Here is a 98221-nt window from a genome sequence, read left to right as displayed (position 1 = left end):
TACGGGCAACTCAGAGAAGGGAAATTAGCGCCAAATCTTAGAAAAATCAGACTGTCTTCGTAAAAATTAAATATGGGGATATTTTTGCGGCGCTCTTCAGGCTAATTTTGATTTAATCTGCGCTTCCTTAGCATTGCCAAAGGTTCTGGCTTTATGGCTGGCTACGGACTACGCTTAATTTTGATTGGTCAATCCATTGCTCAGTTTGAGGCGCAGGACTCCTACGGGAAAGACGATACACGCTCATTGGTGGCTAATAGTGCGTTGCAGATTGTATTTCCACCAAAGGAGCCCAAGGATGCCAAAGAGGTATCGGAAACATTGGGGTATCTTACCGAAAGTACGGCTTCATATAGTCGTGGTCGTGGAATTTTCAATAGCCGATCGGGTGATAGCGTCAATGTTTCTGACCAGAAACGAGCCTTGATGATGCCGCAAGAGTTGCGAACCATGTCTCAGGATAAGCAGATTGTATTTATGGAGTACACGAAGCCAATCTTGTGCGAAAAAATACGTTACTACGATGACCAAATGTTTATTCCCCGTGTATTACCACCTGCTTATGTTCCATCTATGGATATAGCTAGATATCAATCGGGTCTTCGCAAGATGGTTCGTGAACTCACAGTTGCTGACGTTGACCTGGAGAAAAAGTCCCTTAAAAGAACCTCCGATAGAGATCAGCTTGAGGTGATGACGCAAGCACCCCCAAATCGGCGCATCACTCCTAAAGATGCCAGCAAGGAACTAGTGCCTTTTTCGCAGTTTTATGCAAAGACAGCTGGTATTAATTTTGAAGATCTTCGCTCAATGCCAAGCACCGTCTCGCGAAAGGCCTCCCTTGACGAATCTCGAAAAATATTAGATGGGGAAAATTTGGGGCAGGGCACCGTTCTGCAAGACTTTTTGGCTCTAATAGATGGCGGTCAGGACGCCTCATTAATTAGCCTTGCTAAGCGTGGTGTTTCAGCATTTGAGGCTGATGCAGCATTCGATGGCGTATAAAAACGCTAACAATTTATAAAAACTAATTTTCTTATTTCAATGAACACAGACAAAATTCTTACGCCGGAAAACTTTGAACAGAACTTTGATTTCCAGCATTTTTTGGTCAAAAATACTACAGCGACCTATTTCTTTAGGGTGGGTAGCGATGCTATGGTAGGCATCGGTATACAAACTGGCGATCGCTTAGTCGTCGATCGTTCGGTTAAGTTTAAAAATCGCGATATTGTTGTGACCGTCAACCAAGGCCAGTTTTTGGTAAGGCGATTAATTATTTCGCAAAATAAAATACTACTGCTTGCTGAAAATGATAACTTTTCACCAATTACTGTTGGAGATGAGCGATTGCTGGATGTGTGGGGCGTTGTGGTTGGGTTGGTTAGGAAGTATTAAGCGCTCTCATAAGTTATTTTTTGCACTTCAAATCACACGGCTAAGGTCTAAGCTAAACGCATTAGCGCGTCACTTGCCATCCCTGCGGGCAAGCTTGCACTTGAGGATAAAATCCTCCAGCTGCAGGGCAATAATAAGCCTGTGGCTGCACTTGCTGGCTAACCAGCGATTGTGGCTGTGGAGCAGCAGCAACGGGAGGCGTCATATAAACTATTTGAGGTTGCACATATGTAGGCGCAACGACATAAGGTGCGTAGTATGGTGCGGGATAGTAAGGTCGGTAATAATTACTGGCAACAACACCCCCTACAATGGCGCCGCCAGCAACACCACCCCAAAAACCCATTGGTCCACCCCAGCCCCTTGCAATTACTGAATTTGAAAAAAGCAAGGTGAGTATTAGGGCTGAACTTAGTAGAATTTTTTTCATGATTTTGAAGGGTCGGTTATTGCGCTACGGCACTTATCCCGACCCATTCACTGTTTGTAAATTATTTTCCAGATGGTGTGACGACTGCTTTAGGAGCAGCAGGCTTTTCAGATTTCACCTTCTTTCCCTCTGCCTTGCTCGTCTTTGCTTCTTTGGCAACGGCAGCCTTCTCTTTTTGTGCATCTGCCGCACTTTGAGGGGTTTGAGCAAATAGGGCCGTTGTCAGGGTAGTTAAAGCGATTGCAATTGCAAGTTTTTTCATCTTATAACCTTTCGTTTAGAAGAGCTATCGGTAGCTCTTGCTATATCAACGCCTTTTAGATTGATGCTGTTGACACAAGTTAGCAGCATATTTATTTCTTGTTGCTTTTCATTTATTTATGTACTATAGGATAGTTCGGGCAAGTTTCTGATTTTTTGGTTTAACCAGAAAGTCGGGGACCCCAGTGGTAAATGCAACTCATACAACTTGGACTTCAGAGCTTGACAAGGCTCGTGATGCGCTTGGCTTTATCGATTCGGATGACCGAAAAGAGTGGCTACTCGTTGGTGCCGCCCTTAAGAACGCATTTGGACAAGAAGCTTTTGAGCTTTGGGACTCATGGAGTGCCAAAGCAGAGAGCTATAACGCCGCAACTGCTAAATACACCTGGAAACAACTAAAACTTACTAATGTAGGAATAGGTTCATTATTCAACCTGGCCAAGCAAGGTGGCTTTGACCCGTCTGGCCGCATTGGTTATGAAACCCTATCCCCCCCAGGAAAAGCAGGAGCAAGCGCAATTGCGCGCTAAACGATCCATGGAGAGGGCGGCTGAGCAAGCGCTCGAATTAGCTAAGCGGGAAGAGCGTTATAGCAAGGTTGCAGCTCTATCGGAACATATTTGGGCGTCAACTGCACCAGCCCTAGATGATCATCCATACCTCGTTCGCAAAGGCATCGCCGGCGAGAATTTACATGAAATTGACTTAACTAAATTAAGCTCGCTGATTGGTTATGCTCCAAAAGCGAATGGCGAGCCTTTGTCTGGCCGCATCTTGCTTGCCGGCGTTGGCCAGCAAGTCGGACAGAATCAAAAAATAGCCCTCTCAACATTGGAGATGATTGATGAAGCGGGTCGAAAATCTGCTTTAGCGGGTGGACGCAAATCCCAATCCTATTGGGTTGCCCAAAATCCTCTCCCGCTAAACTCAGATGCCAAGCCTGTCGCCCCCATTATTTATATTGGCGAGGGCATTGCAACCACCAGATCAATTGAGCAATCATATACAGCTCTGAAGGGGCAACTCGGCTTGCCAGAGGCTTTGATTGTCGCTTCATTATCAAGTGGCAATATGCCATCAGTAGCGCAAACCTTGCGCATGCAATACCCCCGCAGCATGATCGTTCTCGCAAGCGATATTGGTCGTGGCGAACGTGAATCAATACAGGCCGCTCTTTTGGTCGATGGATTGGTGGCAAAACCTAGTTTTAGCCAAGCTGATTTAGCCAGTCCTAAAGCCACGGAAAAAACAGATTTTAATGACTTGCAGCTCATTTCCGGAAATCAATCGGTCGTTCTTGGATTGCTTGCTGCGCAATCTCCCCGTGGCTTAGGTTTTGAGCTTCATGAGGGCAGGGTGGTGGCAACGGAAAGTTCGGTACCAGTCCAAGTAATCCCACCAGAAAAAGAGGTTGGGGCCGCATCACTTGCTAGCCAGAACCCTCCTGCAACCCTCTTAGAGTCCATCACCATACGCGGCTTTGAAGATCCTGAGCGCGCAGCGGCTGAGATTCAATTCTCAAAGCTTGTGAACGATAACCCTAGACGGTTTATCGATCGCTATAAACAAGACCCCAGATCTCATGGCGGTTTATATGTGAATTCCGATCTTTTTAAAGAAACCTTTGAGCTCTATGCGCAGTCAAATGAAACTAGAAGCTTTTATAACCTTCCCGCGCACAATAGCGCTGCAGTATTGGCGGCAGCACTTTTTCGAGAAAACTTAGCAGCTGCGCAGGCGCAGATCAAGGAAGGTGGTGTGCGTGGACGCGTTCTCTTGGTTACGGGAACGCCAGGCGCTGGAAAGTCATCAGCAATCGCCACTGGTCTTGGGGAAAATTTTGATATCGCTACCATCTTTGAGGGTCAACTTGTTGATGTTGCTGCGACCAAAATTAAAATTGATCAAATCCTTGAAAAAGGGTTGCGCCCAGAGATTATTACAGTTCACGCTAAAGCCGAAAACGCTCTAGATAACGCGTTAAATCGCTTTGAGCAAGTAGGCAGAGGCGCGAGCATCGACCTGATTGCCAATCTTCTGTCCAGACTTCCCCAAAGCCTAGCTGAAGTTCACCAAACCTATGGCGGTGCCGTTAAACTCACAATTATTGATCGCAGGGATGTAGATAATTCCTTGATTACCCTTAGCTGGGATAATTTACCAACCCTTTCTTCTGAAGGAACTTATGAGCACATTAGAGAACGACTCTCAAAGCATCTTGAAGAGCGCAACCAATCCGGATCCATCAGCCTTGCCAACTACGAGCAAGCCCGCGGAAGAGCTCCCATACGACCCAGTATTGGAATTCGCCAAGCGAGCAGTAGAGGGCCTGAACAGGATGAACAGCGATCCCGAGTTTCGCAAGAGGATACAAGAGCAAAGCTTCTAAAGCTTGACGATTTTCCGCCCATTTCAGCTGCCGATCTAAGGCAGTATGGGCAATCGGTAGAAGCTTTACACCAGCTCAAAGATCAACTTCTAACAAGCATACGAGTTTTTGCCTTTCATGAAGCCAGTAGCGAACCGCTCGAAATACGTGACATTGATGTATTAAATCGTTATACCTACGATCAGCTACTGACACTTCCCATAGACTTTGCGCCAAGCAAAGCGCCAGAATTTATTCCTGGCGACTTCTTCTCAGAAATCGAGCTCCCAGACTCTGACCTTAATTTACTAAGTAATACCATTAATCGAATTTCTACGGCGAGTGATTTAGCTCAATTCGAAAATGCTTTAGAAGTCATTTTTGGCAAAGATGGTCCGGTGCGCGATTATGCCAATGACTTTCTGATCCTACGCATGAATGAATTAACTGGTGTCGCTCCCACAGATATCCCAGATGGCGTGCAAATGGTGCCGCCTTCTTCTGCGCCATCTGTATCGGTGCATGATCAAGACACTGGCATGGAATCAGTATATTTACCCGCTACTGAATTGGCAAAATTGAGTAATCAAATCGCCCTCTTGGAAACAACGGATGCCGTGCGCTCCTATCAACAGGCTTTAGAGATTGTGTTTGGCCAAACTGGTGCCGTTACGGAGTATGCCGCACTACTTTTGGCAGCCAAAGACCAAGAGTTAATGCTTCCTAGCGGCCTTGATCGCAATGGTGATCAGCAATTTGATTCTCAAGAGGCGAATTTCTTTTTAAGCAAGCAAGACCTAGCTGCGGCAATCACGGAGCAGCAAGAAGAAGTCGCTGCAAAGTTTGGAGAAAACCTTGCTGGTGCATCACAAGAACATATTAATGCAGCCCCATTTCTAGACGACACGGTAAGCAACTCGCCAAAGGTCATTGAGGACTTTGGCCAAAAGATTGGTGGCGCCAGAAAAGATGTTTGGTCGGGCTATTTAGACAAGCTCAAACACTCGCAAAACTTGACGCCACGAGAAGTGCCTCTCTCGCAATATTGGCCAGAGCCGAATTACCAAAAACTCATAGAGGCAGGGCATGATAGGAAGGCGGTTGCCATTCTTAGAGTCCTGCGTGATGTGGTCCCCACTAAGCCCAAATCATCTTATAAGTTATCAGCCTGGAACAAAAAGGTAGCGGCAAGCAAATCATTGGCAGAGCAGATTATTGGCTCAATCGATAAACCCGATTTACTTTTACCAATTCTAGATCAATTTAAAACAATCCCTCAAATTAGTGATGCCGCAATACTCTATCAAATTGCTGGGCATGAACGCTCATTGGCAAGTTATCAAATCAAGTGCGCTAGCTATTCCATGATGAATGGAGTAAGTTATAACCCGCCTAAAGCGATCTGGTCGATTGAGGAGAGAAGTGCCAAAACATCTTGGCCAAAACAGCTACTTACTGCCGAAACTAAAGAAGCACTATTGGCGAAAATTGATGCCGACCATAAGACGCTCCTAGCAGCCACAAAGCAAACTAAGGCCAACGGTGATGCGCAGTTTGCGCTCTATCGTAAAAAGGCCGGTGAGGCTCTTTATATTGGCAAAAAGATTGGTCGGCGTTATATAGATTTAGCAGGCCCCTTTGAGGACGTTAAAGTAGCTCGTGAATATCGCCACGAGCACAGTCAAGAGCTAGAAAAGGAGCTGGCAAGACTCAAAGAGGTGCCCAGTATTCGCGCAACCCAAAATGAACCGCGGCTAGGAGTCGATTATCGCCAAGGGCAGGATATTAGCCCCGCAGAATTTAACGAAGTATTTGGTTTTAGGGGTGTTGAGTTTGGTAATTGGGTTGAGCAAGGCAGAAGACAGGCCGACTTAAACGAGGCCTACGATGCTTTGATGGATCTGTCTCGCGCATTGGCCTTGCCACCTGCTGCATTATCGTTCAATGGCGAGCTAGGCTTAGCATTTGGGGCTAGAGGTAGAGGTGGTGTTGATCCCGCTAAGGCTCATTATGAATCTGGCCATGTTGTCATTAACTTGACCAAAGAAAAGGGTGCCGGATCCTTAGCGCACGAATGGTGGCACGCATTAGATAATTACCTGGTGCGAAGCTCGCCTGATGGCAATCCTTTAGGCTTTGTCAGCGATGAACCTCAAGCTGTTGGATTACGCGAGCCATTACAGGATGCTTTTACTGCAGTAATGGCACAAATCAAACAATCTGATCTTCCTAAAAGATCAGCAAAGATGGATGCGTTTCGTGGTAGCGCTTACTGGTCTACGCCAACAGAGATGTCCGCGAGAAGCTTTGAAGGATTTGTGGGCGATCGCCTAAGCAATCTGGGTATTCGCAATGACTACCTGGTTAATTATTTGGCGCCGAAGGAATGGAGCAATGAAGATCTTCCACGTTATCCCTATCCAGTAGGCAATGAAGCCTGGGCCTTTAATCAGGCATTTACCAATCTATTTGCGCAAGTACAGACGCGTCAAACAGAGCGGGGAGTGGCGATTTTTAATACGATTCCTAAGGCTTTATCCGCCAATGAGCAAGTGTCATTCGCAGCGGCATCCGAGCGAATAGACGAACTTCTCAAACCATTTGCGAAAGAAACTAGGACGCATATTCACCTGATCGAGCGGATGGATTCCATTGGGATAATGCACCCGCCGGGAATGATCGCTTCTGGAGTGACATGTGCAGATCACTGTTTCCTTGCCCAAGAAGGACTGCGGGACGTAGTCATGGTTGAGAAGACACTTTGGCATGAGATGCTCCATTTAGGGTTGCGACGCTTTTTAACGCCACAGCAATATATTGAAAACTTAAACGAACTTTACACCCAAGATCAGTGGATTGCAAACAAGGCTAAAGAGTGGTTTGACTCTGCTGATGGGCAGCAAGTTTTAAAAATGCATCCGGACAATATTTACTATGTGCGCGCCAGAGGAGTCGATGAGGCATTGGCCCAGTTAGCTGAAATTACACAGTCATATCCTACAGGTTATCGCCTTAATGGTTTAGCTGATAAAACGTATCGCACCGTTTGCAATTGGGTGGCCACCATTGCTGATACTTTTGGATTTCACAAGGAAGCCAAGGGATGGCGAGACTATGCCGCTAGCAAAGCTGCTCGCAATTTAATTGCAAGCACTTTTGCAAAACTGCGCGCAGGAGAGCCAAGCATTCCCGGCGCAATGGTTGACAAGGAGCGCTTTAACGCCGCGCTACGTAGTCAAGCCAACGGCCCAGATATTGAGGTTCAAAAAAATGTTAAGGAGACCAAATTACCTACAGAGGTAGCCAATAAATCTAGCGGCCCAGCAGTGGAGCATTCCACTACTCATGAGGCAACACAGCTTGCAACACCATTTTTATCGTCACCATCAGCACAGGAAATAGTTATGGCAAAAATTGCCAAAGATCATCAACCGCCAACTGTAGAACCCATCCCATTTAACTATCAACACCCGGAATTTTCAAATGGCACACGGCCTATGTGGGCTCCTGAAGTAACTCCGCCGCAATTGATTGCCTTAGGCAAAGAATATTTTGGCAGCAAACGTGAATTTGTTGTGCCTATGCAAGATGGCGGCCCCTATAAAGGTGAGATTTATCACCATGATGATCGGTTCTTATTTCAGCAGCTTGGCGATGACAAATTTACATTGCATCAAGTAACCGATTTATCTTCCCAATCCCCAATTGTCAAGGAGCGAATGGGGAAAAGCTTTACTGGCATTTATTTAAGTATTCATTATGAAGGCAATAAGGGAGTCGTCAACCCTTATGATCCGTTTAAAGATCGCTTTATATCCAATGCGCAGTTAGTTGAAAAAGCGGCTGTCGATCGGGATTTTTCCCAAAAAAATCAAAATCTCTTCAAGACCATGTGGCGAGTTGCATTAGAGGACGTCATGCGTGCGCGGATGGGATTTCCAAAGGCCGTAGCTATTGTTGGCGAACAAACAAAACCCCCAGGCGTTTTGGATCCTTATTACCAAGATCTCAAGGCGTTTTACCAAAAACAGCAACTTGAAGATCGGGCGAAAGCCATCAAGAAAGCGTCCTTAACAAAAGTAGAGGAAAAAGCGATCGCAACGACCGGACCAAAGCGGTAGTGATTTGTTTTCCATTACACCTACAAGCCGCACAACACCCAATCTAAAACAGGAGAAACACCATGGCTACCTACAATCATTTACAAGCCGAGTATGGACAGTTTATAAAAGACCGTTTAATTAGCTCACTCGATCGTCTGGCTAAAGTAGCAGGGCAATCATCGGGAGATGATGCCGCGCAGATGGCAGCTTTTGCCATGAAATCACGTAATGTCGTTAATGAAGATTTAGATGGGCAAATAAGTGTTTTGCGCCAGGTTCATACTCGGCTATTGGCATACGACCCAGACTGGCAGCATGGTGGCCCGGGTCTTGAAATTCAATCATTTCTTCTGGAGGTTGTCGATTCGCTAGAGATCGCCCAGGAAAAAGCAATTGCCAGCTCACCAGAGCAATCACCAAATACTCCTAAGGTCGAAATACCTACAGAAGTTACGGCGCAACTTAATATCCTCAATGAGTTGCACGCCACTCTTTTTGAAGTAGATGAAAAAGCCGGTGGTATCGCAGATCTCTATCCGGTTTATTTGGATTTAGGTACCGAAATTGAGCATCTCAAGTCTTTGGCCCCAGATCAACTTAATGAGCAAGACATCGGTGAGTTTTTGCTCGATCGCCTCAATATCTACGGCTCCATCCTAAAAGAACATCTGCCAAATGAGACCTATCAGTCCTACGCTAACAGAATTATTCCTAATAGCGAACAATTGCCCCCCGAAAATAATCTAAACGCACTCAAGTCGACCAAACCCATTGATGTCATTCTTGAGGCGCAGTCAGTTCCAGATTTAGTGAAAAAACGCTTTCTACGTGGCGGCCAGGGGGACTATTTTTTCAAGGATCGTGATCATGACCTAGCATTTTCAGATGTGGGGCCACGACTCAAAACAGCCACCAATGATCCCCAAGTGATTGAATCAATGGTGGCTATGGCCTTGACAAAAGGCTGGACTACGTTAAAGGTAAAGGGCTCCACTGAATTTAAGGCGCAAGTTTGGTTGGCGGCACAAATGGTAGGTTTAGCTGTAGAGGGATATCGCCCCACAGCCAAGGATTATGCACTGCTAAGGCATGCGCGTGAATCATTGCAAAAGAATGAGATTGAGGGTGTTTTCACACGAGAAAACACGCCCGAGCTTTCAAAAGAGGCCGTCGCCGTTTCCGGTGTCGCGTCCCAGGGCGCAGTTGGAATTGATGGAACTACAAATAAAATCTTAGAAAAACATGAGCCCATCAATCCGTTTGCTGGAGTGCTGCTAAGTCATGGATCGGCACCCTTCGAGTTTGATAAGCGTCCAGGTGCTAAAAATAACTACTACGCACAACTGCGCTTGGCTGATGGAAAAGAAAAGTACCACTGGGGTCTAGGTTTGCGCAAAGCCATTGAAAGTTCTAACGCTCACATTGGTGAAGAGGTCGTTTTGGCCAAAGTAGGCGCAAAAGCAGTAGAGGTGGAAGAGCCCGTATGGAATGAGCGCAATCAGCTAGTTGGAAGCAAGCCCATCACCGCAAATCGAAACGACTGGAAGGTAGAGCGTATTTCACAGTCGCAGGCCATCGACTCTAAGAGCCATGCTCAGACTCAAGATCCATCAGCGCCAAAACTAATCATTTCTCAACGCCTTATCGCCTACAGCACCTTGGACGCATCGACTGCGATGACGCAGTTTCCAGAGCTCACCCAAGTTTACGCATTGCGAAAAGTACTGCTCGATCAAGCTAAAGATCAATATCCAAAGCCGGAGGAATTTTCTAAAATATCTACAGCCATTGAAAAACGATTATCTGATGAACTTGCCAAAGGCAATCTTCCAGCCCCCAATATTCCTGCTGAACGCCAATTTGTTCAGGTCGTAGGGGTTCAAAACTCTACAACCCCTGATACCGGAGAAATCCTTTCTTCCCTGCAATTTAAGGACCAAGCGGGGCAGGTGCAAAGCATTGAGGCCGCTAAGCTTGGCGGCTTAGAGCTTTCGGATCTAAAGGCGGGTGATGCGATTGAGCTACGCAATACAGGCACCCCTAATAAGCCGTCCTGGCAAATCATTAAGCAAGATGTATCTGTATTACTCCACGGCGTAGCTTCAAGCGAATGGGCTAGGTCATTAGGCGCTAATGAGGCACAAGCGAAAACAGTGGGTGCGCAAGCTAGCGCCATATTGCAAAAGAAGGTGGATATTGGGCAGGTGGTTTCGCCTCCACGCATCAAGGATGCGCCCAATAAGCCAGTTGATGTTTCCATCCCACTTGAACCTGAGCGCAAGCGTGCAAAAGCGCCTGAGGTCGCTCGCTAATATGAGCCCAAAACCGCTTCAGGCCTGGCTCTCCGTTCGACTTGGCCCCCTAAAGCCGCTTTGGAATGAGCATTGCAGAAAACGTGGGGTTAACCCCAGCGAGGAGTTGCGCCAACTCATTAGCAAGGAGTTGGCAGCGCCTCAAATGATTTCATCAAAGCCTGTTTCCCGCATTGATGCCGCTGATCGCAAGCGTCTGATTATTTACCTTGGCGAACAAGAGTGGAGCTACGCCCATGACTTATCCCGAATTGAGGGCTATAGATCTCTTAATCGTTTTGCTAGCGCCTGCGTGCGTCACCGAATCTCCAAGGGAGCCCAATTGGGTCAATCCGAAATCGACTCATTGGCAGACTCGAATTATCAGCTGGCTGCGATCGGCAGAAACCTAAATCAACTGACTAGAGATGTACATCGATTTGGTGAGGGCATCGCGGAGCATCGATATCAAGTTCTCCAAAACCTTACTACTGCCGTTAAGTCTCACATGGAACAAGTGCGAAAACTACTGAAAGCAAATTATGACCGCTGGAATTAGCAGTCAAACTCCGAACGACAGCCAATCAAATGGAATGGCAGAGCATATCCTCTGGGAAATTAGTGGCGCAATAATTACTATTGATATTACTGCTGCAGGTGATGTCTATGTAAATGGTGATTTAGTTCCGCAGGCAAGCTCAAACCCTCCCTCAAGCGGCATGATGCCTAAAGACCCGAATGCAAAATAATAAGGCAACCAACGGACTCCCATTTCCACGGAGTATCAAATGACCCAGTCCCAACACTATGATGTGATTCTTCAGGTAATTCAGGATGCACGCTCTTGGCTTGCTATCAAGCAGATATCTCTTTTGAGCAACATCTCATTGGGCAAGTGCAGGTTAATACTTCCTCAACTAGAGGCGCAAGGCCTTATTGGCGTAAAGCACCAAAGCAGTCTTCGCACTCCTGACGGTGTAGTCATGTACGCAAAAATCAGTATTGCAACACGTGAGGTCACGCAGCGAAACAATCCCAGTGATTTCAAATGCGCCAAATCACGCTTTACTTGCTGGCCACAATTGCTTGAAGGAAAGGGTGGTCGCCCCTATATTGCCGCACCTAATCAGGCCAAGTCATTAGCAATGCTCGCTCGCAAACCCTAATTAAATACTTACCAATCTGATAATAAAAATGAAAATTACTCAATACTTCACTAGGCAACATCTTTTTTCGGCGCGCTACTTTATAACGTGCACGTTCATTATGGCTGCACTTTTATGGTGGTTCGGAGTCAATCTCATCATCGCCGGCGCTTATTCCACAGCCGTTACGGCCGCCGGAATAGTTCTGGCAGGGGACTTTATGAAGAGCTTGCAAAAACGTATAGAAGCTACCGATGGAATTTCATGGGACATTGAAATCAATCGCATTAAGGTTGGTGAAACTGCAGACAATCAATACGCAACGATTGTTCTTTCCAATTTCTCAAACAGCCGCGTCCTTTGGGCTCAATTTTTCAATGGACTGCGCATGATTATCTGCTCAATCAATTTCTTTGCCTTGGCCATTGCCATATTAACCTTCTGGTTCTTTGTTGCTCTAGCCTACTTTTACCCAGAGGAAGCACTGCGCATATTAACTCAATTTGCAGAGGCTAGTCCTGCGGAATTGCCTCGTTTAATTTTTAATTTCCTGAGTTTAATTTTAAATGCAGTGCTCATTGCATTTATTTTTTTACTCCCAATCAATCTTTCTAGATTTGGTTTTATCAATCATATAAGACACGCAAATGGTCTAGCACTGCGTCAATATTGCAATTGCGCCGCCGATGGACTCATCACGCTCTCAAGAAACAGTGGTGATCGCACTATTCGACGAAGCGTCTATGGGCCACTCCTTTAACAACCTTTTCTTTGCTTCTTTTCATGTATAAAAAAATCTTGCTCACTTCCATCTGCGCTCTTTTGGGGTATTCTTTCTCGGCCTACGCCGACTTTGAATTATGCAAAGATGTTTTTCCAAATCGTCAGATTCCGGTCTCGCAAGAGCAAGGTAGAGATCTTTGCTTTGACGGCTTTGCGGTGTATTACTCACCCACCCAAAAGAAGCCCATTTATACAGCAGAAGTATTGAGTCGTGAACTCCTTGCAGAAGCACCTCTAGAGCGCACCAATCTATTTTATGAAGAGGCGCGACTGCCGGCAGCGGAGCGCTCTCATTTGGATGATTACCGCGGTTCTGGATTTGATCGTGGCCACAATAGCGAGGCTGCCACAAAACGCACCGCTGGAGCAATGGCTCAGTCATTTAGTCTTGCAAATATAGCCCCTCAAGCGCCCGAATTTAATCGTGGAACATGGGCTATAGACGTGGAAAAAGCTACGCGAAAATACGCACAAAGGGCGAAAGGGTCTGTATTTGTTTTTACAGGCACTGCTGGCAATTTAGGAGCGATTGGAAGGGGGCATGTGGTCGTACCTCAATACTTTTTCAAGCTGGTCTATGACCAAGCATCTAATCGCGCTTGGGCTTACTGGCTTCCCAATAGCAATGATGCCCGTATGAGTCGCGAGGCAATTATTTCGTATCAGGAATTAGTGCAACGGACAGGCATTAATTTCAAAATCGGCAACCCTTCTAGATAATCAACTTAAGAGAGCAATCATATGTTAAATAATTTACTTCGTGCAGGAAAAAAATATTTCGGCATTGGTGATACAGGCGGACCTCGATTGGTCGCCTCAAGCGGATTATTTGGTAACAGCGGGGTAATGATTGGTAAAGTCGGCCTCGAGTATATACAAGCCAAGGAGAGTGATCATGTTTTCGTGTTCGCCCCCTGCAGGTCTGGTAAGGCGGTTAGCATAGTAATACCCACTCTATTTTCTTATAAAGAGTCGGTTGTAGTCTTAGATTTGAACCTTGAAAAATTCGATATTACTGCTGGCTATAGAAAAAACATACTTGGCCAAGAGGTGTTCCTTTTTAACCCATATGCTGATGGCCTAGATTTGGATGGAGCAGCACCAAAAAGAAAAACACATCGGTACAACCCCTTGTCATCAGTACCCAAAACTGGTGAAGGTCGTATTAAGGATATTCTTTCTATAGCCTCCATCTTCTGGCCCAGGCACACTACAGAAGCCCTTTGGTCGTATGGGGCTCAGAACCTTTTTTTAGCGCTCGTGTTGATATTGCTTGAGCTTCGTGAACAACGTGAAATAGAGGGCCCCAGCTCAAAGCTCCCCAATTACCCGGTAACCATGGGGGAAGTGCTACGACAAGTTTCCAGTCCCGGAGGTCGACTATCCCTCAGAGATTATTTGACTGGCTTGTTGCAGGAATACACATGGCTCTCTACTGAGTGCGTAAGCTGCATCAGCAACTTTCTTTCTAACGCCCCCGAGGCTCAAGGTAATATTCTTTCAACGTTTAAAGCACCTTTGGCGATATGGAGAAATCCCATTGTTGATGCCGCAACCTCTGAAAGTGATTTTGATCTGCGAGATGTGCACAAAAAACGGATGACGATTTATATTGGAAACCCCACATGGCTCATTGAAGAGACAAAATTACTTTCAAGCTTGATTATCAGTCAGATCATCAATCTCAACGCAAATCAATATCTTCGCGCAGATCAAAACCACTCCTGCCTACTATTGCTAGATGACATTAGCTCAATAGGTAAAATTGAGCTTCTTGGTGAAGCAACTGGCTATCTCCGAAAGTTTAAATTACAACTATTGGCAATTTCTCAATCAACTAATCAATTGCAAAACATTTATGGACAAGATACTCAAGCGCTACTTAATAATTGTGCCGTGAAGATTTTCTTTCCAAGTTCAATTGAGGATGGGATGCCACCACTTGTAACAAAAGAGGATCTTTTAATTTTAGATAAAGATAAGGTGCTTGCAATAACTGGGCACGCAAAACCAATGGTGCTTTCCAAGATTAAGTACTTCAGTGACCCTACTTTCAAAACAAAAATATTGCCGCCACCAGAGATTCCAATCTTAAAGTTTGATCCTTCAATCTTCACTAAGAGAACTCTTAGCACTGAGGATGGTATAGCTCCCATAAACCCAGAATGGAAGTCCAAGGCTTATCCGTTAAAGAATATTACCATTGCAGCACAATGCACCAGGCTAGGTGATGCAACTCTATTAATCAACCAATTAGAAAGGGCAATTGATTTCATTAAAACCGGAAGGAAAGAAGGCTGCATTCATGATGACGATTGCGGATTCATTTTTAACGTTAACGAAAATTCGCAAACGTCAATTTTCGATTCCTTTCCGCCACCTGACAAGCATTGAATGACTTTTTAAATTACTACCCAACTGCGATCATCTTTTGAATAGCTGCGCATTAGGGATCAAACCTCTTAAGGAATAATATGGAAGCACACGAATCACACGAACTGATCGAGCAATCCGAAGAACATCGGCACGACTCCAAAAAATGGACGGCTTTAATTATTTCGATCATGGCCATGATATTGGCTGTTAACAATGTCGGTGGTGGGAACGCCTCCAAAGAGGCCACAAGGCACAATATAGAGGCTTCCAACTTCTACGCTTTTTACCAGGCCAAGTCCATTAAACAGCATCTATTGAAGCTGGCCGTCGATCGGATGGATGATGAATCTCATAATTTTCCAATCAAATTAAATCCAGGCGGCCCGTATTCAGCAATAGCCATGCAGGCCCTTGCTGACCGCAAAGGTCAATATGTAAATGATATTGCTCGTTACGAGTCAGATGAAAAATCGGGCGAAGGTAAAAAACAACTTCTCGAAAAAGCCAAAGAACATGAGGCAGAACGTGATCACGCACTCAAACAAGATCCTTGGTTTGATTATGCTGAAGGCATTCTTCAGATTGGCATTGTCCTGCTCTCAATTTCTATTTTGGCATCGATGCCTATTCTTACGGTAGCAGGTGGGATTCTGGGCTTAATAGGCACGGCTTGTATGCTCAATGGATTTTTTCTCTTTGCGTGAAACTCACCAAAGAACTGCTGCGCGAACGCATGCCAATCACCAGTCAATTGGTTGATCGCTATCGTGTCGTCTTTGGCTCTAGTCTCAAAGTGATTTGGGCAAAAGAAGGGGATTTCGAGGTTGGAAAGATTCCCGATGTACATCGGATATGCATTCCTTATGACCCCAATTACAAATCCGATTTAAAAAATAGCCAAGTGCACCCATGACTAATCCTACCTATATTAATGATCGCCTAGTTGAATGGGGTGACCAAGTCTTTGAACCACCCCTTCGAAAAGCTAGACCGAAAAAAGATCAGCACACATCCCTCTGGCTAAGTGCATACCATGCGTGGAAGGGTGTTGAGCCAGGTCATCGCGGTACGCTAATCCGAGAGCAAATTGAGCGCACCATTACCAAGGCTCCAGAGGTAATGGTGAAAATCACCAGCAAGAAAAATGCTGGCAAGGGAATGAAGGCCATCGCTAATCATTTGTCCTATATTTCGAGAAATGGCAAGTTAGAGATTGAAACTGACCAAGGTGAACTCATCATTGGCAAGGCAGCCTTAAAGGATTTGTTTTCGGATTGGCAAACTGATGCTACTGGATCGGTGATTCCTGAAGAGAGTCATGAAAGACTTGCCACCAACTTAATGTTTTCGATGCCCAAGGGCACCCCCAGTAAAGAGCTTCATGATTGCGTTCGTAGCGTGCTTCATGAAGAAATCCAAGGTAGGTACGCTTTTGTATTTGCCCTGCATGAAGATACCGATCATGTCCATGCTCACGTCTGCGTTAAACGAGCAGCATTAAAGCGAGGTCCATTGTTTGCACTCAAGAAAGCAGATCTCGCCAGGTGGCGAGAGCGTTTTGCATCACATCTTCGCGATCATGGTATCGAGGCTAATGCCACCCCAAGGAGGACTCGCGGCGTTACCAAAGAATCCTTGCCATTAGAGATTTACCATCTGGCCCAAGCTGGTCGGCAAAAGCACATTCAAAAACGGCCTATTGCGGTAGCTGCCGAAGGCTTATTTGAGAGGGAGAGGGCTGTTTGGGGCAATATTGGGGCTACTTTAAAAGCTTCCCCAGTTGTCAGCGATCAACATCTAGCCAATGGCATAAAGGCGTTTATGCAGGAAGTATTTAATGCCCCCGCGATCAATTCGAACGTCGATATAGTGCGGGATGACTCAACAAGGGATCTTGGTGTAAAGAGATAAACTTGAAAAACTTCTTCGGTCGGATGCTTGAAAGAATGTTTGCTCTTCAATGGAGGATTCCCTGCTTTCCTATGTGTCGGTTAAATTCAACTGGAATGTACAGCCCGAGGAACATTGATTCTCTGAAAGCTACAAAAACACCCAAGGGATTTAGCGGCATCCTAATTGAATTTGATATTGCCCCTTATCAATTTCTCTCGTACAACAATCTGCTTTTTTATGTTGTCATAATTGGTCGGGATGGCTTACGTCATATCTTTTGGGGGCATGAATTAAAAACTGCACTCATAAAATCTTCTGCAAAGGTGGGTAATCTCATCGTACTTCGCCAAACCGGCAAGAAATCTATGGCTCCAACTTTTGGAGGCGGTAACTCAACGTGGAAAGCTAAGCGCAATCTTTGGGTGATAACTCTAGAGTCTTCGCTAAAGAAAAGGCTCTTCTACCATTTTTGCTTACTCAGAGTCAGAATGATTCGTCAACCCTCATCTTTTTATCATTGAGGTTTAGTGGTCAGCGCGATTGGTCTTTTCGGTGGCAACCCGATCAACTTTGGCGGGCCCAGGCGGGTATATGGTGAACGCACTCCGTCACGATATACCTAATGAAGGCATGGGAATTCAAGTTAAAGTTAAAACCGCCCGTGTGTGATATGGACTCCTATTTAAACCAACAAGCTTATGCCGCTTGAAGCATGTCTGCTACCCAAGCATTAATGCTTTTGCCTGATGCCTGCGCAACCCTAGCAACCTTGGCATGAATCTCTGGTGGAATGCGTAACATCAATTTGCCCGAGTAGGGCTTTTGTGGCTCTACGCCATGTTTTTTAGACATGGTGATGTAGCCGTCTACCGCAGATTCAAAGGCAGAAACAAGTTCATCAACCGATTCACCGTGAAAAGACACAATATCGGTGATGCCCGTGAGGTGTCCGATGAAAATACGATCGTCAGGATCAAACTCAACGCTGGCAGAGTAGTTTTTATAACTTAGTGGCTTCTTCATGGTTTGACTCCTATTAGCACTAAAAAAATTCGCACATCCCTTATTTGGTATCGCTTGGCTTCCTTCCCTGGATGCGGTCTATGAAGATCAAGGCGATGATTGTTCATTAAAAAGCTCACCCTAGAACCCTCACCTTCGACGCATTGGCTGCCAACGGCAATAAGCAGAATTTCCACTTTTCTCCACTCAATCGTGGCAGAAGTGGGTTTAGCAAAGATCGCAAGGAGGGTCTTATGGTGTTTGCTATTCATACTATTATGATACCACTAAATGATATCATTACTAATCTCGTCAAACAATCGCAAAGGCATCTCCATTTGGACCGGTTATGCTCCACAAGAATGGCTGGCGGATTCCATGTGAAATGCGTTCGCGTGCGCATTAACTGGCAGAAGTAGGCGCAATTAGCGCCACTTTACGCCCACAAAATATTAAAGAACTGGCATCGACATATCCAAAAAGAGCGTTACCCATTAGAACTTCAGACCAAACTTCCGATGCTTTTTCATTCACACCATTGCAAATGATAGAGTTGCCAGCAAAACCCAAAAGGTTAGGCAAGCGCTTATCCGCAATATCTGAATAGTACAAAATCGGCCTTGTTGCACGCAGGTTCACGTAACGTCCATAAAAACACTCAAATATTGCTCCGGCAATAACCTCACTTAATTGATTTGCGCGATTAAATAGAACTATTGTGGGGCGATACTCGGTCTCAGTCCACATTACAGTGCCAAGGCCTATTTCGCTGGCCCTTAGAGAGTCATATAGCTTTTTCAGCAATAAGAAAACCTCCTCGGTAAGCGTTGGGAGATATTGCTCTAGGTCTCTTTTCAGATGCTCGCTTTCATGATCTGTCATTTGGACCAAGAGAGATTGTGTTAGAACATGATGGTTCGCCAAGAAAAATAATGCTTGTTCTAGGCACGAAGATGGTGCATCACCTCTATTTTGACCATCCCATCTTCCGATGTGGGCATAAGCGCTAATTAATTTCTCCAGAAGATAAAACGCCCCCGACGTTTCAAATCTTTCCCTTTCTGCAGGGTTTAGTATTGCGGCAATTGAGCGAACCCAGCCCCGTGGAGTGGCTGAAATTGATACTTGCAATACTTTTTCTCTGGTATCAATCACCCTAAATCGATTGGTAACCTCTTCGAGCCCAAGACTAGATATGGCGGACCATAGCTCTGTCTCCTGGATTGCCTGTTTATCCGTCTCAATGAGAATGAGTCCTGGGTTGCGTTGTGCCGATATCGTTTCCAGCCATAGGCAGTAAGCGGGTATGGCGGCATGGCATTGCGAGCCAAGAAATACCAAAGGCTTTGAATCGTTAAGCTCTAACTCGCAATCTATTAACCCCGATAAGATTTTTTCATGGAAATCTGATCTTGAGAGAATCCGATAAAACGGCTGCGATCGATCTGCGCTGGTACGAATGGCGATTTCAGATATATCGGCCCATTTCTTATAGCCATTGATTGCCGCAATAAGCTCCTGGCACTCTTCAATCGATAACTGGCGCCCAACAACTCTTAGAGAATCTTTTTGCAGTCTCTTTACTTGGCGCTTAATATTGGAAAAATTTGAAAGTACAGAGGCTGTAAGCCCCCTGATGAAGGACATGCTCATAATGAACCTTTCTATGGTCAGATCGAATTAAACGGCTACTTTGATGCAAAGAACTCTGCGCCTCCCAGCGCAGTACTGATGATTTTACGGCAATTGACGATACCGCTTCAATAGATATAAAAATACCGATTACCATGAAGTGGTTAGGTGGCCCTATGCCTGCAATAAAGATATCTTAACTAGAGCAGAGAGCCCACTTATAAATTGGGAAATACCCTTCAAAGGAGCGGAGCCGGCTCTCTCTTAAGCCTCTTGACTCTTGATTGTCAAATCTTCCGTATGGCTGTCTTTGATCAAGCGGATTAATTGATTGCTTAAATCATCTCGAATCATCTACAAACAGTATCAAAATCGTTACTTGTGTTACGTCTGGCACCTTGGTGCCTTTCCTGCACTAGCCAACAAAGTAGATTTAAATCTACTTTTTCAGTCATTCACCACCCAAATTAGAGGAAGGTTGATGCCTATGGTTTGCGCTTTCTCTCGCCGTTAATAATGCCTTTGGTTGCCGTTAGATCGTTCTTGGAGATGAATTAAATTGCCTTGCCATGCTTGCCGTTATTTGCCATTAGCTCGGCGTATGGCTTGTTTAATTGGGTTGCTCTAGCCCTTCAGCTCGATGCTGATAAAGCTACGCATTTCAGAAATTCACCACCCCACTGCGGGATGGTGAATCTACCCAAGTAGCGATGCGCCTGACTTTAATAATCCTCCACCACTAGTGATTTGATATGCCGAGTGGCTTTGATAGGGTTTTCCATAACGGCTATAAATTCACGCTCCAGCATATTGCCCTCTCTTAAGCACTCTAATATTTCAAAGAAAGCATCCATACCCATGCGATAGATAAATTCATAGGCAAGTGCATAGTCAATTTCGCTGGCTTGGTGATACCCGAAATATGACAGATCGGTAAGCTCACCCTCAATGTGAAGATAAATATCCTCATCATCAAGCTCAAGCATTTCTTCATCGAGCATGGATTGACTATATGCCGATTGACCACCCCATGAACTAAGTCCATAGCGAGATTTAGCTACTGGCAATACCGATACTTCATTTTTCCAGTTTGCCTTCTTGGATTTTTTCGGTGCTTGCGATTTTGCATAAGGTGCCGACCATGCGTAAGTGTTGGATAACCACAAGCCACCCCATTGCACTCCTACATTTTGGTTAATGACTTGGTATCTGCCCGCGTTATCCATCAACACAAACTTATTGCCTGACCCGATATGCTCAGCCACTATTTCAGCGAATGGTTCTGTGAAGGCAAAATCAGGATTCTTAGCCAACATCGGTACAAGATAGTTTTTGATGTAGTGCCATGTATCGGACTTGGTTTGATTCTCCGCATTACCAGTAGATAAAATTCCGTTGTGCATAAGCCATAAATCAATGCCATGCTCTTGTTGATTTAATACTTCATAGGGATGGCAATTTTCAAGATTGATATCGCCATGCGTTTTCATGCGAAGGTGAAAGGCGCAAAACTTGCCTGTGATTTCTTTGTTATAGAAGCTCTCAAAATCCTTGGCAGTTTTAGGCAATATTTTCTTGACAATCAGCTTGCCACCATCGGCATACATCACGCCGACACCATCTTGATTGTGAGAATAAAAATCTGCTAACCATTCTTTACCTAGCTTAGGCGCATCTTGATGTTGAATAACGAGTAGGCACATGATTACGCTACCTCCCGAATGTTATCTAGGCTATCGGGACTGATTAAACTAAATGCGCCTAGAGTTAAGCCATCGGCTCGCATAATCCCTTTTTGATCTAAATACTCTCTTAGGAATTTGGTATCTTTTAGGTTCTCTGCTTGGCATAGGTATTCCAAGAATTGCTCGGTGGTTAGCTTTGCTTTAGATGATTTTTTGCAAAAAAAATAGGTGGCGTAAGCAAATTGCAAGCAAGCCATAATCGTTTCAAAACGTAATGTGCCTTTGAATAAGCGAAACTCAATCGTGGCTGGATTTTGAAAATTCACCGCCTCATAGCGATCTTGATTCAGGTTTGATAGTTGATGCTCTTTATTATTTTTAAAGTGCTTAACGGCAAACTTCTTCCACTCTTGGTTATTCTTCTTGTCCTTAAAGGCGCACCATCTACTTTCATCCCGTCTTGCAATAGCTTTGATTAACGGGCGATTGGCGGGGTCGTTAATGAACTCGATAATTTTTGTGCCATGTAAGACGCTCATATCCGCTTTGGAGATATGAACATGAAGCCCACAAGTTTTGGTGTCGTGGCTTCGTGCGCCTACAAAACGCTCTTTAAAAAAGGATAGTTTCTCTTCATGGACATCTAAACCAGTCCAGCCTGTAACCATTTCAAAACCATGATTAAGTGAACCGTCATTCTCGCAAAGGGCATAAAGATACTTTTGCCCGTTACTAGCTTTGTGTAGAGAAAGGTTATCGAGCAAATACTGCGCACGTTCTTCTCTATCACCTTCTCGAATTTCAATCTCTAATTCCATGCCAAGATAGACGGCTGGCTTTCTGCTATCAAAACTGGATGGGATTTTGCTTAATCTTCTTTTGCTAGAGTGATAACCGCCAATCGCCCCATCACTAGAATCATCATCGTAGTCATCGCTATATTCATCTGACACATAACGATCTTCACGATCTGACCAGTGATAATGTCGATCAAGGCAATTTTGGCAATATGAACCATCACCATCAACTGACGAGCAATCTTCGTCATAGACTAACTTTCGGCAATGGTCGCACCAGCATACATTTACACCAAAGGCATTTTCAAATAGCTGGTCTGCCAATGCTATGCCAACACCAAAAGCATTGATTGCCTCCAATGTCTTATCGGCATCATTGGCCTCAATAGCCTTAGCAATCCGTATACCAAATCCAACGCATTTATTTCGATGGGCGATATAGTTTGAGAGATCGCCACAACGGCAATACCGAATATTGATAGTTAGATTATTTTTGATGGCATATCTAATTTGGGTTATTGATGCACCATGACTTTTCATCTCAATTAAATTCATTTGCTTGTCCTTTTTAAATAATTAAAAGAACCGCAAAAATCACCTTTACCCCCTAAAACTTTTTTCCTTGCTTTACATCCTTCAAGGGTTTTGGTGTTCCTCACGGTTGGACGAGCTGCAGGGCGATGGGGGCTGCGGGTCAAGAGAACCGTGGAATAAATGTCAGGGACGCACACCAAGAAATTTCTTGTGGGTCCCTGGCGTTTTATGCCGCGAAAGTCTCTTGAAGGGCGGGGCGTTTGTGCTAAACATGAGCACAAAGAGCCCTAAACGACCCGTAGAACACAGAGAACCAAGATCGGTACAACTGTGAGGTTGAAAGTTATTGTCAGGCGCAGCAATGAACCCGTTCATTGCAAGCTTGGCAAATCAATATCGTGTGCTCGAACGAGCACACACTTAAAGATGTTTGGGGGAAATTTTTAAATCTACTTTTGCGAGCCAGGCGAAGCAAAAGTCATTAATGAGATTGAGTCGAAATTACCTGGCGAAATTTTCGACCTGGGAGTGGGGCGCTACTAGCGCCTCTAATTTTTTACAAACTTTATAGTGCCGAAATAAATTTATTCCTTACCATCACACATGGCAATGAAAATCTCATTTACACTTTAATCATATGAACAAAGAACAACGAGAGGGCGCTGCTAGGGCGCTGGATACCCTGGCAATAGCGGCTTTAATTACCTACATCACCGCCTTTTCAGGTCGGCTATCAATCGAAATTTGGGAGTCCGTAATTTTGGTAACAACTACGTCTTCATTTTTTACGTTAAGCTATTTATTAAGGGGTGAATAATGAGTCAAATTTTTACGCCGCTGTTTACAAATCTATTCATAGCAAATCTCATTGCTATCGCTTGCATCGTTTATATCCTGATTAAGCGAGCCCAGAAGCGCAAGCACGATTCACACAAGACTAAGTAATCTGCATGAGGCGCAGATCTTACCCCGTATTTATGGGGTAAATTCCTTCTCGGGATACCCAACTCCAATCGGATCGCTGGTGAAGTCTAAAATCTTTTGCTTGAAATGATTACAGCAAAGATAATGAATGCGATGCGAGCAATTAATAGAGGATTTCTTGGATGCCGGATGGCTAAATAACCAATGGTCCCAAAATACCATCAAAACATACAAAAACGAACTGAGCTCATTTCGCAAGTGGATTAGCTCTAGTCGCGGTAAAAAACTACCTAACGTCACCTTTGAAGACATCACGGATTTTTTGGAAATTAAAGCGACGGGCAGGGTGTGTACCCACAATCTACGCATTAGCGTATTGCGCCATTTTTATCGGCATTTATTTCAACAGTGCAAAATTGGACGTAACCCATGTATAGGACTTAAAAGCGTTATTCGGCAACAAGATCTTCCGAGCGTTCTTTCTGAGTCTCAGGTCCAAATATTGCTGGATATGCCCGATGTAGGTACGCAGGCTGGACTAAGGAACAAGGCGATTTTGGAGCTGCTCTACGCCACCGGAATACGGGTCAGTGAGCTAACGCTACTGGAGCTTTCTAATTTATTTCTGCCGAATCGCTACCTGATTGTTCGGGCTCATACCAGCAAATCCAATTGCGATCGTATTGTGCCTTTTGGTGCCATCGCAGCTTTCTGGCTTACTCGCTACTTAGAAGAGGTTCGCCCAAGCCAATCACGCATACAGCATGCACTTCGCGTTGCGGTCAATCTTGTATTCTTAGGCAGATCTACGGCCGGCGGCTTGAGCAATAGAACTTGTTATGAGATTGTGGCGTTCCATGCTAGGCGCGCATCTATTACCCAAAGAGTTTCTCCGCACACCTTGCGCCACTCATTTGCAACACATCTTTTGAATGGTGGCGCCAGCTTAATTGTGATTCAAAAATTGCTTGGCCATAAGAGCGCACAAACTACCCAGATCTATACCCATAGAGCGATTGCTAGATTGCACCAGGTACATGCAAGACACCATCCTAGAGGCGAACTCTTTGCCAATCAAGCTCTGAAGAAAGGGCGACACTATCAATTACACCACCCAAATCAACCTCCAGATAATTAATGCCACCCCTATTATCAGATATGCAATTTGATAGCATATCTGTGATACGATAGATCATGAACAAAAAGACGAGGTCAAAAACTGAATCCCTAATTGAGAGGGAGGTTTTTCACCTGAAGGCAAGTAATGGTGGTGGCCTTTTAAGTTTTGAGGTGTGGGGGTATGTGCAGGATGGTAAGACCATGGTCACTAGATACAACTTGGCATATATCAATAAATTGATTTGCCAAAAAGACAATGGCAGGGTGCTTGGGTTTGATAATGCGCACGATTATCACCACAGGCACTATATGGGTAAAGTGGCGCCAGTCGAGTTTGAGAGTTATGAGCAAACATTGGAGCGATTTGAACGGGAGTGGCAGGAAATTATTGCGGGAAATAAAAGGGGGAAGAAATGACTAAGATGATTATTCGCACCGATAAGGTTGAAAGTTTTTTTACACGAGCACGTAAAGCTGCCCAAAAGGCGGACCGTGGTGAGTCATTTAAAGCAATGGCAACACTCTCGTTTGAAGATCCTCAAGAGATGTTTATGGTTCTGTCTGAAGCCCGCAGAAGCTTGATGCTAGAAGTCATGGATGAGCCCAAATCGATTACTCAATTAACAGTCAAGCTGCATCGTGAACGCTCAGCGATTACTAAGGATATTGGGCTTTTGGAAAAAGTTGGACTGCTGATTTCGCAAAAAAGAGTCAATCCTGGTCACGGCATCGAAAAGGTTGTCAGAACGGTTGCGCCAAAAATTGAGATGATTGCCACTTTGGGATAAGGTCAAATCATGTTTAGACGCTCAAAAGTGCATTTGGCGATTCACATTCGGTCTAATTAACTAAAAATTTTCCAGGCGATGGCCATGGTAAATATCAAATTTAATCCAACCATCCATTGCAAAAGAGTAAACTTGCCGTCAAATTCAGTAAGCTTTCTCTCGATACCAGTAAATCTGTTGTCATTTTCCGCAATGGCTTCTACAGCAGCTTTAGCCTGATCATCGGGTACGCCCGCAGCGCGAAATGCTTCGTAAACCTCAGAAATCATCGCAGTCACTTTCCCCCCAAGCCGATTTAAATCCAATGCCTGCACCTCACTGGGTGCATTTGATATTTACGTTGAATGGCTGAGCGTTTAAAAAAATTGCTTTGAAAAGTTGGCAATGGCAAGTGCAAGCAATACGCCAAGAATCCAGTACAGGCGATCAAACTTGGCATCAAAATGCTCCTTAGTAACGAGATTAGACTGAGCCTCGGCTAATACTCGCACAACCGTTTCAGCCTGTTTCTCATCAAATCCAGCATCTCGCAATTTGCGGGTAGCATCTAAGGTGTCAAATGTCACTGTAGTCATATCTTTCTCCAAAAACCGCTTTAAGCTTTATTATAGGTCGCCTTAACAGAAAACTTGCTGGTAAACCTATGATATCCCGCAAGCATCAGAATCGATTAAGCCTGTATCACTGTTGTTACGCCAGTCTTGCAGTAATTGGCGCTTCTAGGCCTGCGAATCACAATATCCACATCCCAACCAAGAAGATTGATATACCCAATGAGCTTGGCCCAACTAAATAGAGCTGTCTTCCCATTAAGTAGGCTTGAAATCTTAGCCTGGGAGATTCCAAGGTGCTGAGCAGCCTCAAACTGCTTGTATTTATAAAACGATAGCTGCTGGGCAATGATCTGCATTAGATCTAGCTTCACCTGATCCTGTTCTGTAAGCTCACTAAGAATAACCGGGTCTAGACTTGGGGTTTGCGGATTATTCATTGCTGTCATTGGATTGGCCCATTTGTTAAGTTACCATTACTGATATAATTACTGTTTCAATTTTATAGCTAAATTGAAATCAGCTTGCATTGTTCAGACCGATACTCATTAGCGCTCGCAGGGTTTGTCCTAAGCTCTTTTAGTTGTAAGTAAAGATCAAATAGATCTATATTTATGCAATAGACTATGGTTTAATGCTAATATCAGTTTTAATTCTAGTTAAACAGAAAGGGGTTTGGTGGCTTGATTTCACAATAGACTGATTTCGCTGTGTCTACGTAAATCACTCTATCTTTTTTGTCCTGCGTATAATCATTATTATGTCAAATAAGATATTCTTGTAATCTAACCCACTTAACCTAGACAATGTTCAGCCTATTTCACAATGCAGACCTCCCTAGCTTTGCAACCCTCTTTGGTGAGATCAATGCAGATATGGGAAATGGTCAGATCTGGATTATGGTGGTTTCAGCCTGCCTCATGCTTGCAGTTCATGCTGTTGTTGTTTTGGGTATTGCAGGGGCATTTCATGCCATCGATGACGTCATGACTAGGAGACGTATATTTGGTGCAAGCTTTCTCTCTTACTTTATAGCCATACTTTTAGTAATCGCAATACATTTAACTGAAATCGTTGTTTGGGCATACATCTGCGTGGCCTTGAAGGTTTTCCCAACTAATCCTCAGACTTTCTACTTTGCAGGCGAAATGTATACAACTGTTGGATACGGCGATTACAAACTTTCAGAGCAATGGCGAATTCTGCCCATCATCATTTCATTCTCAGGAATTTTTGCTGTATCTATGTCTGGAGCAGCTCTTTACACCATGATGGGTGCGCTATTGGGGCATAACAATCAAAATCGAAATCCTAAATCAGGCTCTGGTTTTTAAAACTAGGGCATTTATTAAGGTGGTAAAGGGTTCTTTTGCTTAAAAACAAGCTCAAGCACCCTGCCGCTGGACTCAACGGACCGTATACGGCCAGGAAGCCATTCCAAGTCTTTTGCTAGCCAGATATCAACCTGACGCTTGTATGGATCATTCTCACGCTGCATTAAGGCGTAATGGCGATTAACGGCTTTACCAAGACTGGGGATATCTTCTGATGTAGTCTCACCATAACTTTTGAAGTTCCACAGCTCTAAGGTGTTGTAGTCAACGACTGGAATTGCCCTTATAGAGCCTGCCTCATCCATTTTGCTATCGCCATTTAATAACGAAGCCAATTGAAACATCAGACTAAAGCGATCCTGAGTTCCTGGTAGTAACGCAGGGGTGAAGTCGGGCTTTTCTGAAAAAAACATTTGCCCTTCCCCTTTTTCATTGCGATCAAAACGTGAGTAGCGGGGAGTCTTTGTACCGCGTTGCGTCCAGTAAATACTGGGAGCAATTCCATAGGAATCTACTGTTCCGCGCGACTCAAAAACAAATGGACCTACAAATGCATAAGGGATATTGACGTAAAGACGATAGCTGCTCCCCTCAACAATCCAATCAATCTCTCCAGTTTGGAGCCTTTGCCCATCAAGATAAGAATCGTAATAAATGATTCCTGACTCTGGCAACTTAAATGCAACCCCTGATTGATTATTGGATCCACTCTGCTCTCCATCAATATTGGATTTACGATCCTCAGTAAGATTGCTTGATGAAGTTTCCTTTGGGGTTTTCTTTGCAGCTTTCGCCATCTGAATTTTTTTGGGCGGCTCGGCCTTTAATTCGGTTTTAATAATTAAATCATCCGCAATAGGCGGAGCAACTGAATATGAAATAAAGGGTAAGCCGAAAAACAAAAAGAGATGACCCGCTAAAGACAGCAGCAAAGCTGCGAGAATAATTCTCAGAGAATTGATCTTGGGCAATTGAAAGAAATGTTTTCGCCCTACTCTTAGATTCAGGGCAAGCTCTCTAAAAGGCGGCTGTTCTTGGGAAGATTTGCAGCAAGGAAGTCCATCTGATCAGCCAATATATTGCGACCTTTTAGAATCATATCTTCATAGAGACTAGGTAAATACGGCGTATATAACAAAGCCATGCCGGCCTGTTCTGGCGTGCGATTGCCTTTTCTTTGATTGCATGGCCTGCAGGAGATAACCAAATTCATCCAGCTATATTTGCCACCACGACTATTGGGAATGATGTGCTCAGCCTCTGCCTGATTTTCTTGAATCGCATCACCGCAATAAGCGCAAAGTCCGCGGTCACGCTTGAAGAGCTTGTGTTTTGTGATAACGGGCACAACATCAAATAAATTTATTTTGGCGCTACCCTTCACTGCAATAATGGAGTGAAGCTCAATGAGGGATTGTTTTCCAGTAGAGCGTGAAATGCCACCACGCATTTGAAAAATAGGATCGCCCAAAGTCCACAAAACACTATTGTCAGCATATTGTTTGGTAGCCTCTTCTGCGTTTACCCAGCCTTGAGGTATTCCACCTGCGTCTAATTTCAAGATGCTCAGCACAAACTCTCCTTTCTAGACGGCGCAAATGAGCTGCAGTCGTTTAGACCATCTTACAGAAGAAGCAAGCGGCAATCAATTACTGCTTACAGATAAACTTTAGGACCCTGGGTAAATGATCTGGATAGTCTGCAATGCCATGATCGCTTCCTTCTAGCACTAATTGTTCGGCACCTTGGTAAAAATCAACCATTTCCTGCCAATCTAAAAGCTCATCGCCTTTTGCCGCCAACAGAAAATAACGAGCGGCATCGCTAATTACTTCAACCTGAAGTGACTTCAATTCTTCGATATATTCTGGTCGAAAATCATAAGGCTCATTTGTATCGTAAGACGTTAGCATTCCAACATGCGAAGCTAATTCCTTAGGCGCCCATACTGCCGGGTTTAGTGCTACAGCCTTGCAACCATATTTTTCAGCCAAATAATTTGCGTAGTAGCCGCCCAAAGAAGATCCAATAACTACCAGACGATCATGCTTTGATTCTTCAATATGCTCAATAACCTTATCCATACTAGACTTAGGCGAAGCAACCAGTTGGGGGCAATACCAATCTATTGGATTTTCAACTGTAGATAAGGCCGCAATAGCATCACCAGTCATAACAGCCTTGCTTGATCTTGGTGAAGAGCGAAAACCATGCAAATAAACAATTAAAGTCGATGGCATAGAGCTGGCTTAGGCCTTTTGTCCAATCTCAAAATTCGCAAGCTTCTCTAAAGCTCGAACCATTGCAGAGTGATCCCAGGCTTTGCCACCATGTGCAGCGCAAGAGTTAAATAATTCCTGCGCAGTCGCAGTATTGGGCAATGAAACACCCAGAGCTCTAGCGCTACTCAGAGCAAGATTCAGATCTTTCTGATGCAACTCTATTCTGAAGCCCGGATCAAAGGTGCGCTTAACCATTCTTTCACCATGTACTTCTAATATCTTAGAGCTTGCAAAACCACCCATTAAAGCTTGACGCACTTTTGCAGGGTCTGCGCCAGCCCTTGAGGCAAATAGAAGAGCCTCAGCTACTGCCTCAATATTTAAAGCAACAATAATTTGATTGGCAACCTTTGCGGTTTGGCCGTCGCCATTTCCACCCACCAGATTAATATTTTTACCCATTAAATCAAATATAGGCTTCACCTTCTCAAAGACCTTCTCGTCTCCACCAACCATAATAGAAAGGGTTGCATTTTTGGCGCCTAGCTCACCACCCGACACAGGCGCATCTAAGTAATCACAACCCAAGGCATTAATTTTCTGAGCAAACTCTTTTGTAGCAATTGGTGATATAGAGCTCATATCCACTACGATCTTGCCCTTAGATAATCCTGAGGCTACACCCTTATCGCCAAACAATACTTTTTCAACACCTGGTGTATCTGGCACCATGATGAAAATAATGTCTGCCTTACTTGCAACCTCTTGATGTGAAGTACATTTCACGGCAGATGAAGCTACCAATACTTCTGGTACCTTGCTGCGAGTATTGATAAACACCTCATGGCCAGCATTTGCAAGATGGCCAGCCATAGGGCCACCCATTATTCCAAGACCAATAAAACCCAGCTTTAATTGATTACTCATTTTGTCTCCGTATCGTTATTTTTTAATTTATTTGCTATTAAGCTCTTTAATCCAGCCTAAACCAGCTTCGGTATTTGTTGCAGGCTTGTATTCACAGCCGATCCATCCCTTATAGCCAATCTGATCAATAAACTGAAAAAGATGCAGGTAATTAATTTCTCCAGTACCCGGCTCATTACGACCAGGGTTATCCGCCAATTGAATGTGAGCAATCTTTGAAAGATTTGCTTCTATAGTTTTGCAAAGCTCACCTTCCATTCTTTGGGCATGATAAATATCGTATTGAATGAACAAATTATCTGAGTCCACTTCATCAAGAATATCAATGGCTTGCTGTGTCTTGGATAAATAGAATCCTGGAATGTCAAAGGTATTAATTGGCTCAATGAGAAGTTTGATATTCGCTTTTTTAAGCTCCGCTGCCGCGTAACGTAAATTTGCAATGAAGGTTTCTTTAAGTAAGGCGGGATCCACGTTAGCGGGAATCTTTCCCGCTAAACAATTTAACTGTTTTACATCAAGCACTTTTGCATATTCAATTGCCTTTGCAACGCCAGCCTTAAATTCAGCAACACGATCTGGAAGGCATGCTATGCCTCTCTCGCCTGCATCCCAATCGCCAGCTGGTAAATTATGGAGAACTAGCTGAAGATTATGCTGCTCTAATTTTTGCTTAATTTCTTGAGCTGAAAATGCATAAGGAAAAAGAAACTCAACGGCCTGAAATCCAGATTTAGCCGCTTTTTCAAATCGATCCAAAAATAAGGTCTCATTAAATAGCATGGTCAAATTTGCGGCAAATTGTGGCATTTCAAATCCTTATAAACAGAATCAGGCGTTACATTGGGAATGATGATCTTAACAAAAGTTATCTAATTAAGCCTCGCTATTAAAAATCAGGGCAATAGGCCATTTATAGCCTTAAAAATAGGCTAAGATTGGATCTAGTAGCTTTTTATATAAGGAAAATAATGAAAACAAAATATGCCCCAATTGCCTTGGTTATTACAGCCCTATTTGCGGGATCTTCCGCAGCCATTGCCCAATCAATGCCATCGTCAAGCACAGCTAAGCCAGCAGTGATCGATGCTGCCGTCACCGATAATCGTTATCAGCTTTATGAAGGTGAAGTAGTCAAGATTGACAAGAAGACTCGCACCATTACCTTTAAGAATAAAGAGGGTGAATCTAAATTTGTTGCAGGTCCTGATATCACTAACTTTGCCCAGATCAAAAAAGGCGATCGCGTAAATGTAAATTACGAGCTAGCCGTAGCTATCGAACTCATTAAGACCAAGAGTGATGGTGTTCGCTCTAAGGTGGAGACCAACACAGTAACCAAATCCAAGGCGGATGAGAAGCCATCTGAATCGATTACAAACAAGACAACCATTGTTGCCGACATTGTGGAAGTTAATCGTGAAAAGAAATTGGTTTCTGTTAAGGGTCCAAGCGGGAAGATCACTACAGTGACTGTGAAGAACCCTGCTCTTTTGGCAGATATCAACGTAGGTGAGCAAGTTAAAGTGATTTACTATGACGCTATGGCTGCATCCATCACCACCCCTAAGAAGTAAGTCATAAATTGATACAGCTATTACTGGGCATTCAGGCGGCTATTTCGGCGCTGTACTATTTAACTGCACCTTTCCCCCTGAGTGTGCCGGTAATTGTATTTTGGCTTCTCAATACTTTCAGCATCCTCTTATTGCTGAAAAACTACAGCGGATTAGTTGGGCAGCTTTCGCCAAATTTAAAACGTTATCGACTCGTATTTACCGCAACCCTTATCATTTCCGAAATTATTATTAATGTCACCGCCGAAAACTACCAGGTGGATAACCTACATGGTTTAATTAGCGACACTGAGGTGCTATTCACCGGAATGACGCTTGGGGTCCTGTGGCACTACGAAATTACCAACAAATTCAAGAAACTGTTTTAAGTTTTTCGCAGCTTTGATATTAGGATGCTTGCATTAGAGCCTCCAAACGCAAATGAATTACTCATTGCAAGAGGAATATTTAAGTCGATCGACTTAAGTGGAAGGTAGTTAAGACTGCATTCCGGATCTGCAATGTCCAAAAAAGCAGTCCCTGGAGCAATATTATTCTGCAATGCTTGTAACGTGATAACCAGCTCTAACGCACCCGCCGCACCTAGAGTATGGCCATGAATTGCTTTGGTGGAGCTGATAGCAGTCTTTTGTGCAGCATCTAGTCCGAATGCAGATTTAATGGCGTTTGTCTCTGAAATATCGCCTACGCCTGTAGCAGTTCCGTGAGCGTTAATGTAAGCAACATCGGATGAGTTCACTCCTGCCTCAGCCATAGCGGCTTTCATGGCCTTGGCCTGACCTACTGAGTCTGGTCTGGTAATGTGAATCGCATCAGTGGTTGCGCCATACCCAACGATTTCACCAAGAATGGTTGCCCCTCTATTAAGCGCGCTGTCTAGTGACTCTAAAACTATGGCGGCCGCACCCTCACCTAGAACAAAGCCGCTCCGATTTTTTGAAAAGGGTTTGCAGGAGCTGGCAATGTTTTCTGGGTCAGGCGTTGCTAGAGTCCGTAAAGCCTCCCATGCTTTGATGGGTCCGGCATTAAAAAGGCTTTCAGATCCGCCGGCAATCGCCCTATCGCAAATCCCATACTTAATACTTCTAAATGCTTCTCCAACAGCGTGACTTGAGGATGCGCATGCAGTCGAATAGGTTAAGGATGGGCCTCTAAAGCAGGTTTGCATAGACAGCAATCCAGCGGATCCATTTGCCATGACGCCAATAATCGTAAATGGACGAAGGCGCTGCTTATCATTCAGATAGATTTCTTGATAGGCGCCATCAAGGGTGTCGGAGCCGCCAAAACCTGTTCCCCAGAAAATACCGCTCTTATCTAGATCCTCCTCGCTTAGATTTCCTAGACCCGACTGTTGTAGCGCCTCTTTTGCCACAAGCCATGCCAGATGGGCGGTTCTATCGAACATGCCCAGAGAGCTTGCATCCAGATCGAAATCCAGCTTTTCTTTAATGACAGAAGCGCAAGGGAGATCAACAGGGATAGCAGTTGGTGAAATAAAGCTTGATATGCCGGATTTGCATTCAATAGCGCTCTGAAATTGAACGCCTGCACCTACTCCAAGCCCTGAAACGGCGCCTAGGCCAGTTACAACGACTCTTCTAATGTCATTCCCGCTCAATGAGTTGGCTTCGCAGTATCAAGCAAAGCGGCAACCTCCGCCAAGGTATCTACTTTCGCATCCTCATTGGGTATGCGTACATCAAAGTGGTCCTCTAGATCAAAAATGAGTTCAATCTTTCCCAGAGAGTCGACGCCAAGACTTTCTAGGGTGGTGTCCGGACCCAACTCTTCAATTTTTTTATCAAACTTTTGAGAAACCAGTTCGATAAGTTTATTAAGGGTGTTTGACATTATTGCTTTCTCTTTAATTCCTGCAAAAGCTGATTATCTCTATGGAGCAATGTTAAGTATCGTGATTCCGATACCAGCAGTAATAACTTTGTTTTGTAACGCTGTCTTTGTAAAATTTCAATAAAGAAAATAGCGACGCCACCAAATAAAAGATTAATTACGAATCTTTCTGCTTCCTCTGGTGTCAGTGAAAAAACCCCAAAGGGAGGTACAAAATACAAATTGGCGTAAATACTTGAGACTAGGATATAAATGCTTGCTGTTATATAACCAAAAAAGTAGGCCAGTACAGTAGCAGCAAAAAAATAAAACTTATAAGGATGGGCGCCATAAAAATTAGAGCCCATCACATGCATCCACGCGCTAATGATCACAAAGGAGGAGAAAGCCCAAATCAGCGCCTCAAGTGCGCTGTGAGATGACCAATTATTGGCATTTTTGATAATCATGACTAGCTTTGTCTCTAATGGGTCTAAAATTATGAGTTATGAATGACCTTGAACATAATGATAATAGCAGCCCGTTGATTGTACTATTCCATGGTCTTTCCTCATCTCCTATGGAGTTCAATTTCCTGGGCTCCCAGCTTACCGCAGCTGGCTACAGGGTAAATACCCCAACTATTCCAGGGTATACCTTTGGCGACAAGGCGAGTAGTTGGAAGTTTTGGCTTAGCGAAGCAATCAAGCATGTAGAAGGATTGCAGAAAACTGAATCCAAACCAATATCCCTGGGTGGAATTTCCCTAGGCTCAACATTGGCTCTTGCCGTTGCATCCGAACTTAATGATATTTTGGGTGTAGTGGCCCTCTCCACCACCCTCAAATACAACGGCTGGGCTGTCCCCTGGTATCGCTCCCTCATTCCGTTGGGCATGATGCTTGGATTGGGAGATCGCTTCAAATATAAGGAGCGAGATCCCTTTGGGATCAAGAACCCACAAATTCGTGCTTATATCAAAAGAGTATTTTCAAGCCAAGAGCTGTCTGCCGTTGGCGGCTCGTATATGTCATTGAGACATATGCATGAGGGCAATAAACTTTGCAAACATACGATTGAACATCTTTCGCAAGTTAGTTCCTCCATATTAACAATTCATGCAATTGATGATGAAATTGCCAATGTACTGAATCCGCAAATGGTTGGAGATCTATCAAGCGCAACTCTATTGAGGCAGGTATTCCTGGGAAACAGTTATCACATGATTACCGTTGATAATGAGAGGGAGACTGTTGCGGCGGAAGCTCAAAATTTTCTGGATTTAATCTATGGAAAAATTAAACCCATACCAGAAGAAGAGAAAATTCTGGCCCCTGAATTACAGCGTTTTTTGAGAAATCTCAACAGAATTGATTAAATTATCAGAGTTGAGCCTATTGACGCAGAGCCCATCCGTTTAGGAAATTTGAAGTGGATTCTTTAATTCCCTACTTAATCTCACCTCTAGTTCTTATTGCATTCAGTCTTTGGGAGCGCAAGCATCCCCTTTATCCATATGAAGTAGATGGCGCATGGCGTATACGCCTTCTGATTTATGGGATTCTTGGTATAGCTGCCACAGCCCTTGTGGGCATTTTTGTTGAGCCTTATTTACATGATGTAAACCTATTTCCTCGACTCTCAGAATCATTAAATGCCGGACCTAGCTGGCTAAGTGGATTTGGCGCTTATCTATTAATCACTTTTTTTGTCTATTGGTGGCATCGCTATCGACACCATAGTCATTTCGCATGGAAAGTATTTCATCAAATCCATCACAGTACTTATCGCCTCCAAGCTTTCACGGCTTTTTATGCTCACCCTTCTGATTTTATTGCTAATGTACTAATCATTAGTTTGGTCAGCTATGGAATACTGGGTTTAAGTATTGAGGCTGCATCTTGGGCCACTTTGTGGGTTGCGGTGTTTGAGTACTGGGAGCACACGAATATCCGCACGCCTCATTGGTTGGGATATTTTATTGTCCGCCCTGAAATGCATCGCATTCATCACGAGCGCAAACAACATCGCAATAACTACGGTCTACCAATCTGGGATATGGTGTTTGGCACCTACGAGAATTCCAGCCGCCCAGTGGAATGCGGTTTTGATATAAGTCAGGAAAAAAAGGTTTTAGAAATGCTTGCCTGCAAACAAGTTGAATAAAAAAAAGCCCCCTATTAAGGGGGCTTTTTAATTGTCTTGGCGGAACGGACGGGACTCGAACCCGCGACCCTCGGCGTGACAGGCCGATATTCTAACCAACTGAACTACCGCTCCAAATACATCGCGTAACGCAACATCATACATCTTTACTGCAACCAGAAGAATCTGGCGTCCCCAGGGGGATTCGAACCCCCGTACTCACCGTGAAAGGGTGATGTCCTAGGCCTCTAGACGATGGGGACCTGGACTAAAACTTACTGCTATTTTAAATGCTTGGTGGAGATAAGCTCTTTCAACCACCTTTATAAATCAAATACTTACGTGACTTATAACAGTTTTATAACAAAACATTAATATTTTTATAAAAAACTGAAATTGCCTCTTTGTTGCCGTGATTCATTTTCGAACCAGCGTGAATTATATACACATTTTGATCGGGCCGCTCATTTTCTGTCGTGTTGGTTGTTTGACAAAGTTTGAGTCTTTGACAGCCAAGCACAAGGTAGCTGAGGTGTATCGCGCCCACATTCCATATTCCTTAATTATTCCCCTGCCATTCATATTGGTGGCGTCCAATCGAAACCCTTTAATAGATTAATTCTGATCTTTTAAAGAGTTTTGTCATGAAGTTCTCCGCAGTAAGTTTTCGCAACGTAATCTCAGCTGCCATTCTCTTCCTAGGTCTCAATATCTCGGGGGGGGGGGTAAACCTTGGCTCCGCATATGCTCAAACATGGCAGAACGTTCCCTCTCAAGCTGGCGCTTCAGGAACCTGGCAGGCTCTAAGTTGTAATACCACCTCTAATTTGACGTGGCAACCGCTAGGTTGCAACCCAGTTACTTATAGCTGTCCTAATGGTTACACACTGTCTGGGCAGACTTGTTCTATCGCGGTATTGAGCGCTGCTATTCCCAACTACTATTGTTCTAGTGGGGTTTTGAGTGGGGTGAGCTGCGTTACGAGCAGTAGTTATGCGGCGACCGCAAACTGGTACTGTCCGAGCGGTGGGAGTTTGAGTGGGACGACTTGCACTAAAGCAGGCTCGCAACCCGCCACTGGTACAAATTATTCTTATGGGCCACCAGGGGCGTATTGGGATGGAGCATGGGGTGTATGGCGCGTAAGTTGCGCCTCTGGAGCGGCGAATGGATGGGGGACGGGAATAGGCCCAGATGCTCGCAATCGCTCAATGTGCGGTTACTATTCTCGTACTGGCACAAGCTACTCATGTCCCTCCGGCGGATCGCTCAGTGGCAGCACTTGTTACACCACATCAGCCTACGCAGCATCGATTAGCTCCTACTCCTGCATATCAGGAGGCGTACTGTCTGGTGCCAGCTGCACGATCACCAGCTCAAGCGCAGCCAGTATTTCTAGCTATTACTGCAATAGTGGGGTCCTCACGGGGTCGCAATGTTCGATAACGGTAACGGTACCGGCTACGGCTAATTAGATAAATTTATCTTATTTGTTGAATTTGACTCCCCAATTCCCCATGCAAAACTGGTTTGAATTAACAACTCAAGTCGGCAATGCAAAAAGACGTATCACTAGATGGCAATATTCTCTACTTAGCTGATTGCCTGGTGGCCCTCAAAGATCTGCCTGACAACAGTATCGATAGCATTGTTTGTGACCCGCCCTACGGCCTCGGTAAGCAACCCGATCTAAACGCCCTACTCACCCATTGGTTAAACAACGAGTCCATGCCAATTACCGGGAAAGGCTTCATGGGCAAAGATTGGGATGTATTTGTGCCTCAGCCTGCAGTGTGGAAAGAATGCTTACGGGTACTTAAGCCGGGCGGCCATCTTATTGCGTTTTTTGGGGCTCGTACCTACGATTTAGGCGCCCTATCCATCCGAATGGCGGGATTTGAAATTCGCGACCAGTTGATGTGGATTTACTCCCAAGGCATGCCCAAGAACTTGGATATTGGCAAAGCCATCAGCAAACATCCCAACACGGCGGAAGTTGGAAAAAAATGGAATGGATATGGCACCGGCTTAAAGCCCTCTCATGAACCAATTTGCCTTGCGAGAAAACCGTTTGTCGGTACTGTTGTTGGTAACGTGCTGTTACATGGTGTCGGAGCAATCAATATTGATGCCTGCAGAATCGAAGGGCGAGATCGCACAAATTATGGGTTAAAGAATAGCAAGTGTAGCCAAGGTGGCGTATACGGCTCACCTAAAGCATCTGCTGATTTTGATTCCAGCAAAGGTCGTTGGCCGGCGAATGTAATTACTGATGGCAGTGATTGTGTGCGCAAAGATTTCCCAGCGGCGAGCGGACAACATTCTGACCTTGCCCAAGGCAAGACAAAGCGCATCAATGGCCACTGCTATGGCGGCATGTCTGAAAACCGATCTCATGAAGCCAGGATTGAGTGTGACCCCAATGCCTCAAGATTCTTCTACTGCGCCAAGACTTCATCATCCGAACGTCATGAGGGACTGGAAGATCCAGGCACCCGATTTCCAAAGGGCTCAACCTTGAGGCAAATTGAAACTAAACTTGAGGGCGACGAGCGGGGAAATTATCATGTCTCAGTAAAACCGGTTGATTTGATGCGCCACCTCATTCGCTTGGTTACACCTTACGGCGGCACTGTTTTAGACCCGTTTATGGGGTCCGGAACTACTGGTAAGGCGGCAAGGTTGGAAAAGGCTCAATTTATCGGTATGGAGCTTGATCCAGGGTATTTTGAGATTGCTAAGGCTAGAATAGCTTTTGAGGTCAAAAAGCCAAATCAAGAAGAGCTATTTAATCGATATTGAGTATTGCTGAAGAGTTAATTCAACCCAAATAAAGGAAAGTTCCATATGCACTACTTGCGCCTTAAGCATGCGACCAACACTCGTGACGCAGCTGATAATTTAATTGAGCTCATGAATAAACCGGAGTGCATTGAATCTTATTTTGTTAGAACCTTAAGCTCTGAAGATAGCTCCGTCGGCGAGGCTGACTTTCTTCCCACTAATTTTCCTCTTGTTGTTGGTTTTCTCAGGTTTTCGCTATCTGAAGCGTTGGAAGATATTGTGATTGTGTTTGATGGGTTTCATATGACGGGAGTTCGTGCGCGAAGAGGTTCGGAGCTACTGTCCGTGCTTGCCGCCGCGGCTAATAGCAACAAAGCCTTTGTTTCGGATCAGCAGGTTAGTTTTACATCATCCTTGCCGGCTGAGGCTGCACACGCTATTCTCTCCAGCGCAATATACCGACCAATGGGCGCGGAAAGTCTCAATGAAGACTTGAGATTACTTTCATCTGGTTACGCTTCAGCGGGGTAACTCAATATGCGGGCGTAGTTCAATGGCAGAACTCTGGCTTTCCAAGCCAATAATGTGGGTTCGATTCCCGTCGCCGCTCCACAACGCACTCTTTTGATGGGCTTAGGTGGAGCTGTAATATTGCAATATGGATTTTGAAAAGAAAATTATTATTATCGCTGGCCCCAATGGGGCTGGGAAGACTACTTTCGCTAAAAATTTTCTACCTCTAGAAGCCCATACTTTTCGCTTTATTAATGCTGACCTCATTGCTGCTGGTTTAGCGCCATTTAACCCTGAATCAGTATCATTCAAAGCGGCAAGATTGATGTTAAAAGAGATAGATGAATGTACTCAAGCAGGTGAAAATTTTGCTTTTGAAACCACTTTATCTGGGGTTCATTACCTCCAGCGTATTAAAGAGTGGGGAAAAATGGGTTATATAGTCAAGCTTTGGTTTATTGCCCTTAGCTCCCCAGAGGTGGCCATTTCGCGTGTTGCAGAGCGTGTCACTCAAGGCGGACATCACATTCCCGAGGATGTTATTCGCAGGCGGTATACGTCAGGCATAGAGAATTTATCACGCTATCAAAAAGCGGTAAACTCATGGGTATTACTTAACGGCGATACCACGCCTCCAGAGCAAATTGATTTGGGTTGAATATGAGATCCCCTGTTAAAGACATCCGCAATTCCACAGACCCTGATATCGCAGGATCCTATAACGCTATGCAACGAGCAGGCAAAGCTGCGATTGATCTAGCGATTCAAACAAACACCGCCATAGTGACCGTCATTAACGGCAAAATTACTCGCATCCCTGCGTCCGAGCTTCGGAGGCAACGCGAAGCAAACTAAGTGGCAGCCAGTTTAATAGGCGTATTAAATTACCTATAGAAAACGCCCCGCCGTAATGGCCGGGGCGTTTGTTTTGCTGCTGAACCGCTTTATCTAAAACCTGGAAACGCGCAATCTTCAATATCTTCGCGAAGATCCTCATCAATGACCGTTTCTGGACATTGCCATTCGCATAACGAATAAATCCGATACGCAAGCTCCTCGCTGCCCTTTGCAAGGTCAAGAAACGCCTGTTTATCATAATATCCACCATTCTCTGCCCAGTAAATATCCTCATCTAAATCTACAGCTTTAAAAGCCTCAAAATCAAGGCGATTAAAGTCTTTTGGGTCTTCACATGGGATATCAAAATCAGGGCCAAGATAGGGTTTTTGGGTGATGATATAAAACACACGGTTAACTAGGTGGTAGCCGCTGGTAAGCCAAAGCCTGCCATCGTCACCATCAACTACCGTATGCACCCTGCCCGGCTCTGAGTTCGCTATCTTGACCACTTCATCAATGTCCGGCGAGAAGGTTTCCCAGCCGTAGGACTTGTCGTCAATCGAGCCACCACAAGCAAACTTGCCTGCATTTTCAACAAAACCATAAACCTCTAGGAATTCATCAAAATTTTGCGGTGGAGCCAACTCGCAACGAATAATTTCCCAACACTCAGAATCATTTGATGTTGCTTGCTCTCTGGCGTGCCTTTCATTTTCAGCAAGACAGCAAAAGGTTCGCTTCCAATCCTCGTCCCCATGACGCTTATTTTGTAAATAAACAACCCATCTGTCTAAATTTACAAAATTAGGTGTTGAGGTTTCGGGCTCGGGAGGAGATGGCTTCTCCATCCAATGGCTAGCAGGGCCGCGATCAAAGTCAAATAGTTGACCTATGATCGTGAGGATCTTTCCTTGCCCAGTTTTAGTGCGCGAGCCCTCGTAAATGCCATCATCTTGCGCATCCCGTTCTGTTGGTATGTAAAACAAAAAATTACCCTCATCCGGAACGGTTTCTATAGGCTTCCACTGGCCATAATCTGGGCTCATAAAACCTCCCTAAAAACAGTCAGACCGCAGCAAATGCAGTTACGGTCTTTATCTGCAGGCGTGTAATCCTCACATCCAGAGCAATAGCCAAAGCCTTTACTATCGAGACGTCCAGAATTAACTGCATCAAAAATTGCAGCTTTCCCGCCTTTATCGTAGATGGCTTGCGCCGTATCTATTTGAATCATTTTTATCCCCTTTCAATGCCTCTGCTGAGGCGGTTAATGAAGGGTGCCATTTGGCTTTCTAATAAATCTCGTAAGATCCATTAGAAAGCCCCGAAGGGCTTTCATTGCTACAATTTTTCGGCTTCTGAAATCTTGATTCCAGATGAGTCATTTTCAACAAATAACTCATCGTTATTAGCGGCAAATTGTTTCGCCTCATCTTCTGATGCGGCTTCAACTATTGCCTCGTAGTAAATGACCTCTTTTGCCAATACCCTAAATTTAGGCATTGCTTTCTCCTTTATTAATTAATACGTAGCCCCAGGCAGAAACAGAGCGCTCCCTGTCCTCGCTTGAGCTATGCCAAAAATCATCCAATTGATCTGTGCATAACGGATCCGTGTAGGTAAGGAGGCCAAATTGAAACTCTCGTTGGTCATCAAAAACCAATCTGGCATATACAGGCGCAGCATCTTCCACCAGAACTTTTTGAATAAACTCAGGAATACGTTCCCAATGTCTAAAAGTTTCATCCTCTCGATTGCCGTCCGCGGTTTCAATGCAAACGTAATAGTGGTTATCGCCAACCTCAATAAATACTTGCGCATTAATTAGAGGAATGCTTAATTTGCATTGCTCACACCACTGCAAGTTAGTATCAGAGTCTTCAGATTCAAGGCCCCAATCGATTTTTTCGATCTGAATATCCCATTCTGGTAGCTTGGCAATAACTTGCCGCGCAAAATCAGGACTTATCTCAGAAGTTGGTTTGGTGGCCTTAAATGCATCAAACAATTTATCCGCGTTCTCCTCGCCATACCATGCAAAAAGATCCTCATACTCTACCCAATTTTTACCAAGTGGGCCGGCGTTGATTAATGGCTCGGCGATTTCATCTAATAAATCGACAAAATACTCTGTGCCAGTCCAATCATTGGTAAATCGGAATGTAAACCTAGGCTTACCATTGCTAAGCCAGATAATGAGCTTGCCATTTCTGTCTTTGCCTGAGTAATCTTCATTTACGCTCCAGCTGAGATTGGTTACTACGATCGAATTAAAATCCTTATTCTCTTGTAAAACCAAAATGGCTCTGGCAATAGTTTTTAACGAGCCTTCGTTAAACTGCATTTCTACGAACTCTGGCTGAACATCGTCGCCATTGGTGCTCATAATGTCATCGCAATTAATGACGATATCGTTCTTTACCATACACACACTCCCTTTCAATGCCAAAATAAATGGCTGTTATTAAGAGGGTTAAGACTTTCCAATGCCTATATAAGGTAAAAGCATTGGAAAGCCCTAAAGTGGCTTTCCGTTCATTTGTTAATGAACATTCAAATCGGCTAATGGGGTTCTATTAACCGCAATTTCAAAATCAGCAAGATGCCCAGTTTTACGTGAGCCTGCATCATCCATTGCTGTATAACCACCGCAATCATCTACATGAATCACCAACACCAGCCCCATTTTTTTGGGACCATCACAAAAGTACAAATTACCGCCTCTATGGGCTTCTTTTGTGCGAATTGTTAATTCTGAGATTCCGGTTATTGACTTAGCCACCTCTAAAACGTCAACCGAAATTACATTCCTCATTTGTTTGCCTTTCATGCCAAAAACATGGCTGTTAATAAAAGGGCTCAGAAGCTTTCTAATGCGCGGTATACACATTAGAAAGCCCCCGTAGGGGCAATCTAAAATAAAAAATAATAGTTAAGTTAACAATTAGGCGGCCATAGCCATTGCTTTCTTAACTACAGAGCAAATAACGACAGAAACACTTGCATCGGCAAAGGCGCTATCAATGGGCGAGGAATACACCACGTCGCAACCTTCGGCGCTGAACTTATTTTTGGCTCCTGCTGGCAATATTGCTACCAGCTTTCCGCCATCCTTCAAAAGTCTAATGGCAGCGTTTAAGTGCAGCATCGCACGACCATCTGAGAACGGTGGATTCATGATGATGCGGTCCCAGCGATAATTTGTCTTTTTCGCAAAAGACAGGAAATCATCGCAAACCACATGGCCATACCCTTTTCGCTCTAAAACGGAGCAATGCAATTTAGCCACCTCAACACAAGTCACATTTGCTGCCATGCGCCCAGGGAGATGCTGCAACAATCCACCAACACCAGCGCTTGGCTCCAAAATTGAATTATTTGGAGTGACCTGAAGCAGGTCCATTGCCGCTTTAGATAAATCACTCGGCGTTGGATAGAACTGATGCGACTTAGTTTCCGGGACGCAGCGCGTGAAGTTGATCTCGTTTAGCACTAAACTGCAAATGTCATAATCAAATGTGATGCTGCCACCCTCAATTACGCCACCCAATCTTGCTAGCACTGATAAAGCTTCGTCAACAGCAAAATGAGACTCACCAAAACTTCTCGATTCATGTAAAGGAAATGACCTTACTTCATCCATACCTTTGGTTTTAGTCTCAAGAATTTTGTTGATCACACTAATGACGTTGACCGCCAGCGGTTTTTGCATAAGCCCAAAATCTTTCACTAATTTTGGGTCTGGCTTGTCTCTAAATTCCGATGGGATGGCGTGAGGATGCAGGCTAGCAAGAATCAAATTTAGCCTTTGCGCCATCAATGGGTGCAGCTCTAGGTGAGCAGTTCCCTTTTTAAAGATCTTCAGTCGAAGTGCATTTCCATCAAGGCTAACCCATTGATTAAAGCGACCCGCCTTGATTAATGAGGCAATCAAATCAGAGGTTTGCCCATGGGGAATTTCCTCATTACCCATAAAGCGAGAAATGATGGAGCGCAGATCATTTAAATAACCGCACTCTTGATAGCTTGCGTACGGACCCCAAATGCCTAAATCAGAGTAGCTTGAGTACCACATAATGATTCGCTTACTAAACCCCTCGGGCTGGTTGGTTACATGCAGGCGCGATAACTTCGTAAAGCAGCCATCCACCTTTTCAGCTAAGAATTTAGAGCGAGCGATCATCAAGGACTGCAAAGTGGATCGCACCGATTCCTCATTAAACTCAGGCATGTCCTTGTCTGGATTTTCCCCGCGCTTGTAGTTATGCCCTCGCCAAGCGGATAACACTTCATTCCACTCCGCACGTCTTTTTTGGGGCATAAAATCAGCTACGTCAGTTAATGCTAACGCTTTGCTCCAGTAAGCTGCGGTTAGCGAGTTTTTAGCAGAATTAACGTCAAAGATGGTGTCAATTAAGTTATTTGCGTTATAGTGAATTTCCTTATTCTTGTTGCCGTCAAGATAAAAGTACAGGGCTGATTTAACCTCTGATGCAGCAAAAACCTCCTGTACTCGCATGATTCCTGCCTCTTCTTGGCGGTATTGGGCAAGTAAATGATCAATCGCATCTGATGATGTAGGCGCAAAAAAAGCCTCGTCCTCACCTAAAATTTCTAATTCCATGAATCTCCTTTCGTGCCAATAAAATGGCGGTTGTAAAGGAGGTCGGCAGCTTTCTAATATGGTCCATAACCACATTAGAAAGCCCAGAAGGACTTTCTTTTCTTTATTAACTCCAAGCATTCTCTGGCAGCGAATGTGCCAACTGAATTGCTTGCACTGGATCTGTTGCCATTAAATGGGTAATAACTTCTTTGCCATTCAAAACCGCAGTTACTTCATGCTTTACATAATCCATTGCGTCCGTTTCGCGGGAATTTTTCTGCACAACTCGTGCGCTAATAATTCTGATCATTAATAGCCTCCTCACGCCATTTCGTGAATAACAACATTCGGATCAATTGCCTTTAACTGCTTGGCAACTGCGACCAATCGGTTGTAACGTGCTCGAATATAGGGTAGCGTTAACTCCCCATCGCAAGATAAATTTTCCGGCGATAACTGCATATCAATGGCATTGGCCACCTCCTGCCTGCGAAGGGGTGTATCTAGGCTTAGCAAGTTCTCACCCTTGTAAACAATGGAACGCCATTTATTTTCCCGATCAATAAAAGCTTTGAGCTTTCTCATATCTTTACCGCCAGAATGGTTAATCACAAAAAGGGCTTTTTTCTCAATGAAATCGGCAATTGTGGGGGTGATTGTTACGTTCACGCCATCTCCTTTGCTGGGTAGAGTCGATCCAACCATTGGCGATAACTAATTCGATCCTCATTCGTCATTAAAAATCGCTCAGTCTTAATGATTTTTGAAAATTTCACTAAATGATCGTTAGTCCAGCAGATAAAACCAGTCATTGAGGCGCCTGCATAGGTAGCTACATCAAATCCCAATTGATCCTCTGGTTCGGCATTACCTTTTGCCCTGCAATACGCAAGATATTCAGGGTTCCACTGCTTGTTTTCCATAATTTCTCCATGCCACAATGGGCGTTAAATAAGAGAAGTGCAAAACACACTGGCAAGCCCTAAAAAGGGTTTGCCGCTACGTTTTGTTTTAGAAACACTTTCTAAGGTTGTTAACTAATTCTCGGTCAGCAGCATTGGATGGATCCATGTGCATCGAAATCTCACCAATAAAATCTGACATTGAATAACGGTCAACATATTCGCGATTCATTAGTAAGTGCCCGTAATAGGCCATTGCTCGTTCTATAACAGGCCCAGGGTCAATATCCTTTTGAAAGCAACATATTTCAATTTGAAGCTTGCCCTCACCAGCAATGATTGGACGATCTAAAGACGCACTCATACATCAAACTCCGGCATCTCTTTTAAAGCATTTTTGATTCGCTTTACGTAATGAGGATGCTTGACCGTGTTTTCAGAGTTGTAAGCTCCAATTGCGCGCAGCGTATCTCCATGGCGGTTTACCTTGGTTGCATACATGCGCGCACCAACGTCAATACTGGTGCAGGGATCAAATAATTGATCTACAGTAACGCCAATCTTTTCCAGTAATGGAAAATGAATAGAGTTAATTTGCATCAATCCGATATCGACGCTGCCATTGGCATTAACGTGAACCCTATCAGGCTGAAATCTGCTTTCCGCCCACCCGATTGCACGCAAATACCGCTCACTTACACCGTGTTTGATTGAGGCGTGTTTAAAGCATTGATCAATCGAACGAACTTCACTTTGGCTGCCGTTCTCGGTTGGTCGATTTTGTCCAATACCGCAGATCAACACAACTAAAAACAACGCAAACCATTTCAAAAAATAAAAATGACGAATCATTTTCTCCTTTCATGCCACATCTGGGCTAGTAGAAAGGTGTGTGGCAATCGAATTACTTCGCTACGCCCACTAATGAATTTATATATTTTTTGAAGTGAAAATTAATCAAATTCTCACAATTTTTTGCAATTTATTCACAGGTCTTAAGGGGCCCCGTATATCTCAAAACTAACGGTAAAGGCATTTCCGTTTAACGTGAGGCTGGTAATGGCTACGCCGCTCTGGGTGATTTGTGCAAGCATCTCCATAAAAGATGAGATTGAGACATAGGTGCCACTACCGTTAACCTTTAAAACCTTAAATCCCAGCGTTGAAGTTGTTGCCCCTTTTGTAAATTCGGCAGCCTCGGCGGAGCTTTTACTCTGGGGGTTGCTAATAGCCATAGTTACAAAATGATTCTTGGCAATGACTGGCCAATGTTTTGCAGCCCTCAATATGGCATCATCAATGGAGTCTGGCTTTGATTGAGTTTCGGATACTGGGATTGAATTTAACGTGCCAATCTGCTTTTCAATGCTACTTAGGGTCATTGAAAGCGCCGCACCATTGGACCTTAGGTCAGAAATCTCACTAGACTGCCTAATCCCGAGCAGAACCAGGGTCGCCATAAAGGCTAGAGAGATTAGCGTTATTAGTTTTGCATACATACTTTAATTCCAAAAATTGAATCGATGGATTTGTGAAGGCTCCAGCATATTTGCAGTCCGGAGGAGGGGTTTTTTCTTTAATCGCCTTTAATGTCAACTCTTTTTCTGCCTCGTTCTTCATCAGCACCACCACTCGATGAGTAGACTCTTGCCTCGTGGTTGATATTTTTTGAGTGGAAGACTGTAGACCCAGAGACCTAGCTCGATCTAAGACTTGATCAACATCAATAGAGCCGGCCTTTACAATATTATTAAAATTGCTCGCACCTATGTTGATTAACTTCTTTTTGGCGTCCTCTATATCGATCTTAGTGGTTTCAATGGATTGATTGGCAACGCTAACCTCGTTATAAGAAAACGCAGCGTATCCTCCAGCCAGGGCCGCCGATGCAACGCCAATAGTTGCAGCCGTTCTAAAAATCCTACTTTCTTTGACCCCAAAATACTGGCGCTCAATTGGGTAAGGTGACATTTGCCCAAAAATACCCACAAACTCCATTGCGTCAAATAAAATAATTTGATCTTCAGGTAATTTTTCGCCTTGAACAAACATCTTATTGCTGCGTGCATAGTTATCAATATTGAACTGCCACTTATCCACGTTTGGAATAATTTGCATGTGCGCAAGATTGAGATCTTCATTTGCTGCATATAAAATTAAAATATTGTCTGTGGAGCTCTGAATGGGCAACAGAAATCCAGTCACAAACTGACGGCCAATTGGTGGCATCCAGCCTGATTTTTTATGATTTTCTAAAAGAACCCGTAACGCCATTACGCCTGGAAATACGCTATTGGACTTGATCTCATTAAGCCGTGACTCTGGCGTAGCGTACAGACTGTCTAATTTCTTGATCTGATCAATATAAAACATTTTCTTGCCATACTCCTGCAAGATGTAGCTATTGATGTTTCTAAATAGCTGCTTATCCTTGGCAAGAATGTATTGATCTTGATCTGAAAAGGAGATGGACGCTTTTTTAAGATCTTCAAAATCAACCTTTTTGACGCATCCTGCCTCTACATCCAATAGCCAAGAGCTTACCTTATCGCCGCTTTCAAAATAGAGCTGAACATCAGGCTGGCGATCCAATTTAATCTCGCCTTCCACGCGCCTCTCCCTTTTTATTTTCTTGCCGAACATGCTCATCCTTACAGAGATTCTGATGAAATAAAGTCAATCCGATTGCCTGGGAGCACCGTGGCTCTTAGTAAAATGACAAATTCAGTGATTTTTCCGTTATCGTCAGTTCCACCTAGAATTTTTCCTAAATATGGAATTTGGGTTATTAATGGCAACCCAGTTGTGCTGCTGGTGGTTTGCTTATACCTATTCCCACCTAAAATGACTGTTTTGCCATTTTGAACTGGAACTTGGATAAACCCTTGTTTTGTTGCCAGCTGAGGCGCCATTACCTGGCCGCCTAAAAATGAGACCATTTGCTGAACTTGGGCGGTGACCGGAACTAGCGTGACGGCTACATTGGTGTTATCAAGGATATCTACGGTCGTAGAAAGGCTGACGCCATCCAATACATAAGACGCTGTGCCTGAGGTTTGTGATATGCCCGATGTCCCTGTAACGGTGGTTTGAACTGATGGCAAATATGGTATCTGAGTGCCATCAAAAATTGTTGCTGATGAGTGATTGGAGATAACAAGCGAGGGATTCGCCACAACCTTAACCTGAGTAGCTGTTTGTAGCGCAGTAATAATTGACGCAATGGAGGCATTGGTAAGGCTATATGCGCCAGCACTAGCAGCATTGGCGGCGCCGGTAACTGCGCTAGTTGTGTTGTAGCTAAACTTACTCCCGCCGCTAGTTAGCAATTTGTTCCATTGAATTCCATATTGAAATTCATCGGTAACATTTACTTCGACCATGTAGGTGGATACCTCGACTTGTCGCATTGAGTCAAAGACGTGGGTTTGTAAGAAATCGCTAACTCGCTTCATAGCCTGGCCATTAGACCGCACCATAATTAAGCCCTGTTCTGAATAGACCTGAACAACGGCATTTTGTCCTGCCAATTTCTGCAAAAATGTTTGGAAATTTGTAGTTGAGTTTGAGGTTTGCCCTTCAATTGTGAATTGAGCCTTAATGGGTGAGCCGCCGCCGCTAGTGCTGCCTCCTGAAGATCCTCCGCCACCACCACCTCCACTACCTCCCCCACTACCTCCGGTCGGGTTTCCACCAACCGTGTATTTAGCATCCATTTTCTTCAATACATCGGTTGGAACGCGAAATGTAAATGACGCCTGATCTGCGATGGTGACAGTTTTATCCAGTTTGTTAACGACAGCTACATAACCACCCAAATAGGCTATTTGGCGAATCGCTTGAATGGGGTCCATGCCAGCAATATCGACATTTACTCGCCTATAGATATCAACCGAATCACCGGCGATCGTCGTGAAGCCTTCATTTTTTGCTATATTTTGAACAAGTTGGAAAATTGCACCTTGATTCACTTTTAGAGTAATAGTGTTGCGAACGTCGGACTCTTCTGACTCTGTTGCCCTGGGAACATAATGTCCTCGTTTTTCAGTTACTCTAGCCTCGTTGTCTACCCGGGATGCTGCACTAACCTCATCTAATGATTCTTTCATTAACCCTTTATGCGAGGCTGTATTAACGCACGCACCTAATTGAGTTAGCATTAAAAGAGCTAGAGTGGAAATCAGTGTTTTTTTAAACATGGTTAACCTTTATTAATTTTCATTTTTTTCTGGGTTTGAAACAACAACGCGCTTATCATCGGTCCATACATCGACTTTCACGCCCCTGCCACGCAACAAGGTTTCGACAAGCAATGTCACCGTCTCGGGCTTGATAGCAAAATCTTCTGCTAACTTGAAATCTCGGATTTTAGATTTGCCCTCTCCCAAGGCATCCCATGACAATTTCCATCCAATGCTTGATAGGTATGAGCGCAATGCATTCGAGAGGTTTTGATCGGGGCTGATCTTAAATTCTGGCAACTCATTTTGGATGGGTGTCTGAGGGAGGTTAGATGGGGCGGCAGAAGATGCGAACCCAGGGACAAAGCCGCTAGGTAGAGGCCCCGATGGGGTCACCAATGCAGCCCCCGCAGAACGTTTCGCAGAATTTTTCTCTGAAATTACTAGTGATTTTCCAATGAATTCAGATTTAAGCTCCTGGGTGCGAGGGTTTTCCAAAGAAAGTCGCAAAAGGGCGTCTGGAAACTCTTTTTCAGAAATCGACTTTTTGATTTGGTAGTCTTCAAAATCGGCCTTAAGCTCATATCCAGCTAATTTTGACCATTTAAATAAAACTAATTTTGCCGAACTATTGGCTTCGGCATCATAGGCATCAAATTTGGCCATTGCGCTTGCTTCTGGTCCGGCAGTCAGATGGGTTATTTTTATTGCATGACCGTTTGTAGTTCCGGAAATATTCTTTGGAATACCGGGAACTGTTAAATACGGCCCTTCTTGGCGTGCACCATTAATGGCTAATCTTGAGCCAGCCATTGGCTGAATGAAGGTGTTACTTCCATCATTAAATATCACCGCAGGCCGAGGCCCATGCCCTTGGGTCTCGTATGCAAAGTCCATTGCAGTTTGGGAGAATGCCACCTGCCCTACGGCAACTGAGCCCATTAAAAAAAGTATTTTTTTATACATTATGAAATTAGATATAAGTGATTTGATTAAAGCGATTGCGCTGGTGATAGACGCATATCTCTGGTGGTAATGAACATAAATTCTTCGGCTGAGTTTTTAGTAATAGTTGGCGCTATATTTTTATTTCGTTGCATCAAAATATTGACGGAATCGGATAACGCTTGTGCCATAACCGTGCCACCTGTTTGGGTGCCGGAAAGGCCCTGCGTCACCGTGACACTTTGCCCTCCGGATAGGGCTGAGGCGGCACCAATAATTGCGGCGGAGCCAAACATTTTGAAGAAATGGTTGTTTACCTCACCCGGGAACCCAGACACCCCTTGCATGTCCGTCCCTGCGGCACCAGCCAATTGAATAGAGGACCCATCGGGACGAATTAGTCTTGAAAATGCGACTAATACCCGCTCCTGGCCAACGACAATGTCGTGGTTATAAATGCCAATCAACTTAGACCCTTTTGGAATTAAAAGTGTATTTTGATAAATTGAGTCATACACATCATTCACCACTCTTGCGGTGATTGATCCTGGCAAATCGGTATTCATCCCACTAAGCAGTACGCCACGAATAATCGTGCCCTGCTGAATAACCGCCCCCATTGGGGCGGTCTGCTCAACCAACGGAGCGGATGCTTGGGCGTTGGAGCCTTGATTGCTCAGCCATGCAGTGTCTTGAGCGCCCTTGGTTGGCGCCTGCGCTGGAGTGTTTTGTGAGCGCGTTAAATCGGCAATCTGCGATGCTTGTTTCACTGGGTCAGAAAGAGTCGCAATAGCCGCTTTTCCTTGTGCTTGTGCTGCCAACATCTGTGTTGTTGAGTTGCCCCCCACGCCAGCGCCATACGCCGAAGTAATTGCATCATATGGGTTTACTGCTGCTGGTTCACCAGCTTTCTTAAGCTTTACCCCTTTGGCATCAATTGCAGATGCCCATATATCTTCGCGGCGCTTTTCTTGCTCCTCTTTAGGTGAAAGTCTATTGTTTGATTGATTTTGCGGTACGTAATTGTTAATTGGCGCATTGCCGCTAGGCTTTTCCGCATAGGGATTTTGCTTGCTTTCCGCGCTACCGGGTTCAAATTTTTTAACCGTGAGTGACCCATTTTCTATTACGCCCCCCGGCATAATTGGCATATCAGCAGAACTAATGTTCTTGGATGCTTTTGCACTTTCCCGTTCACCGGCATCGCCAGCAATCTGTTTTGTCAGCATCTCTCTAGTTTGCTGAGGATTCACAGCTTCTTGAGGGGCCTGTTTAATTTCTTTTTTGACACCAGAGGGCAAAAAATAAACGCCAATCACCAGTCCAATCAATCCAATAACGGTCATGATCAGCTTCCAGTTTTTCTTTGGCTTTCCTTTGGCGTGCTCATCAATGCTTTGATGGGCATCCTCTTTAACTTCAAAGGGATTTTCTTTGGACATCTCTTACTTCCACCATGAGGCATGTTTATTAACTAGAACCTCCTTCGCGCCTAACTTCAGGGAGAATTTTGGCGCAATACGTTCAATAACAAAGGTGTCCCCTTTAACAACATAATTCACCAGCACCAGATCGTCGTTCTCAACCAAAAATAAGGCCGGCATGCTTTGAATTTTATTAAATTTAAAATATGTAAATTTTCCGTCATCAAATACCGATACCGGCTTAAATTCAGCATCTCCTTTGATATCGTAGGAAAAATTTAATTTAGAAGGGTTGATCTCAGCACTAACAACCTGAGACTGGATTCGATTGACTTCTGCTTGTGTCGCCTGAGCAATTGCCTTATCTCGTAACTTAATTTTTTGCTGCTCGTCAGGGTAATCAAAGGCTACCTTCTGATAACGTTTGCCATCAATCGGGCCAGAACGCAAATCAAATTGATATGATCTCTTATTCGTCACTAGCGTCAAAGAGGTCACAATATCTGGACGCAAAGGCTTGATATACATATTGCGCGGACCTCCAGAGACCCGCCATTGCATGGTATCGCCAAGACTTGGATCTTCAGTTAGCCCCTCGTCTTCTTGTAGCTCAATATGTGTTGTGTAGCCTACCGTTGCTAAAATAGTGTAAATAACATCGGGGCTATACGAGAACCGAACAATTCGATTGTCGGCAGGCAGTGCAACTGGTTTTGCCATGGTGTCCACCCATGTAGCGGAAGTGGGGATTTCATCTTGTGGCGACGGCGCCTTACCCTTAGCCATACTGATAGCTGGGACTGAAATTAACCCAAGAACAACAGCGATATAAATTGTTTTTAATTTAAACATTACTTAATGGATTCTTCTGAGTTGCTGAAATTGGTAATAAATATCCCGCCTGGATTGCGCATTACATCTTCGCGTGTACTCGGTTTAATTTTTACAAAGGTAATAGTCATTGCGTAACTCCTAACATCTGCTGGATGTGTCGCATCAAGACGGGTTGTTAGCCGATATCGAATAAGTGCCGTGTCGGATTTTATGAAATTAATAGAAATGAATTCTCGGTCTCGGAAAATAAGAGGATTTTGAGAAAGCGCTAGGATGGGATTTTCTTTGTGATACAAATCACTTAATTGGGCAACCGCTAATCCCGTAACCATTTCTGCTGCGCTAGCCTGAGTCTTACGAATGGTTGAAGCATTGATGCTATAAACATCCCCAAGCCATTGATTTAAAAAGTAAGCTGTAGCATCTTGGTCCGGCTCCCATGTCCCGCCAACTGACGTATCGGCAACTAACCTGCCAGTGTCCGCCTGCCGAACTATCACGGTATCCACCGTTTTTAGTGGCAGCATCGCCAGCATTGCAAAAACCGAGCCAACCAAGCCTGCCCCCAAAAGAATTGCAATAACGAACCAACGATTTTTTTCAATTACAGCTTTGCTGCCACGCTCAAAGTATTCTTTTTTTACCGCCTCATCTACTGGGCCTGGTGTGTAATCTGGAACGCCAGACGCGGGGCTTGGCTGTTTTTGTTTAAAAATTGGCATTGCCTAATTTTGCTTAGACGACCCATAAATTCAAAAACGAATAATCCAAAAATTCTTCTATTTATTAAAGAATTTAGTTTGACTTAAAAAATTAATCTTTAGGCATGACTTCTTTCTTCTTGCAGCTGCAAAACTCCCCCCCATTTTTACAATTAAGCCTTTTTTTATTTGGACTGCTGGCTGGTAGCTTCTTAAATGTAGTGATTTATAGGCTCCCCATTATGTTAGAAGCGCAATGGGCAAATGAGATATCCTCGAACCTGGATGCCCGGGCTAAATCACCCCAATATAATCTGGCGGTACCTCGCTCAAGCTGCCCAAAATGCGGGAACCAAATTTCATGGTACGAAAATATCCCTGTTATTAGCTATCTATTCCTAAAGGGAAAATGTAGTCATTGTCACGCGCCAATCAGTATTCGCTACCCCCTCGTTGAGTTGGCAACCGGCATTTTGTATGTGGCTGCAGCTCACCAATTCGGATTTTCATTAAACCTGCTTTTAACGATAATCTTCATTGGGATCATGGTGTCATTAACCATGATTGATATTGATCATCTACTTTTGCCGGACGCAATAACCCTTCCATTTTTATGGATTGGGTTGCTCATGAACTCAATTTTTCCATTGGCTGGATTTGTCGGCCTACAGGAGTCTATATGGGGGGCCGCTTTGGGATACGTTTTGTTTTTTGGAATTAACTTTTACTACGAAGCCTTTCTTAATAAAACTGGGCTTGGCGGTGGTGATGCTAAATTGATGGCTGCACTTGGGGCGTGGTTTGGAGTGCACACGCTCTTATTCCAAATAATCCCGGTGGCCTCGGGATTTGCTTTAGTTTGGAGTGCGGTGGCAATCTTAACTTCTAGAGCAACAAAAGACACTCCGCTTCCATTCGGGCCGTCCATATGCATTGCGGGCTCTTTGACGTGTTTATTTGGGTATTTTGTTGGTGGCTTTCTGCCTCTACCATAGATCCTTTGTTGATCCGCCTGTGCAGCCTCAACTACAACTGCCGCTTGCATTACAAGCTACTATTGCAACACTAGATTACTATCGGGGCCGCAATGCTCCACAACGGTTACAGTACCGGCTAGGGCGAATTAAATGTAGCAAGGCTATTGCCCGTGTATTACCTAGGCGTAACATTCCCAATTTATCCCCGACCATGTAACTGCTAGTGGTCGAGGGTTATTGCTTCAAGCTATTGATTTATAACAAAACCCACTTTTGAAAAGTAGGCCCTCGAGGGTTGGACGGGATCACTTTGCAAGCCAATCTTCGATCTGTTTTGCCGTCATTACGCCAGATGAAACTCTGCCATCAGGCGCAATGAGTGTTGGCGTTCCATTAATTGAGAGTTTTGCTGCCAGAGCAAGATTTTCATCAATTGGGTTTTGGCATTCCCTATCCACAACATTAGCGCCTTTACCAACGGCATCGCCCCACGCATTCACTTGATCGTCAGCGCACCAAATGCTGATAGCCTTACGCTTGGCGCCGGGATGCAATTGAGCAATTGGCATCTGAAACGTGTAGATGGTGATATCCGTTAATCCAATCATTTCAGATTCTAATTTTTGACAATAAGGACAGTCTGGATCCGAAAAAATTGCAAGGGTTCTTTTGCCGTTACCACGAATATCTCTAATCGCATTTGCCAATGGCAATTCTCCAAAGTCAACCTTGCTTAGCTCAGCCCTCCTAATGGCAGTAAGGTCTTTCCCCTCTTTGGCATCAATCAATCCTAAGAAAATGAACCTGCCATCTTTTGTTGTATAGGCAACTTCACGTCCTGAATCAATTTCATAGATGCCGGGGATGGGGGTTTCAAGAACTTTATCAATATGATTTGCGGGAAACTTCACTTGTAGTTTTTTTAGTAGGTTATCTTGATTGGTCAGCGCTATGGCTGAGTGACTCATCAAGGCAGTAATTGCAGCGGCAAGAAGAATTTTTTTCATAAAATTTGTGTTTGGTTGTTGATTCATCTATTTTGGGCAATAAAAATCCCTAGATGAAAATGTAATCGCTGTAAATTTTTAACTTTTAAGGCATGGTGCCTTAGGTGTAAACTTGCATTCATAAATCTGGCCTTTAGTATTGTTATTACAAACGAAAGGTCCTATTAATGAATAAAACTTACCTGCCGACAATTGCCGCATTCCTCATCGCACTATCCTTCGCTGCAATGGCAAGTGATGAGTCATCCTTAATCTCCGGAAAAGCCCTAACTCTTGCCAAAACGATGCCTACAAGTGAATTTATTAACATTTACTCTGGTGGCAATTACGTTATGTCAACGGCTGGTAAGGTATCGGTCATTTTTGATATTGATAATAAGGACCCGGAGCGACCTGCTAACGTTACTGCGACATGTATTGTTAATTACGATCAAGCCGAGAGATTTATTTTGCAAAATGGGCCCTCTGAGCCGGACACGATTACCGCTCCACTCAAGAGAAAAGATGGCAGCATTGTGATGTGGCCAGGTCAAAACACTGGCTACCTTGTTTTTAATAAAGGCAATGCAACCATTGATCATATCGATTGCAAAATCGATAGCTTTGAAATGATTGAGGATGACTTTGTGATCAAGTTTTTTAAAGGAATTTTTCACCCTAACGACTAAATCTGCTACGCTGTTTTTCTTATTCCCCTCCAATCACCAATTTCCCCATTCCTCTATTAAAACTCTTTTATGTGCTTGTTCAGCCTCAATAATGAGTGTTGTCATGAACCCCTTTTTTCCTGTTGGCTCGCATTCATGCTGCGAATTATGAACATTAATACTGCAGCCGCCAGCAGCAGTTATTACTGCAATAGTGACGCACTCTTTGGCCCTCGGCACCCTATTACACCGACGGTGATAGCCATGGTAAATTTGGGTTATTTTTGCTGATAAGCTATGGTAAACATCACATTGCGCCCCATTGTGTTGTAGCCAGAGACCAATTGGTATTGTTCATTGAAAGCATTATTTAATCGCACTCGCACACTTAGCTCATCAGTGATTTTCATACCAGCATAAAAACTCCACACCTGATAATTGCTTAATGTCACGGCTGTGCTTGGGCCATTCATCGGGGCATAAAAAGTAGACTGCCTTGCGCCAGAGAAGTAAACTTTTGTACCGATATCAAATTTCTCATTGATTGCTTTGTTCAGGTCCACCGACCCAAATTGCCTTGCAATCAATGGTGGCGTTTGTCCAGTAGATAAATCGACTGGGTTTTGATTTGTATATGCGGCATTTACCTTAACCCCGTAAACATTTGCCCGCTGACTAAACTCATAGCCGTTATTTCTTAATTGAGAAATATTAAAAAACTCAAAGCCATTGGGAACCTGTTGACCTTGAATTGCATTCATGGTTCTTGAATTGAAATAAACAAGTCTTGAAAGAAATTCTGACTTTTGGTACACGGCGCCAAGCTCGTTTGTATAGGACGTTTGCGGGACCAATCCTGCGTTAAAAGTGCTGCCGCCGCCATATGAGTAGCCAAAAATTTGGCCGGCTGTTGGCGCTTGAAATGCAGTAGAGATGGTTCCTGTCAATTTGAATTCTTCGGTGATGTGATAGCCCAGCCCAAACAAACCCGTATTGACCTTATAAGTTTGATTGGTGAATCCAGTATTTTGCTCTTTAACGGTTGAATAATCATGACGTCCGTTGATCTGGATATCGAGCGCATCGTACTGCTGGGTATAGCCTAAAAAATAGCCTTGATCATTTTGGGATAGGGAGCTATTCCCCTGTCCGTCGTCATAACCTGCTTGTGTGTAGTCCACCCCAGCAATGATTATTTTATCTTTATCAAGCTCATAACTGTTTAACCACTTTGTAGAGGTTTGAATATTTTGGGTGCTGTAATTTGGGTTATACCCATTATTTGCTACAAATTCCACAGCGTTTACATTTGAATAATATTGATTTTGAAGTTGCGATTGAGCAATATCGAATCTTGTCGTCCAATTTTCGTTCACGTTGTATTTTGCAAAACCACCAATATCCGTGCTGATGTTTTTTAAATTCCAGGTGTTACTAGATGTAGCACCATCGCCTCCAGCGCTTGTTGGCCCGGCATTTGGGTCCGCATAGTTAGCGTTGGACGTGAAATATCTTGCGCCACCACCCAACTCAAAATCCTTTGTAATTTTTTGGCTCAGAGATGCATTAATAGTTTGCGAGGATATTGCGCCCGTATTTGGATTGACGTTTGGATATTGAGCGGCATTTAGGGTTGGGATTCCTTTGCTAGTCATTTCATCGAAAGTTAAATTAAATTTTGTTTCGTTTATGGCGCCACCATATCCAACCATTGCCTCCTGGGTGTTGTATGAACCAACGCTTACTGATGCATACGCTTTCGGGTCGGTATTGCCCCCTTGACGTGTGAAAATATTAATTACCCCGCCAATTGCTGCATCGCCATAAAGCGCCCCTGCATTACCTCTAAGAATTTCTATGCGCTCAACTGTATTTGGCGGAATATTGAGGACGGTTAAATTTCCAAATCCATCGACTTGCGACCTCACTCCATCAACATAAATTACTAAATTGGTACCGTTGTTACCCCTAAGGTTGAAGGTGGTCACTTGACCGGGTCCTCCAGTTCTATGAAACTCAAGCCCTGGCTCACCTTGCAGCAGATCCGCAATTGAGGGTGCTTGCGATTTTTCAATTTGCTCCCTAGTAACGACTGTTACAGAAGGCAGAACATCTGAAAGGGGCTGCTTATAGCCTGTGGCAGTAACAACCAGTGGATTAACATCTGATGCTTGGCAGTAGGTATGAGCCGAAAAAAGAATTGGCAATAGCAAGGCGAAGGATTTCGCCAAAGATTTTTTATGAATTTGATTCATGGTGGTTCCGTCAAACAGCAATAGTCACGGACCTAGCTCCCACGTAGGCACTGGACTTAACCAATCGAAGGCGATCCCGCATCCAATTGACATATTGAGAGCCGGTATCCGGACTAGCGAACTGAACTCAATGACCTTCCCAGCCTAAGCCAGTGGTATTTCGATTGAGCCGACATAACCTTCTATGCGTTTGCTTACCGTTGCGGGGACAGCATGGTAGCCTTTACAGACTCCAATTTCCCGTTTAACTGCGCCTATTGAAAATTAGACGCGAGCACTATCAACGTAGGTATTCTAGCAAACCAAATTAGTGTGCCCTCAAAAATCAAATCAGTTCAATGATTTTGATTGGAACTTTGTCTCTTGGTTTGTAGTGTTTGAGATACTGCTTGATCCGCCCTTTTACCCTTGAAGCCTCTAGTTTTGTTTCGTACCGATAATCCTCTGTATCTAGCTCCGGGTAGATCATTCCGATCGAAACCCAGACGTTCGCACTCGATTTGGCTAAAAGCTGGAATTTGCTCAATTCAAAACTCGAATTCGCCGCTAACAGGCGCTTTTAACGGCAACGTTATGCTTCATGATAATTCCCGCAATATGAACTAATATAGCAATACCTAGGTACATCGATGTACTCATGAGGTCATATGGAAAGTACTCAATTAGACGTTCGCCAAACCCAGATAAGGTATTTTCGGAAAAGCGACCGCTGAGGAAGTAAAAGCTGCCACTGGAGATGATTTCGCATGTTGCAGCGCCGATGATTATAAATTTAGCAAGGGTTACAAATGCCATTGCGTTTGTCTGGTATTGCTTTGTAAATATGCGCCCTGCAAACCACATGGAGAAATAAGCGGGAATCAAGAAGGCATAAGCTGGCGTAATGCAATAGTCGCTCACCCCTAGTTTGGTTACGACAACATAATCAATAAATGCCGCCAAAGCAATAAAAGCCAAAAACAAAGACTTGCGCGCAGAATAAAAACCCAGGAGGAAGAAGATTGCCCAAGACGCATCAGACAGACTAATTGCAGTTACGATATGGTTTCCACGGGTCGCAATCATAGCTAGAGCAAGCAATATAAGCGCGACATTTTTTTTCAAAAAACTGGTCATTAGAGTGACTCCCGAGTCTTGGTGGATTAATTAATTGCTAATTCTATCTGAATGAGTCGGATGGATTCATTTCGGCGAAAATTCAATTCGCCGTAGCCGGTATCGTAACCGTTGTGGAGCATTGTGACCCCGATAGCGCTCCAGTGTTGCAATAGTAGCCTGTAATGCCGGCGACAGTTGTAGTCGAGACTGCACAGGTAGATCCCGACAAAACTCCGCTTAAGCATGAATAAATTGGGGTTGCTGGCACTGTTGTTGTGGTGATACATGATGAGCCAGATAAAGTGCCAGAGCCACATGAATACGAGCCAACGGAAGCGCCATAGGATGAGGAGGTAAAGCAAGTCGATCCAGACAAGCTGCCCCCGCTTGGGCAATAGTACGAAGCGATTGACGCACCATAGCCAGATGAAACATAACAAGTAGCGCCACTTAAAGAACCGCCCGACGGGCAGGAATAGCTATAGGTAATATAAGTAGGGCAATAATAGTAGTAAGTTGGATATAGTCCGCCCGGTCCACCGGTGACAGTTTGATTTGGGCAAAATTGCGAGTTGTATGCGGATTGGGGTGATGGGCCAAAGCGACATCTTCCGCCCGTAAATAGTCCAGCACTGCAGCCGGACGCTGCACCACTAGCTCCATAACTCCAGCTAGTGTTGCACCAGGCGCCCCCCAAACTACCGCCGCTTGGGCAATAGTACGAAGCGATTGACGCTCCATAACTTCCGCTAACAGTACAAGTGGTGCCCCCTAAACTACCGCCGCTTGGGCAATAATAATTAGCAGTGGCTGCCGTTGTTGTGGATTTGGTGCATGAGCTACCGGACAGGGTGTATCCAGACCCGCAGCTATAGCCCAAAGTCGCCGCGACAGTGCTGCTCGCAATACAGCTCGTCCCACTTAAAACCCCGCTAGAACATCCATAAACAGAGATTGCCGCGCTAAATACGGTGATTGAGCAAGTTTGTCCTGATAGCGTATAACCTGTCGGACAGCTATAAGTAACCGGGTTGCAACCTAGTGGCTGCCAAGTGAGATTGGAGGTAGTATTACAGCTTAACGCCTGCCAAGTACCAGCACTGCCGGACTGCGCAGGAACGTTTTGCCATGTTTGAGCATATGCCGAGCCAAGGTCACCCCCCGAAATATTGAGACCTAGGAAGAGAACAACGGCATAAATGAGGCTGTGAAAACCCCGAGCAATAGACATCATGGCATAACCCTTTAATGAAACTGAATCAATTCATTAAAGAGTTATGTTTAGGCGGCAGGGAAATAAGTAATTAGAGAAAAGTGAGCGAATCCAATTGATTACTTACACACATAAATATTCCCCGAAGCATCTCTTGACACAACACCAGTGCCGTAAGTCGCGCAGCTTGCTCCATTCGTGGCTGTAGTTGCCGTTAGCGCAACCTGGCCTGTTGATAGTTTGCCTGGGTCCGTAAAATTACCACTTTGGTCAACACCAAGCGCAAGCCAAGATGCCCCACTCCACACGAAAACTCTATTGGTGTCTGCAGTAAGGCGTACTGACCCAGCTTGATCGGTTGACGGTAAATTTGCGTAGGTAGTTACTGGTGAAAGCCAATATGAGCTACTTTGCAGTTGCCATGTGCCGCTTTGGCAGCTCAGTACCAAGCCCTGCGCGTTAACTGCTATTGATCCGGTGGTTGTGCATGCTGATGCAGCAGTTTGAACTGAGGCCATGATCAATGGAGTGTTCATTGTGTTGAGGCTAGGATTTCCGCTAACCGAATTTCTGTACAAAAAAGAGCTTGCAATATCCCCATTTGCAAACCATAACGCGTAGACGGGGTGGCCGGCCGCTAGCGAAACATTGCCGGCCATACCATTACAATTTGTGCCGGCGCTATTGGGAACGCTAAAGCCAGAAGTTGGTGTTGACCAGCTTCCGGCGGCACCTTTTATTGTTGCAGTTGCTGAGCTGTATATGCCTCCACCAGCCGCCCCCATTGTTGAGCTAATGCTGCCCAACATCACATCATCAATTACCGTGCCTGACTCTGAGACCACAATCCCTTGCAGTTGATTGCTTGATGGCTGCAAAACAAGAATGCAAGTACTCTGAGAGTAGGGATTTTTAGATGAAAAACCTGACTGTAAAAACCCAGTATTAATTAAACTTTGGATAGTAATTAAGGCCGGCGTGGTTGAGGTTGCCACCGAGGCGACGGCGCTGTAATTGGTTTTAATATAAGCTTGCGCAGCATTTGCAACCGTCGTTTCGTAGGTTGCCGTGAGATTTGCCTTGGTGTTATCCAGAATCGATGTGGTGATTTGGTTAAGCATGATCATAACCATGCTTAGAATAAATAATCCGCCAATAACCTCAACTAAAGTGATACCTCTATTTCTATTGCGAAAGTGTTGAGCCGTTTTTAGCGTCTTAGGCATCGCCTAGCTCCCAACAAAAACAATGGCGCCAGACGGGATTATCGCGGGCAATGAAACTCCTGTGGAAGCACCAGTCTCGTTTATTAATACGCCAGAAGAATTAGTGCCAACCAGATTTGAATTTAGTGTTTTTTGATACAAATTATTTAACACATCATTACTGGTATTGCCATATACATACAGGACCCCTCCTGAGATGGTGTTGAACCATAAGTAATTTCTGATATAGCCCGGATCAAATGTTAGAGACGAATCCGGGATTGAGCCAGAGGCTCCTGGGTTAGCATTTTTATATCGCAGTAGAGATTCTCTATAGGCAATAAAATTTGTTGCCGAAATATCCGTTGATGTAGCAGTGTTAATACTTGCCTCTTGAGGTAGCGTAAATGCGAGGTAAAAGGAAAGTATTAGCGCGCCAAATGAGGCCATGCATAGTGGAAACATGAGTTAGAAAACCAGCATTGAAATATCCAATGCTGGTTAATTCATCATTAGTTAGATGTGAACGTGATGGTGTTCGAGTTTGACGCACCGCAGTTAGTTGCGCTGGCTGCTGTAGCTGGCGATACCGGGAAGGTTGTAATGGCTGCTGCCGCGCCAACCTGAATTGATGTCCAGCTAACGGTAGCATTAGAGATTAACGCCACACAGTTTGATGTTGGAATTGCGGTTACCGCAACAGTAAATGCACTTGTTGCGCCGGTAACCGTAACAGTACCTCCAAACTGATTGGAGATTACCGCACCGCTAACCGGTAAATCGCTTGGTACACGACCAGCGCTAATTAATGTTGCATTTAATGATGTGGATCCATAGCTTCCTTGCCCACCCCAAAGTTGTTTTGTGGCTGCACGAAGAGATGCAACGTCTGCACCCAACTGACTAGATTGTTGCGAGGTCGTAGCGCTTGTTAAGAGCGCATATGCGCCGCCAAGCAATAGTGCCAGAATAACCAATACACCCAACGCTTCCGTTAGGGTCACACCTTTTTGCCGTTTAAATAGCTTACCCAAAATATTCATCAAAATTCTCCAAAATTTAGCAAGATTGCTAAGTTAGATTGTTATTAATGAGGCTTGATACGGCAAAATGAAATCTCAAATATATTTGCGCTTATCGAGCATTTAGTTGCGCAAACTTGGGGCTTAGTCCCCATCGGCTAACTTTAATCTACTCAGAGGTCAATGCCTTTGTTGCAGCAAGTCCTTCATTTGGGTCTGCATATCAATCATGCCAGCGACCATCATGGCAATCATAATTATGGCTATAACCAATAAAATATTAAAAATAACTTTCATCTGGCTTGATATTATTTTTTCCGAAGATTCAATCCACTCATTTCCAAGAGATTCCAATGAATCTTCAAACCCATTTAATGATGAGTAGATGATGAGATCATCTACTATTTCCCTGTCTGGAAAATTGTGCCCAGCCCTTAGCAAGGCATCCCCAACTGTTAGTCCTGATTTAAGCCCCTTTAAACAGGCAAGCAATCGTATTTTTAGCCAAGGGTTCGCTAATTTTGCCATCTGCTCTAAACCATCTTCAATCCGAACTCCTGATTTAACGAGGGCTGAAAAGCTAATAAGCCAGCTGCTACCTTGAATGATGCGATAGATCGAATAGGGTTTAAAGCCATCCAATTTAATGCGAAATTCCCCATTCCATCTTGGGAGCGAAAGCATAAAAACAGCTATAGCAGCTATGCAAAAGGCCATAAATGGCAGCAGTGCATATTGAGTAACAATGCTTGCCCTGGCTATAAGGTAGCCAAATCCTGAAAATTTTTCTACTGGGGCTAAATTCAAAAATGATGGGATCAACTTATACCCAAAAAGATACATGAAACCGAATAACATCAATACAATAAAAATGGGGTACGCTACACCACCAATCACGGCACCTTTAATTGATGCTTTTGCAGTCATAATCCTGCACATAGCTTCTAGTGACTTTAAGATATCGCCAGATTTTTCACCTGCACTTAGAAGCATCTGCTCTTCGTCTGTCACCCAGCCTTTTGTGCATCCAGCAATTGAGCTGCCATTATTGATACGCTGAAGCCAATGAGAAAGTGCGATGGCGTCCGGTGCCCCTCCTTTACCAATTTGTATTCGCCTTGAATGTAGAGTTGTAAGCGCACTTTTAATTGGAACGCCGTTTTTGATCAACGTTGCCAATTTTGTCCACAAACGCTTTCTTCCAGTGGCATCTGATTTAAATAAAATCTTATTTAAACTGAGCTTCATGCCGTCCAGGGCCCTGGCGTTCAAAATTGCCCCACCAAAGATTCCGTATCACTAGGATCACATATTCCAGCGTTTACCTTGCTAATTGCGTGGCCCTTCATTGTGATGCCTCCGGTACTCACCCAATATTTCATCGCCTCTTCATGATTCCCTGCTTTAATTAATTCCAAAATTTTATAGTTTGTCTTAATAACCTCAGCCACCACAGTTCTTCCGGTTACTCCTGTATTTTTGCAATGTTCGCAGCCGCAGCCCCTTAGATAGACGTTTTCAATCTCTAGTTTTTCTGTATATCGAGCGAAATCCTCAGCGGATACTTCGCCCTTATTGTCAGACAGCTTAACTTTGCACTTTTCGCAGAGTACACGAGCCAATGTTTGACAAATAAGGCCTGAAATTACATTTGGATCGCAAAGCAGATTAATGCTTACACCAATGTCAAGTAGCCTAGTAATAATCCCAAACCCATTATTCGCATGTACTGTTGTCCAAAGCGGGTGCCCAGATAAAGCGGCCTTAATCGCTAGGCTGGCAGATGGATGATCCCTTACCTCTCCAACCATCATCGAGTCTGGGTCCAGTCGCATTGCCGCCTTGATTGCGAGTTGAAATGCTGCTGAACGATCCTCTTCGGTTTTGGCGTTAGCAACAGGCGACTGAATCGCGCCCTTAATTAGGTATTCAGGCGGATCCTCAACAGTAATAACATTAATTGACCCCTTTGATGATTCAATGATCCTGGTGAGGATGCGTTGCAAAGTGGTGGATTTACCAGACCCCGTAGAGCCGGCTATAACTGCGATGCCAGTAGGGTTCTTTTCAATATCTTCAATATCTTTCTTTTGAGCCTCAGAGTATCCCAGTGAAAGTAAGTTTAAATCCATGTTCGTTGGGTTATATAAAAGCCGTAAAACCATTAGGAACCCATCCACCTGTGGACCGGTTGCGATACGAATACCATTAATCTGGTTTGGCAAATTTTTTTTATCAGCAATTCGGGCATCTTGTGGTGCATTTGTCTCAAAAGTTGGCGCGGAGACATCCGTCAATGATTGATAGATTGTTGAGCAAAGTTTTTGACCGAAATCATAAGGGTGCTCCTCAATTAGCTGAAGCATTCCGTTAATGCGAAATTTAATTTTCGTAGCCTCGGTTTTACTAACAGATAAGTGAATATCCGAGGCATTTTCGCTAACTGCCCTAGCAAATAAATCAACCGCTTTCCCTTGGAATATTGATAGCACGTCACCGCCATCAGCCGAGTAGGACTCATATATTTGCGATATTTTTCCAAGTTCGCATTGAACAACTTTGTATTGCTCGCCCAGCCTATCCAATCTACCCATAAATGCCCTGACATTTGGCGCAGTAATATGTGTTTTGGAGATGTACAGGCGCCCATCAGCCGTTAAGCAGAGAACGTCCCTAAGATCATTCCCAATAGATACATCCCCGTCTGGACCGGTTCTAATACTCATAAAAGTTTTCTCTATCTAATTCTTAGTAATTGAGTTTTATTTCCAGACTTTATGACCACGCCTGATGAATTGATGTCAACTACTTCCCATGACTTGTATTTAGACCCAGCGGACAGGGTAATCTTTTCACCTGTTGGCAAAATAGCGGTTGCCTTGTTATCACCATCAAACCCGTAAATGTCAATGATGGTAGGAAATAATAGGCTTTGCGACCTTATGGATCTATCTGAATTTGAGCCATTGTCTGGAGGGTTTTGCTGTAAGACATAACCTGGTACTGGTGATTGTTGCGTAACCCCTTGCCCTGGACTCCCGGTTGGAATACCCCCCTTCCCGGACTGTAGGGAATTAATTTCGCTGGTTAGACTTGCAATCTTCTTGCGCAGTTCTAGCTCAGCAATCTGCTCCGAGAGTAGCGCGCGTGAATCGCTAATTTTTTTTAAAGCAAGCTTAAGAGCGCTAGCCTCATCATCTGGTTTGGTTTGGCCAATTTGAGTCTGAGGCAGGATTATTTGCTGGCTTTTATTAATTGGGGTGGAATTAGATTTGTTAATGGGTGCCTCAGCACCGGCAGGCACGCCTTGTGCGGAGCAAGACCCAGCAAAAATTATTGAGCACATTAATGACGTTACGTATTTATAATTCATATTATTGCTGGGCATACTGAGTTCCTTCAAGGCTCCATGAGGAACCATTTGCACCAAATATTTTGGTGATTTTTGAAATTCGCAATCCACTGTTATCCATGAGGTCAATTACCCTGTCTGGCGTGAATGGTGTTTTATCAATAATCCAATCTAGTTCGGCTACTTTTTTTGGGATTAAATCCTGCCCAGGAAGATTCACAGATGAGGCTGCTGGTTTGTATTTCATTTCAATGCCATACGATATTGCTTTGTCGGTATTTAAATAAACATCACTCATGCTTGGTAGGGTAATTTTTCCCACATAATTCGCGGTAACGATTTGGCTAATTTTGATTGTGGCTGTGTTGGCCGCAAGGTTTACAATCGAATCTGGATACTTGGAAATTAAATCTTCGTAGCGCCCCTCATCGCTTTTTGTAAGGCTGGCAACCATACCGCTTTGACTGCATTCAATTGCTACCAAGTTCCAATTTGGAAAAATAAGATCATGTTCATTTATCAGACTTAAACATGCGCTAACCATTTCATAAGATGTTGGTAATGTTTGATAAATTGGCTTAGGTGCGTTTTCTTCCATGGCTTTTGAAATGCGCTCTTGCTCTAACTGTAGCCTAGCGGCTGCCTCATTTGCTTGGTAGATTACGAAACCTCTGGAGCTGGCGGCCAATAAAATTACGGCCAAAATCCCAATCACTATATAAGTATTCCTTCTTTTTTTATCTAGAAAACAGGGGCGAACCCTTGCCTGCGATAATCCAACCAATCGTCGTAGAGAGAAAAACGAATCTCCAAGAATAGTTTCAAAAGTGGCATGGGTTGAATTTTCAATCTCTAGCGATTCCGGTGCATATAGGACTTCAAATGGGCCGTATAAAGCAATATGTGAATTGAGTCTATCTAGGGCATCTTGCCTACTGCCGGCCAGATCTCCGTCATACAGTATTAACCCATCCTTTTGTCCGTAGTAAAGATACGAATCGGGGTGAATTTCTAATATTGCAGCTATATCCCTTGAGTGTTCTGAGCCACTAAACACTTGAAACAATATTGACGCTATTGAATACTTGCCGGATAATTTTTCATGTGACGAAGCAAACCCAGTTTGCGTTTCAACCCCCTTGATTAGCGTATAGAGATTAAAATCTTGCTCTTCCGCCAACTTTTGAATATATTTTTTTGTGCCAGCCTCTATTTCTATTGGTAGCGGCTCCCAATTCAAGCCGGCCACCATGGATTTCCCAAGCAGTTTAAATACTTGCATGGTATTTACTTCCCAACAACAATGGGCTGGATTAAGACAACTAGAACTGATTTAGATTTTGTTCCGTTCACATTGCCGCCAGCCAGTAAATTATCGGCTGAGCCTATTCCGCTCGAGTCTGCCGATGAGGTAATTTTTTCGAACCCAGATAATGCCAAGGTTTCGCCGGACTTTAGCTTAACTCGATTAAACAAATTTTTTGAATCAATTGTTGGCGTTTGAATTGTTGACGTGCCCGACGTGACCTGGACCATATTAACCAGGGTTGAAATATCCATGGAGTACTGCAAGAGCAGATCGTCGTTATCCATGATGTGCGGCACTACATTTAATGCATAGCCGACATTTATGGTGCCCGGTACAAGGGTGGTCGTTGTCCCCACATTTGCTGTGAGGGTTGTGGTTGACGACTGCAGATAGGCAATTTGCGAACCAACCTGAGTTGGTGCCGGCTGATTGTTTAGCGTTGTCACAGATGTTGATGTAAGCTCGGATACATCCCCTTGCTCCGATAGCGCCGTAATGATGGCAGAGCTTCCGGCTGCAGCACCATTTGCTGATGCTGGAATGGTAGTTGTAAGGCTGCCGCCTGATGAGATGGGCGCAAAGCTCGTTGCCAATACTCCAGAAAGCCTTGACGCAGAATTGGCCACTGCATTCCAGTTGATACCATAGCTATCTACATTTTTTACATCCACAGATAGTACTCGAACATTAATTACAACTTCTTTGGAGAGCGATTCATTTTGACCTTCAATATATTTCGCAATATCACCCACTACCGTTGGCAAGTCGGTGACGGTAATTGTTCCTGTTGCGGATGACATTACCGCCTTGCCTGAAGGCGACAGCATAGACTTAACGGCACTCTCAATTGAGTTCCAAATAGAAACTGCTGACGTTACGCCTGTCTTTTGTGACGAGGTTGAGGCTATCCCACCACCCCCTGATTGAGCGACGCCCCCTGAAGATCCGGCAGAGGCATTTGTGGCTGTATTGCCTATATTGCTTTGAAAATTAACATCACCAGGAAGGGCTGCAATGCGAAATGTTCTAGTTTGATATTTAAAAAGTCGAATAGCTCCACTTTCAGACTGAAACTCCCAATGGTACCCATAGGTTGGTAGAGTGGTATTTAAAAAATCCTCAAACCCTCCAGAATAGGTAATTTGTTTTGGGTTAATTCGATCGTAATCGTTTGCTGCATTAACCGCATTACCTAGAGCTTGCGGACTGGGTGCGGAATCTTGTAAATGAATTTGCCCTGGTAAGGTCGCGGTTACCTGTCCACTTTGCGGGGTCTGAATATCTACGTAAAATGGTATTTTCGTGATTGATGTTAAATAATTTGTTAAATCATGCAAGGATTGTGCCGTTTTGTTAACCAAAATTTGATGATCAATTTCATGAATTTTAATTTTTTTCTTAATTTTTCTCGATGGCACCCATTGCTCATCAAGAACTTCCACATTATTGTTATATTCTTTCGCGGCACCCTTTTGCAGGGTTGCCTGTGCTAAAGCGGCCTCATTACCCACTTTTTGAACGTCGGATCTTACCCCTGATACGATCATTGATGAGCAGCCTGAAAGGGTCGCCAAAGACCCTGCCCCAATGACAATTGCTACAAATATCTTATGCGTGATTAATTTTCTCATTAGTTTGCTTATTGGTAATCAGAAATTCGAATCATTTTGTTTTGTTTATAAATGCGAATTTTGAATTTATCCGCCCCTATTGCCTTTACTAGTTGATTGATTGCCAAAGGTAAATCCTTATTCACGCTCACATCACCTAGAATTTCTGCATCTGCCTCACAGCTCACCTGCCAACCCGAGTGATTTGCCCATTCTTGTATTTTTGAACATAAATAATCACCACGATGCACCGTCCATTTATTTGTTATTTCCACGGGTTGCGTGAAATTTGGCAAATCAACTTCATCCATTAATGGTGCACTTTTGACTGCATTTTCGTTAAATGAAATCTCGCGAATTTCAGCGATTTTTTGTTTTTCTGGGAGGTAAATTTCCGTGCCTGTATTTGCACTTTCAATATTTACATCACGCTTAACCGTTTCAGGTTTAACTGGTACCGCGATTGGCGGCAAAGCAATTTGCTTTTGTGAAGATTTTGGCGAGCGAAAATAGTTGCTTAAAATAATAGGGGGGCTGACCTTGCCACCCTGTGGCCCAGAATAAATGATTAAGGTTTTAATACCCTCCGATGTTCCAAAAATCAACTTATCCTCTAAGTCCCTTTTAGTGGGCTCTATAAAAATTACACTCAATCCCGATGTATCTTGCTTCTGGCGGGAAATTTTCCACCTTTTAGTTTTTCTAAGTGCACCCTCATTTTTAAGTACTTCATCGGTGATCACTATTTTTAATGGTTGCCCTATTGCGCTTAATGCATGGATTGGGGTGACAGCCAAGGCATGAGCCTCGTCCTTACCATGATCTTCGCTAAAGGTGCCGTCAACAGCCAATGGCTCATTCGAAGCCTTCGCTGGAATAATGGCTGCACAAAGAGCTATCGCACAAGCAACCGTGGACAGTAAGTGTTTAATGTTCAATTTATAGTTCCTTTTAGTCGCCAGAATCTGAAGTGGATGGCTTGGGCTTTGATGCTGGCCCCGCTCTTGGTGTGGCGCCAAGCTTCCCCATCATCGCTTCTTTGGCGTTTGACATGGCACCTGCCGCCAATTTTCCTGCGGCATCCTTGCCGGCCGACATTGCTCCGGCATTACCCATTAGCGCGCCAGCGCCACCGGTAGCGGCCGCCAAGCCCGCCCCAACGACTCCTGATGCAGCCGCCACAGCAGTCCCCATGGCGCTCTTTACGCTAACGCCAAGCCCGCCAGGCATTAGTGCGGACGCAATATTGGGCGCACTTTCCATCAATTGCTTCATGATCCATAGCGAGACTGCGAGAACCAATAACTTTCCAAACGCAAAGCCCCCGGCATTCATTTGGCCTACAGAGTTTTGAGCATTAGTCGATGAATCAAAAATACCAACCAAAAGGGCTAACATCGTCATCACAACAACCTTAACGAAAAGAGCGCTACATAAAAATCCAAACCATTTATCGAAGAATGTCCTTGTAAATCCGGATGCAATTGTGGCGATAAAAAGTGGCCCTAATGCGATAGCTAAACCTGCCATTAAGGTTCCTGTAAATATCGAACTAACCACTGATACAAACATCAAAATTGCCATGATCATGCAAAATAGACCCACAATCAACGTCAAAAGAACGTCAATTATTATTAGTAAAATTGCCTTAGCGTTCCAATCAAATGCATGAACCGACTCAAGCGCTGATTTAATCCCGTTGATAGCTAAATTAGTAAGCTGATTCCCAATGGATTGCACCTGGCTTGTTGAGGCTGACCCAGATACTAAATTTGTTACGCCCATAAAAAAGTCTATTGCCCCTTGCGCTAGTAATGGGTAGGCTCTAAGGACGGCACCTGTAATTACCGCCATTACAACGGAATGAATTATGGGGGGCCATATAAGATCGCGATGCCCCCTTAAAACTAGGTGGTCAATAGCTACCCATAACAAATTAATCAGAGCTAGCGAGCCCCCGAGGGTTAGGGCAGTGCTCATAAGCTTTTGAGAAATGCCTAGCCCAGCACCCAAAATGAGGGAGTCGGCATTTTGGAAGATGTTGAAGTTATTGAAAAAGTTATCCGCAATCGACGCAAGATTTGTCCACATCGATGCGGTAGGATCTGCGCTTGCCTGAGCAAAGGATGCGCCAGATGCAAGTATGAGTATTGCGGCAAATACTCCCTTTTTAAGCAATCCATTCATCAATTAACTCTTTCTTAAAATGGGGCGGTGATTGTTGTTGAGGATGTAGATGCGCCTGTGCCGTTAACTAGTTTCTGGTTGTAATTGGCCCTATCAAGCAAGAATTGTTGATATTGGGAGTTGCTTTGAGATTGCTCACCCGCCCTCATTTCAATATCCTTTTTGAGCAAAACTGCCATGGCCATAGTTACCTCGGTAAGATTGTCCACTGCTGTTGTTGTCAAATTAATGCTATCGGTGATGCCCGCAACATTGGGCATTTGCTCGGCAATAGATTTTCTTTTAGCGGAAACAATCGCAAGTTCAGCGTTAATGCTGTTATTTGTGGCGATTAAATCCTGCGCCTTTGCGTTTCCTGCTGCTGCGCTTAGAGCAAGATTCTGCGCGTAGGTCTGCCCGCTAACGCCACTTGCCCCATAATTTGCCTGAACATTTGTAAGGTAGGCTTGCTGGTTTTGAAGCGTAGTCAGCATTTGGGCGTCCACCTGAGCCATTGAGTTAGCCCCATTAGAGATACTCCCGAGGCAACCTGACGCAGATCCTGCCGCATTGTATGCTGCATACCCGGTGTTGTATTGGGGGTAGCTAGCGCTTTGCGCCGGCATTATCACGCAGCTTGAGAGCATTGAGCCCAAAGCTGGATCACGCATCATCAACTGTTGCGTAGCTGCCGAAACAACGCCTTGTCTTAGTTGATTTTGCAACTGAATGGCTTGTGTATAGACCATTTGCGCCGTTTGCAATTCATTTCTAACGGTCGAAATTGCAGTGGCATTAGTCTGCATCCATCCGGCTGCATCAAAAACTTGATATTGCGCATGGGCAAAAGAACAAATAGAAAGCAAACAAACTAATAATATTTTTTTCACTTAAGCACCATGACCTTTTCAATATATTTTTCTTTCCAGCTATCATCATCTGGGCTGTATGTGGCGTCGTAAATATTCTGCAAATGCTGTTCAGATCTCAAATAGGCAAGACATTCTTTTGAAAACTGGGTTTGAACTGTGCGTGCCTCGCCATCTGAAATAATGTAGTAATCGCGTTTTTTTACTAAACTTGCAATTCTGTCAACTTGATAATCATCAAGTCCAAAATACTTCTTATATGAATCACGATGGGCTTCAGCTGATTTATTGAATAGCAATATTTTGGTTTTAACGTTATCCGTAATGCTGGCCGCTATCTCTGCGTTGACAATTGACGTTGGCGATTGAACGGCCATCCAAACAAATGCCCCTTTTTTGCGAAATGTTTTTAACCAGTCATCGAGCATTTTTTGGAACGTAGGATGATTGAGTAGGAATGATGCCTCTTCAATGTAGATAAAGGTTGGCCTACCATCCAGCTTCGAATAAACCTTGCGAAATGCATAATCCAAGAAGGCTTGGGCCAATCTTTCGTTTTCCAAAAACTCTTTCATTTCAATGCAAGTAAATGAGCTTAGGGAGAACTCATCATCCTCGGAATCAAACATGCCAAATGGACGACCTTCTAGCCACTCCCCTAACTCAGCCGCCAAATGCTTTGGCAGCAATATTGCCAACTTAGATAATCTTGGCTTTTGAGCTGGCGACCCCTTAAGCATTAAAAGCCCATCATCTATTGATTTAATGTCCTCGGCAGTTAGCTTGTATCCATTTGCCTCAATTCTTCGTCCCACAAAATCCCTGCACCATAAGAACCCATTTGTTGTAGATGAGATTTCTTGATTGGAGTCGTCTTTTGTGTTGGTTTTTTCCTCGTTGGAATTTGCATCATCGTCAAAGAGCGCCATTAATGGGTTCATTCGAATGCGACCAGACTTTAAGTCAATGTGCGATGCATCCTGAAGCTTGGCGGTTATGCGAACCGAATAGTCCCTATCAAAAACAATCGTATTTGGCTCTTTGCCATCCTTCGTGTATTTCTGAAATTGTGATAAAGCTAGGTTTACAATGGTGGTTTTGCCGCCCCCTGTTGGTGCAATAATGATGGCGTGCCCCACTTGGTCAACATGACTATTAAAATATTCAACTCCACCGTAAATATCATTAAACACGCAAAGTGCATTAGCTTTTTTGCCGAGCATTTCTTCAAATGCTCCATTATTTTTGGGTCTATGATTAATAGTGAAAATCGGGGAAATATCAGCCAAATTCTCATTGCTCACCAATGACCAGCGTGACTGCATAGCCCACTGCCCCGGCAATGTCGCTGCCCATGAGGCGAAAGCATTCATGCTTTCAGCAATGATTTGAAAGTTTCGACTCAGAACTGTGCTGATGTTTTCTACTGACTGAGCAAGCTCTTTCTTTGATTCGGCACTAGTACACACGGCCATGGTGTGGTATCCGTACTGAATGTTATCAACCTCAAGTCTGGCTAGAGCCTGAACGCATTCTGCATATAATTCATATTTGCCCGGGTCAGGTTCAGGGGGTTTCTTAGTCAGCTTGGCGATGGCGTTTTTTATGATCCCAACTTGGGTTAGCTTGTAAAAATCTACCGCATCATTTAGCTTGGCTTGCGTCCCTTTATGACCCAGAAATCGCATAGTCTGGCAAACGGTAACTTCGGTATCAATCTCCATTAACTTACCCATTAGGTCAGGGTGAGTTAAGTTTGGCCATTCCTTTATGCCAATAATGCTCATGTACTTTGTCCGTCCAGCTCCATCAAATCGGATAATGTCAGATCCGGGCGTAACCGTATTACTAGGTAACCATGAGTCAAGCATTTGACCAAATGGTTTTTTGGCTGTGTGGTTGATTGAGGCTGGATTGATTTGCATTGAAAGAGCATTTTTTAAATCCTCATACCCAAGCCTTTTCCATTTAATCGACGGAGTTTGAACTAAGAACTGCGTAAGACGGCGCTCAAATTGCTCGATGTTATGCATGATTTGCTGCCCATCGATTTCATAGCTAATTCTTCCGGTTAGAGAGTCCTTTGCGGCTAAAAGCAATGCCGTTAATGCATTTTTTCCGTTTTTTTCAGTCTCTCTTGCGAACGTATCCATAAATCGCGCAATACCGGCCTTGCCCGTATAAAGGTAATACAGGCGATTTGAGAGGGTAAAGTAGTAACCCTGCCGAAATGGCTCGGAGTACAGGTCATCAATTCTTTTGGAGATTGGATTGAGAAAGATATTTTCTGGATAGCTGTACGATCGCTTTTTGTCAAACACCCAGGTTAGCGTATCTCTGTTATCAAACCCTTGATAAGCTCTTTGAAGCTCGTTGACTACCGCATTTTTATGCTCATCGGTAGCGTTTTCAATGTCTACGCCATTAAATTCAAAGCCAGCAAGCAATGAACCGTCTTTGCATAGGATCATTTCAGGGTTAATAAAATCTAACCATGGGCAGACCTCCTGTACCGGTCCGGCAACTTCTTTATCTTTAAATCGAAGGCCTAGCATCGCACGCCTCTGCCGTATTTACTTGGGCGCTCATGCATGCGATCTAAGATGCGGGACTCTGGGTGGTAGTGGTCTTTGGTTGTTGAATAGATTTTATAAATCTTGTCTATTAATGAATCCTTATCAAATTGGACTGCAATCAGATTGTGGATAGCCCAAAATATGGCTAGCACGCCAATACAATCCCACCAAGTCAATGCTTTAGCCACCCACAGACCTAGGATTGTGAAGGAGGCAATTGACCAAATAATGGCCAATATTTTTACAGGAATTCCCAAAACCAAGTGCGTTCTTGAAAGTGCCTTGTAAACATAAGAGTTTCTGAGCATATCTACTAATGCTCTATTAACAGCTAGGGGGCATTAAACCGGTATTCATAATGATTGCACCCGCGGCACCAACGAGTACGCAAGCCGAAATAATATATAACCCAACATCGGCTATATCTGCTTTTTTCATCATGTACATTGCGCCCCAAACCATTAAGGCGATGACTGCTACTGCAGCAATGATTAGCTTGAAGTTGTTGATAAAAAAGCAAAAAGCGGCAGTGTTGATTCCCTGTGCGTTAGCGACATCAACGCCCATCATTAAGAGCCCAATAAAGCCTATGATCGGCCACGACATCTTTTGAAAGAATCTTTTTAATTGTGGCGATGTAAGTGCAATGGCATTCATATAACGGTCCTTAATTCGTGTATTGGTGACCGTTTTATTTTGCTAACCAAGAGCCTCCATTGATTAACGAATACTGGTAAATAATTGAGTAATTTGGATTAAGAGCAATAAATTCAAGCCAACGATTCTCTTATTGCGTGAAATATTTACTAGAACTCCGTAATATTTGTCGCGAAAAAATCCTTAAAGTAGTGAATAACCAACTGGTTAGTTCACTAAAAAGGAAATTTCAGATGAAGGCGACATCAATTAGTTTTTTTGGCCCAATGTTTTTAGCAATGACCCTATTTTCTGGGGCTGCGAGCGCAGATAAATGCCATGAGCCAGATAAGCTAACCAAAAACAATGCGGAACAATATGCAGTTCGTATCAGCATCATGGAAAATGGGATCATCGATAGTGATTTCACCATCTTGACACTTGCGGATGGTCGAAAAGGCATCACTCAAACTGGTCAAACAATTGGTTATCTTGACTCCAGCTTATCAACTGTAGAGGCTGGCGGGGTCGCGCATGAATCATCGCATTACAAGGACTTGCAAGTCGGCAACACCATCTGGACTTCTTTGGAGCGCGGAGACCGGCTTGATAATCGTCATCTAAATTTAAAGTTTGAGATGCTTACATCTAAATTACTAAGCATGAAGGATGTGCGGGTAGGTGATCTGACAGTCCAAGTGCCGACAGTTGAAAGTACGCGCATCGAATCAAACCTGGTTGTGACTCTGGACGAGGAGATTGCAATTGCGAATGATATCAATGGACATCACAAGGAAGTTTTGATCAAAGTAAGCAAAGTTAATTAATGCATGCATTTGCCGACGTGCTAATTATAGTGTTGGCAGTTTGACTTATGGTATTTCAAGGGGAAGATGAGTTTTCTTTCCGCTGAATTCTAATCATGCTTACACCCCAATTTAATCTCCCCATCCATAACGAGCTCGTCGTAGATTTATTTGCAGGCGGTGGTGGTGCATCTACCGGTATAGAAGCGGCTATCGGTCGCTCAGTCGATATCGCGATCAACCATGATGAAGCAGCTATTGCCATGCATACAGCCAATCACCCTCAAACTAAGCATTACTGCTCAGACATTTTTGAGGTTGATCCGGTTGAGGCTAGCGGTGGTCGGCCTGTTGGTTTGCTCTGGGCCAGCCCGTCATGCACTCATTTTTCTAAAGCACGTGGGGGAACCCCTGTTTCCAAGCAGTTGAGATCTCTTGCTTGGGTGGTGGTTCGCTGGGCCTCCAAAGTACGCCCTCGCGTAATCATGATGGAAAACGTTGAAGAAATGCAGTTTTGGGGACCTGTTGTTAAGGATAAAAAAACTGGCGGCTTCATGCCATGCAAAAAACGCAAAGGCAAAACCTTTGACCTATGGATTGAAGCATTAAAAAGACTAGGCTACCAAGTTGAATGGAAAACCTTGGTCGCTAGTGACTACGGAGCTCCAACTATTCGCAAGCGCCTCTTTTTGGTGGCTCGCTGCGATGGCATGCCAATTGAGTGGCCACAAATTACTCATGGAAACCCAAAGGCAAAAGGCTTTGACCCTAAGAGGCTTAAGGAATGGCGAACTGCAGCTGAGTGTATTGACTGGTCCATTCCCTGCCCTTCAATTTTTGATCGCAAGAAACCTCTTGCTGAATCAACACTTAAACGCATAGCCAAAGGTGTAGTGCGCTATGTGATTGAGACTGGGGAGCCATTTATTGTCGGGCAAGGCGGCCCCGTGTATTCAGGAAAACCATCGTCAACATTAAAACCACTGGGTACCGTTCCCACGGAAAATCACAGGGCTATTGTGGTACCAGCCCTAGCTAAAGCTGATAGTGGCGCACTTAGACGTTGGCGCTTTGGTTGCGACAATTGTGGCGCTCGATATGGTGTGGATGATTACGAAAGAAATCCAACATGTCCAAAATGTGGTGAATCATCTTGTTCTGATGTACTAGATGAAATTGAGCTTCCATATGAAGGTGCAGACGAAGAAGAGTTAGAAAATCTGGTGGCAGCGCATATTTCAAGCTATTACGGCCATAAAACTGAGTCCGGTGATACGCGCGGATCTTCGTTTGATGAGCCCTTAAAAACCCAAACCACCGAGAATAGGCGCGCACTTGTATCGGCGTTCTTGGCCAAACATTACACGGGCGTTCTTGGCCAGCCATTAGATAAGCCAACCGGCACTGTCACCACAGTTGATCATCATTCGGTCGTTACTGCCCATATGACTAAGTTCAATACTGGTAGCACTGGCTTTGAGCTTGATACCCCGATGCACACCATTATTGCGGGTGGCCAACCAAAACGACCAGGCACCGCAATTACACAAGGTCTAGTTACTAGCCACATGGTCAAATTGCGTGGCGATAACGTTGGCAGCCCTGTAAATTCACCATTGCACACCGTTACCGCTGGGGGCACTCATGCTGGCGAGGTTCGAGCATTGCTGGTCAAGTATTACGGCAATGAAAAAGATGGTGTACCGCTCGATGAGCCCTTGCACACAATACCAACCAAGGACCGGTTTGGTCTAGTTATCGTACATCTGAATGGCGAGCCTTATGTCATTGTCGATATTGGTATGCGCATGCTCCAACCACATGAGCTTTATTTAGCTCAAGGCTTTCCAGAGAGCTATATCCATGAATTTGAGTTCAAAGGCAAGCCCTTATCGAAAACCAATCAAGTGAAGATGGTCGGCAATTCTGTTTGCCCACCTATCGCGCAGGCGTTGGTTGCGAAAAACTATGTTGATAAACAATTTATGGAGATGGCGGCGTGAGCGCTAAAAAAATATTAACGGGGGAGAGCCTTCAAATGGAAAAACCACCCTCTAAAACACCGTTAAAGGTACTTTGCAAATCTTGCGATCACCATTGGGTTGCGGCGTATCTGCCAATGCCGATGGAAAAATGTGCCACATTGCTTAAGAGCGCTTGCTGCCCGGTATGTGGCGAAAACAAAGCCATCTTTCTAGATGTGAGTGATGGCGACAAGAAAGCTAAAGGTGAGCAAGCATGATCGAGCGTCCTATCCTATTCAATGGCGACATGGTGAGAGCCATTCTTGACGGCACTAAGACACAAACCAGGCGTATTGTAAAACTTAACGCATCTGGTCGAGCACAATGCAAAGATAAAAACTGGCACGTTGAAGATCCTGACGCAATTCTTGCCTGCCCTTATGGTCAAGTGGGGGATCGCTTGTGGGTGCGGGAGACATGGGGTGTTATAAGCTATGCAATCAACGCAGACGGCGACATGATTGAGTGGACTCCTGATAGGCCAGCTACCCACGTCCACGAACTTAAACATGGGCGTGGCTACTACACAGGTCATGTGATTTATGCCGCCGATGGCGATCACGAATGGGCTGGGGATGATGACGGTGGCGGTGAGCGAAGATCAGCATGGCACCCATCTATCCATATGCCCAGATCTGCTAGTCGCATCACTTTAGAGATCACCAATGTACGCATTGAGCGACTTCAAGATATTAGCGAGGCAGATGCAATGGCTGAGGGCGTAAAAGCTGTAAGCGTGTTTAGCGCAACTCGCTATGCTCATAATGACGATGGCTTTTTTGGGAATGGAAAAGACACATTCCGTGATCTTTGGAGCTCTATTTATAGAAACTGGGACTCAAACCCTTGGGTCTGGGTTATTGAGTTTAGGCCTATTAATGGCAAGGCGACTCAAGGCGAGACAGGCGCCGTAAATTTTCAAAATTCACGGAAATAAAATGGCAAAAGATACTACTATTGAATGGTGTGATCACACCTTTAATCCCTGGACGGGTTGCGCCAAAGTGTCGCCCGCTTGCGATCATTGTTATGCAGAGAGTTGGGCAAAGCGTAGTGGCTCTGTTGCGTGGGGCCCCAACGCCGAGCGTCGCCGAACAACTGAGGCCAACTGGAAGCAGCCGCTCAAATGGAATAAAGAAGCCGGTGAAAAAGGTGTGCGCTACAAGGTCTTTTGCGCTTCGCTGGCCGATGTATTTGATAATGCAGTGCCACGCCACTGGCGCACGGATTTATTTGCCCTCATTCGCCAAACACCGAATTTAGACTGGCTACTTTTAACTAAGCGCATCGGAAATGCACAGCCTATGATTGCGCGGGCTACTGAGGAATTGGAGCCCGACAGCCTATGTAGCACCGGCCAACACAATCATTCACCCCTCGCGCAATGGCCTTGGCCTAATGTATGGATTGGGGCAACGATCTGCAACCAAGAGGAAGCCGATCGCGATATTCCAAAACTATTAAAGGTGCCGGCTGCAAAGCGCTTTTTGAGCATTGAGCCGCTATTAGGAAGGATCGATATTGCGCGCTGGCTCGATCCTACCGGCATTACCTGCATGGATGTGTGCCCAGATACACCTTATGTAGATAAAGATTCTACTGAGGTATTTTTGGCTGCCAACGGAGAAGTTATCCCTTTATGCCCACATTGCGGGATTGAAGCCTCATGGACCGGTTGGGACTGCGGTATCGATTGGGTCATTGTCGGCGGAGAATCAGGGCCTGGAGCAAGGCCTATGCATCCCGCATGGGCCCAAAATTTACGTGATCAATGCATTGGACATGATGTGCCTTTCTTATTTAAACAATGGGGAGAATACTACCCGGATCAACTGCGTGCCGGTGGCGATTTAGGTGGCGATATGCGCTGTGGAATTGTCGAGCATGTTCGGTTTGACCGCGAATGCGATGGCCGTTTTTTGCGTGGCGATGTGCATATGCGTAGAGTCGGCAAGAAAAAGGCTGGCCGGATCCTAGATGGGCGCACTTGGGACGAGGCGCCTAATTAAATGGTTAACTTGTGTCAACAAAATCACCGGCAATACTGTTAAGGTACCAACAACGACTCTGATTTGGGGAAAAATGAAAAAAATTCTAATCGCATTATTGGCAACAACTGGACTATTATCATCGCCATCTTTTGCTCATGGAGGCGGAAATTGGGGTGCGGCCCTGCTTGGTGGGGCGATGGTCGGCACCGTTATTGCAGCAAACTCCTATTACCGCCCATACGCTCCTTACGGATATGGGTATGGATCTTATGGCTATAGTTATGGACCTTACTATCCGTCCGCATACGTTCAACCACAAGCCATTTACATTCAACAGCAACCGCAAGTATTTGTTACGCAGCCAAACCCAAATGTACGGCCTTTAACTTATTTCTGCCCTCCTTCAAATGCTTTCTACCCAGTCGCACAGTCTTGCCCAACGGGTTGGATTGTCCAATAGTAAATTTAATTGACACCATAAAAGCCGGGATTCGTCCCGGTTTATATATTTCATTTCAAAAAAAATACCCTCGATGGTCGTATTGTAAAAAATGAGATTTGTTTTAAATCAACAGCTTATGGCAACGACCACAGACCACTAGTGCTTACATGGTCGTTGATAAATTAAAAATTATTTGATGTATTCAACCTCGTAATTTCCATCGCGATCAAGCCCCTTGATTACACAAATTTCCTCAACTTTACGAACGGCGCGAATAGTGCCGTCTGGCTGCGGGATATATCGTCGATTTGCATAGATAGTCATGTTGACTGATTTTGCAATGTACTGTCTTACCACTGCCGAACTAATGCCCGCTCCTTTTGGTAGGCTCATTTGATAAAGCATCTCAATCGCATCTAAGGCCAGCACTGCTGAATTAGCATGTACAGTGGATATGCCGGCGTGGCCCGAATTAAAGGCCCTTATTAAGTCGAATGTTTCTGACCCACGTGTTTCCCCTAGCAATATCCGGTCCGGGCGCAGGCGCAAAGCCTCTTTAACCAAATCTACCGCATGAATATTGTTAAGCTCATTTGATAACAGTGATACTTTATTCGCCACAGATATATGGAGTTCTCTTGTATCTTCAATCGTAACCACCCGTTCATGGTTTGGTATTTTTCCGGCAATTGCATTTAAAAGGGTTGTTTTGCCCGAGCCAGTAATACCTGCGATGATGATATTTTGATGCTTTTTAACAAACATATCCAATATAAAATCGCCTTGAGATTGGGTAATCATGGCGCAGTCAATCATATCTTCAAAAGTCTGCCTCTGACTTTTATCCTGATGTTTTCGAATGCAAATCGTGCTTCCATCAGGTGAAATGGGATGCAGCACTCCTGCAAAACGAAAATCTTCAAAAGCTGCGTTGACTAGCGCATTTTCATCGCCTGGGCTTGCCGCCTTACCGGTGAGTTTGGCTACCGAATAAATGGCGAATTTTATTTGATTCTCGTTGAGTAAAACGCCAATATGCTCAATCATTCCCCTTCGCTCAATCCAGACATCGCCCCCTGGATTAATCATGATTTCATTGATGCCATCACCCTCCAAATATTCTTTGATGGGGTTTAGTGCAATGTAAAGCGTCGATAAGATTGTTTCGTGATTGATCATCCCCCAATGATTTGTTTTTCCACAGTGGGTTGAGAAATGAATGCCCTCAATAAAAATGAATTATTTGAACTTGCAAGCCTCTTTTGCAGTGCTCAAATTAATCCCTTATAAATGATTGGGGTAAAAATGGCAGATGATATTGATGCGGCAAACGATACGGCCCAGGGCACAATTGATGCCCAGGTTGCCGCTCGCAGGCAGCTTGTTGAGGTCCAACGCAAGGCAAAAGAAGCCGCAGGTCAGGCGACATTTACTCATTGCTTAAATTGTCCGGATGAAATCACCGATCCAGTATTTAAGGGGGTGAGTCGGTTTTGCTCTGTTGAGTGTGCCGAGGACTATGAAAAACGCTATCAAACACGAAGCAAGCAAAATTCCAAAATTGGGCAGTACATCAATTGAGCTTTACTGACTACTGGATCAACTTCACCGTAACGTGGATAATAATGGCTGGGGCCATTCTTTATATTTTTATTTGGTTTAGGCTTGATAAAGCTGTGGATAAACTTCAGCGCTGGATATTTAAGTAGCGCTGAAGTCTTAACTAAGTGCTGCGGTGGTCATTGTTTTTTTAACGATCAGAACCCATTCCCCGTGGTTTATGACGGCATTCCTTTAACTGCTCCAGATTTTGTGATGCTTGCACGCAGTTCAAGTGTGACTGCAATTCGGCGATAGCTTTCTGCTTATGTTCTGCAAAATTACCGTGTTTTGGCGGCTCACCATGACCATCTTGTTGGGGCGGAGTGACCTGAGCCAAGGCTGCGCCAGCTGCAGCTAACAAGGCAAAAGTTAATAGCGATTTCTTCATTTTTAATTCTCCATAAAGGCCGATATTGGCTACCCTAAATTTAACTCCGCAAAATTCTGTGCGTTTACAAATACGCAAAAAATAGTATGCAATTCAATTTTTTAACTATTTAATTGGCTCTATCTTTGAAAAATGGCGCACAGAATCAACATCCTATTTTTCATCCTTTTGGGATGTTATTTGTTGTGCCTATCAATTCAATCCCGAAGAGGTGTGTATGGATGCATTAGGAAAAATCGAAACTCCGTTAAGAAAAACTCGTCGCAGTCAACTCGCCAGAATTAAAAAGTTGAGGTGCAAATATTGGGCTGGAAGAGCATCTCTAACCAAGCGACTTCTAGGTATGGTTTCCCAAACTCCGGCGATTTGTTCGTGCTGGGCATGCAAAAATCGAAAGGACCCACCCAGAAGATCGATATTAATCGAGGATATCAATGAGTTTCTTTAATTCGGAAATAATTTTTTGATTATTCAATGGTTTCTTTTCGCAATAACTTCATAAGCTAACCATAAGTCAATATTGACTTTCACTTTCTTCTCAAGGATTCAAAGATGAAAAAATTACTAGCTGCATCACTATTAAGCACCCTCACCCTCAGCGCTTTTGCCTTAACAAGCCAGGTTACACCGCAAAGCATCGAAGATGCGGCAAAGGAACAGGCTGCAGTAGAGGTCGAAGTCAAGGCCAACCAAATTAAGCCGGAAGCCCCAAAAGCCGCTGCAGCGGAAAAGCTCCAAAAGAAAACAGCATCTAAATTGCACCATAAAGCCGCCAAAAAAGCAGTTGTTGCCAACTAATTCGTAAGGAGCGCGCCAACCACGCGCCCATCTCAACCTCTTAAACCCTGTATATCTTATTAGGAATTTATATGCGAAGTACTGTTCTTGTCGCGGCAATTGCTGCAACCGTTTTATCTACCGGAGCCATGGCTCAAGTTTCACATCGATTCGAAGGGTTTGACGCCCAAATTGGCGTCGGCGTTCAAGATTCAAACTTCAAAAGCAATAATGTTTTAATGGGCGGTAAAAATTATCAGGCAAGCAATTCGTCGGAAGTCCAGGTGCCAACAAGTTTTGGTATCGGCTATATGACTTCACTCGACAGTCGTTACCTTCTTGGAGTTAGTGCGGACTATGGGTTTAATAGGCTTGGTGCTGGCAATTACACGCTTAGCGGCACAGGCCCTGCCAAATGCTCCACCGGTAACGTAGCATTGCGCAATCCCATCAACCTCTCCTTGGTTCCAGCCTACGCCCTTAGCTCAACATCACTCCTGTATGCAAAAGTTGGTTACGAGAATACCCAATTTGGCATCAATGGCGACTATCATTCAATTAATGGTTTGGCTCTCGGCATTGGCGATAAGCAGTACATTACCGACAATATCTACGGTTATGTTGAGGCAAATTACATTGCTAACAACAAGTCTAATTTTGCCAATAGCGATGGTGGTGTCTATCAAGTTCAATCCCAAAACTACAACTTAATGATGGGGCTGGGTTACAAGTTCTGACATCCATTTTGAGTTAATTAAAGCCGCCTTGTGCGGCTTTAATTATTTTAAATTCTCGACAAATATTGATACTTCTTGCGATTTGACTTGCATAAGTTCAGTGCGAATATTGATCGCTAGATTTAACTCTACTCAATCCCTATAAACATTACAAAGGAATTTATGTTCGAGACAATTATTCAATACTGGTGGATTCTGCCAGCAATTCTAGCCGTACTCGGCTATAAGTATGTACTTTGGACATTTGGCGTCATCATCGTTCCTGACGATTCAATTGGTGTGGTTACAAAGAAATTTGTTTTGCTTGGTAACAAAAGTTTGCCTGCAAATCGTATCATCGCGCTTAATGGCGAGGCTGGCTATCAGGCCGATACTTTGGCGCCAGGATTGCATATTGGCCTATGGCCATGGCAATACTTGGTAGAGCTCAAGCCCTTTGTCAGTATTCGTCAGGGTCAAATTGGTATTGTTCAAGCCCGTGACGGAGACTCTTTACCAGAAGGACGTATCATTGCAAAACAAGTAGAGTCGAGCAACTTCCAGGATGCGAGGGCATTCCTATCCAATGGCGGTCAACGCGGACCACAAATGGGCGTTCTTTCCCAAGGGTCTTGGCGCATCAACACCCTTCTCTTCAGTGTTGAGGCTGTTGATATCATATCAATCCCCAGCGGAAAGATCGGCGTAGTAGAGGCAAAGGATGGGAAGCCGCTACAGGATGGCAGAATTATTGCCAATAGCGTTAGCTGCGACTCCTTTCAGAATGCATCCGAGTTTATGGGCAATGGCGGTCAACGTGGTCCACAAATGAGCGTGATTCCGCAAGGAAACTATCGCATTAATACCGCCTTATTTGACGTGAAATTAGTTGATGTAGTTGATATCCCAGATAACCAAATTGGCGTCGTTACAACGCGCGAAGGTGAGCCACTTAAAACAGGTGAGATTGCTGGCCCTGAGATTACAGGTCATAGTATGTTCCAAGACCCGAAAGCTTTTGTTGAGGGAGGCGGCACTAAAGGCTTGCAAGAGCAAGTATTGCAAGCGGGCCGCTACTTTATTAATCCTCGCTTTGCAACCGTTGAAATTGTGAACATGGTCGAGGTTCCGATTGCTCACGTTGGTGTAGTTGTCTCTTACGTTGGCAAGGAAGGCAGGGATTTATCCGGCGAAGAGTTTAAGCACGGAAATCTAGTGAGTAAGGGTGAAAAAGGTGTGTGGAATGATGTTCTTGATCCCGGTAAATATGCATTCAACCCCTATACACGCAAGGTCATTAATGTTCCGACTGCTAACGTAGTCCTGAACTGGGCCAACGCGAAGAGCGAAGCTCATAAATTAGATGAGAAGCTATCAACCATCACCGTGCGCTCTGCCGATGGCTTTACGTTTAACTTGGATGTAAGCCAGATCATTCATATTCCGCGTAATGACGCCCCCAAGGTAATCGCACGATTTGGCAGCATGGATGCCTTGGTCACTCAGGTATTGGAGCCAATGATTGGTAACTACTTCCGCAATTCAGCTCAAGAATCCGATGTTATTGGATTTCTAAACGCCCGCACCGAGCGTCAAAAGGAGGCTAAAGAAGCCATTGGCAACGCTTTGGCCGAATACAACGTTGGCGCTGTAGAAACGTTGATCGGCGATATTTCACCTCCTGACGCATTAATGAAAACGCTCACAGACCGAAAAATTGCCGATCAAGAAAAAGTAACCTATGAAACGCAAAAGGATGCCCAATCTGTTCGCCAAACCCTAGAGCAAGCAACTGCACTTGCGAACACACAGGCTCAGGTGGTTGATGCTGAGCGAAAAGTTGCCATTGCTGAATTTACGGCGAAAGCAGCAATCGCTTCGGCCGAGGGAGACGCCAAGTCCAAGACGATTAACGCTGAAGCTGATGCCCAGGTTACGCGCGTAACCGGTGATGCAGAGGCGGCAAAAGTGAAAGCCATTGGCGGTGCAGAGGCCGATGTTATCAAGCAAAAGATTGATTCCATGGAATCGGGTAACTACGCATTGGTTCAAGTGGCTCAAGCGCTCGCCAGTGCTGGCGTGAAATTGGTTCCCGATATTATTGCCGGTGGAGGTACGGGGTCCAATGGCTCTTTAGTGGATGTCTTACTTGGCACTATGCTGCATGATGGGCTTAAGAAGGGTGACGATAAGAGCATCCCACAGGTTCAGGTTATCGCTTCAAAGGCATCCGAGGCTCCGCAGGCTACTGAATTAACCTAGTTAGTAGTTTTAAATACCGCCACATCTAAATTGTGGCGGTATTTCACGTTTGCTTTTCAAATTACAAACGGTCAAATAGTACATGCCAAAACAAATAGACCTATTCGATATCGCCCAAGCCTACGCCGGCACCGGAACGCTGAGTAATAAATCCCTTTATAACAAAGTTGCGCCAAATTCTGGCGATTCAGTACAGCCCGTTGGTAAGTGCAGGCAAAAGCACAATATCCTCAATCGAAAAATCCGATGGTACCAGCAAGATTTAAAGCGACTTGGTTTGCTTGAGCCCGCCGGCAATCGGTCAGAATGGCGCCTTACTGATGCTGGCAAGAAAAAATGGGTATCCGAGTTTCATGATTGATTTACCCATATCGTGCAAAATAGCAATTAACTCATAAACAGAGTTTTGTGATTGGCTGACTGCATTGCATCCAAGTCGCATCCACAATAAACGGACTAAATTTTGATAAAAATAATCCAAGATGTACTCGCCGCTGAGGCTAGGGCAATTGCCTTCATTCCAAAGGAAAATCCTTTTGAGCAATGTACCAAACTCTTTTTAAAAGCTAAGGCAAATAGTGGAAAACTTGTCATCAGCGGTGTGGGGAAAGCTGGCGAGGTCGGCAAGAAGATGGCTGTTACTTTTTGCTCTGTTGGTTTGCCAAGCGCGTTTTTGCACCCACTAGAGGCACAACATGGTGATTTAGGGCTTCTTCATCAAAACGATGTATTGATGCTCATATCAAACTCCGGCCAGACGCGAGAAGTCTTGGAGCTAGAGACCCTTGCAAAACGCCTCATTCCCTCCCTCAAAATTATCGCTATTACGGGCAAGCAAAACTCGCCATTGGCCAATAAGTCCGATTTCGTACTATGGACTGGCGATCCAGTGGAGGCCTGCCCGCTTGGGCTTACGCCAACCACTTCGACTACCGCCATGACTGTCATTGGTGATGTATTGGCTGTTTTAGTGGTGCAAATGTCGGGGTATGGAGCCAATGATTACGCCCTGCGTCACCATAGCGGCTACCTTGGCAGCAAGGCAAAGGGTGGTGATATTTAGGCGGTTGACTTCTGTATCCAAGTAGATGAATGCATAAATGTTTTATTAGTGTCATCAATCAAAATGAAAATTATTCAACGCATAGTAATTTAAGCAGCATCAACCACAAAACTCGGATACCCGAAAAAATTTGAGAGGATTCAGGCTGGAAAAATACTACTCGCTTTTTCAACCGATCTTGGAATCGCCTTATGGGGTGACTGTAAGGATATTTTTAGCCGTCTAGATGGTCAGCAAATTCATCTTTGCCTTACTTCTCCGCCCTACCCGCTTCGTAAGCCGCGCGCCTATGGCAATCCCCCAGAATCAGAATATGTCGATTTTATCTGCTCAGCCATGGAGCCCGTCATCAAGAACATGGCTAAAAGTGGAAGTATTTGTTTGAATTTAAGTAATGACATTTTCCTCGCCGGACTACCTGCTCGGAGCTTATACCGCGAGAGGCTTGTAATTGCATTGCATGATCGCCTTGGCCTTTTCAAAATGGATGAATTAATTTGGCATAACCCTTGTAAGCCGCCAGGGCCAATGGAATGGGCAAGCAAAACACGGCAACAGCTTAACGTCGGATGGGAGCCGATCTATTGGTTTTGCTTAGACCCAAAGGAATGCCGATCAAACAATAGACGAGTATTGCAACCGCATACTGAAAAACACCTCAAGTTCATTGAGGCTGGCGGCGTTACTCAAAAAAGAATTAGCTCCGACGGCGCTTACACGGTCAAAGAAGGTAGCTACTCCAGCCCCACACCAGGTCGGATTCCTCGCAATCTTCTCACTTTCCCGCATAACTGCGCAGATCAGCGTGCTTATAAAAAGGCAGCTAAAGATTTGGGTGTCGAGGCTCATGGCGCAGGCTACCCATTAAGTATGTCGAAATTCTTAATTGAATTTATGACGCAAAAAGATGACTTGGTAGTCGACCCAATGGCGGGATCCTTTACTACCGCCAAAGCGGCTCAAGAACTCGGTCGTCGTTGGCTTGCCTGCGATGTTATCTACGACTACGCGAGAGGTGGGGCCGAAAGATTTAAAAATGCTCCTGAATTTAGCCTATTTATTTGATTTCAACATTTTGAACATCAAACTTAACTAATGTCACTATTTGCGCAAAACAATATAACTCCCTCTTCTCTTGCACAGGTTTTTGAAGGAGTGAGATTCCGGTTTGCATCTGAGCTTGACCTTCAGAATGGAATTGAGCAATTACTACAACAGCGCAAAATTTCCTATGCGCGCGAACAAGCATTGACCGCCAAGGATAGGCCGGATTTCATTATTGATGGCGGCATTGCGCTTGAGGTCAAAATCCAAGGATCCCTAGCTCAAGCCCTTCGCCAGATCAACCGCTATACAAAACACCCTGATATTTCATCAATTGTAGTTATTGGCTCGCCATCTTGGGTTGGACAAATACCCTTAACTGTTGGCAGCAAGCCCGTAACATCAATACGCATAACCGAAAGTTTATTGTGAGTTTTGGAGAGATTAGACACCAGTCTGGGGCGTGGCAAATTACTTGCGAGCCCCATGTTAGGAATAGGCTGAGGCGGGTATTTCCTCAGGTTAGTCAACGCGTCGGAGAAACCATTGTTTTGTCCGATAACATTGAAAATGCCCGTGATTTACTCTGGTTTACTGAGCGATATCCAATGACCATGGCCACTAAAGCAAAGTCATTGCTCAAATCAAGATCAAAGTCCCATGAAGAATCTGAAACACTCATTGCGCAACTGCTAAATAATATTCAAAGCCCTGATAATTTTGAGCTAGCTAAACCAGCGCGAGAATATCAAAAATTGGCAGGAAGTCTTGCTAAGATCAAATCCGGTCTTTTGCTGGCTGACGATGTTGGCCTCGGGAAAACGGTAAGCAGCATTTGTGCCATGGCGCAAAAAGAGCATTTGCCTGTGCTTGTTGTGACATTAACTCATCTACCAGAACAATGGCGCGATGAGATAGCTAAATTCGCTCCAAATTTAGTGGTGCATATTTTAAAATCAGGTCAACCCTACAACTTAGTTTCATCACTAAACCCACATGGAGACAAGCAAGAGGCACTATTTTCAGAGGATTGTCCTCGCATGCCTGACGTCATTATTAGCAACTATCATAAATTAGGCGGGTGGTCGGAGACGTTGTCTGGCGTCGTAAAGTATGTGGTCTTCGATGAAGCACAAGAACTGCGAAGAAATGAATCCAATAAATATTGGGCTGCTAAACATATTGCCTCAAAAGCCATTTTGCGTATGGGTCTTTCGGCCACCCCCATTTACAACATGGGCCATGAGTTTTTTAATGTGATTGATGTGATCTTACCTGGTTGCCTTGGCACCAAGGAGGAATTTATTCGGGAGTGGTGTTCTACCGAGAATCAAATCAAAGATCCCAAGGCCCTTGGCGCATATTTGCGACGTGAGGGCATCATGCTTCGACGTACCCGCAAGGAGGTTGGACGAGAGTTGCCGCCCTGTCCCAAGATTATTCAAACCATCCATACTGATTCTAATATTTTGGATCGAGTTAGGGGTTCTGCCATTGAGTTGGCTAAAATTATTCTAGCTAATGGGCAATCTTATAGGGGTGAGAAGTTTCACGCCAGTGAAGAGTTCAACGTCATCTTGCGCCAAGCAACAGGCATTGGAAAGGCGCCGTATGTTGCTGAGTTTGTACGTTTACTTTTAGCCTCAGAACAAAAAGTCATTCTGTTTGGATGGCATCGCCAAGTCTACGACATCTGGATGGAGCAATTGGCTGAATTTAAGCCAGTTTTGTATACGGGCTCAGAATCCCCAAAACAAAAACAAGCCTCTAAAGAAGCTTTTGTAAATGGCGACTCTCGACTGATGATCATCTCCTTGCGCGCTGGTGCCGGGCTTGATGGGTTGCAAGATGTTTGCAAAGTTGGCGTCTTCGGCGAGATTGATTGGAGTCCAGGCGTTCACACGCAATGTATTGGTCGCTACCATCGTGATGGACAGAGTGACCCCTCATTGGCTTACTTCTTACTTTCAGACGAGGGATCCGATCCCGTAATTGCAGATATCCTGGGTCTTAAAAAGGGGCAAAGTGATGGCGTTCTAGATCCTAATGCAGAGTTACTGGAAACCTTGGCTGCTGAGTCTGGGAGCATTAAAAAACTCGCAAAAGTGTATCTCGAAAAATTGGGAGTGACATTGCCCGCATTGGAGATCGCTGATCAAGGGTTTGAAGTCTAGCGAGATCTCTTCGTATTCGTGATTTTTCAAACTTGCTTCTGCATTTCGGTAGCTTAATCTGATTCTATTATGAAAACACAAAATAACTACCAAACGCCCGAAGAAAAAAGCTACAGCAGCGAAGCATTTGCCGCAAACCTGTTATCTTGCGAGTTCAAAAAAGCATTTGAGCACGTATTTACAATTCAGGGTGCCATTTTCAAGCCCAATGACGGCCTCATGCCATCGAGCACTGAAGCGGATACCATCATTATTTGCGAGGGCGGCATTTTTGTATTTGAAGTTAAAAGTTGGGATGGATTCATTCATCAAGAGCAATCCACATTTTTTGTGACTCAGCCAGGTAAGCCGGCAAAACACCGCGACAATCCGATTCATCAAAATACCCGTAAGTGCCGCTACCTTAAAGCGCTTGTGCCCGGTATCAATGTTCAAAATCGAGTTCTCATTACAGGCGAAAATGCGGTGCTGGACTATAAATTGCCGCCACTGCTAATGACAAGGCAAGATATTCCTCATTGCGTACGTACTGACAGCTATTTGGCTCGCCATAAGTTAAACCTCATCCCGCCAGATGAGGTTAAGCGGATTTACCAAGTCATTGCTGGCGCGATTAGTGAGGCCAACGTCACCAAGGAAGAGCATATTGCCAATTGCCAGTTTCACCACAAAGGTGAACTTGCGCTTCAAGCCGCTTAACGCATCCTGTAGATCATTCAGTTAACCCACTCAAATCATGATTGCTTATAAAAATACCTTGTCAATTAACCCTAATGAGCGCGACTTTTTGCTGATGATTGCCGATGAACAATTTCCATCGAAAATTAGTGTTGAAGGGTATAACCGACTTATTAATGATGCTATTGAACGCAATACTCAAGAGGCGAGCGCAGAGGCAATGCTACTTAATGCTATCTTAGAGTCAAAAAAAATCACTGATGGGATTGTGCCGAACCTACTGGCAACCCAAACAGATATTGATTACGCACAGGAGAAATGCTATGTTTCGCATTAATAAGACAATAATTGCTACTATGTCGGCCGTTGTAGTGCTTGCCCTATCGACGAACGCTAAAGCGCAGATTGATATAGGCTCCGCTATGGAGTCTGCGGTCGCATCTATAAGCGGAGCTCTTTATCAAGGGGTAGCAGCCGCTCAAGCTGCCGCGCCAAATCAAAATATCCTGCCGGCTTGCCCTTCGGGGCAGTCACCTGCAGCATTGCAAAACTATTTATCGCAAACCCCAGGATTAGATGCGGCAATTGCCTCTGGTAACAATACTCAGGCGCAAAATTTAATTGCGGCCGCCATTGCCGCTTGTCCTAATGGCATTGCAACCATTACCCCAGGAATTGCTAACCCTTGAACGCACTATTCACCAAGCTCATTATTTCCATTGCAATTGGCAGCATTACTCAATCTGTTTTTGCGACCAGCGGCTGCCCAGAAAACTATGCAAGCGGACAACCGCCGCAATTGGTTAACCCGAAATTAGCGCAAGGTTTTGTGGAGCTCTGCGCCCAAGGCGGGGTGTTTGCAACTGGTTACTCCAAATTGACCAGAGACCCCCTTTATTCTGCCGAGCATATTACATCTGAGCACATGGCCGAACGTAAAGGTCGCGGCAGAGAAAATAGCTTTAGGCCAGATGATCGTTTATCTCATAATGATCGAGCTGAACTAAGCGACTTCAAACGCTCAGGATTTGATCGAGGTCACATGGCTAGTGATGCAGATTCGTGGTCCAATGAAACTGAATTTGCCACCTACAATCTATCAAATATGATTCCACAGGCACCACGTAATAATAGAGGCTTGCATGCACATATCGAGGGTGCCGTTAGGCATTTTGCCCAGAAGGTAGGCGAGGTCTACACTATTACCGGGCCTATCTTTGATGGCAGTAGTATTTCTTGGTTAAATAATCGAGTCGCCATCCCAACTCGACTTTACAAACTTGTGTATCTACCTTCGCGCAATGAGGCCGCAGCCTATTTGGAAATTAATAGCGATGGCCCAGAAGGTCAAGAATACACAGAAATTAGTGTTCAAGAGCTAAATCAACTCACTGGCATGAATATGTTGCCTGGCGTACAAAATGTGGGATTATTAAGACTTCCAAAACCATCAGGGAAAGGGGTAATCGGTGAGTAAATTTGTTACCTTTAAAAACGATGCTCAATCCATCCAGATTGGCGGGATCACCATTGAGAACGGCTCTGACTCGTTAAAAATTTATGGTCAGCATAACTTTGATTTTAGTCAGGCCGGGCTCGCTGACCTTAAGCTCTTAGCCCAGATTGTGAATGCCGGTGTTGACGCATTAGAGGATGTAACTGGGCTACCAAAGACTCTCGAAATTAAGCCTCCCTCTAGAAAGCCAAATCCATTTTCCTAACGGGAAATATATTCACCAATCTTGTCATCTAGCAATAGCTGCGCCACGTTATTTTGCCATGCGGACATTTCGTCTGCGCCTATGGAGATTGAAATCATAAACCGTTAACGTACCGGTGGCAATGGTGGCATATCTTTTGATTTTGTAAGATCCCAAACCCAAAGATCAGCCTCAGCCTTTCGATAAACTTCTTGCTTTTCTTTTTTGCGATTGTCGTACGCTTGATTGCCAACCATGCCGTAAATTTCCATAATGGTTTTTGATCGGGCTGTATCGTATAAAACAAAGTCAGGGAATACCTCATCCGAGCTATCGTATAGCAATGGTTTTGAGAAGTGTCGATCTGCCAAACGCAGCGCATCGGCAACCTTTAATTCATGGTTAGATTCGATTGGAATGAGTGCCGCGCTGGTATACATTATGCCTGCATCGATGAGGCTGAAATAGCCTTTTTCGTGAGGCATCAAGAGCGCCAAAACAATGCATTCGCCTTGGTTTTGTTCTATATGCGCAGTGAATCTTCCGAATCTCTTTTCTAATTTCTCAATAAGAGCATGTTTAGCATAAATGGGATAGGCATGATCTTTAAGTTTGATGATGTAACCACGATCGGTACGTTCAACTGCCTTTATTCTGCCAAGAATCATCCCCGTATGTATTCTGGTTATTGATTTCGAATTTTTCAATTTAGCAGGCGTAGCGCCCATTGCGCTACGTAGCAATGGTACGGACCAGGTATCCCATGATCTTTTAATTTCTTGTGCTGCATTTGTAGAAAACTTTGGCACAACATACATCGCCTCAGACATGCTCCTTCCAGCAATTTCCCCTTTGGATGTGGTTGCTAAAAGGTGATTGCGAGCCAAATACCAATCTCTACGCCACCCGGGAAACCAGCGATTGAGGTTGGACTCTTCCCATAGGTAGTGAAGTAGCCCCAAAAGCGTTGATGATCGTCTTGATGTTGATTTTGAATCTACCTTGGTTCGTGCGCCAGATGGGGGTCTAGTTGGCGCCCCAAGTTCCAGACTAAGGGGCTGGTTTAGCCGAATCGAAAATGAACCGTCACCCCTCTTTTGTAGCGCCTCTTGAGAATACGAATCCAAGCCAGAGCCCCCTGATTCGTTTTTGAAAAAGTCACACCCAGGATGATGTAGGTGACCCTCATTAGGCCATCCTGCGACATAGTATCGCCCTGCACGTCTCGCTATAACCAGTCTGGGGCAATCTTTATTGCATAGGCAATTGGCGTGCCCAACCGTATTTTTAGCCAGTAAAACAGCATGAGCGTATTTTTGCGGCTCATGTTGAAAGTGATCAAGCGAAATCTCCGAGGTTCCAATTTTAATTTTGGTAGTTGAGCTCATCCCCTACCGTAGCTTTTGTTTCTTATTGTTTTGTATTAAGAAATGGCTAATTTTTGCAAGATTTTGAAAGTTAATTGATCTGCTATTCGTGGCAATATTAAGTCACATATTGATGGGGTGATTGATGTCCACATTTACAACTGAAGATCGAATTGCGGCGCAGCTTGAACTTGAAAAGCTTCAACCTACCAGCGTCCAGCAAAAATTAATGGAAGCAAATTGCGAATCATTAGAAATAGAAGGACCCCTCAAGATACCAAGCCAATTACCTACGGAAAAATAACAAAAAGATCATGACTGCACATATTAAAGCGCCCTATTTACTGGCTATGGCTCGTAAATTATCTGACGCACTGAGAAATGATGTGCATATTCGATTTAGAGATGAAAGCGAAGAAGAGCACCGAGAGCGTCGAAATCAAATCGAGGAGCAAAGCGCTCGAATCCTCGATATGCTGGCCGCAGAATTCGAGAGAATTTCACTTCTCAATATACAGCTGGGCGAATATTTCGAATGTCCTAAAAAAGCACCATCTAGCTTTAGCGCTCGTAGACACAGCGGCAAGATCTCATCCAATTAATTAACCTCAAGGAAATATCGTGGAATCTACCTCATCAAAAATATTGGCCGGAATATTTGCAATTGCTGCAATTATGGGCATTGGCTGGGCGCTTACCTTCAACGGGCTTGCGCTGAAATCCTACTTCGCCCCCAAAAGCGTAGCGATCGATAACACGGTTTTTCATGAAAGCCAGCAATACAACGATGGCATGGTGCGGGATTTAGAAAATCTTCAGATCGAATACATCAATGCCGATGCCGACCACAAACAAGCATTAAGAGCCATTGTGCTGCATCGCTTCTCCGTCTATCCAGAAGACAGGATGCCGCCTAATCTGCGTAATTTTTATGAACAACTAAGGGGGAAATAAACAATGATTAAAAGATATAGTCTATTGATAGCGGGGCTGACTGCTGTCGCAATTCTCACGGGCTGTGACGACCCGCAACAAAACTCAACCCAGATTGAGCGCAAACAACAAGAGCAGCTAAGTCTCCAGGGGGTTCAACAGGTTGGTATGCCTTCCATCACCAACTTTGCTGAAAAGCGCATGATGAAAGATATTCTGGAAATCCGGGATCAAGCTGTGGCAACAACCACTTATTTAGTTGACATGCAGGGCGGACTCCATAAGCTCTGCAATTCTGTTGGCTACGGGCTTCCGTACGCAACTCAATATACAAACCCGCAACGCGTTTCCGGGGGAGCACAAACCCCAAGCACTGGAAATGTGGCCATTCCACAAGCAGACCCAAATGGCCTTTATAGCCCTGCGTCAGCCGACGGCACATGGGTTCAATGTGTAGACCCAAAAACAGGCAAAGCCAAGGTTGTATATGTGGAGCCGCGCATTATTGTGAGTCCCATTCCGCTTGGTTAATGTCACTCATTCGTGAACTACTCCCGCTAATTTGCATACGCAAATCTAGCGGGAGCTTTTTTAGCAGCCCAATAGAAGATTTTCAGTTTGAGTACTTAGTCATAAATTGGAGATTTCAAACTTGATTTTAATGATTTGCATGGAAAAATATCTATATGCAAAAAACACAAAATAATCAACCGTCTCAGTGCCCTCACCCATCACATATCGAGGCGGTGCTAAACAAATCTCGCGAGCATTTTGACGTGACCAAACATCCAGCATTAATTCTCAGCAGCATCAAACAAGCTTAGACGTGCCATGACAAATCAAAATCTTGAAATTGCCTTAACAAAAATTCAGGCACTGGTGGCGGGCGTTAAAAATCAAGAGCCTAGCTTAAATTTATACCGCGAAATTATTCGCTCCACCATTATCTGCGCTATCGATTCAAAGTCGGGTTACAGCGGACAGGAATTGAGAATATCTGGCGTAGATACCATTATTAATGGCGCTCCAACTAAATGCATTTCTGTATTTACTAGTTCGGCGCATGCTCAAGCTATGCACAAGCTGTTGAAGCCGGAGAACGATCCTGATCTCACCATCTCTAACCAGCTATTTCTGAAAATATTAATGCTTGGGTCGAATCTAAATTCTCCAATTTTGATAAATCCCAATGCACACAATTATGTAATACCGCCATCCTTGGCAAGTCACCTGCTTTTTGCCGCGGCATTATATGAGTCTGACTTACTTCGTGCTGCGGAGGAGATACCTTTTAATGCCATCGCTCACTAAGTCTCCACCGTCTTCCGCCGTCACTTTGTTTGCCAATATTCGGAAGTGCCAAGCACAAGACCGATTATGTTGGAAAAATTTCTCAATTGCACTTACTGGCGAGAAGTCTAACGCCCATCAACGGAGTCAGGCTCACAATCATGTCAGATGAAACAAAAGAACTAAACCTTCGTCCTGAGCTTGGAAGGCTTTTATCCTTTGTTGGCCGTGTGGCTTTAGCTATTCGCCTATATAGCGCTTATAGCCCCTCTAAAAAATATGCACTTGGACAGGAAATATGCGACATTGATCTTATGTGGCTCTCAGATAGCTTGCATAATTTTAATATGCTTGGTGATGCCATAATCATGGGGCATCGTGAAAGTATCGATGATTCCTGCGATTTCCTGATTAGCGCCTATAAAGGCTATCTTCAGATTGATCACCCCAATACACTCAACAACCCAAGGCGCGCTTCTGCGCCAGCATTTGCTCGTAACGAGCAATATTTTTTATTAAACGATGGAATATCCATTCTGGAAGCCATTAAGAAAAAGTGTGGTCTAACCGATGCTTAAGCTCAGAAAGAGGCCAAGGCGTTTGTTTCAAAGTGAGCGAAGTAGCAAGTTCAGCTTATGCGTAATTGGGCTTTCTTGTCTATGCGCCATCACGATTACATTGTGCGCCCTACTTGGCTATTTTCTCATTTTGGAGCCTGTTGAATGGTTTCCAATGAAAGAGCATGCCCAGCAATTTTTTATGTTTTTTATTGGAAACCACTTGATTGGTGTTGGCGGGGTCGCCTTTGTATTCATGGTTCGACGTAAGGTTCGGTGGATATTTATGGCATGTGCCTTTTTGGCTGTAATGTTCGCAATTTTGCTATTTGTATGGATGCCTTTGTGGTTGCGCATGCAAGATTTATATTTTTACGGTGGCGCCATCATCGTTGCCGCCACATCATTCTTCTGTATTTTGACATTCGCACTGGCGCTTACCAACGTTCGCACTGACAAATACAAGCAAATCCTTATATAAATATTGAGTATTCGAGTTTGACATCGTCAAATTCATTGCGAAGATATCCATTCACTTTAATGGAAAATTTCAATGAATTTTGTCAGGTCAATCAAGAAAAATCAACTTGGACGAGATTTTGTTGTTGGCGATA

At 44.3% G+C, this 98221-nt stretch carries 116 protein-coding genes, 3 tRNA genes and 1 riboswitch (1 of these 120 only partly in view); of the genes, 60 read left to right on the top strand and 59 right to left on the bottom strand.

From position 1 onward, the window contains the following. Nucleotides 1-117 precede the first annotated feature (117 nt). Both ICN48_RS07330 and ICN48_RS07325 read left to right on the top strand, forming a co-directional pair. Complete coding sequence (locus ICN48_RS07330) at nt 118-1005, top strand: type IV secretory system conjugative DNA transfer family protein (RefSeq protein WP_255539507.1); 888 nt, start codon at nt 118-120, stop codon at nt 1003-1005. 39 nt (nt 1006-1044) lie between these two features. Continuing rightward, nucleotides 1045-1398, top strand: coding sequence for a LexA family transcriptional regulator (locus ICN48_RS07325; protein WP_216153043.1), 354 nt, complete (start codon nt 1045-1047; stop codon nt 1396-1398). Between the two features lie 61 nt (nt 1399-1459). Here ICN48_RS07325 and ICN48_RS07320 read toward each other — a convergent pair whose 3' ends face one another. Then, complete coding sequence (locus ICN48_RS07320; protein WP_216153042.1) at nt 1460-1828, bottom strand: hypothetical protein; 369 nt, start codon at nt 1826-1828, stop codon at nt 1460-1462. A gap of 61 nt (nt 1829-1889) precedes the next feature. Continuing rightward, complete coding sequence (locus ICN48_RS07315; protein WP_216153041.1) at nt 1890-2090, bottom strand: hypothetical protein; 201 nt, start codon at nt 2088-2090, stop codon at nt 1890-1892. A gap of 184 nt (nt 2091-2274) precedes the next feature. On the opposite strand from ICN48_RS07315, the gene ICN48_RS07310 reads away from it, so the two are divergent. The 13 genes from ICN48_RS07310 (at nt 2275) to ICN48_RS07250 (ending at nt 17572) form a co-directional block, all read left to right on the top strand. Beyond that, nucleotides 2275-2622, top strand: coding sequence for a PriCT-2 domain-containing protein (locus ICN48_RS07310; protein WP_216153040.1), 348 nt, complete (start codon nt 2275-2277; stop codon nt 2620-2622). Continuing rightward, nucleotides 2570-8581, top strand: coding sequence for an LPD5 domain-containing protein (locus ICN48_RS07305; RefSeq protein ID WP_216153039.1), 6012 nt, complete (start codon nt 2570-2572; stop codon nt 8579-8581). The genes ICN48_RS07310 and ICN48_RS07305 overlap by 53 nt, the downstream gene beginning before the upstream one ends. Nucleotides 8582-8643: 62 nt before the next feature. Further along, nucleotides 8644-10875: an LPD7 domain-containing protein gene (locus tag ICN48_RS07300; protein WP_216153038.1), complete on the top strand. Its 2232-nt coding sequence runs from the start codon at nt 8644-8646 to the stop codon at nt 10873-10875. A 1-nt stretch (nt 10876) separates the two neighbouring features. Then, nucleotides 10877-11413, top strand: a complete 537-nt coding sequence (locus ICN48_RS07295) for a plasmid mobilization relaxosome protein MobC (RefSeq protein WP_216153037.1) — start codon at nt 10877-10879, stop codon at nt 11411-11413. Then, nucleotides 11397-11603 (top strand): hypothetical protein, encoded by a 207-nt coding sequence (locus ICN48_RS07290; protein WP_216153036.1) that lies wholly within the window; start codon nt 11397-11399, stop codon nt 11601-11603. The genes ICN48_RS07295 and ICN48_RS07290 overlap by 17 nt, the downstream gene beginning before the upstream one ends. 39 nt (nt 11604-11642) lie before the next feature. Continuing rightward, nucleotides 11643-12020, top strand: coding sequence for a hypothetical protein (locus ICN48_RS07285; protein ID WP_216153035.1), 378 nt, complete (start codon nt 11643-11645; stop codon nt 12018-12020). Between the two features lie 100 nt (nt 12021-12120). Continuing rightward, entirely contained in the window at nt 12121-12759 is a 639-nt protein-coding gene (locus ICN48_RS07280; RefSeq protein ID WP_216153034.1) for a hypothetical protein, read from the top strand. A 23-nt stretch (nt 12760-12782) separates the two neighbouring features. After that, nucleotides 12783-13502 carry a DNA/RNA non-specific endonuclease gene (locus ICN48_RS07275; RefSeq protein WP_216153033.1) on the top strand — a complete coding sequence of 240 codons (720 nt, stop codon included), beginning with the start codon at nt 12783-12785 and terminating at the stop codon, nt 13500-13502. Nucleotides 13503-13523: 21 nt separating this feature from the next. Further along, the gene (locus ICN48_RS07270; protein WP_216153032.1) at nt 13524-15176 is read left to right on the top strand and encodes a type IV secretory system conjugative DNA transfer family protein; all 1653 of its coding nucleotides are present in this window, start codon (nt 13524-13526) and stop codon (nt 15174-15176) included. An 80-nt stretch (nt 15177-15256) separates the two neighbouring features. Further along, nucleotides 15257-15862: a DUF4337 domain-containing protein gene (locus ICN48_RS07265; protein ID WP_216153031.1), complete on the top strand. Its 606-nt coding sequence runs from the start codon at nt 15257-15259 to the stop codon at nt 15860-15862. Continuing rightward, nucleotides 15859-16071 carry a hypothetical protein gene (locus ICN48_RS07260; protein WP_216153030.1) on the top strand — a complete coding sequence of 71 codons (213 nt, stop codon included), beginning with the start codon at nt 15859-15861 and terminating at the stop codon, nt 16069-16071. The genes ICN48_RS07265 and ICN48_RS07260 overlap by 4 nt, the downstream gene beginning before the upstream one ends. Continuing rightward, nucleotides 16068-17069 carry a relaxase/mobilization nuclease domain-containing protein gene (locus ICN48_RS07255; RefSeq protein ID WP_216153029.1) on the top strand — a complete coding sequence of 334 codons (1002 nt, stop codon included), beginning with the start codon at nt 16068-16070 and terminating at the stop codon, nt 17067-17069. Before ICN48_RS07260 ends, ICN48_RS07255 begins: the two co-directional genes overlap by 4 nt. A gap of 2 nt (nt 17070-17071) precedes the next feature. Further along, complete coding sequence (locus tag ICN48_RS07250) at nt 17072-17572, top strand: hypothetical protein (RefSeq protein ID WP_216153028.1); 501 nt, start codon at nt 17072-17074, stop codon at nt 17570-17572. A 175-nt stretch (nt 17573-17747) separates the two neighbouring features. Here the strand turns inward: ICN48_RS07250 and ICN48_RS07245 are convergent, their stop codons facing one another. The 5 genes from ICN48_RS07245 to ICN48_RS07225 form a co-directional block, all read right to left on the bottom strand. Continuing rightward, a complete protein-coding gene (locus ICN48_RS07245) occupies nt 17748-18074 on the bottom strand; it encodes a type II toxin-antitoxin system HicB family antitoxin (RefSeq protein ID WP_216153027.1) in 327 nt (108 codons plus the stop codon). After that, entirely contained in the window at nt 18071-18325 is a 255-nt protein-coding gene (locus tag ICN48_RS07240; RefSeq protein ID WP_216153026.1) for a type II toxin-antitoxin system HicA family toxin, read from the bottom strand. Before ICN48_RS07240 ends, ICN48_RS07245 begins: the two co-directional genes overlap by 4 nt. A gap of 130 nt (nt 18326-18455) precedes the next feature. Then, nucleotides 18456-19706: a hypothetical protein gene (locus ICN48_RS07235; protein ID WP_216153025.1), complete on the bottom strand. Its 1251-nt coding sequence runs from the start codon at nt 19704-19706 to the stop codon at nt 18456-18458. 701 nt (nt 19707-20407) lie between these two features. Next, complete coding sequence (locus ICN48_RS07230) at nt 20408-21388, bottom strand: hypothetical protein (protein ID WP_216153024.1); 981 nt, start codon at nt 21386-21388, stop codon at nt 20408-20410. 2 nt (nt 21389-21390) lie between these two features. Beyond that, nucleotides 21391-22722: an amidoligase family protein gene (locus ICN48_RS07225; RefSeq protein ID WP_216153023.1), complete on the bottom strand. Its 1332-nt coding sequence runs from the start codon at nt 22720-22722 to the stop codon at nt 21391-21393. Between the two features lie 616 nt (nt 22723-23338). On the opposite strand from ICN48_RS07225, the gene ICN48_RS07220 reads away from it, so the two are divergent. The 5 genes from ICN48_RS07220 to ICN48_RS07205 all read left to right on the top strand — a co-directional run bounded on the left by ICN48_RS07220 (nt 23339) and on the right by ICN48_RS07205 (nt 25532). Then, nucleotides 23339-23518 (top strand): hypothetical protein, encoded by a 180-nt coding sequence (locus ICN48_RS07220; RefSeq protein WP_216153022.1) that lies wholly within the window; start codon nt 23339-23341, stop codon nt 23516-23518. Then, nucleotides 23518-23646, top strand: a complete 129-nt coding sequence (locus tag ICN48_RS13870) for a hypothetical protein (RefSeq protein ID WP_255539504.1) — start codon at nt 23518-23520, stop codon at nt 23644-23646. Before ICN48_RS07220 ends, ICN48_RS13870 begins: the two co-directional genes overlap by 1 nt. A 127-nt stretch (nt 23647-23773) precedes the next feature. After that, complete coding sequence (locus ICN48_RS07215) at nt 23774-24763, top strand: tyrosine-type recombinase/integrase (RefSeq protein ID WP_216153021.1); 990 nt, start codon at nt 23774-23776, stop codon at nt 24761-24763. A 56-nt stretch (nt 24764-24819) separates the two neighbouring features. Continuing rightward, entirely contained in the window at nt 24820-25161 is a 342-nt protein-coding gene (locus ICN48_RS07210) for a DUF6516 family protein (RefSeq protein WP_216153020.1), read from the top strand. Next, on the top strand, nt 25158-25532 hold the full coding sequence (locus ICN48_RS07205) for a MarR family transcriptional regulator (RefSeq protein ID WP_216153019.1): 375 nt from the start codon (nt 25158-25160) through the stop codon (nt 25530-25532). The genes ICN48_RS07210 and ICN48_RS07205 overlap by 4 nt, the downstream gene beginning before the upstream one ends. Before the next feature lie 56 nt (nt 25533-25588). Here ICN48_RS07205 and ICN48_RS07200 read toward each other — a convergent pair whose 3' ends face one another. The 3 genes from ICN48_RS07200 to ICN48_RS07190 form a co-directional block, all read right to left on the bottom strand. Further along, nucleotides 25589-25810, bottom strand: a complete 222-nt coding sequence (locus ICN48_RS07200; protein WP_216153018.1) for a hypothetical protein — start codon at nt 25808-25810, stop codon at nt 25589-25591. Between the two features lie 78 nt (nt 25811-25888). Next, nucleotides 25889-26107: a CCDC90 family protein gene (locus ICN48_RS07195; protein ID WP_216153017.1), complete on the bottom strand. Its 219-nt coding sequence runs from the start codon at nt 26105-26107 to the stop codon at nt 25889-25891. A 95-nt stretch (nt 26108-26202) separates the two neighbouring features. Next, on the bottom strand, nt 26203-26532 hold the full coding sequence (locus tag ICN48_RS07190) for a helix-turn-helix domain-containing protein (RefSeq protein ID WP_216153016.1): 330 nt from the start codon (nt 26530-26532) through the stop codon (nt 26203-26205). Nucleotides 26533-26889: 357 nt separating this feature from the next. On the opposite strand from ICN48_RS07190, the gene ICN48_RS07185 reads away from it, so the two are divergent. Next, on the top strand, nt 26890-27417 hold the full coding sequence (locus ICN48_RS07185; protein ID WP_216153015.1) for an ion channel: 528 nt from the start codon (nt 26890-26892) through the stop codon (nt 27415-27417). Nucleotides 27418-27431: 14 nt separating this feature from the next. Here ICN48_RS07185 and ICN48_RS07180 read toward each other — a convergent pair whose 3' ends face one another. From ICN48_RS07180 to hyi, 5 genes are all read right to left on the bottom strand, one after another. Next, nucleotides 27432-28214, bottom strand: coding sequence for a DUF3108 domain-containing protein (locus tag ICN48_RS07180; RefSeq protein ID WP_255539502.1), 783 nt, complete (start codon nt 28212-28214; stop codon nt 27432-27434). A gap of 206 nt (nt 28215-28420) precedes the next feature. Beyond that, on the bottom strand, nt 28421-28990 hold the full coding sequence (locus ICN48_RS07175) for an HNH endonuclease (RefSeq protein WP_216153013.1): 570 nt from the start codon (nt 28988-28990) through the stop codon (nt 28421-28423). Between the two features lie 76 nt (nt 28991-29066). Beyond that, the gene (locus tag ICN48_RS07170; protein ID WP_216153012.1) at nt 29067-29657 is read right to left on the bottom strand and encodes a YqiA/YcfP family alpha/beta fold hydrolase; all 591 of its coding nucleotides are present in this window, start codon (nt 29655-29657) and stop codon (nt 29067-29069) included. Between the two features lie 9 nt (nt 29658-29666). After that, the gene (glxR, locus tag ICN48_RS07165) at nt 29667-30566 is read right to left on the bottom strand and encodes a 2-hydroxy-3-oxopropionate reductase (RefSeq protein WP_216153011.1); all 900 of its coding nucleotides are present in this window, start codon (nt 30564-30566) and stop codon (nt 29667-29669) included. 27 nt (nt 30567-30593) lie between these two features. After that, nucleotides 30594-31376: a hydroxypyruvate isomerase gene (gene hyi / locus ICN48_RS07160; protein WP_216153010.1), complete on the bottom strand. Its 783-nt coding sequence runs from the start codon at nt 31374-31376 to the stop codon at nt 30594-30596. Between the two features lie 161 nt (nt 31377-31537). Here hyi and ICN48_RS07155 point away from each other — a divergent pair, with 161 nt between their 5' ends. Beyond that, a complete protein-coding gene (locus ICN48_RS07155; protein ID WP_216153009.1) occupies nt 31538-32143 on the top strand; it encodes a hypothetical protein in 606 nt (201 codons plus the stop codon). Between the two features lie 8 nt (nt 32144-32151). Continuing rightward, on the top strand, nt 32152-32511 hold the full coding sequence (locus ICN48_RS07150; RefSeq protein WP_216153008.1) for a hypothetical protein: 360 nt from the start codon (nt 32152-32154) through the stop codon (nt 32509-32511). Here ICN48_RS07150 and ICN48_RS07145 read toward each other — a convergent pair. The 3 genes from ICN48_RS07145 to ICN48_RS07135 are packed head-to-tail and all read right to left on the bottom strand — an operon-like array spanning nt 32508 to nt 34446. After that, nucleotides 32508-33764: a beta-ketoacyl synthase gene (locus tag ICN48_RS07145; RefSeq protein ID WP_216863762.1), complete on the bottom strand. Its 1257-nt coding sequence runs from the start codon at nt 33762-33764 to the stop codon at nt 32508-32510. The genes ICN48_RS07150 and ICN48_RS07145 overlap by 4 nt on opposite strands. Then, a complete protein-coding gene (locus ICN48_RS07140; protein ID WP_216153007.1) occupies nt 33761-33997 on the bottom strand; it encodes an acyl carrier protein in 237 nt (78 codons plus the stop codon). The genes ICN48_RS07145 and ICN48_RS07140 overlap by 4 nt, the downstream gene beginning before the upstream one ends. Then, nucleotides 33997-34446, bottom strand: coding sequence for a DUF4118 domain-containing protein (locus ICN48_RS07135; RefSeq protein ID WP_216153006.1), 450 nt, complete (start codon nt 34444-34446; stop codon nt 33997-33999). Before ICN48_RS07135 ends, ICN48_RS07140 begins: the two co-directional genes overlap by 1 nt. Nucleotides 34447-34484: 38 nt before the next feature. Here ICN48_RS07135 and ICN48_RS07130 point away from each other — a divergent pair, with 38 nt between their 5' ends. Together ICN48_RS07130 and ICN48_RS07125 are read left to right on the top strand one after the other, a co-directional pair. Then, entirely contained in the window at nt 34485-35354 is an 870-nt protein-coding gene (locus ICN48_RS07130) for a carboxylesterase (RefSeq protein ID WP_216153005.1), read from the top strand. A 53-nt stretch (nt 35355-35407) separates the two neighbouring features. Continuing rightward, nucleotides 35408-36142, top strand: a complete 735-nt coding sequence (locus ICN48_RS07125; RefSeq protein ID WP_216153004.1) for a sterol desaturase family protein — start codon at nt 35408-35410, stop codon at nt 36140-36142. 37 nt (nt 36143-36179) lie between these two features. Here ICN48_RS07125 and ICN48_RS07120 read toward each other — a convergent pair. Continuing rightward, a tRNA-Asp gene (locus ICN48_RS07120) sits at nt 36180-36256 on the bottom strand. Between the two features lie 52 nt (nt 36257-36308). Continuing rightward, a tRNA-Glu gene (locus ICN48_RS07115) sits at nt 36309-36384 on the bottom strand. Between the two features lie 564 nt (nt 36385-36948). Here ICN48_RS07115 and ICN48_RS07110 point away from each other — a divergent pair. From ICN48_RS07110 to ICN48_RS07085, 6 genes are all read left to right on the top strand, one after another. Next, entirely contained in the window at nt 36949-37596 is a 648-nt protein-coding gene (locus tag ICN48_RS07110) for a hypothetical protein (RefSeq protein ID WP_216153003.1), read from the top strand. A 79-nt stretch (nt 37597-37675) separates the two neighbouring features. Then, nucleotides 37676-38923: a DNA methyltransferase gene (locus ICN48_RS07105; RefSeq protein ID WP_216153002.1), complete on the top strand. Its 1248-nt coding sequence runs from the start codon at nt 37676-37678 to the stop codon at nt 38921-38923. A gap of 45 nt (nt 38924-38968) precedes the next feature. Continuing rightward, nucleotides 38969-39436, top strand: coding sequence for a hypothetical protein (locus ICN48_RS07100; RefSeq protein WP_216153001.1), 468 nt, complete (start codon nt 38969-38971; stop codon nt 39434-39436). 8 nt (nt 39437-39444) lie between these two features. Beyond that, nucleotides 39445-39517 (top strand) — tRNA-Gly (locus tag ICN48_RS07095). Between the two features lie 46 nt (nt 39518-39563). After that, nucleotides 39564-40076, top strand: a complete 513-nt coding sequence (locus ICN48_RS07090; protein WP_216153000.1) for a zeta toxin family protein — start codon at nt 39564-39566, stop codon at nt 40074-40076. A gap of 2 nt (nt 40077-40078) precedes the next feature. Then, nucleotides 40079-40273: a hypothetical protein gene (locus ICN48_RS07085; protein WP_216152999.1), complete on the top strand. Its 195-nt coding sequence runs from the start codon at nt 40079-40081 to the stop codon at nt 40271-40273. An 89-nt stretch (nt 40274-40362) separates the two neighbouring features. Here ICN48_RS07085 and ICN48_RS07080 read toward each other — a convergent pair whose 3' ends face one another. The 18 genes from ICN48_RS07080 to ICN48_RS06995 form a co-directional block, all read right to left on the bottom strand. Next, nucleotides 40363-41304: a hypothetical protein gene (locus ICN48_RS07080; RefSeq protein ID WP_216152998.1), complete on the bottom strand. Its 942-nt coding sequence runs from the start codon at nt 41302-41304 to the stop codon at nt 40363-40365. Continuing rightward, nucleotides 41301-41492 carry a hypothetical protein gene (locus ICN48_RS07075; protein WP_216152997.1) on the bottom strand — a complete coding sequence of 64 codons (192 nt, stop codon included), beginning with the start codon at nt 41490-41492 and terminating at the stop codon, nt 41301-41303. The genes ICN48_RS07080 and ICN48_RS07075 overlap by 4 nt, the downstream gene beginning before the upstream one ends. A gap of 107 nt (nt 41493-41599) precedes the next feature. Further along, nucleotides 41600-41761, bottom strand: a complete 162-nt coding sequence (locus tag ICN48_RS07070) for a hypothetical protein (protein WP_216152996.1) — start codon at nt 41759-41761, stop codon at nt 41600-41602. Continuing rightward, nucleotides 41754-42683: a hypothetical protein gene (locus tag ICN48_RS07065; RefSeq protein WP_216152995.1), complete on the bottom strand. Its 930-nt coding sequence runs from the start codon at nt 42681-42683 to the stop codon at nt 41754-41756. Before ICN48_RS07065 ends, ICN48_RS07070 begins: the two co-directional genes overlap by 8 nt. A gap of 117 nt (nt 42684-42800) precedes the next feature. Further along, entirely contained in the window at nt 42801-43088 is a 288-nt protein-coding gene (locus tag ICN48_RS07060; RefSeq protein ID WP_216152994.1) for a hypothetical protein, read from the bottom strand. Nucleotides 43089-43202: 114 nt separating this feature from the next. After that, nucleotides 43203-44882, bottom strand: coding sequence for a class I SAM-dependent methyltransferase (locus ICN48_RS07055; protein ID WP_216152993.1), 1680 nt, complete (start codon nt 44880-44882; stop codon nt 43203-43205). A gap of 106 nt (nt 44883-44988) precedes the next feature. Beyond that, on the bottom strand, nt 44989-45174 hold the full coding sequence (locus tag ICN48_RS07050; RefSeq protein ID WP_216152992.1) for a hypothetical protein: 186 nt from the start codon (nt 45172-45174) through the stop codon (nt 44989-44991). A gap of 11 nt (nt 45175-45185) precedes the next feature. Further along, complete coding sequence (locus tag ICN48_RS07045; RefSeq protein WP_216152991.1) at nt 45186-45533, bottom strand: hypothetical protein; 348 nt, start codon at nt 45531-45533, stop codon at nt 45186-45188. Beyond that, nucleotides 45530-45787, bottom strand: coding sequence for a hypothetical protein (locus tag ICN48_RS07040; RefSeq protein WP_216152990.1), 258 nt, complete (start codon nt 45785-45787; stop codon nt 45530-45532). The genes ICN48_RS07045 and ICN48_RS07040 overlap by 4 nt, the downstream gene beginning before the upstream one ends. Before the next feature lie 88 nt (nt 45788-45875). Then, nucleotides 45876-46130 carry a hypothetical protein gene (locus tag ICN48_RS07035; protein ID WP_216152989.1) on the bottom strand — a complete coding sequence of 85 codons (255 nt, stop codon included), beginning with the start codon at nt 46128-46130 and terminating at the stop codon, nt 45876-45878. Then, nucleotides 46127-46618, bottom strand: coding sequence for a lytic transglycosylase domain-containing protein (locus tag ICN48_RS07030; RefSeq protein WP_216152988.1), 492 nt, complete (start codon nt 46616-46618; stop codon nt 46127-46129). The genes ICN48_RS07035 and ICN48_RS07030 overlap by 4 nt, the downstream gene beginning before the upstream one ends. Nucleotides 46619-46761: 143 nt before the next feature. Continuing rightward, a complete protein-coding gene (locus ICN48_RS07025; protein WP_216152987.1) occupies nt 46762-47148 on the bottom strand; it encodes a hypothetical protein in 387 nt (128 codons plus the stop codon). 49 nt (nt 47149-47197) lie between these two features. After that, a complete protein-coding gene (locus tag ICN48_RS07020; protein ID WP_216152986.1) occupies nt 47198-48376 on the bottom strand; it encodes a hypothetical protein in 1179 nt (392 codons plus the stop codon). 41 nt (nt 48377-48417) lie between these two features. Beyond that, entirely contained in the window at nt 48418-49875 is a 1458-nt protein-coding gene (locus ICN48_RS07015) for a type II secretion system protein GspD (protein WP_216152985.1), read from the bottom strand. A gap of 102 nt (nt 49876-49977) precedes the next feature. Continuing rightward, a complete protein-coding gene (locus ICN48_RS07010) occupies nt 49978-50913 on the bottom strand; it encodes a toxin co-regulated pilus biosynthesis Q family protein (protein WP_216152984.1) in 936 nt (311 codons plus the stop codon). A gap of 26 nt (nt 50914-50939) precedes the next feature. After that, nucleotides 50940-52334 (bottom strand): TrbI/VirB10 family protein, encoded by a 1395-nt coding sequence (locus ICN48_RS07005; protein ID WP_216152983.1) that lies wholly within the window; start codon nt 52332-52334, stop codon nt 50940-50942. A gap of 3 nt (nt 52335-52337) precedes the next feature. Continuing rightward, nucleotides 52338-53168 (bottom strand): TrbG/VirB9 family P-type conjugative transfer protein, encoded by an 831-nt coding sequence (locus ICN48_RS07000; protein ID WP_216152982.1) that lies wholly within the window; start codon nt 53166-53168, stop codon nt 52338-52340. Next, nucleotides 53168-53872 carry a type IV secretion system protein gene (locus tag ICN48_RS06995; protein ID WP_216152981.1) on the bottom strand — a complete coding sequence of 235 codons (705 nt, stop codon included), beginning with the start codon at nt 53870-53872 and terminating at the stop codon, nt 53168-53170. The genes ICN48_RS07000 and ICN48_RS06995 overlap by 1 nt, the downstream gene beginning before the upstream one ends. Before the next feature lie 104 nt (nt 53873-53976). Between ICN48_RS06995 and ICN48_RS06990 the strand changes: the two genes are divergently transcribed. Then, entirely contained in the window at nt 53977-54846 is an 870-nt protein-coding gene (locus ICN48_RS06990; RefSeq protein ID WP_216152980.1) for an A24 family peptidase, read from the top strand. A 287-nt stretch (nt 54847-55133) separates the two neighbouring features. On the opposite strand, the gene ICN48_RS06985 is transcribed toward ICN48_RS06990, so the two are convergent. Further along, nucleotides 55134-55835, bottom strand: a complete 702-nt coding sequence (locus ICN48_RS06985) for a DsbC family protein (protein WP_216152979.1) — start codon at nt 55833-55835, stop codon at nt 55134-55136. A 167-nt stretch (nt 55836-56002) separates the two neighbouring features. Between ICN48_RS06985 and ICN48_RS06980 the strand changes: the two genes are divergently transcribed. Then, nucleotides 56003-56503 carry a hypothetical protein gene (locus tag ICN48_RS06980; protein ID WP_216152978.1) on the top strand — a complete coding sequence of 167 codons (501 nt, stop codon included), beginning with the start codon at nt 56003-56005 and terminating at the stop codon, nt 56501-56503. A gap of 257 nt (nt 56504-56760) precedes the next feature. On the opposite strand, the gene ICN48_RS06975 is transcribed toward ICN48_RS06980, so the two are convergent. The 17 genes from ICN48_RS06975 to ICN48_RS06895 all read right to left on the bottom strand — a co-directional run bounded on the left by ICN48_RS06975 (nt 56761) and on the right by ICN48_RS06895 (nt 75814). Further along, nucleotides 56761-58737 carry a TonB-dependent receptor domain-containing protein gene (locus tag ICN48_RS06975; protein WP_216152977.1) on the bottom strand — a complete coding sequence of 659 codons (1977 nt, stop codon included), beginning with the start codon at nt 58735-58737 and terminating at the stop codon, nt 56761-56763. An 81-nt stretch (nt 58738-58818) separates the two neighbouring features. Beyond that, a riboswitch (cobalamin riboswitch) is annotated at nt 58819-59034 on the bottom strand. A gap of 249 nt (nt 59035-59283) precedes the next feature. Next, on the bottom strand, nt 59284-59802 hold the full coding sequence (locus tag ICN48_RS06970) for a hypothetical protein (protein ID WP_216152976.1): 519 nt from the start codon (nt 59800-59802) through the stop codon (nt 59284-59286). A gap of 133 nt (nt 59803-59935) precedes the next feature. After that, on the bottom strand, nt 59936-61069 hold the full coding sequence (locus ICN48_RS06965) for a hypothetical protein (protein ID WP_216152975.1): 1134 nt from the start codon (nt 61067-61069) through the stop codon (nt 59936-59938). A gap of 98 nt (nt 61070-61167) precedes the next feature. Further along, complete coding sequence (pilV, locus tag ICN48_RS06960) at nt 61168-62274, bottom strand: shufflon system plasmid conjugative transfer pilus tip adhesin PilV (protein WP_216152974.1); 1107 nt, start codon at nt 62272-62274, stop codon at nt 61168-61170. A 3-nt stretch (nt 62275-62277) separates the two neighbouring features. After that, a complete protein-coding gene (pilM, locus tag ICN48_RS06955) occupies nt 62278-62703 on the bottom strand; it encodes a type IV pilus biogenesis protein PilM (protein WP_216152973.1) in 426 nt (141 codons plus the stop codon). A 62-nt stretch (nt 62704-62765) separates the two neighbouring features. Then, nucleotides 62766-63296, bottom strand: coding sequence for a type 4 pilus major pilin (locus tag ICN48_RS06950; protein WP_216152972.1), 531 nt, complete (start codon nt 63294-63296; stop codon nt 62766-62768). A 159-nt stretch (nt 63297-63455) separates the two neighbouring features. After that, nucleotides 63456-64523, bottom strand: a complete 1068-nt coding sequence (locus tag ICN48_RS06945; RefSeq protein WP_216152971.1) for a type II secretion system F family protein — start codon at nt 64521-64523, stop codon at nt 63456-63458. 20 nt (nt 64524-64543) lie between these two features. Then, the gene (locus ICN48_RS06940) at nt 64544-66001 is read right to left on the bottom strand and encodes a GspE/PulE family protein (protein ID WP_216152970.1); all 1458 of its coding nucleotides are present in this window, start codon (nt 65999-66001) and stop codon (nt 64544-64546) included. Nucleotides 66002-66012: 11 nt separating this feature from the next. After that, nucleotides 66013-66621 (bottom strand): hypothetical protein, encoded by a 609-nt coding sequence (locus ICN48_RS06935; RefSeq protein WP_216152969.1) that lies wholly within the window; start codon nt 66619-66621, stop codon nt 66013-66015. Between the two features lie 28 nt (nt 66622-66649). Then, nucleotides 66650-67909 (bottom strand): type 4b pilus protein PilO2, encoded by a 1260-nt coding sequence (gene pilO2, locus ICN48_RS06930; protein WP_216152968.1) that lies wholly within the window; start codon nt 67907-67909, stop codon nt 66650-66652. Nucleotides 67910-67914: 5 nt separating this feature from the next. Further along, entirely contained in the window at nt 67915-69567 is a 1653-nt protein-coding gene (locus ICN48_RS06925) for a PilN family type IVB pilus formation outer membrane protein (RefSeq protein ID WP_216152967.1), read from the bottom strand. An 8-nt stretch (nt 69568-69575) separates the two neighbouring features. After that, entirely contained in the window at nt 69576-70397 is an 822-nt protein-coding gene (locus tag ICN48_RS06920; RefSeq protein WP_216152966.1) for a TcpQ domain-containing protein, read from the bottom strand. Between the two features lie 100 nt (nt 70398-70497). Beyond that, nucleotides 70498-71733 carry a type IV secretion system protein gene (locus tag ICN48_RS06915; protein WP_216152965.1) on the bottom strand — a complete coding sequence of 412 codons (1236 nt, stop codon included), beginning with the start codon at nt 71731-71733 and terminating at the stop codon, nt 70498-70500. A 14-nt stretch (nt 71734-71747) separates the two neighbouring features. Then, nucleotides 71748-72602: a hypothetical protein gene (locus ICN48_RS06910; protein WP_216152964.1), complete on the bottom strand. Its 855-nt coding sequence runs from the start codon at nt 72600-72602 to the stop codon at nt 71748-71750. Beyond that, nucleotides 72599-75136 carry a VirB4 family type IV secretion system protein gene (locus ICN48_RS06905; RefSeq protein WP_216152963.1) on the bottom strand — a complete coding sequence of 846 codons (2538 nt, stop codon included), beginning with the start codon at nt 75134-75136 and terminating at the stop codon, nt 72599-72601. The genes ICN48_RS06910 and ICN48_RS06905 overlap by 4 nt, the downstream gene beginning before the upstream one ends. Next, the gene (locus ICN48_RS06900) at nt 75130-75465 is read right to left on the bottom strand and encodes a hypothetical protein (RefSeq protein ID WP_216152962.1); all 336 of its coding nucleotides are present in this window, start codon (nt 75463-75465) and stop codon (nt 75130-75132) included. The genes ICN48_RS06905 and ICN48_RS06900 overlap by 7 nt, the downstream gene beginning before the upstream one ends. Before the next feature lie 16 nt (nt 75466-75481). Further along, nucleotides 75482-75814 carry a hypothetical protein gene (locus tag ICN48_RS06895; protein ID WP_216152961.1) on the bottom strand — a complete coding sequence of 111 codons (333 nt, stop codon included), beginning with the start codon at nt 75812-75814 and terminating at the stop codon, nt 75482-75484. Nucleotides 75815-76047: 233 nt separating this feature from the next. Between ICN48_RS06895 and ICN48_RS06890 the strand changes: the two genes are divergently transcribed. From ICN48_RS06890 to ICN48_RS06865, 6 genes are all read left to right on the top strand, one after another. Further along, a complete protein-coding gene (locus tag ICN48_RS06890; RefSeq protein ID WP_216152960.1) occupies nt 76048-76620 on the top strand; it encodes a hypothetical protein in 573 nt (190 codons plus the stop codon). Between the two features lie 95 nt (nt 76621-76715). Beyond that, a complete protein-coding gene (locus ICN48_RS06885; protein WP_216152959.1) occupies nt 76716-78602 on the top strand; it encodes a DNA cytosine methyltransferase in 1887 nt (628 codons plus the stop codon). 35 nt (nt 78603-78637) lie between these two features. Continuing rightward, nucleotides 78638-78841 (top strand): hypothetical protein, encoded by a 204-nt coding sequence (locus ICN48_RS06880; RefSeq protein WP_216152958.1) that lies wholly within the window; start codon nt 78638-78640, stop codon nt 78839-78841. Then, the gene (locus ICN48_RS06875; protein ID WP_216152957.1) at nt 78838-79560 is read left to right on the top strand and encodes a hypothetical protein; all 723 of its coding nucleotides are present in this window, start codon (nt 78838-78840) and stop codon (nt 79558-79560) included. The genes ICN48_RS06880 and ICN48_RS06875 overlap by 4 nt, the downstream gene beginning before the upstream one ends. A 1-nt stretch (nt 79561) precedes the next feature. Continuing rightward, on the top strand, nt 79562-80632 hold the full coding sequence (locus tag ICN48_RS06870; protein WP_216152956.1) for a phage Gp37/Gp68 family protein: 1071 nt from the start codon (nt 79562-79564) through the stop codon (nt 80630-80632). Between the two features lie 73 nt (nt 80633-80705). Then, nucleotides 80706-81074 carry a hypothetical protein gene (locus tag ICN48_RS06865; protein WP_216152955.1) on the top strand — a complete coding sequence of 123 codons (369 nt, stop codon included), beginning with the start codon at nt 80706-80708 and terminating at the stop codon, nt 81072-81074. Between the two features lie 171 nt (nt 81075-81245). Here ICN48_RS06865 and ICN48_RS06860 read toward each other — a convergent pair whose 3' ends face one another. Further along, nucleotides 81246-82235 carry a CpaF family protein gene (locus ICN48_RS06860; protein WP_216152954.1) on the bottom strand — a complete coding sequence of 330 codons (990 nt, stop codon included), beginning with the start codon at nt 82233-82235 and terminating at the stop codon, nt 81246-81248. 126 nt (nt 82236-82361) lie between these two features. Here ICN48_RS06860 and ICN48_RS06855 point away from each other — a divergent pair, with 126 nt between their 5' ends. Continuing rightward, a complete protein-coding gene (locus ICN48_RS06855; protein WP_216152953.1) occupies nt 82362-82637 on the top strand; it encodes a hypothetical protein in 276 nt (91 codons plus the stop codon). 169 nt (nt 82638-82806) lie between these two features. Here the strand turns inward: ICN48_RS06855 and ICN48_RS06850 are convergent, their stop codons facing one another. Continuing rightward, nucleotides 82807-83046, bottom strand: coding sequence for a hypothetical protein (locus ICN48_RS06850; RefSeq protein ID WP_216152952.1), 240 nt, complete (start codon nt 83044-83046; stop codon nt 82807-82809). Nucleotides 83047-83598: 552 nt separating this feature from the next. Between ICN48_RS06850 and ICN48_RS06845 the strand changes: the two genes are divergently transcribed. The 13 genes from ICN48_RS06845 (at nt 83599) to ICN48_RS06785 (ending at nt 93481) form a co-directional block, all read left to right on the top strand. Beyond that, complete coding sequence (locus tag ICN48_RS06845) at nt 83599-83844, top strand: hypothetical protein (RefSeq protein WP_216152951.1); 246 nt, start codon at nt 83599-83601, stop codon at nt 83842-83844. Between the two features lie 71 nt (nt 83845-83915). Beyond that, nucleotides 83916-84560 carry an outer membrane beta-barrel protein gene (locus ICN48_RS06840; RefSeq protein ID WP_216152950.1) on the top strand — a complete coding sequence of 215 codons (645 nt, stop codon included), beginning with the start codon at nt 83916-83918 and terminating at the stop codon, nt 84558-84560. A 162-nt stretch (nt 84561-84722) separates the two neighbouring features. Further along, nucleotides 84723-86801 carry an SPFH domain-containing protein gene (locus ICN48_RS06835; RefSeq protein WP_216152949.1) on the top strand — a complete coding sequence of 693 codons (2079 nt, stop codon included), beginning with the start codon at nt 84723-84725 and terminating at the stop codon, nt 86799-86801. Between the two features lie 82 nt (nt 86802-86883). Next, nucleotides 86884-87162 (top strand): winged helix-turn-helix domain-containing protein, encoded by a 279-nt coding sequence (locus ICN48_RS06830; protein WP_216152948.1) that lies wholly within the window; start codon nt 86884-86886, stop codon nt 87160-87162. Between the two features lie 102 nt (nt 87163-87264). After that, complete coding sequence (locus ICN48_RS06825; protein WP_216152947.1) at nt 87265-87864, top strand: SIS domain-containing protein; 600 nt, start codon at nt 87265-87267, stop codon at nt 87862-87864. A gap of 138 nt (nt 87865-88002) precedes the next feature. Continuing rightward, the gene (locus tag ICN48_RS06820; RefSeq protein WP_216153061.1) at nt 88003-88929 is read left to right on the top strand and encodes a DNA methyltransferase; all 927 of its coding nucleotides are present in this window, start codon (nt 88003-88005) and stop codon (nt 88927-88929) included. A gap of 90 nt (nt 88930-89019) precedes the next feature. Then, complete coding sequence (locus ICN48_RS06815; RefSeq protein WP_216152946.1) at nt 89020-89340, top strand: hypothetical protein; 321 nt, start codon at nt 89020-89022, stop codon at nt 89338-89340. 119 nt (nt 89341-89459) lie between these two features. Continuing rightward, a complete protein-coding gene (locus ICN48_RS06810) occupies nt 89460-91082 on the top strand; it encodes a DEAD/DEAH box helicase (RefSeq protein ID WP_255539500.1) in 1623 nt (540 codons plus the stop codon). 69 nt (nt 91083-91151) lie between these two features. Next, nucleotides 91152-91781 (top strand): nuclease-related domain-containing protein, encoded by a 630-nt coding sequence (locus ICN48_RS06805; RefSeq protein WP_216152944.1) that lies wholly within the window; start codon nt 91152-91154, stop codon nt 91779-91781. 37 nt (nt 91782-91818) lie between these two features. Next, nucleotides 91819-92097: a hypothetical protein gene (locus tag ICN48_RS06800; RefSeq protein WP_216152943.1), complete on the top strand. Its 279-nt coding sequence runs from the start codon at nt 91819-91821 to the stop codon at nt 92095-92097. After that, nucleotides 92084-92449 (top strand): hypothetical protein, encoded by a 366-nt coding sequence (locus ICN48_RS06795; RefSeq protein ID WP_216152942.1) that lies wholly within the window; start codon nt 92084-92086, stop codon nt 92447-92449. The genes ICN48_RS06800 and ICN48_RS06795 overlap by 14 nt, the downstream gene beginning before the upstream one ends. Further along, entirely contained in the window at nt 92446-93237 is a 792-nt protein-coding gene (locus ICN48_RS06790; protein ID WP_216152941.1) for a DNA/RNA non-specific endonuclease, read from the top strand. Before ICN48_RS06795 ends, ICN48_RS06790 begins: the two co-directional genes overlap by 4 nt. After that, nucleotides 93230-93481, top strand: a complete 252-nt coding sequence (locus tag ICN48_RS06785) for a hypothetical protein (RefSeq protein WP_216152940.1) — start codon at nt 93230-93232, stop codon at nt 93479-93481. Before ICN48_RS06790 ends, ICN48_RS06785 begins: the two co-directional genes overlap by 8 nt. A gap of 104 nt (nt 93482-93585) precedes the next feature. Here ICN48_RS06785 and ICN48_RS06780 read toward each other — a convergent pair whose 3' ends face one another. Continuing rightward, nucleotides 93586-94848 (bottom strand): DUF1173 family protein, encoded by a 1263-nt coding sequence (locus tag ICN48_RS06780; protein WP_216152939.1) that lies wholly within the window; start codon nt 94846-94848, stop codon nt 93586-93588. 293 nt (nt 94849-95141) lie between these two features. Between ICN48_RS06780 and ICN48_RS06775 the strand changes: the two genes are divergently transcribed. The 7 genes from ICN48_RS06775 to ICN48_RS06745 all read left to right on the top strand — a co-directional run. Continuing rightward, nucleotides 95142-95429, top strand: coding sequence for a hypothetical protein (locus tag ICN48_RS06775; protein WP_216152938.1), 288 nt, complete (start codon nt 95142-95144; stop codon nt 95427-95429). Nucleotides 95430-95448: 19 nt separating this feature from the next. After that, a complete protein-coding gene (locus ICN48_RS06770; protein ID WP_216152937.1) occupies nt 95449-95781 on the top strand; it encodes a hypothetical protein in 333 nt (110 codons plus the stop codon). Nucleotides 95782-95784: 3 nt separating this feature from the next. Beyond that, nucleotides 95785-96291, top strand: a complete 507-nt coding sequence (locus ICN48_RS06765; protein WP_216152936.1) for a hypothetical protein — start codon at nt 95785-95787, stop codon at nt 96289-96291. A 300-nt stretch (nt 96292-96591) separates the two neighbouring features. Then, complete coding sequence (locus ICN48_RS06760) at nt 96592-97071, top strand: hypothetical protein (protein ID WP_216152935.1); 480 nt, start codon at nt 96592-96594, stop codon at nt 97069-97071. Between the two features lie 140 nt (nt 97072-97211). Beyond that, on the top strand, nt 97212-97628 hold the full coding sequence (locus ICN48_RS06755; RefSeq protein ID WP_216152934.1) for a hypothetical protein: 417 nt from the start codon (nt 97212-97214) through the stop codon (nt 97626-97628). Nucleotides 97629-97782: 154 nt separating this feature from the next. After that, the gene (locus ICN48_RS06750) at nt 97783-98088 is read left to right on the top strand and encodes a hypothetical protein (RefSeq protein WP_216152933.1); all 306 of its coding nucleotides are present in this window, start codon (nt 97783-97785) and stop codon (nt 98086-98088) included. 72 nt (nt 98089-98160) lie between these two features. Next, nucleotides 98161-98221, top strand: partial view of a metallophosphoesterase gene (locus ICN48_RS06745; RefSeq protein WP_216152932.1) — the 5' end (the start) only. Its footprint extends 614 nt past the window's final position; 61 of the gene's 675 nt are visible here — the first part of the coding sequence; it begins with the start codon at nt 98161-98163; its stop codon lies beyond the right edge, outside the window.

It is taken from the genome of Polynucleobacter sp. JS-Safj-400b-B2 (genome assembly GCF_018881975.1).
Classification (GTDB): domain Bacteria; phylum Pseudomonadota; class Gammaproteobacteria; order Burkholderiales; family Burkholderiaceae; genus Polynucleobacter.
This window is presented reverse-complemented; position numbering and strand designations above follow the sequence as displayed.

Coding starts and splice junctions, on each gene's coding strand:
- ICN48_RS07325 (WP_216153043.1), top strand. CDS start 1,045: ATGAACACAGACAAAATTCTTACGCCGGAAAACTTTGAACAGAACTTT.
- ICN48_RS07320 (WP_216153042.1), bottom strand. CDS start 1,828: ATGAAAAAAATTCTACTAAGTTCAGCCCTAATACTCACCTTGCTTTTT.
- ICN48_RS07315 (WP_216153041.1), bottom strand. CDS start 2,090: ATGAAAAAACTTGCAATTGCAATCGCTTTAACTACCCTGACAACGGCC.
- ICN48_RS07305 (WP_216153039.1), top strand. CDS start 2,570: ATGAAACCCTATCCCCCCCAGGAAAAGCAGGAGCAAGCGCAATTGCGC.
- ICN48_RS07300 (WP_216153038.1), top strand. CDS start 8,644: ATGGCTACCTACAATCATTTACAAGCCGAGTATGGACAGTTTATAAAA.
- ICN48_RS07295 (WP_216153037.1), top strand. CDS start 10,877: ATGAGCCCAAAACCGCTTCAGGCCTGGCTCTCCGTTCGACTTGGCCCC.
- ICN48_RS07290 (WP_216153036.1), top strand. CDS start 11,397: ATGACCGCTGGAATTAGCAGTCAAACTCCGAACGACAGCCAATCAAAT.
- ICN48_RS07285 (WP_216153035.1), top strand. CDS start 11,643: ATGACCCAGTCCCAACACTATGATGTGATTCTTCAGGTAATTCAGGAT.
- ICN48_RS07280 (WP_216153034.1), top strand. CDS start 12,121: ATGGCTGCACTTTTATGGTGGTTCGGAGTCAATCTCATCATCGCCGGC.
- ICN48_RS07275 (WP_216153033.1), top strand. CDS start 12,783: ATGTATAAAAAAATCTTGCTCACTTCCATCTGCGCTCTTTTGGGGTAT.
- ICN48_RS07270 (WP_216153032.1), top strand. CDS start 13,524: ATGTTAAATAATTTACTTCGTGCAGGAAAAAAATATTTCGGCATTGGT.
- ICN48_RS07265 (WP_216153031.1), top strand. CDS start 15,257: ATGGAAGCACACGAATCACACGAACTGATCGAGCAATCCGAAGAACAT.
- ICN48_RS07255 (WP_216153029.1), top strand. CDS start 16,068: ATGACTAATCCTACCTATATTAATGATCGCCTAGTTGAATGGGGTGAC.
- ICN48_RS07245 (WP_216153027.1), bottom strand. CDS start 18,074: ATGAAGAAGCCACTAAGTTATAAAAACTACTCTGCCAGCGTTGAGTTT.
- ICN48_RS07240 (WP_216153026.1), bottom strand. CDS start 18,325: ATGAATAGCAAACACCATAAGACCCTCCTTGCGATCTTTGCTAAACCC.
- ICN48_RS07235 (WP_216153025.1), bottom strand. CDS start 19,706: ATGAGCATGTCCTTCATCAGGGGGCTTACAGCCTCTGTACTTTCAAAT.
- ICN48_RS07230 (WP_216153024.1), bottom strand. CDS start 21,388: ATGTGCCTACTCGTTATTCAACATCAAGATGCGCCTAAGCTAGGTAAA.
- ICN48_RS07225 (WP_216153023.1), bottom strand. CDS start 22,722: ATGAATTTAATTGAGATGAAAAGTCATGGTGCATCAATAACCCAAATT.
- ICN48_RS07220 (WP_216153022.1), top strand. CDS start 23,339: ATGAACAAAGAACAACGAGAGGGCGCTGCTAGGGCGCTGGATACCCTG.
- ICN48_RS13870 (WP_255539504.1), top strand. CDS start 23,518: ATGAGTCAAATTTTTACGCCGCTGTTTACAAATCTATTCATAGCAAAT.
- ICN48_RS07215 (WP_216153021.1), top strand. CDS start 23,774: ATGCGATGCGAGCAATTAATAGAGGATTTCTTGGATGCCGGATGGCTA.
- ICN48_RS07210 (WP_216153020.1), top strand. CDS start 24,820: ATGAACAAAAAGACGAGGTCAAAAACTGAATCCCTAATTGAGAGGGAG.
- ICN48_RS07205 (WP_216153019.1), top strand. CDS start 25,158: ATGACTAAGATGATTATTCGCACCGATAAGGTTGAAAGTTTTTTTACA.
- ICN48_RS07195 (WP_216153017.1), bottom strand. CDS start 26,107: ATGACTACAGTGACATTTGACACCTTAGATGCTACCCGCAAATTGCGA.
- ICN48_RS07190 (WP_216153016.1), bottom strand. CDS start 26,532: ATGACAGCAATGAATAATCCGCAAACCCCAAGTCTAGACCCGGTTATT.
- ICN48_RS07185 (WP_216153015.1), top strand. CDS start 26,890: ATGTTCAGCCTATTTCACAATGCAGACCTCCCTAGCTTTGCAACCCTC.
- ICN48_RS07180 (WP_255539502.1), bottom strand. CDS start 28,214: ATGGCGAAAGCTGCAAAGAAAACCCCAAAGGAAACTTCATCAAGCAAT.
- ICN48_RS07170 (WP_216153012.1), bottom strand. CDS start 29,657: ATGCCATCGACTTTAATTGTTTATTTGCATGGTTTTCGCTCTTCACCA.
- glxR (WP_216153011.1), bottom strand. CDS start 30,566: ATGAGTAATCAATTAAAGCTGGGTTTTATTGGTCTTGGAATAATGGGT.
- hyi (WP_216153010.1), bottom strand. CDS start 31,376: ATGCCACAATTTGCCGCAAATTTGACCATGCTATTTAATGAGACCTTA.
- ICN48_RS07155 (WP_216153009.1), top strand. CDS start 31,538: ATGAAAACAAAATATGCCCCAATTGCCTTGGTTATTACAGCCCTATTT.
- ICN48_RS07140 (WP_216153007.1), bottom strand. CDS start 33,997: ATGTCAAACACCCTTAATAAACTTATCGAACTGGTTTCTCAAAAGTTT.
- ICN48_RS07135 (WP_216153006.1), bottom strand. CDS start 34,446: ATGATTATCAAAAATGCCAATAATTGGTCATCTCACAGCGCACTTGAG.
- ICN48_RS07130 (WP_216153005.1), top strand. CDS start 34,485: ATGAATGACCTTGAACATAATGATAATAGCAGCCCGTTGATTGTACTA.
- ICN48_RS07105 (WP_216153002.1), top strand. CDS start 37,676: ATGCAAAAAGACGTATCACTAGATGGCAATATTCTCTACTTAGCTGAT.
- ICN48_RS07100 (WP_216153001.1), top strand. CDS start 38,969: ATGCACTACTTGCGCCTTAAGCATGCGACCAACACTCGTGACGCAGCT.
- ICN48_RS07090 (WP_216153000.1), top strand. CDS start 39,564: ATGGATTTTGAAAAGAAAATTATTATTATCGCTGGCCCCAATGGGGCT.
- ICN48_RS07085 (WP_216152999.1), top strand. CDS start 40,079: ATGAGATCCCCTGTTAAAGACATCCGCAATTCCACAGACCCTGATATC.
- ICN48_RS07080 (WP_216152998.1), bottom strand. CDS start 41,304: ATGAGCCCAGATTATGGCCAGTGGAAGCCTATAGAAACCGTTCCGGAT.
- ICN48_RS07075 (WP_216152997.1), bottom strand. CDS start 41,492: ATGATTCAAATAGATACGGCGCAAGCCATCTACGATAAAGGCGGGAAA.
- ICN48_RS07070 (WP_216152996.1), bottom strand. CDS start 41,761: ATGCCTAAATTTAGGGTATTGGCAAAAGAGGTCATTTACTACGAGGCA.
- ICN48_RS07065 (WP_216152995.1), bottom strand. CDS start 42,683: ATGGTAAAGAACGATATCGTCATTAATTGCGATGACATTATGAGCACC.
- ICN48_RS07060 (WP_216152994.1), bottom strand. CDS start 43,088: ATGAAAGGCAAACAAATGAGGAATGTAATTTCGGTTGACGTTTTAGAG.
- ICN48_RS07055 (WP_216152993.1), bottom strand. CDS start 44,882: ATGGAATTAGAAATTTTAGGTGAGGACGAGGCTTTTTTTGCGCCTACA.
- ICN48_RS07050 (WP_216152992.1), bottom strand. CDS start 45,174: ATGATCAGAATTATTAGCGCACGAGTTGTGCAGAAAAATTCCCGCGAA.
- ICN48_RS07040 (WP_216152990.1), bottom strand. CDS start 45,787: ATGGAAAACAAGCAGTGGAACCCTGAATATCTTGCGTATTGCAGGGCA.
- ICN48_RS07035 (WP_216152989.1), bottom strand. CDS start 46,130: ATGAGTGCGTCTTTAGATCGTCCAATCATTGCTGGTGAGGGCAAGCTT.
- ICN48_RS07030 (WP_216152988.1), bottom strand. CDS start 46,618: ATGATTCGTCATTTTTATTTTTTGAAATGGTTTGCGTTGTTTTTAGTT.
- ICN48_RS07025 (WP_216152987.1), bottom strand. CDS start 47,148: ATGACCCTAAGTAGCATTGAAAAGCAGATTGGCACGTTAAATTCAATC.
- ICN48_RS07015 (WP_216152985.1), bottom strand. CDS start 49,875: ATGAAAGAATCATTAGATGAGGTTAGTGCAGCATCCCGGGTAGACAAC.
- ICN48_RS07010 (WP_216152984.1), bottom strand. CDS start 50,913: ATGTATAAAAAAATACTTTTTTTAATGGGCTCAGTTGCCGTAGGGCAG.
- ICN48_RS07005 (WP_216152983.1), bottom strand. CDS start 52,334: ATGTCCAAAGAAAATCCCTTTGAAGTTAAAGAGGATGCCCATCAAAGC.
- ICN48_RS07000 (WP_216152982.1), bottom strand. CDS start 53,168: ATGTTTAAATTAAAAACAATTTATATCGCTGTTGTTCTTGGGTTAATT.
- ICN48_RS06995 (WP_216152981.1), bottom strand. CDS start 53,872: ATGCCAATTTTTAAACAAAAACAGCCAAGCCCCGCGTCTGGCGTTCCA.
- ICN48_RS06990 (WP_216152980.1), top strand. CDS start 53,977: ATGACTTCTTTCTTCTTGCAGCTGCAAAACTCCCCCCCATTTTTACAA.
- ICN48_RS06985 (WP_216152979.1), bottom strand. CDS start 55,835: ATGAAAAAAATTCTTCTTGCCGCTGCAATTACTGCCTTGATGAGTCAC.
- ICN48_RS06980 (WP_216152978.1), top strand. CDS start 56,003: ATGAATAAAACTTACCTGCCGACAATTGCCGCATTCCTCATCGCACTA.
- ICN48_RS06975 (WP_216152977.1), bottom strand. CDS start 58,737: ATGAATCAAATTCATAAAAAATCTTTGGCGAAATCCTTCGCCTTGCTA.
- ICN48_RS06970 (WP_216152976.1), bottom strand. CDS start 59,802: ATGATTGCGACCCGTGGAAACCATATCGTAACTGCAATTAGTCTGTCT.
- ICN48_RS06965 (WP_216152975.1), bottom strand. CDS start 61,069: ATGATGTCTATTGCTCGGGGTTTTCACAGCCTCATTTATGCCGTTGTT.
- pilV (WP_216152974.1), bottom strand. CDS start 62,274: ATGCCTAAGACGCTAAAAACGGCTCAACACTTTCGCAATAGAAATAGA.
- pilM (WP_216152973.1), bottom strand. CDS start 62,703: ATGGCCTCATTTGGCGCGCTAATACTTTCCTTTTACCTCGCATTTACG.
- ICN48_RS06950 (WP_216152972.1), bottom strand. CDS start 63,296: ATGAATATTTTGGGTAAGCTATTTAAACGGCAAAAAGGTGTGACCCTA.
- ICN48_RS06945 (WP_216152971.1), bottom strand. CDS start 64,523: ATGAAGCTCAGTTTAAATAAGATTTTATTTAAATCAGATGCCACTGGA.
- ICN48_RS06940 (WP_216152970.1), bottom strand. CDS start 66,001: ATGAGTATTAGAACCGGTCCAGACGGGGATGTATCTATTGGGAATGAT.
- ICN48_RS06935 (WP_216152969.1), bottom strand. CDS start 66,621: ATGTGCTCAATAATTTTTGCTGGGTCTTGCTCCGCACAAGGCGTGCCT.
- pilO2 (WP_216152968.1), bottom strand. CDS start 67,909: ATGCAAGTATTTAAACTGCTTGGGAAATCCATGGTGGCCGGCTTGAAT.
- ICN48_RS06925 (WP_216152967.1), bottom strand. CDS start 69,567: ATGAGAAAATTAATCACGCATAAGATATTTGTAGCAATTGTCATTGGG.
- ICN48_RS06915 (WP_216152965.1), bottom strand. CDS start 71,733: ATGAATGGATTGCTTAAAAAGGGAGTATTTGCCGCAATACTCATACTT.
- ICN48_RS06905 (WP_216152963.1), bottom strand. CDS start 75,136: ATGCTAGGCCTTCGATTTAAAGATAAAGAAGTTGCCGGACCGGTACAG.
- ICN48_RS06900 (WP_216152962.1), bottom strand. CDS start 75,465: ATGCTCAGAAACTCTTATGTTTACAAGGCACTTTCAAGAACGCACTTG.
- ICN48_RS06895 (WP_216152961.1), bottom strand. CDS start 75,814: ATGAATGCCATTGCACTTACATCGCCACAATTAAAAAGATTCTTTCAA.
- ICN48_RS06890 (WP_216152960.1), top strand. CDS start 76,048: ATGAAGGCGACATCAATTAGTTTTTTTGGCCCAATGTTTTTAGCAATG.
- ICN48_RS06885 (WP_216152959.1), top strand. CDS start 76,716: ATGCTTACACCCCAATTTAATCTCCCCATCCATAACGAGCTCGTCGTA.
- ICN48_RS06880 (WP_216152958.1), top strand. CDS start 78,638: ATGGAAAAACCACCCTCTAAAACACCGTTAAAGGTACTTTGCAAATCT.
- ICN48_RS06875 (WP_216152957.1), top strand. CDS start 78,838: ATGATCGAGCGTCCTATCCTATTCAATGGCGACATGGTGAGAGCCATT.
- ICN48_RS06870 (WP_216152956.1), top strand. CDS start 79,562: ATGGCAAAAGATACTACTATTGAATGGTGTGATCACACCTTTAATCCC.
- ICN48_RS06865 (WP_216152955.1), top strand. CDS start 80,706: ATGAAAAAAATTCTAATCGCATTATTGGCAACAACTGGACTATTATCA.
- ICN48_RS06860 (WP_216152954.1), bottom strand. CDS start 82,235: ATGATCAATCACGAAACAATCTTATCGACGCTTTACATTGCACTAAAC.
- ICN48_RS06855 (WP_216152953.1), top strand. CDS start 82,362: ATGGCAGATGATATTGATGCGGCAAACGATACGGCCCAGGGCACAATT.
- ICN48_RS06850 (WP_216152952.1), bottom strand. CDS start 83,046: ATGAAGAAATCGCTATTAACTTTTGCCTTGTTAGCTGCAGCTGGCGCA.
- ICN48_RS06845 (WP_216152951.1), top strand. CDS start 83,599: ATGAAAAAATTACTAGCTGCATCACTATTAAGCACCCTCACCCTCAGC.
- ICN48_RS06840 (WP_216152950.1), top strand. CDS start 83,916: ATGCGAAGTACTGTTCTTGTCGCGGCAATTGCTGCAACCGTTTTATCT.
- ICN48_RS06835 (WP_216152949.1), top strand. CDS start 84,723: ATGTTCGAGACAATTATTCAATACTGGTGGATTCTGCCAGCAATTCTA.
- ICN48_RS06830 (WP_216152948.1), top strand. CDS start 86,884: ATGCCAAAACAAATAGACCTATTCGATATCGCCCAAGCCTACGCCGGC.
- ICN48_RS06805 (WP_216152944.1), top strand. CDS start 91,152: ATGAAAACACAAAATAACTACCAAACGCCCGAAGAAAAAAGCTACAGC.
- ICN48_RS06800 (WP_216152943.1), top strand. CDS start 91,819: ATGATTGCTTATAAAAATACCTTGTCAATTAACCCTAATGAGCGCGAC.
- ICN48_RS06795 (WP_216152942.1), top strand. CDS start 92,084: ATGTTTCGCATTAATAAGACAATAATTGCTACTATGTCGGCCGTTGTA.
- ICN48_RS06780 (WP_216152939.1), bottom strand. CDS start 94,848: ATGAGCTCAACTACCAAAATTAAAATTGGAACCTCGGAGATTTCGCTT.
- ICN48_RS06775 (WP_216152938.1), top strand. CDS start 95,142: ATGACTGCACATATTAAAGCGCCCTATTTACTGGCTATGGCTCGTAAA.
- ICN48_RS06765 (WP_216152936.1), top strand. CDS start 95,785: ATGATTAAAAGATATAGTCTATTGATAGCGGGGCTGACTGCTGTCGCA.
- ICN48_RS06760 (WP_216152935.1), top strand. CDS start 96,592: ATGACAAATCAAAATCTTGAAATTGCCTTAACAAAAATTCAGGCACTG.
- ICN48_RS06755 (WP_216152934.1), top strand. CDS start 97,212: ATGTCAGATGAAACAAAAGAACTAAACCTTCGTCCTGAGCTTGGAAGG.
- ICN48_RS06750 (WP_216152933.1), top strand. CDS start 97,783: ATGAAAGAGCATGCCCAGCAATTTTTTATGTTTTTTATTGGAAACCAC.